Genomic DNA, 115,343 nt, shown 5'->3' on the forward strand with positions numbered 1-115,343 from the left:
AATCATTAATAAAAGGAAATTTGCAAGTCTAATATACCGGTCAATAAGAATTAATTTGTAGATTTATTATCAGTTTTAAATGTTTTTTAAGTGAAAATCTTGAAATGAGGGTGTTACTGCTTCAGAGAGCAGGATACTTGAATGTTGTAAAGGATTCATGGGAAAATAAGGATGATTAAGCAGATAAGGGAGATGAGCTTTTGAAAAAGGTAACGCTTGGACGAACTAATTTACAGGTGAATCCGATAGGGCTTGGTACGAATGCGGTAGGTGGACATAATTTGTTCCCGAACCTGAGTGAAGATGCCGGACGAGAGCTTGTGGAGACAGCTCTTGATCAAGGTGTCAATTTCTTAGATTCTGCTTTTATTTATGGGCTGGGCCGTTCAGAGGAATTGATCGGTGAGATTATTGCCAAAAGAGGCGGTAGAGAAAACCTTGTCCTTGCGACAAAGGGGGCTCATAAAGAAGTAAACGGACAAATTGAGCTGGATAACAGCCGGGACTTTTTAAGAGAGCAGGTCGAACATAGCCTGAAACGACTGCAAACAGATTATATTGATTTATACTATATGCATTTTCCGGACGGCCGGACGCCGCTGGAAGAAGTAGCAGGCACATTAAAGGAATTGAAGGATGAAGGGAAAATCAGGGCCATTGGTGCATCTAACCTTGATTTTGAACAGCTTCAAGCCTTTAATCGAGATGGCTACTTAGATGTGCTTCAGTCGGAGTATTCTTTGCTGAAACGTGAGGCAGAGAAGGATCTTCTCCCATACTGCGTCGAGCATCGTATTTCCTTTATTCCTTATTTCCCGTTGGCGTCAGGTTTGTTAACTGGTAAATTTACGAAGGATGCGACATTTGATGATATTCGAGCAAAAGATCCGCTTTTCCAAGGCGAGGCGTTCCTTCAAAACCTCGAAAAAGTAGACAAGCTAAAGGCGATTGCACAATCAAAGAACGCCGAAACGGCACACGTCGCACTCGCTTGGCTTTTAGCGCAGGACGGCATCGACGCCATTATTCCAGGTGCAAAACGAGCTGAGCAAGTTCAGCAAAACCTAAAAACAAACGAAATTCAATTAACAAAAGAAGAAATCAATCAAATTGACCACATTTTCTCTTAATTAAAAAAGGTGCTTAGCTGCACCTTTTTTTTATGACATCGTGAGGGGAATTTTGATGACGAGCCGCAAATGTGGAGAACGGTAAGTAAAATCAAGAGTACCGTCTGCCTTTTCAACAAGCTGATGAATGATATACGTCCCCATTCCTTGATGATCGCCGCCTTTTGTGGAGCGGCCAAAGTTTTTGAACAAATGGTCTAACACGTGTTTTTCCATTCCTTTTGTGCTGTTTTCACAATGGATTAAAAAGAGCCCGCTCCGAATAGAGGTCGCAATCGAGATGCTGCCCTCTTTCCCGGCTTGCTTCGCTTCAATCGCGGCGTCTAGGGCATTATCAAGCAAGTTTCCAGTGAAACTAACCTGATCCGCCTTAGAAAAGGGAAGCGATGAAAAAGGTGCTTGAAGGTCTAGAGAAAGGGCAATGTCCTCTTTTTCAGCCCGTTGGAAAAAGGAATGCAGGGTTGAGGCCAAATAAGCATTTTCTCCTTTAATCCAAGGGAAATGTTTCACGTATTGCTGAATCAAATCCTTGATCTCATGCTCGTCGTTCGACGCGGAAAAGGCATTTAAATGTCTAGCTGTTTCATGATGTTTACTGCGCAGCTCAAGCAGCAATTCATTGGTTCTTGATTCTGCGTTGATCAGTTCTTGAAGCCGACCGTTTAATCGTCTCTCCGTCTGCATCATCTTCAATGCAAGGATATCTGTTGTTATGATGATCACAAAAGCCAAAAGAGGGCTCCATCCATTTCCTTGCGTCAGAAAAAGGGAAAGACCTGCACAGGTAAAGAGCGCAAAAGCGCCCAACATCACAAAACCACTCACATGAGGCAAAAACCTTTTGTATATGAAAAATATATAAAGACAAATCACACAAAAAGTGAGGAGCCACAGCACTCCTGATGATAGCGGCAGAAAAGCTTCAGCTGCTGCATGAAACGCAAGACCTAGCCATATGAGAGCATACATGCGGAATCCAAGATAGAAAGCGTTCACGTTCGTTCTCCTTAAAAATAGTATTTCTTAAAGTATTCTAATTGCTGCTTGGTCATCATGGCTTTTTTATCTGTACCTTCAAAAGACACGATAAATGAATTTTTGGCATACGCCGAGAAGTTCTTAATGTAATGAATATTGATGATAAACGATCGGTGAGAGCGGATAAAATCTTTTTCAGCTAGATCGCCCTTTAACTCGTTTAGTGTCTGATATGTCTGGATTTCTCCTGTTGTTGTGACAATGGTGGTTGACCTGCCTGTTCGCTCAACAAAAATGACATCCTTCTTTTGCAGCACGTGAATATCTGACTGCTGCTTAATGAGAAGCCGTCCATGAATGCTTTTCTCCTGCTTGGTGGACAAGTAGCGCTCTAAGGATTTGGCAATTCGATCGGCTTGGTAGGGCTTCATAATATAATCGTGAACATTTAAATCAAATGCATGGACCGCATATCCGCTATTTCCTGTCACAAATACAACATCGACATTCAGTGCATGAGAGTGAATGAGATCCGCTAATTCATAACCGGACATTCCGGGCATTTCAATGTCTGCGAACAACAGATCAATATCTCCTTTTTTGACCTTCTCGTATGCATCCTCTGCTGACTGTGTGACAAAGACAATCTCCACAGCCTCCATTCTGCCTACAATGGCATGCAGCTTTTCTAAATCTACTCGGTAATCATCAACGAGACCTACTTTTATCATAAAAATCACCTATGACTCTTCTTATTATTTGTCTATTTTACCATTTGTTTTTTTAAAATAGATCATTTCAAGACAGAAAAAGGACGTTTCGCGACATTTTTATGTCAAGGAAGCGTCATTTTTTCTATCATAGACTTAGAAAGTTGAAAGGGGCGAACCACATGATTACTCTCAGCGATTGCAGCTGCTGGTTTAAAGATAAGAAAAAGGTCGTAAAAGCGATGAAGCATATGACGTTCTCCGTGAAGGAAGGGGAAGTTGTTGGCATCCTAGGAGAAAATGGTGCAGGGAAAACCACATTATTACGCGCCGTAGCCACATTATTAGAACCTACGCACGGAACAGTCACTGTCGCAGGCTTTGATACGGTGAAAGAATCAACAGAAGTGAAAAAGCGAATTGGTGTCTTGTTTGGCGGTGAGACGGGACTTTATGATCGTTTGACGGCACGAGAAAACCTTGAATACTTTGGCAAATTGTATGGCTTAGATCAACATGAAATCAAAGCAAGAATAGAGGATTTGGCAAAGCGTTTTGGGATGAGACAATACATGGATCGCAAGGTGAAAGGATTCTCAAGAGGAATGAAACAAAAGGTGGCGATTGCCAGAACCTTGATTCATGATCCTGACATTATTTTATTTGATGAGCCGACAACAGGCTTGGATATCACATCAAGTAATATTTTCAGAGACTTTATTCATCAGCTCAAGCAGCAAAATAAAACCATCCTTTTTTCAAGCCACATCATGGAAGAAGTCAGCCAGCTTTGTGACAGTGTCATGATGATTCATCAAGGAGAGCTTGTGTATAAAGGGACACTTCCAGAATTATATACACAGGAACAAAGTGATGACTTGAACTATATCTTTATGTCGAAGCTCGCTAGGGGGATTTCATAATGTGGAAAACCGTATTTAAAAAAGAAATGACAGATGCGCTAAGAGACCGGAAAACGCTGCTCTTAACAGTGCTGATTCCTCTTTTGACGATGCTTGGATTGGTGTTCTTTTATGAAAGCATGATTGCAGATCCAGGAGATGAAACCTATACGGTCGCAGTGAATGAAAAGCTTCCAACTGAAATGAATCAAATGGTCAAAGAGGTCAAAAACCTCACACTTGAAACATTTGATGACCCGCAGCAAGCTGTCAAAGATGGAAAGGCGAATGCTTACCTGGAAATGCCGAAAGAGGCAGACGACATGCTTCAGCATCAACAATCATTTGCAATTAAAATTCATGGGTATACAACAGATGATGATTCGGTCATCACGGTTCAAATGCTGCAATCCTTACTGGAGCAGTATCAAAACCAAGTCGTAGAAAAGCGTTTAGCCGCTGATCAAATCAATACGTCTGTTGTTCACCCATTTCAGGTGCAGGCCGTTGATGTAGAAGAGGGCGAAGAAGGAGAAAATGGCATGACCTCTATGCTTTTGTCGATTCTTCTTCCAATGATTTTGGTGACCTCCGTTATCTCAGGTGCTTTGCCTGCTGCGCTTGATATTGTAGCGGGTGAAAAAGACCGAAAATCCATTGAAGCGTTGTTCCTGACACCTGCCAGCAGACTCCAAATTCTCATCGGAAAATGGCTTGCTGTCTCCATGTTCGGGATTTTAAGTGGGATTGTGGCGATCGGTATGCTGCTTTTATCCACGCTGCTCTTTACAGAAAAGCTAAAACAAGCACTGAACTTTGGTGATCAAATGTGGAGCATTATCGCCGTCATGTTTGCGGCGCTTATCATCTTCTCATTCATGGTATCGATGATTGAACTGCTACTCAGTGTCGTTTCAAGCTCAGTAAAAGAAGCACAATCGTACATGTCCATGATCATTACATTAGGTGTGATCCCAATGTTCTTTACCATGAGAGCAGGTGCTACGCAGCTAGATACGTATTACTTTGCTGTCCCATTCCTTAATATTCACGCGCTTTGTAAGCAATTGATGTTTGGCATCATCGATCCAATGTCAATCACTCTGACACTCGGCTCCTCAGCACTGGCAGTCGTCATCTTGTTTGTGATCGTGAGAAGCTTGTTTATGAAAGAAAAATGGATGCTTGCGAAATAAAGAAAGTAAAAACTTGTAGATTTTATCTGCAAGTTTTTTATATCCAGAGATTTATATAAAAGAGATTCACGATCGGGTGAAAGGAATGGCATAATGGAAGGTGGAACTTACATTATTATCCTAATTTTTTAAAAGAGGTGATTCGTGTATGTCTTATCAAACAGAAGACGATGATGTGCTAGAGCTATGTAATATATATGCTCAACAAACACACCATTTTGAAGCGTTTATTTTGGGGAACAGGAAAGGATTATTGGAATTAAGAAAAGCGATAGATGAGGCATTAGAAACGGGTAGTTCCGTTGCACATTTATATCCATCTGATTTTGAAGGATATGAAACGTATATTGCTTTAGTAGACGATGAGCAAAAGTTTGAGAAATTAATGGATCCTTATGTAGAGGAATACGCACAAGAGGAGGATGCGGTTGATCCGGTTGAGGTGATAAAAGAGTATGAAGCAGCAAAAGAAAATCCCTCGTAATAGACCGTATCTTACTTTCTTGGCTGTAATTATCAAACGAAAAACGATAAGAAAAAACCCCCGGCATCGGGGGTTTTTCATTAGTTCTTGATGAACTTTTCAACTAATGAGCTTGTTTTGTAATCGTTCAAATCAAGTTTCCATTGGTCGATGTCATTTTTCTTCATGTTGACTTCAACTGTTTCTTCAGAAGATGAAGGTCCTAATTTTTTGAACTCTTCTGGGTAGATCGAGAGTAAATATTTTTGTGCTTCATCATAAGACGCAGTACGGTTTTTGCTGTAGAACTCAGTCGCTTTTTCTTTTAGACGATCGACAAGCGGGCTTGCATCAATTGGTGTAAGAGTTACAGTCACAACGGCTTTATCACCACTGATGGCTTTTGTTTTTGTTGATACTTTTGATTTTTCAGCTAATGTTTCTTTTACAGCTTTTAAAAGCTTATCAAGGTTTTCGTCCTTCGCTGAGCTAGAAGAAATACCTGATGACGTGATGTAGCCTTGTTTGAATGATTTATCAAATTGGTTTACAACAGTTGATTTGTTATCACCTGTTAGTTTTTCGAACTCGTCGTTATTCTTACCAAAAATCATGACATCAATATAAGAAGAAAGAGCTTTTGCAGATGCTTGAAGTGTTTCTGCTTTTTTCATTAAGTCTTTACCTTTAATATCGAATTCTAGTGTTTTGTCATCTTTTTTAGAACCACTACCTGGCTCATTGTACACAAGCTGATAGTCTTTTTCTTTGTCAACAACAAAGAAAAGACCGCCTTTTGATACTTTTCCTGCATTTAGAGAGCTTGAAGATAATACTTCGTTGTAGTCATCTGGAGAGATCGTAGACACCTGTGAGTCATCTTGGTAAAGCGTGAAGTTGCTTTTATCAACATTTAGAGGCTCTTTGCTGATATTTTTTACAGATACGTTCACTTTTAGTACATACTGATCATCCTGTACAGATGTATCGTATTGAGGTGGTAATGTGTACTCAGCACTTTCTACCTTTACCTCTGCTGCATCAAGGGATTTTGTATCTTTTTCCTTTGCAGCTGACTTTTCTTTTCCACCACTACAAGCAGCAGCGATAACAGTGACACACAAGATCAGAAGAAACAGGGATAATTTCTTTTTAAACATGAGATGTTTTCCTCCTCGGGTTTTATGGTGAATTTCATTGGAAATCTTTAGTTCATATCGTTCTTTTTGCACAAAAAGAAAAATACTGTATGTTTTTTACTGTAGAATGAAGCGAAAGTACTGTCAATACTTCAGTGCGTTTCTTAGGTTGCACAGCTTCAAATAGTAAAAATGACACTAAGTTGAAAGGAGAAACTTGTAAATTATGATTTGATATCTCCTGTAAAAACTCAACATTTTATATTTTAAGGTTTTGAGTCGGATTGTTGAATAGGTTCAAATGACTGTTTTTGATAATGGTGTAGCAATTAGAAGGATTTTTATGACTTGTAAATGAGTCTATAGTAATGAATATTTTTTCCTGTTATGCGCATGATTACTTGGTTTGTGTGTTGTTGCCATAGAGACACATGTCCAGCAAAATATTGAGGTATTTAGACAGGCTCACGACACGGAATGTGTCTTTTTCCTTCAAAATGGCAGTCATCTACACAGAAACCCTACATAAAATAAAAGAGAAACGAATGGAGGTGGATGTATGGCAGTGGTAAGAGCGACAAGCTCTGATATTGATCTCATGGCCAGACTGCTGAGAGCGGAGGCAGAAGGTGAAGGGAAGCAAGGGATGCTGCTCGTAGGGAATGTGGGCATTAACCGATTGCGTGCCAACTGCTCTGACTTTAAAGGGCTGCGTACGATTCCACAAATGATTTATCAAGAGCATGCATTTGAAGCAGTCACACATGGTTATTTTTATCAACGAGCACGAGAAACGGAAAAAACACTTGCGCGTAGGAATATTAACGGAGAACGATTTTGGCCAGCAAAATTCAGCCTTTGGTATTTTAAACCGCCTGGTAATTGTCCACCGACATGGTACAATCAGCCGTTTGTGGCAAGGTATAAGTCGCATTGCTTTTATCAGCCAACCGCTGAAACATGTGAAAATGTTTATAACACCTTTTAGCTTGATGAACAGCACAATCCTCTTAGTCAACGATTGCAGAGGGTTGTGTTTTTCTTTTTTTCAAAATGGGTAACCATTGTGTATCAACTAGATGAAGCACGTGATAGGAGGAAATAAAGATGTATCAAGATTTAAAAGGAAAAACAGCCATTGTCACAGGTTCTTCAAAAGGAATCGGACAAGCCATCGCATTACGATTTGGACAAGAGCAGATGAATGTGGTTGTGAACTATAAAGGTGATGAAGAGGGTGCTGAAGAAACGGTACAAGCCATTCAGCAGAATGGAGGTAGGGCGGTGAAAGTACACGCGGATGTCTCCAAAGAGGAAGGAATTCAAGCGATCATGGATACAGCACTGGAGCATTTCGGTACAGTCGATGTGTTCGTCAATAATTCAGGCTTTAATGGTGAAGAAGCGATGCCGCATGAGATGACGCTCAAGCAATGGCAAAAAGTCATTGATGTCAATATCACAGGTGCCTTTTTAGGGTCAAAGGCTGCAATCGCCTATATGATGGAGCATGACATCAAAGGGTCTATTTTAAATATATCCAGTGTCCATCAGGAAATACCACGCCCGTTCAATGTTCACTATTCCACTTCCAAAGGCGGAATGAACATGATGACAAAAACGCTGGCCCTTGATTATGCGGAAGCAGGTATTCGGATCAATGCGATTGCACCAGGTACAATGGCGACCGAATCGAATGATGATTTGCAGGATGAACAGAAAAAACAAAAGCAGCTTGAAAAGATTCCAATGAGAGCATTTGGTGAACCTAAGGAGATTGGGTCCGCTGCTGCATTCCTCGTATCTAAGGAAGCTTCGTATATCACAGGCACCACTTTATTTGTAGATGGAGGAATGACGCTTTACCCTTCTCAAATCAATGATTAATCCAAAAAACATCCGCCCAATCAGCCGGCGGATGTTTTTTGTTCGTAGCGGTGTGCGGCTTTGGCTGGTTTGCCGAGCAGCATCGGGTACTTACTCAGGAAGGAGATACATGGCACCATAAGTAGCAATGTCCCAATCGTGTAAAAGAGAGTCCAAGAGAGCTGCGCTGTATCTGCAATATTGATACCAAGTCCATAATAAACAAATGCTTTCATGATATCGATGCCGGCAAACTGCAAGACAAGAATAACAATGGAATTTCGACCGAGATACGTCAAAATAGGGGACGTTTTGAATTTGAAACTTAAATAAATCACAGCAGCTGAACCGAGCAGTGCACATGCATAGAAAAGAAAAAGATCACCATAGTCATTCACGCGCATATCGATCCGCGAATTAAAGCTTTGCATGTAAGCCGTCAGTACAAGCAGACCTGTACAAAGAAGAAGGGTTGGGTCTGTTTTTAATTCCACAAACCATTGCTTTGCCAAAAATCCGATGGAATAAAACACAACAGCCGTCAAGGCGACATTGGCATTCCACGGCAGACTTTGGTTTAAAAGCAAGGTAGAGGCATATCCAGCACCTCCGCAAAGAAGGGTCAGTAAGCTCAAGACAGCAGGTTTCCCTTTTGTCAGACGGTGCATAAAGAAAAAGATTATTTCCACTAAAAAGAGCGTCGTTAAAAACCAGATGGCTGGGTTATGTGTGAGTCTAGCTTCATCTGCATTGGATATAAAAATACCTGTAAACGGAACGAAAGGGTCAATATCCGTTTGTCCCTTAAAGGCAAAAAAACGAGTAACGGTGAACCAGAAAACATACGTAATGATGGAGAAATAGAGATAGGGCAAGAGTAAGCTTTTGGCTTTCTTCTGAATAAATGACAGAGCAGGGCGTGAGGATGATCGAAACATCATGCCTGATAGTAAAAAGAAAAGCGGCATATGAAAAGAGTAAATGAATTGCTTGAGCGGATCTGGAATGGGCACATGCGCCATGACCACGAGAAGAATACCAATCCCTTTAGCCGCATCGACCCAGTCGAGTCTCTTATTCATAACCTGTCATCTCCTTCCTTCTAGCGTCGTAAACGGTTCTTTTATATGTACCTCTACTATATAAAAGGTACACCCCTTATGCGTTTACAGTTCGCTAACGATTAGAAGACACATTTGCGATTAGATGACAGGCGGAAGGATTTTGACATCTCTATGTTACATTTCCCATTTTTTATGACAATGTAAAAAAAGAAGCCAAGGGAATTGGCGGCTTCAAAATAATTCTGCGATTCGTTTGAAGGAGCGCTGTTTTTCTATCGGATCAAATGAATTGTTGAGAATCATGATGTCATCCGTTTGATAGCGGTCCATCAAGCTAAGTAATTGCTCTTTCACCGTTGCCTTTGAGCCGACGATCATCCGCTGGCGGTTTAGTAACACTTTTTTCATTTCCTGCGAGGTGTAGTGATAGGTACTGGCTTCTTCTATAGAAGGTACGCGGCTGTCCAGTCCTTTTTCAACACGCAGCAGCCATAAATCTGTACTGGTGGCGATCCGTTCGGCCTCTTCATCGGTTTCACCACAAATGACAAACACGGCAAACATTGCGTGCGGCTGTGTGGAAAAGACAGATGGAGAAAAGTGAGACCGATACGTCTCAAATGCTTGTTTGCCGCGTGCGGGGTGAATAAAGTGACCAAAAATATAGTTGATCCCAAGCTCCGCTGCTTGCATGGCACTATTTTCTCCTAAACCAAGCAGCCAAACCGGCGGATGAGTATCAATATGCGGAGAAGCTTTGACCCCAGCATGCGGGTGTCCAGAAGGCAGGCTGTCTGATAAGTAAAATAGAAGATCCTTCAGCTGGCGATCAAACTGAGATAGATCTTTATGCACGCCGTCTGTCAAAGCCAGTCTCGTCCTTTCAATCCCGCCCTGAGATTTGCCGACACCGATTTCAATTCGTCCAGGATACAGAGCCTCAAGCTGCCGCGTGACCTCTGCTACTTTAAAGGGGCTGTACTGCGGAAGTAAAATGCCTCCAGACCCGGTACGTAAGGTCGATGTATGAGCGGCAATATGTGCCATTAATATTTCAGGTGCTGTACTAGCGAGCCCTCTTGTGCTGTGGTGTTCAGCAAACCAATAACGCTCATACCCAAGAGCTTCTGCAAGCTGAGCCAGCTTCGTTGTGTGAATCAGTGTCTCTTGTGCTGTCTGACCTTTAGGAATAGCGACTTGATCTAATATGTGAAGTGATGGCATCATCAACATCCTTTCGGTAATACGTTGAATTTAAGTATAAAGAAATCCTTGAATAGAAGGAAACGAAAGGGTTTATCCTTTGATCTCATGCTTTAACTTTTCTATATCAACATATGAAACCACATCAATACGTTATTTATCAGCAAGAGCTGTGGACGGGAATTTTCGACAATGTTTCACATGAAACACTTCATTTACAACATAAACTATTTTCAACATGGATCTTTCGTTAAAAAAATATCATCTGTTTGAAACCTATCTTGAACGTAGATCGTATATACTAGTAAATAGAAAAAAGAGTAAGAGGCTCCAAGGTCATTTCATGAATTTTGTCGAATTTTCATGTATGATGATTTTAATAGAGTCCATCGCTTAATAAATAGATTTTTATTATGCTTGAGGAGTGATTGATTTGGCGATTACATTAGAAAAAGGTCAACGTATTGATTTAACAAAAGGCAAAGCAGGGCTGACGAATATTCTTGTTGGACTTGGCTGGGACCCTGTATCACAAGGCGGCGGATTTTTAGGTAAGCTGTTTGGCGGTGGAGGCGGCGCTGATATTGATTGTGATGCTTCAGTGCTCATGCTGAAAAATGATAAATTTACGGAAAATAAAGATTTGATTTATTTTGGCAACTTGAAAAGCAAATGCGGCAGTGTCGAGCATACAGGCGACAATCTGACTGGTGAAGGAGACGGAGATGATGAACAAGTCCTCGTCAACTTAAGCAAGGTGCCAGGCAATGTGAATAAATTGGTGTTTGTTGTGAACATCTATGATGCACTTAGAAGAAATCAACATTTTGGTATGATTCAAAATGCGTACATTCGCATTGTTGATCGTTCAAACAATCAAGAATTAGTGAAATATAATTTAAAAGATGAGTATGCAGGGAAAACATCATTAATCGTTGGAGAGCTTTATCGTCATGAAAATGATTGGAAGTTTGCGGCTGTTGGAAACGGTACAAATGATGCGAAGCTTGCCGATATTACGAGAAACTATATCTAATCAGAAGGGAGAGATTCCTAGTGGGAATTTCTTTAGCGAAAGGTCAAAAAATTGATTTAACAAAAACGAATCCAGGTTTAACAAAAGTGGTAGTAGGTCTTGGCTGGGATGTAAACAAGTATGATGGCGGACATGACTTTGATCTAGACGCAAGCGTATTCCTTTTAGATGCAGCAGGGAAAGCAAACTCTCCATCTGATTTTGTCTTTTACAATCAAACAACTGGCGGTGGCGGAAGTATCGTACATACAGGCGATAACCGTACAGGTGAAGGAGATGGAGATGATGAGCAGGTCAATGTTGATCTTTCAACTGTACCAGCGAGTATTGAGAAAATCTCCTTCGTGATTACAATCCATGATGCAGAAGCACGCAGCCAAAACTTTGGACAGGTTTCTAACGCTTACGTCCGTATTTTAAATGCGGCATCAAATGAAGAGCTCATTCGCTATGATTTGGCGGAAGACTTTTCAATTGAAACAGCGATTATTGTAGGTGAATTATACCGTCATGGCGGAGAATGGAAATTCTCGGCTGTTGGATCGGGCTATCAAGGCGGACTTGCCCGCATTGCAACAGACTTCGGTTTAGATATCGGGTAACGACCCGTTTTCATATTTTCAGGAGACAGGAGAGATACGAATATGGCAATTCAGCTTTCAAAAGGACAACGTGTCGATTTAACGAAAACCAATCCAGGGCTGACAAAGGTGATGATCGGACTTGGCTGGGATACGAATAAATATTCTGGTGGAGCCGAATTTGATTTGGACGCTTCGGCTTTCTTAGTGGATGCAAACAATCGTTGTCAGCAAGATACAGACTTTGTGTTCTATAATAACCTTCAGCATCCAAGCGGCAGTGTCACTCATACAGGTGATAACCGTACGGGTGAAGGAGATGGAGATGACGAGCAAATTCTCGTTGATTTCTCGAAAATTCCTGCTAACATTGATCGTATCGGAATTACAGTGACGATTCATGATGCAGAGACGCGCAGCCAGAATTTTGGACAAGTCTCAAATGCGTTTGTTCGTGTTGTAAATGAAGAGGGCGGGGAAGAATTGATTCGCTTTGATTTAGGGGAAGACTTCTCAATTGAAACAGCTGTTGTGGTATGTGAACTATACCGCCACGGAAGCGATTGGAAGTTTAACGCCATCGGAAGCGGATTCTCTGGCGGACTTGCAGCTCTTTGTCAAAATTATGGGTTAGAAGTATAAACGAGAGAAATCAATCGATTCAAGAGGCGCTGCCAATGACTCATATGAGGACCTTTTCCAAAGTGAGAAAGAAACAGCGATCAAGAATAACAGCAGGCGAAAGCCTGCTGATGCTTCTACACTTATAGGAGGAAAACCAGTTGGACATTTTGAAACATATGTTGGACACCTATGCCTCGTTTTTTGATTGGCATATGTGGGCAGAGGTATTAACAAACCCTGTCTCTTGGGGACTCATTGGGACCCTTGTTGTGCTTGAAGGATTGTTATCAGCAGATAACGCACTTGTATTAGCTGTCATGGTGAAACATTTACCAGAAAAGCAGCGTAAAAAGGCATTAACCTACGGATTAATTGGCGCTTATTTCTTCCGTTTTCTATTCATTGGCGTAGGGATGCTGCTTATTAAGTTCTGGTGGATTAAGGTTCTCGGAGCTGCATATTTAGCATGGCTTGTCATTAAGCACTTCTGGTTAGGTGACGGCGATGACGAAGCGAAGGAATTGAAAAAAGAAGGCTGGATGATTCGTGTATTTGGCGTGTTCTGGGCAACCGTTATTTCTGTGGAAATTATGGACCTTGCCTTCTCGGTGGACAGTATTCTTGCGGCATTCGCAGTATCTGAGGAAGTATGGATTCTGCTATTAGGGGGAATGCTTGGCATTCTCATGATGCGTACAGTGGCACAGTTATTCCTGGTCCTTATTGACCGTATTCCAGAGCTTGAGAATACCGCGTTTATTCTCATCGGGATTATTGCCATCAAAATGGGCTTAAGTGCTGCACATATTGAAATCCCGCATCTTGCATTCTTTGCGATTATTATTCTAGCGTTTATCGGGACGTTTATTGTTCATAAAATCAATAAGAAGAAACATCAAGATGTGACAAACGAAGCTGCGGCTTCAAAAGAAGAATAGGATGATCAAAAAGGAATGGAGTTGACTACAGGCTCCATCCTTTTTTGAATCATCAGGTTATTGATTTTCTCTAAACAACAGGAGGTGGCACAGCATGCGGTATTTTCGATTTTTATCAGAGGCGAGGCAGCAAGATCTTTTTTTCAAGCGGCCGGGGGCGATGCATTCACAGACACCGAGGCATGTACTTGCGCATGCATTAGGTGCTACTTTGTATATGCCTGCGACACGACAAGATATAGCAGATATGCTGCTGTCGCAGAAATATGAAGCGCTTTGCTCTGTTGTATTTTGCTTGGAGGATGCCATCGGTGATCAAGAAGTGGACATGGCTGAACAGAATCTAGTGGCACAACTGGCCAGTCTCAAAGAGAAAGTCACGCAAGCTCCTGAAACGGCTGCACATTTGCCTCTTATATTTATTCGCGTTCGTTCACCGAAACAGCTGCTTAAAATGGCAGACTTGCTCGGTTCCTCTCTTCAATTACTTACCGGTTTTGTGTTCCCAAAGTGCTCGGTCCATAATGCGAAGGATTATTTGGACAGTCTGAAACAGGCATCGTCCCAAACGCAGACAGCACTTTATGGGCTGCCCATTTTGGAAACACCCGATTTACTAGAAAAAGAAACGAGATATACGGTGTTGTCAGAATTAAAGCAGATCTTTTTGAATGACGAGGAATATATTTTGAATATTCGCATTGGGGCAACGGATCTTTGCGGTTTGTACGGGATTCGCCGTGATCGTGATACGACCATCTATGAGATCAATTTGATTGCTGATTTGATCACAGATATCATCAATTATTTTGGCCGTTCCTTTGTGGTATCAGGTGCTGTGTGGGAGCATTTTGGCCCTGCACGAAAGGAACAAAAGCCATTCATACGGGCACTTTCTCATAAGAGTGGTGAATCGTCTTCATCTGAATTTGATGACGTACAAGGTTTACTCAAGGAGACAAAACTCGATGTGGCTAACGGCATTCATGGAAAGACGGTCATTCATCCAACACATCTCAAGCCGGTTCAAAGCATGTATGTTGTAACGAAGGAAGAGTATATGGATGCATTAAGCATTCTTGAACATGCAGACGGCACAGTTGGCGTAATGAAGAGTACCTTCTCTAATAAAATGAATGAAACGAAGCCCCATTACAGGTGGGCAGAGCACATTTTAATGAAGTCAGATATTTACGGGGTGTTTCATGAAAATAGAAGCTATATCGACATACTCACAGAAGCAGAAGCCGCATACGCTGAGCATCTTGGAACATATGGAAGTTGAGCTTGATCTCAAAGAAGGTGCGCTTCAGCTAGAAAAAGAGCATCTTTTTGACATGGCTGCAAGGGTGAACAAAAAAAGAGCCTTTTTATTCGTTAGTAAGGTGCTTGGTAAGCACATTCCTGTTCATCCAGTAAAACCGCTCCTTGTCTCGGGCCTTTTAGCCATGGCGTATGCCAAAGAGCAAACAGGCAAGACGTCTCCACATCAAGACCTTTTGGCAGAAGCACTCAAGACAGATGACCACACGGTATTAACTAAAGCCTATGAAGCGCTCAAAAAGGAGAAGCTCTCAGTAGGAAAACAGCCGATCGTGATCGGCTTTGCAGAAACAGCCACAGCTCTTGGGCACGGTGTGTATGACGTATTAGAAGGTGCATCTTACATTCATACAACACGTGAACAGCTGCTGGATCTTGATCCTTCATTGGTATTTGAAGAAGAGCATTCGCATGCAACGGATCAGCTTTGTTATGCAGACGAAGCATTACTTCGCACAGACCGTCCCATCGTGCTAGTTGATGATGAAGTCACGACAGGCCGTACGAATATCAATATCATTCGGGATCTTCATGCAAAGCACCCGCGGCATTCTTACACGATTCTGTCTATTTTAGACTGGCGGACAGAGGAGCACGAGAAAGCCATGTGTGAGCTTGAAAAGGAACTTGGTATTCACATCACTTCATTGTCTTTATTAAAAGGGCAAATGGTCTTTCGGGGCAAAACGCTGGATGAACCAGCTTATTCGTATGAGATTGCTGAGCAAAAGGATCTGCCAAATCTCTCTTTTCACTCTCTTCAATCTTTCTTTCAGCAAGTGCCGTATGCACGTTCTCATGCAACCAATTCGGCTGGTCATTCGCCATATATACATGAAACGGGCCGTTTTGGTTTAAACGCAGCAGATACAGCAGCCATCGACCAAGCAGCTGCAGAGGCTGGACTGAAAATGAAGAAGGAACGCAAAGGAAAGCAGACACTTTGTTTAGGAACAGGTGAGCTGATGTATGTACCGATGAGACTGGCTGCATATATGGGAGAGGGCGTTCTCTTTCATTCAACGACGAGAAGCCCAATTCATCCCGTTGAAAAGGATGGTTACGCTGTTCAAAATGGGTTCACCTTTGTAAGTCCAGAGGATGCCCGAATTCAGCACTACGTGTACAACATACCAAAAGGTCAATATGATGATGTATTTCTCTTCTTTGAGAAAAAGGTCTCTCAGGAGGCATTGCTTCCGCTTGTTCATTTATTTGCTGAGCGGCATGTGAAGCATGTGCATATTGTGACTTTATCAGACGAGGTGAAGGTGAATGGCTAATGTGTATACAAAGATGGGAAGCTATCCAGAGCAGGATGTAACCTTTTTACTCAAAGATTTATCATCCATTGAGATGGAGAAAAGTACAGAAGAGCGGGAGCGTTCCATTCAGAGTGGTGCGCATTATTCAGAAATGCTGCCGATTGAATATAAACCAACGAAATCTTATATGGATTTATTCTATGAATCTCTGAAAGAAAGTAAGGAAAAGGTAGCAGAAGCAGTAGCTGTAGTAGCCGAACAGATTGTGAAAAAGCGAGGCTTCCAAACGGTACTTTGCAGTTTGGCTAGAGCGGGAACGCCGATTGGGGTGCTCATCAAACGATATATTCGAAAGACATATGGTCTTGAACTGCCTCATTACAGCATTTCTATCATTCGTGATCGAGGAATAGATGAGAATGCGCTGCATTATATGCTCAAGGAACATCCGGGCTATGAGATTGCCTTTATTGATGGATGGACCGGAAAAGGTGCGATTTCGAGAGAGCTCCAAAAAGCGGTGCTTGATTTTGAAAGAAAGTACGGGATTCGCCTTTCTAGTGAACTGGCTGTACTCGCTGATCCTGGCTATTGTACACATGTCTACGGAACGAGAGAGGACTTTCTCATTCCTAGTGCTTGCCTGAATTCGACTGTATCTGGACTTGTTAGTCGGACGGTACTAAACAACCGCTGGATCAATGCCGATGATTTCCATGGGGCAAAATATTATGAAGAGCTGCTTGATGAGGATGTGTCCAATCTGTATGTGGATACAATTGAAGAAGCCTTTTCTAGCCTCGAACCAAATATAGAAGAGAAAGCAGAGACCATCCTCACGCAAGGAATGCCTGCGGATTGGCGGGGGATGGCGTCCATTGAAGCGATCGGTCAGGAGTTTCAAATTGAAAACACCCATTTGATTAAGCCCGGTGTTGGTGAGACGACCCGTGTGCTGCTGAGAAGAATCCCTTGGAAAATCTTGATACAGCCTGGATCTCAGGAGAAGCTAAAGCATATTTTGCTTCTGGCAGAGGACAGAGGCGTTCCTGTCATTGAATATGAAAATATGTCCTATACGTGCTGTGGACTCATTCGTCCGCTGGAGCAGATGTCATGAAGACAAGTGCGTTTGCCAGTGATTTAGACAGGACACTGATTTACTCACATCGAGTGCTGGATCAATATGAGTATGAAGGAGATTATGAATTAGTTGAGATGCTAGATGAACGTCCGCTTTCCTATATGTCGGTTGAAACGAAGAAGTCCTTACAGACGATTCATCAATTGGGCTGGTTCATTCCAGTGACGACAAGAACGACCGCTCAGTATGAACGGATCACCTTCTTTCAGCAAGAGATCAAACCGGAGTATGCCGTCACGACAAATGGGGGCTGTATCCTTCATCACGGCAAGCCGCTTGAGGATTGGCAGGTCATTGTTGATGAGAGGCTCAAAGCGTGTATGTCAGTCAGAGAGATGCTAAGAGCCATCTCCGAACTGCCAGTTGCGGCATGGGTGAAGCGTACCCGGACAGCTGAGGGAAGATTTCTTTATTTGATTATGAAGGATGAGTATCTGTCTCGCATTCCACTTGCTGAATTGAAGCAGTGGGGCGAGGAGAGAGGCTGGCAGGTGTCTCTACAAGGGCGAAAGCTTTATTTTATTCCGGCACCGCTCAATAAGTGGGATGCTGTTGCTTTTCTAAAGGAACGTCTGGCGCTTGAATATGTATATGGTGCGGGTGATTCTCTCTTAGATGCAGGACTCATTCGACAGGCAGATATGGGCTTTGCCCCAAGGCATGGAGAAGTGCTCGACTTTGATCCATTGCTTGAGCCGACAGCAGCATCTGGCATGGCAGCAGCAGATGAAATCACCGCTTGTGTCATGAAGCAGATGACAACCGCAAAAAAGCCTTCGATTCGATAGCAGAAATAGAAGGGTGAATGATATGATAGTAGTAGCTTTCAAGAAAATATAGGAGAAAGGAAGGAGCGGCGTGAGTTATAAAGAAATCAATATTAACCAAACACGGGCGGAGCAGGAAGCCTGGAAAAACGTGCTGAAAAAGCCGCTCCCTGAAAGAGACGGTTATGTGAAGGACGAGCATACATTGTCCTTGCCGCGTCTCGCCGCCCGGGTCCTTGGAACTCCGCATGATGCAACCGATTATTTTATTTATTTACATGAATTATATGAAACAGATGGCATTCATATTTTAAGTGAAACGCTCAATCGTCATATTGAGCCGGAGCATTTTCAAGCGCTTCAACGTATTCATTTGATTAACCAAGAAGAAAAAGGATTGTCCGTGAATCGCTTTGTGGCTTTCTTAGATGGTGAACAGCTGATTGTACGCCATCCAAATCCTGTGATGAACCGGCATATCCGCCTTTCATTGATTAAGGTGTTTGAGCATTTCAAACAGCTGCATGAAGGGGGATTTCAGCATCCCGATTTTCGCCGGGTTTTGCTGGATGTCGTAAAGTTCTCAAATAATCATCTAGGTCCATGGCTGAAGGAAGTCAATATAGAAGAAAAAATGCCGGCTGTCATTTGGTATGGAGAGGCGAATAAAAGTCAGCTTTATTTTCTTTACTATGTCATGCTGATTGGCTGTGATGTTGTGCTATTTCATCCAGAGGGCGAGGATTCATTCCGCGAACTAGATCCAGAAGAAAAGCTGACTTTTATTGATCAGTATCCGGGGACTTCAAAGCTGGAACCGTTCCCTACTGAAAAGCCTGAGAGGAAATCAACGGTGGCGTACCGCTCGACTAGAGAGCTTGAAGAGGTGCTCCATACGGAAGATTCAATGCTGTATAAGCCGTGGCAATTCAGAGATCATACCCCTCATTCTATTACGCTGAAGACAACATATGATGAGCTGTTTTTAATTGCAAAGGAACGCTCCTTTATCCGCCCTAATTTTCAAGCAGACCGTGATACGATACAGATTCCGAATCTCTTTGCGAAAATGATGGGGGTTACACGAGACAAGCGTGAATACTGGGATCGTATCCACACGTTAATGGAATGGAAAGAAACGAAGACCATTCGCCATTTTCCTTTTACGAAAGAAGTGTCTTCGAATTATCAATTTCATTATCAGCATGCCCTTTCGTCTGCTGGAGAGATTGATCCTGAATTATTAATGAAAAGCAATGTGTGGCAGTTTTCTCATCTATATGAGGGGACGCAGCGTGCGATAGCAGAGGCGGTATCTCGAATCTGTCAGCATCCGAAGCTATTAAAAGAAGGCAATGAGACTGAATCAGATGTCCGTATTTATTTATTCAAACAGGTACTGCATATCGGCCAGGAGCTCATTGAACTCATTCAAACTTTTGATTATGCACAAACCGTACCGAAAGTGATTTTATATCATACGGAATATAATGGTGAGCTGACTCGTTCTGATGCGGCTGCCCTCATTTTTCTAAATGAAATGGGTGTGGATCTCTTCGTGTATCATCCGGCGGGATACCAGTGTATCGAGCGGTATATAGATGACCAATTATTTGATACCCATTGGCTTGATGAGATGGTCATGAACCAGGAGTTTAAAGAGCCATCCATCGTCAGAAAATTATTTCAATCCATTAAAAACCGATAAGGAGATCAAAGCTTATGACAAATACAAATGGAAATGACATCATTTCAATTGATAAAGAGGAAATCTCCATTGAGAAAGCAGACGATATTCGCGTTCAGCTTCGAAATGAACCAGAAGTGCAAAATATTGCAAGACAGATCGATGCGAAAAATCAACTGGAGCTGCTTGAATACGGAAAACAGCCAGCCGTTGAAATCTCTAAGTTCTCTGATCGTATTCTTTCGATGATGCGCTCAACTAGTGTCACTGACTCAGGAACGATGCTGACGCAGCTTGGGAAAATTATGGATCGTTTTGATAAAAATGATTTTGACGAGCCAAAGGGTGGTCTACTGTCAAAAATCTTTAAGCGCGGCGGCAGCATGATTGAAAAGATTTTCAGTAAATACCAAACGCTCGGTGCAGAGATTGAAAAAATTAATGTAGAAATCAGTAAATATAAAGACGAAATGACCAAATCGACTGTGACGCTTGAAGAAATGTATGAGCATAACATTCAATACTATATGGAGCTTGAAAAGTATGTCGTGGCAGGTCAAATGAAAATCGAGGAATTAAAGCAATTGGTTCCTTCTTATGAAGAAAAAGCAGCTAGTGGAAACCAGCTGGCACAAATGGAGCTTGATACACTTCGTAACGGCATTCAAGCGTTGGAAGAGCGTGTATATGACCTTGATATGGCACGGATGGTGGCTCTTCAAACGGCACCGCAAATTCGCCTGCTGCAACGTGGTAATACGAAACTAATCGGTAAAATCAACTCAGCGTTCATCATCACGATTCCGATCTTTAAAAATGGCATCATTCAAGCTGTGACAGCGAAGAGACAAAAGCTTGTGGCTGATTCAATGAGTGAACTGGATAGAAGAACAAATGAAATGCTGAAACGAAATGCTGAAAACATCTCAAGCCAAAGTGTGGAGATTGCCAAATTGTCTGGACGTCCAAGTATCGACATTGAAACGATCGAATCTTCCTTTAATACGATTGTACAAGGAATGAAAGAGACGAAACAGATCGAAGAAGAAAACAAACGATTACGCGAAGATGGAACAAAGCGTATGCTTGAATTGCAAGATAATATTAAGCGAGCTGCACTAGAGTCCTAAAAAATAAGCTGTCTGTAACTAAAGTTGCAGGCAGTTTTTTAATATTTTAATTAAAATTTGAATGAAAAAGGTTTCTATGTGACCATTTTCGGGTAAATCCTGTTCAGGGGAACGGTTCACCCATGTTTAAAAAAGTCCGCTATGGTGAGGATTCGAGTTATTTTTTAGCACAATTAGGAATTTCAAGTAAAATATTGTCTGATGAGAGGAAATACCCCGTAAAATATGTTGTTTATGAAGCATTCTATAGGATTTACGAGTAATACGGCGTATAAACTCTAATCACCAGACCTCTTATATGGAATTCATACATATTGTGCGGAAATAAGCGAATTCTAAAGATTGTTCGCATCATAACGCTTATGTTACGGTTATTAAGATGCTAATTTGGAGGGAAAATATGAATTCTGAAGAGAGAACTATCAAAATCAAGATAAATAATGTATCTAAAATTTTCGGTAAAAATGCTAAAAAAGCATCTCAAATGCTTGAAAAAGGGAAAACAAAAAGAGAGATCCTAAAAGAGACCGGCGCAACAGTTGGTGTCAATCGAGCAAATTTTGATGTGTATGACGGCGAGATATTTGTCATCATGGGGCTATCAGGGAGCGGAAAGTCCACACTTGTGCGGCTGCTAAATAGGTTAATCGAACCAACCTCCGGAGAAATATATATTGATGGGGATATGATAACGAATATGTCAAAGGATCAATTGCGTGAAGTTAGACGTAAAAAGATCAGCATGGTCTTCCAAAACTTCGCATTGTTCCCGCACCGCACCATTCTTGAGAACACAGAGTATGGTCTTGAATTACAAGGTGTAGACAAAGAAGAGCGCCACTCAAAAGCGCTTGAATCTTTAAAGCTTGTTGGACTTGAAGGCTTTGAAGAGCAATATCCAAACCAATTAAGTGGTGGGATGCAGCAGCGTGTTGGATTGGCACGTGCATTAGCAAATGATCCTGACATTTTATTAATGGATGAAGCATTCAGCGCACTCGATCCATTAATTCGTAAAGACATGCAGGATGAATTGCTTGAGCTTCATACATCTGTAGGGAAAACGATCATTTTCATTACCCATGATCTAGATGAGGCGCTTCGGATTGGCGACCGCATTGTGCTCATGAAGGACGGAAATATCGTTCAAATCGGAACACCAGAAGAAATTTTGATGAACCCATCGAATGAATATGTTGAACGTTTCGTTGAAGATGTTGACCTTTCTAAAGTATTAACCGCTGGTCATATTATGAAACGTGCAGAAACAGTTCAGATCGACAAAGGGGCACGTGTTGCACTTACGCTCATGAAAAACCTTGGAATTTCGTCAATCTATGCAGTCGATAAGAAAAAGCATTTATTAGGTGTTATTTCTGCACAAGCGGCGAAAAAGGCGGCAGAAACGAATACGTCGCTCGAAACTGTTCTTGATAAAGAATTTACAACTGTATTGGAGTCTACGTATTTAACAGAAATCTTTGATGCAGTGTCTGATGCGGCAAATATTCCAATTGCCGTTGTCGATGAGAAAAACAGAATGAAGGGTATTGTGGTCAGAGGTGCATTAATTGGTGCGTTATCAGGTAATGATGAGTATATCAACATGTCTTCTAACAAGCTTGAGGAAATTAAAACACAAGAGCCTTCTGCACAGGAGGTAGAATAAGATGTTTAGTATGAGTGATTTACCTAGAATTCCGTTCGCGGATTACATCGATCAATTTGTTGACTGGTTAACATTAACGTTTGGTGGTTTCTTTGATGGGATCACAAATGGATTGGCAGGAACTGTAAATGGAATTGTTGCAGTACTTGGCGTGGTTCCATCTATTATTTTGACACTTATTTTTGCAGGGCTAGCTTGGTGGATCAGTACAAGAGGAATTGCTCTTTTCACACTTATTGGATTTTTGCTGATCGACTATTTAGGCTACTGGCAGCCAATGCTTCAAACACTTGCGCTCGTTTTAACAGCTGTGGTCATTTCTATCGTGATTGGGGTTCCGATCGGTATTTGGGCATCACAGAAGGAAACTGTGCGTAAAATTGTGACACCTATCTTAGATTTAATGCAGACCATGCCTGCATTCGTTTATCTATTACCAGCAATCTTCTTCTTTAACATTGGCGTTGTACCTGGAGTTGTGGCATCCGTTATTTTCTCCATGCCGCCAACGATTCGTATGACGATTCTCGGTATTAAACAAGTACCATCTGATTTAATTGAAGCAACAGAAGCCTTTGGTTCAACGACATTCCAGCGTTTGTTCAAAGTTCAGCTTCCACTTGCAACAAAAACCATCTTAGCTGGTATTAACCAAAGTATCATGCTTGCTCTATCAATGGTCGTCATCGCGGCAATGGTAGGTGCACCAGGACTTGGTTCAGAAGTATATAGTGCGGTAACGCAGCTAAAAACAGGAATTGGTTTTGAAGCGGGTATTGCCATTGTTATTGTGGCAATTACACTTGACCGTATTACACAAAACATTAAAACGAAAAAAACCAGGGGGAATGCTTAATGTGGAAAAAGTCTCTCTACATTGGGATGACCGCCCTGCTTGTCTTTTTACTAGCCGCTTGTGGTGCAAAGTCAGATTCAAATGCGAGTGCAGCACAGCAGGTGAATAAAACCATTATCGGCATTGATCCGGGTTCAGGGATTATGGCGCTCACGGATCAAGCGAAAAAGGATTACGGCTTAGAGGATTGGACGGTTGTGTCTGCATCAAGTGCAGCCATGACTGCAACGCTCAAAAAATCTTACGACCGTAAAAAGCCAATCATCATTACTGGCTGGAATCCACACTGGATGTTTTCTCGTTATGATTTAAAATATTTAGATGATCCAAAGAAATCTTACGGTGAAGCGGAAGAAATTCATACGATTTCACGTAAAGGGTTTGCAAAGGATCAGCCGGATGCAGCCAAAATGCTTGGTCAGTTTAAATGGTCTCAAGATGACATGGGCGAAGTCATGATGGATATCCAAGATGGTATCAATCCAAAGGATGCCGCCGTTAAATATGTGAAAAAACATAAAGACCAAGTAGCGAAATGGACAAAAGGCGTGAAAAAGTCGAATGGTGAAAAAGTCAATCTTGCCTACGTTGCGTGGGATAGTGAGATTGCAAGTACCAATGTTGCTGCAGAAGTACTGCGTGAGCTCGGATTTAAAGTGACCTTGACTCAGGTGGAAGCAGGTCCAATGTGGACAGCAATTGCAACTGGAAGTGCGGATGCCTCGTTATCTGCTTGGCTGCCAAATACGCATAAAACGTATGCAGCGAAGTTTAAAGGGAAATATGATGATCTAGGCACAAGTATGAAAGGTCTTCGCATGGGTCTAGTTGTTCCGACATATATGAAGAACGTCAACTCGATTGAGGATTTGAAAAAATAGCCAATTATGATGAAGTTCCCTTATAATAGAAGGGAGCATATGAAAAAGCAGTCTGCTCAAAAAGCGGCTGCTTTTTTCTTATATATAAGGAAGGTGGACGAGTTGTCGATGATGGTTAAGCCAATCATGATTTTCCTGCATGGCGGAGGAGTAAGCAGCTGGATGTGGCAGGAACAGATAAAAACATTCAAGGAAGCGTATGAATGCTATACGCCTGATCTCATTGGTCACGGGACAAGAGCAGATGAACAGTCATATTCCATGCGAGAAAGTGCTCTCGAAGTCATCTCGTGGATCAAGGAGCATACGCATGGACGTAAAGTGATACTTATTGGCTTCTCCCTAGGTGCACAGGTTGCCGTTGAGGTGTTATCAAAAGAGCCTGACATCGTAGATATAGCCGTCATCAACAGCGCACTTGTGATGCCGCTGCCATGGCTTTACTTGATGGTGAGACCTCTTTTACCTCTTACGTATCCATTATTAAAGAAAGATTGGTTTATCGAGCTCCAAGCTGAAAAGATGGGGCTTCCAAACGATGTACTCAATCACTATGTGGCTGATTCGAAAAGTTTACAGAAGAAAACCCTTCTGACGATGTTTCAAGAAAATCTCCATTACAAGCTCCCAGACACGTTTCAACAAGCGAAGGCACGAATTCTTGTCACAGTGGGAGAAAAGGAAAAAGGTATTATGAAACGGTCAGCAAAGAAAATAACGAATTCACATCCGCAGGCAGCAGGTGTCATCGTTCCGGCTATCGGACATACATTTACGTTTGAAAAGAAGGAACTGTTTATGGATATGGTTCAATGCTTTATAGAGGAACGTGCGTTACCAGTGGAGTTAAAGGAAATCAAGTAACCGAAAGTAAAGACAGGCATAAAAGAGGCAGCCAGATCTTAGAACCGATATGATAGAGGTATAAAACGCTTACAGATGAGCTGCTGTCTGACTGAAAGCTCATGAGACGTAGAAGGAGGAGCTATGAGTAAAAACTATATCATATTCGGTGCAAGTCAAGGATTAGGGGATGCTTTTGTGAAAGGTCTTCCTTCAAGCGGAGATACAGTTTGGATTGTGTCTCGAAGTGAACCTAGCAGTTTGAAATTAGATGACGGTGTACATAGAATTTGGCTGAAAATTGATTTATCAAGCCAATCTCATATTCCACACATGATCGAAGCATTGGGGAACAAAACCATTGATGTCCTCATCTACAACGTCGGTTTATGGGAAAAACGAGGCTTTGAAGATGATTATTCATTTGATCACGATCAGCCAGAGGATATCGCTCGTTTAATCAATGTGAATGTCACCTCAACGATTACATACATCCAAGCACTGCTTCCGCATGTCAGGAAATCGGAGAATGGAAAAATCATCTTGATTGGTTCAACGTCGGGACTCGATCATACAAACCTGCCGCAAGTTTCTTTTGTCGCATCTAAGTTCGGCCTGCGCGGAATTGTGAATGCACTAAGAGAGCATGTGAGAAAAGATAAAATATCCGTCACCTGTATCAATCCAGGAGAATTGGCGGCAGAGGTTCCATATGAAGATAGAGCCGAAAAAGCCATCGCTCTATATGATGAAACAAGAATTCCTGTGCAGGATATAGTAGAGCTTGCGAGATGTGTGATTCATTTATCAAGGGTATCCTGTGTAAAAGAAATCAACGTCCCAGCCATGACAGATTTGAATGCATAATATCAAGTAGATCATCCGCTAAAAAACGGGTGGTTTCAGCGTGTAGACAAACCCTCGCATTCGTTGTCAGTCCTGCGTGCTGGTGCTCACGAATGTCAAATTCGCTCCGCGCCAGTACTCGTCCTTCCTAGAATTCAAAGGTTTCTATCACGCTGAAAAGGAGACAAAGGACTAAAATAAAGATCATTTTAGCCCTTTGTCAACAATCTGAGACCACCCGCTAAAAAAACGGGTGGTTTTTTTATTTTATGATGAATGCTGCTGAAGAGTCTGATAAACAGCTTCAGTCAAAATCTCAATGCCGGTAAAAATAGCAGAGCGGTCGAATGTCATATATGGATGATGTAGACCGGGCTTTAGATCACAGCCTAAACCAAGCATCGTGGATTTGATATGCGGAACCTTTGCTGCATAAAAGTGAAAATCCTCTCCGCCTGTCGTTACGAGCGGAGGATCAAGCTGCTCTTTACCTAAAACCTTTTCAATGGCATGAGACATCATCTGGACGGCTTCCTCATTCAAGGTAGCGGCAGGCAGACGATGATCAGTTGAAAGGGTAATGGAAGCGCCAAAGGCATCCGCTACAGAATGTACGGCTCTTTCAATTTCTTTTTCTAGTTCATCCATCACTTCATTTGTTTGTGCTCTGACATCTAATGTAAAAGAAGCTTTGCCAGGGATGATGTTTGAACTGCCTCCGCCAGCATGCAGGTTGGTCATTTTCACAGAATGTGCAACTCTTGGGTCGACATGGATATGCGCGAGTCTTTGCACGAGGGTAGAAGCGACTTCAATGACGTTGACCCCTAGATGCGGGCGTGCACCGTGGGCTTCCTCACCAATAATTGTGCCGATGTAATGATTACTCGATCCATGCAAGATCGCAGGTGCGCAGCGTCCGTTTAATGTTTCTTGAATTGGGCGAACATGTACTCCGTATAAGTAATCAACGTCTGCTAGCACACCTTTTTCAATCATTTTCAGCGCACCGCCGCCTTTTTCCTCAGCAGGCTGAAAAATGAAGCGGATGGTGCCGTTTGGGAGCTCCTTTTCTTTTAATGCCATGAAGGTGCCGAGAGCCATTGTCATGTGTGCATCGTGACCACATGAATGATTGGCTTGAAATTCCCCATCTACTTCCTGCCAAAGTGCATCAATGTCTGCTCTCACCGCGACCACTGGTGAACCTTCTCCAATTTCACCGATCACTCCTGTACAGTCGTCAAATGTTCTAGTCTGACAACCTATTTTCTTTAATAAGTCCTCAAGATAAGCCGTCGTATTCGTTTCTTCCCAGCTGATTTCTGGGTGAGTGTGCAGGTGATCAAAGATGTCTTTCACCGTTTGCTGCATGTCGTTTGTCAAAGTTGTCATGAATAGCCTCCTTGCTGACAGAAAATCTGTCAAAATATTCTTTTAGTGAAATAATATTGATCTTAAATATCATCAGTGTTTATAATATAACACATCATTTGATTATTCAGAAAATTAAGTGAAATTCCGATCGGGACAAAGGGGTTTTGACACATGAAAACAGCAGCAGTATCACCACCAGAGAAACAAAAAAGAAAACTTCAAATGCCAGATGCGTATGTTCTCTTATTTATCATTGCGCTCATTTGTACCATTGCAACATATTTTGTACCCGCGGGTGAGTTTGACCGAAAGACATCGGGGGAAATCACAACAGCTGTTCCTGGCAGCTATCACCGCATTGATCAATCACCCGTAAGTCCAGTGGGCTTTTTTACAGCCATTCAGGAAGGGATGGTAGGGTCTTCTTCTATTATTTTTCTCATTCTATTTACTGGCGGAACCATTGCCATTTTGGAGAAAACAGGTGCCATTAACGGAATGATTCACCATGTCATCAGCAGATTTCAAACAAAGCAATTATTGTTTATTTGTATTGTTGGAGGATTATTTTCAGTGCTTGGAACGACCGGGATTGTCGTGAACTCCGTTATAGGATTTATTCCAATCGGGATTATTGTGGCAAGATCCTTGAAATGGGATGCTGTGGCAGGAGCTGCGGTCATTTATATTGGCTGTTATGCCGGGTTTAACGCAACCATTTTGTCTCCATCTCCACTGGGGTTATCTCAGACGATTGCAGAACTGCCGATTTTTTCTGGCATTGGTCTTCGTGTCATTATTTATCTTTGTTTTCTTATATCTAGTATTGTGTACATCTATTTATATACAAGACGCTTAAAGAATAAAGAAAAGGGAAGTCTTCTTGGAGATGAATGGTTTCCTGCGAAGGGACTTGGCGGATCTGATGCAGAATCTGTGGACAAGCCTGAATTTACGAGCAGACATAAGCTGATTTTAGCAGTGTGTGGATTGTCTCTTGGGGGCTTCTTATATGGCGCGCTTCAGCTTGGCTGGACCGATAAGGAAATGGCAGGAGTCTTCATTTTTATGGCCATTGCTGCTGGATTACTTGGCGGATTAGCAGCCAATGATATTGCAAAAACGTTTATCGTCGGCTGTCAAAGCCTTGTTTACGGCGCACTCATTGTTGGGATGGCACGCTGCATTTCTGTCATTTTGGAAAACGGTAAGCTGCTTGATACCGTGGTCAATGGCTTGGCGAGTATGTTGACAGGATTTAGCCCAATTGCTGGTGCGATCGGGATGTATATTGCGAGTGCACTTCTTCACTTTTTGATTTCATCAGGATCAGGAGAAGCGGTTGTCTTTATTCCAATTCTTGCGCCACTGGCTGATTTAATGGGCATCACAAGACAGGTCGCTGTAGAAGCGGTTATGCTTGGCGAAGGGGTGGTTAACTGTATCAATCCGACGTCAGGTGTGTTGATGGCTGTGCTCGCTGCAAGTGGTATTCCTTATGTGAAGTGGCTTCGTTTTATGGTGCCGCTTGCGCTCATTTGGTTTGTCATTGGACTGGTCTTTATTTGTATCGGCGTGATGATCAACTGGGGACCTTATTAACATGTATAAAGCTGCTGATAATCGTTTGGCAGCTTTTTTCTTGTGGAAATATGCATGGAGACAGCGCTTTGAAAGCACAATAAGTGTGTTCACAAATTCGCTACATATTTTTTTTGAGCAACCCCCTTGCAAAAGTTTGTGAAGTATTGCACAATAAGAATGTGAAATACTTCACATACAAAAAACAACCTAGTTTTACTCAGGAGGATGAGATAAATGACAAACGAAAAAGTAAACAAAGTAGCACTTATTGGAGCAGGTTTTGTAGGTAGCAGTTATGCCTTTACATTAATAAATCAAGTGATCACAGATGAATTGGTTGTCATCGATTTGAATCAAGATAAAGCAATGGGTGACGTCATGGATTTAAACCACGGGAAAGCATTTGCTCCGCACCCAGTGAACACATGGTATGGAGATTATGAGGATTGTAAGGATGCAGACATTGTATGTATCTGTGCTGGAGCGAATCAAAAGCCAGGTGAAACGAGACTTGACCTTGTTGAGAAAAATTTAAATATATTTAAAGGCATTGTAGACAATGTGATGAAAAGTGGATTCGATGGTATTTTCTTAGTCGCCACAAACCCTGTTGATATTTTAACATATGCGACTTGGAAATTCAGTGGACTGCCAAAAGAACGAGTGATTGGCAGTGGAACTACACTTGATACTGCAAGATTTAGATACATGCTCAGTGAGTACTTTGACGCAGCGGCACACAATGTGCATGCTTACATCATTGGAGAGCATGGCGATACAGAGCTTGCTGTTTGGAGTCATGCGAATATCGGAAGTGTACCGATTACAGAATTAATGAAGAAAAATGATCAATACAAACAAGAAGATTTAGATGAGATGATGGAAAATGTCCGTCATGCCGCTTATCAAATCATTGAGAAAAAAGGCGCTACTTACTACGGCGTAGCGATGAGTTTGGCCCGCATAACAAGAGCGATTCTGCACAATGAAAACAGTATTTTGACTGTCAGCACTTACTTAGATGGAGAGTACGGAGCAGAAGATGTCTACATTGGTGTACCTGCCCTTGTGAATCGAAATGGCGCAACAGAAGTGATAGAGCTTGCACTGAATGATACAGAAAAAGAACAATTCGCGCACAGTGTGAATGTGTTAAAAGAGATTTTGGCTCCTCATTTTTAATCAAAAGCAACCTATCTGAGCAGAAAAGGATGAATCACTATGTGGCAGCAAATATATAATCCGTTTGGTAATGAATTCGTGAGTGCATTGGTAGCAATGCTTCCAATTTTGTTTTTCCTACTTGCATTAACCGTATTTAAGTTAAAAGGTGTTTTAGCCGCTTGTTTTACCTTAATCGTCAGTTTTGTAACAGCGGTTTTCTTCTTTCATATGCCAATTGAAAAAGCATTATCTGCTGTGCTGCTCGGTATATCTAATGGGCTGTGGCCGATTGGATATATCGTCATCATGGCGGTGTGGCTCTATAAAATAGCTGTGAAATCTGGTAAATTCGATGTTATTCGTTCTAGTATTGCAGGAATTTCTCAAGATCAACGTCTTCAGCTCTTATTAATTGGTTTTAGTTTTAACGCATTTTTAGAGGGAGCCGCTGGGTTTGGTGTACCGATTGCGATTAGTGCCGCTCTCTTAACAGAGCTTGGGTTTAAACCGCTGAAAGCTGCGATGCTCTGCTTAATTGCCAATGCTGCGTCTGGCGCATTTGGTGCGGTGGGGATCCCAGTCATTACAGGGGCGCAAATGGGCAATATGACGCCGCTTGCATTATCTCAAACCCTTGTGTTTACGATTCCGTTTATTTCATTCTGTATTCCGTTCCTACTCATTCTCATTGTGGACGGATTCAAAGGGATTAAAGAAACGCTCCCTGCCTTGCTTGTTGTGAGTGGAAGTTATGCCATTTTACAAGCTGTCACAATGGTGACAATGGGTCCTGAGCTTGCCAATATTATTTCAGCATTAGCAAGTATGGGGATTTTGGCTTTATTTCTTCGAAAATGGCAGCCGAAACATATTTATCGTGAAGAAGGAGCACCAGCCATTGAACAGAAACAAACGTATCGCGGCGTTGAAGTGCTAAAAGCTTGGTCTCCGTTTTATATTTTAACTGCCGTGATTACGGTATGGAGTCTGCCAGCATTTAAAGCATTGTTTGCTGTAGGAGGCCCGCTCAACTGGACAACCATTTTAGTGAAAATGCCATTTTTGCATCAGCAAATTGTGAAATTACCACCAATTGCACAAACAGCAACACCTATTGATGCGATCTTTAAAATAGATGTGATCAGTGCAACGGGTACGGCCATTCTGATTGCAGTGATGCTGACTGGTTTGTTTAGCAGACATATTACATTAACAGAAGGCGCTGCCTGCTTAAAAGCATCAGTGAAAGAGCTTTGGGTACCAGTTCTCACCATTTGTTTTGTCATGGGCTTTGCCAACTTGGCGAACTTCGCTGGTCTAAGTTCAGCCATTGGGCTTGCACTTGCCAAAACAGGCGATTTGTTCCCGCTTGTCAGCCCAGTGCTTGGCTGGATCGGGGTGTTTATTACAGGATCTGTCGTGAGTAACAACGCCTTATTCGGCAACCTTCAAGCGGTCACTGCTTCTCAAATCGGCTCACAGGCAGGTTTGTTAATCGGAGCAAATACAACGGGCGGGGTCATGGCGAAATTAATTTCTCCACAATCTATCGCCATTGCTACAGCAGCAGTTGGAGAAACAGGTAAAGAATCTGAGCTCTTCCAAAAGACTGTGAAGCACAGCTTCATCCTGCTCGGCATTGTGTGTATATGGACATTCATTCTTGCTCAATTTGTATAGGTTTAAAAAAGACTGAGACAGCTCTCAGTCTTTTTTTGTTTATGTCGATTCCCTTGTCACGAGCCGGGTAGGCAGCTGGATATGCTCACGCTGTAATGGTTTTTGGTCTTGCAGGAGCTCAATCAGTTGCTGCACAGACCGGTGGCCAAGCTCTACGATCGGGATGTCAATTGTGGTGATCGTTGGAGCTGTCACCTCGCAAATGTCTTGATTGTCATAGCCGATCACCGCTAGATCCTTAGGAATGTGATAACCATATGAAATGGCCTGTTTAATGAGCCCTGCTGCGACTTGATCATTACCGGTGAAAATGGCATCAGGTGCATTCTTCATGTCATGGATGACATCCATTAAGCGAAAACCGTCTTCAATGGTGAAGGCCTCCCCGAACAGCCAATCGTCATGAAGCGGCAAGCCGTGGGCAGAAAGAGCATCAAGATAGCCCTGTTTCCTTTGTTTCTGTGCTTCACTGCTTTCTGTATCAAAGCAAAACCCGATCTTTTTTCGCCCCGACTGAATCAAGTAGTCAACTGCTTTATAGGCAGCTTCTCGCTCATCGTATCCAATAATCGGAATGTCTGCTGTTTGATGATATTCATTCGCCATGACAATAGGGCCGTTCGTTAAAAATGGCTCGATCTTTTCCCACGGATTTTCTAATGCCCCTAAAATGACCCCATCTACTTCTCTTCTTTTTAATAATTGAAGACCTTCAAGCTCTAACGACTCCTGATAAAACGTCTGAAGCACGATCGCTTTATAACCTTGATCCAGTGCTTCTTTTGAAATGCCTTTAATCAATTGTGCAAAAAAAGGATGGTCCACAGCCGGCACAGACACAGCAATGGTTTTTGTCTGATGTGAACGTAGAGTGCGAGCTGCTGAACTCGGTGTATATTCCATTTCTTTCATCACCTGTAAAATGAGCTGGCGCTTTTCCTCTGACACATATGGATGATGATTCAGCACTCTGGAAACGGTGGTGGTTGAAACCCCGCAGCGTTTGGCAATTTCATAAATTGTACACATATTAACAAATCCTTTACACAAAGTTATTGTTCTGAAATCGATAACATCATTTACAATGTGAAACAAGTTAAATATTAACAAATGGAATTGATTAATTGGAGGGAATGGAATGCAAATATTGACGAAGATATCAGGTAAAAGCAAGGATTATCTCCCTTTGCTGGATATGATCAATCAAGGTGTTCAAGTAAAGTCTGATTCAGTTGAGAAGCACCTAGCAAATGAAAAGCTGGTGACGTTCCTCGAGCAAGATATAAGACGCACTGGCTTGGAAAAAATTCTCTTCCATTATAAACAAAATAAGGAAAAAAAGATACCGTTTCTGCCAGTCGATAAACTGATTTCAGAGGATGAGATCGATGACATTATGCAGGTGCTGAAAGAAGTATTGAGTTCTGGCCGTTTTACTTCAGGGCCATATATTCCGGCGTTTGAAAAGCAGCTCGCTGAGTACTTAGGGAAGAAATATGTCATTGCCACGTCAAGTGGAACAGATGCCCTAATGATCAGTCTCATATCAGCAGGCGTCCATCCAGGAGATGAGGTCATTTTGCCAGCAAATAGCTTTGCTGCAACAGAAAATGCAGTGCTTGCGATTGGGGCTGTTCCGGTCTACGCCGATATTGATCCAGATACTTACTGCTTGGCACCGAGTGAAATAGAGAAGCATATCACAGATCAAACGGCATGCATTCTTCCGGTTCATTTATATGGAAAACAAGCGGATATGAAGGCCATTTCGGCGATTGCGAAAAAGCATGGGCTGAAAATCATTGAAGATGGCTGTCAGGCAATCGGGAGCACTGGCCTCGGAGCATATGGAGATGGGCTTGTTCTCAGCTTTAATCCATACAAAAATCTTGGTGTCTGCGGTAAGGCAGGAGCCATTGCAACAAATGATGAAGCCCTAGCGGAGAAATGCATGGAGATCAGCTATCACGGCTTTGAAGTAGGAAAGAAAAATGTCAAACGCAGTGACTATGGCTTTAATTCGAAAATTGATAATTTGCAGGCAGCGATCGGACTCGAACGTATGAAGTATTTAGGATTACAAAACTTTAAACGTTTCTACTTAGCAAAGCGCTACATTGACCAGCTGCAAACGCTAGAGGATGAAGGATACTTGAAGCTTCCGAAGCTGACGGATGATCATGTCTGGCATCTGTTCCCGATCAGGGTGCTGAAGGGAGAACGAGATGAGCTTGCAGCGAAATTGCTGGAAATGGGCATAGAGACAGATGTTTATTACCCAATCCTATCGCATCAGCATCAAACAGATCTTGTTTCTCAAAAGTATAAACGTACATCACTTCCACATACGGAAAAAGCAGCACAGCAATTACTTCACTTGCCGCTGTATCCAGGCATGCCGCTGCAAGATCAGGAGAAGGTCATCGAGGGGGTTCAACATGTTATCAAGTCTTCCATTCAATAAAAAACTACTGAATCAGCCGAAAAATCCGAAGTGGATCGTCTTCTGTGATTTTGATGAAACCTATTATTCTCACGAAATGACAGAGGAGCAGCGAGAGGATGTCAAGCGGTTGGAGGCCTTTGTGGCAGAAAAGAGCGAAGCAGGAGAGCTTATGCTTGGCTGGGTGACGGGAAGTAGCCTTGATTCTGTGACAAGCAAAATGGAAAAAGGCGGTTTTCATCAATTCCCGCATTTCATTGCATCGAACTTAGGGACTGAGATTGTGTATGCATCAGATGCTCATTTTGGACAGCCAGATGCGGAGTGGGTGAAGCGTCTGGATGCACAGGGCTTTTCAGATGAAAAAATTGAAGACATCCTCGAAACCATACGTGAAAAGGGAATTCATCTCAGACCGCAAACGCAGCTGGGCAGCTCAGGGTATAAGAAGAATTTCTATTATCAGGAGCAGGATGAGCGGACAGATCTTCATCATCTATCATTCATCCAAACACTTGCCAAAGAGCGCGGGGTGGCGGTCAACATCAACAAATGCAATCCGCTCGCAGGAGACCCTGCGGATTGCTATGATGTCGATTTTTTACCAGTCGGCACAGGGAAGGATGAAATTGTCCGCTTTATGCTGAACCAATATGATTTATCGAAAGGTCAAGGCTTTGCCTTTGGAGATAGTGGGAACGATTTGCGGATGCTTCAATCCGTCACGCACGGTTTCCTCGTCCAAAATGCGACGGCCGAAGCCAAGCGGCACCATCATCAAATTTGTCATCATGGGTATGCAAAAGGAATCTATGAAACACTGAAAACAGTGATGTATAAACATGAGGAGGCACATTCATGAAGAAAATTGGAATTGTTGGAGCAGGGAATATTGCAAAAGCACATGCAAGAGCATTGTCAACGATCAAAGGTGCAGAGTTATCAGGTGTCTATGATTTACACGAGTCAGTTGCACAGGGATTCATTAAACAGTATGGCGGACGTGTGTATTCAAGTATCGAAACTTTAGCAGATGCATCTGATGGGTTGATCATTGCTTCCCCGAATTTTTGTCACAAAGACCATGCCCTTCAAGCACTAAGAGCAGGACAGCCCATTTTATGTGAAAAGCCGATGGCTGTGTCGCTGAAGGAAGCGAAGGAAATGGTGGAGACAGCCAAACAGTTCCAGGTTCAAGCCAGTATGGGCTTTAACTATCGTTACTTATCCTTTGTGAATATTTTGAAGAACTTGATTGCCAATGGTGAATTAGGCCGGATTTTAACTGTCAGGACTCATTTTAAGAAAAACAGTGCCCTCAGAAGAAAGACATTTTCATGGAGAGACAGCGGGGAGAGTCTGCGTACGAGCGGTGCATTAGGAGATCTTGGCATTCATTTAATTGATATGCTTTGGTACTTATTTGGCAGTGACATGAAGAAAGACTCCTTAAATACCAAGATGCTGACGCATGTAAAGGAAAAGGAAGAGAAAAAGGTACAGGTGGATGATCATACCGAAATTTTCGGTCAGATGGAGAATCAAGTGTTCTTTCATTTGGTCACATCCAAAAGCACGCAGCCGGAGGAATGCGGATTTAGTGTAGAAGTCGTTGGTCATGACAAGGTATTCAAATATCATACGAACATGAAAAACGAATATGAGATCAGCGATGGCTTGTGTGTGGAGCGTCATCAAATGCCGCAAACTCTGCTGACAGATCCACCAAATGAATTTTACGGATGGTCTGATACGTTCCGTGATCAGCTGATGCACTGGGTGAATACAGATCCATATCCATCTCATATGAAAGTTGCTGATTTTGTAGACGGGTATCGCGCACAGGCTGCGCTTAATACATGCTTCGAGAGGGAAGAGGCTGTCGAGTCTGCTCGGGCATATTAAAGAGGTGGAGCGGAGGATGTCAAAACTCCGCTCCTTTTTAGAGGAAGTGAAAAGATGAAAAAAGTATTTTATTTTGGCTGTGTCTTTTATTTTTTTATTGGGACCATTCATGTGTTTTTTGGCAGCTTAACTCCTTATTTACTGTCTAGTTACGATAAGGGTCCAGGGGAATTATCATCTTTAATTTTTTTTCAGTTTATTGGTTTTTTGACAGGGGTTCTGTTATCCCCCATCCTTGTGAGGAAAAAAGGCTATGGCGCTGTTCTGACTATGGGTCTTTTGCTGATGATTGGGTCACTTCTGCTTGGGCTTTTGGTGCCGGGCTGGTCAACACTTGTGCTTGCAGGTTTTTTTCTTGGGAGTGGTGCAGGCAGTCTTGAGACAACGGCCGGAGCGTATGTGATTTCGATGGCAAACAGTGCAAAGCGAATCAGCATCATGGAGGTCTTCTTTGGGTTAGGAGCGCTGTTATTTCCACTTGTGATTTTACTGACTGTCAATGAACAGACGTGGCACTATGTGTTTTTATTTCAAGTCGGTGCACTGACTTTCTTCCTTATGCTCTGGCTTGCCTTTATGAACAAATTGCCTCGTGGACAGATGATTTCTCCTTCCAATGGGGGAAAAAAACCGTCCTTACTTGTTGATCGAAACAATCGAATCATTGTGGTAATCATGATTTGCTTTGCCTTTTTCTACGCAGGGATTGAAACGAACTTTGCGAACTTTTTGCCGTCGATCATGCTGGAGAAGGGGGGAGACAATTGGGGTCTCTTTGCAGTCTCCACTTTCTGGACAGCCATTGTCATCGGCAGAACCGTGATTGCGAGAAAAGCAGACCAGCTGCACCCGCTGCGTTTTTTAAAGCTAAGCGCAGCACTCATGATTCTGCTGCTCGTGACCTTTGCGCTGACAACGCACATCACCGCCCAGCTGCTTCTCATCTTTTTCATTGGCTTGTGCGCAGCTGGTATGTTCCCAATCGCACTGACTGCATCTGCATTAATGATTGAAAATGCCATCGACGAGGCCACGAGTTACTTTATTGCAGCCGCAAGTTTAGGCGGAGCCTGCTTGTCCTTCTTGATCGGCTTTAGTCTTGAATGGGCAGGAGCAGCAAGTGCCATCTTTGTTTTTGCCTTCTTAGCTGTTCTTCTATTTGCAGCTGCGATTCAAATGAATCGTATGAAGAAAAAAGAAACCGTTCTCCCGCAGCAGTCGGTACTGAAAGCAGATCGATAAGCGATATCATTGCCCTTGAGTCCGCCTGAAAAGATGACAAAGGACTTGTACTAAACCATAGAACGTTTGAATAATATGTACAAGTCAGCATCAAAAGGAGGACGTCTATGTGGCGGTGTTTTTGGGGTATATCTTTTTAGGGTTGTCACTTTCAGCGCCTGTTGGGCCAGTGAATGCTGCCCAAATTGATAGAGGGATTAAAAGTGGCTTTTGGCATGCGTGGATTTTTGGTGTGGGGGCAATGGCTGCGGATATTGTCTACATGCTCCTCATCTATTTTGGTGTCGCCCAGCTTTTGACTGCACCTCTTGTGAAAACCTTTTTGTGGCTGTTCGGTTTTTTCGTTCTAACCTATACCGGAATTGAAAGCCTTCGTAAAATCAACTTGCAGGAAAGTCCAAAGAAGGATGGAGGAAACACGTCGATCGGGCATTCGTTCATGACGGGATTTTTCATTTCTCTTTCCAATCCGCTCAGTATTTTATTTTGGCTTGGGATCTACGGCAGTATTTTGGCCAATACGATCGAAAAGTATGGGGCATCTCAAATGCTGATGTACAGCATAGCTATTTTTATCGGCATGTTAATCTGGGATTTCAGCATGGCGCTGCTGGCTAGTTCGTTTAGGCGCTATTTAAGTGAACGTGTCTTACATGGCTTATCCGTTCTTGCAGGCTTATCTTTACTTGGTTTCGGCGTCTATTTTGGGTATCAAGGGATCATGGCGTTGATCGGGTAGAAAAGCAGACTGACATGTCAGTCTGCTTTTTTTGTAAGGATTGACAGACATAACACATTCTTGAATAATGGTGAGATATAAAATGGATTCAAGGAGCTTTGCCATGCGTATTTTTCTTCCAGTCTTCAACTATTTGTGCATGCTGATCTTATCAGTCATCACAGCAACATTCGTATATACCCTGCTATTTATCCCGCCTGAAGCAGGCTTTGGTTATGTGGAGATGACAAGTCTGCTCATTTTGATTGCTTATGTAGTGTTTGCTGCACCGATTCAGCTTGTCTTACACAGGCATCCTAGAAAGTTTCGAGGCCGTGACTTACTTGTTTATTTTCTTGCGGCGTGGGTGATTTGCTCTGCGTTAGCGTTATGGATTGATTATGGACTGGTTGTGTTCATTAGCTACAAAGTCTATCTGTTTTGCTTTTGCTCAGCCCTCATTTATTGGGTGCTCGATTCTGTCTTTTTAATGAAGAACCAATCATAGGGTTGATACAAAAGTGCTCTATGAAAAGAAGCAGCATGGCGTGAAAGACACACATACATGCTCAATTTGAACGAGAACATCCACCTCTTGAATGCGCAATGAAAGTCGCTTAGGGACAGTCACCACAGCCTTTTTTTCTCATAGGCTATGGAGAAGACGCTAAAACGAGGTGGAAGGAAATGGCCCAGTTGTATGCAAAAAGTTGCCTTGATCAAAATCTACGATCACTAGAAGAATGGAAGCAGGATGCTTTTACGCTATTTGGAGAGATGGTAGGAGATGAGGCAGATACATTCCCTTGTGTCCCCGGAAGACAGGGATTTTTTCTCGATCATTTACGCTATGGGTTTGTGGGTGATCCGAGGGAAGAGGAGGCTGTTGAGGAATTAGCGCAGCTGCTGAGAGAATATCAAAGCTGTGCGAAAGAAACGGGTCAATATGCTTCATTTATTTGTTTTTTTGAAACACCGCAGGATTTAAAGGAAAGTGCGCTTGAAGAGTTTGAGCAGCAGTTTTGGTCATTACTTCAACGACTGCACCAGAAAGATGAAGTGCCATGGCCTGAGGAGATTCCACTAGATGCTCATCATCATGAGTGGGAGTATTGCTTTCACGGGGAAGCATATTTTATTTTATGCTCCACACCGGCTCATAAGCTCAGAAAAAGCCGCCACTTCCCTTATGTCTTAATGGCATTTCAGCCTAGATGGGTGTTTGAGAAATTGAATGGATCGACCAAGTTTGGTCAAAAAATGAGCCAGCTCGTTCGCAAGCGGCTCAAAGCATATGATGAGGTCAGCATTCATCCATCATTAAAATGGTACGGTGATCCGACCAATCATGAATGGAAGCAATACTTTCTCTCAGATGATGAGGCGGAGAAACCAGCCTCCGCCAAATGTCCTTTTACTGCATTAAGAAACATGATGAAATTATGATGCGGTCTGATCTTGCTGCTTCCACTTTCTTCTCATAAATAGCACCATAATGGCAATCACTGCAATGATCCCAAGGCTGATAAAAAAGCCCGGTCGTCCGCTTGCCTCTGTTAAAGTGCCTGAAATGGCAGCTCCAATCAAGAGAAGCGCAAGAAACATTTCGCACGTTTGGCGAGTGGATGGCTTTGATAGTTTTTTACTTGAAAACAGAATGAAGACCCACGTGTACAGAAGGGTAAGACCGGCTGCTGTTGTGAGATGCTCGTAGATGTGTTTGGACAAAAAGAGTGCAAGCAAAATCGAGACAATTAATCCAGCAGCAGTTAAAATAATCGAAGGCCATCCGACATGAGAAGGGTCTTTTTGTTTAAAACAAGCAGGTGCATCTTGATGCTCTGACATCGTGCCAAGCAGCGTCGTGACTGCATAGAGTGAGGCAACCAATGTCGAAAAGCCGGCAATAATGAATATGCCATTAAAGATATGAAGAAAGATCGATAAATGAAAAGGTTCTAAAGATGTAATAAATGGACTGCTGTTCTCATTAAAGGCTGTCACCGGGACAAGCAGTAGAGCAAGACCAATTGAGACGATATAGATAACCGCTAGAATCATCAGCATGACCCGTCCAGACTTTGCTGCATCCTTCGGGTCTTTTAAATGAACCGCCATCAGCCCCATGACCTCAATTCCCCCAAATGCATAAAATGCGTAAATCAATCCATTCCAAAGACCAAGTGCACCGAGCGGCATCCATTCGTGATCTTTGTTAGGCAGATGCAGGGTCGGTTTATGATCTGTCAGAATGCCGAATAACACCAGAACTGCCAGGATCATAAATAGAAAAATCGCCGCTGTCTTCAGTACCGCAAGGACATTTTCTGTCTTTTGAAAAGAAGAGAGCCCTATGATTATCACGAGCAGGGCAAGAGCAGAATAAATGGCAGAAAACACCCAGAGCGGCACAGATGGAAACCAGTGGCGGGTAAAAAGAGAAATCGCTGTTAACTGACTTCCTGTAATCAGCATTTCTGCAAACCAATACACCCAGCCATTGCTAAACCCTGCCCAGCGTCCATATGCTTTACGAGCATAGGAGCAAAACGACCCTTTATCAGGGTTATCAGCTGTCATCGCAGCCAAATGTTTAAAGACGAGATAGGTTCCAACCGCAGCAAGTAAAAAAGAAATGCAGACGGAAAAACCGGACTTTGTAATGGCAATGCTGGAACCAAGGAAGAAACCAGTGCCAATCGTACAGCCGACTCCGATGAGAGAAAGCTGCCACCAAGATAAAGTTTGTTCTTCTTTCAATGCATGCGCAACACCTTTCTGTTTCAATGACATTAGCTTGTGACCGCCTCTTTTTTTTATACATGATCAAGAAAGAGGACGTTTTGGGCATACTGTCAAGGAAAGGAGTGCATGTGATGAACGGAGAACATGTCATTTTACCAAAGGGCAGACTCGGCTTTCGTTTAGGAAAAGGCCAATGTATGCGGGTGGTTGATGTTGAAGGTCAGCAAGTAGCAGATGTGATGGCTTATCACGAAAAGGATTTTTATGAAAAATTTGACCAAGGCGCGACAATGGACAGCCTATTTTCATCAAAAGTGAAAAAAGGCGATAAACTCTATTCTAACTTATACAAACCGATGTTTACGATCATTGAAGACACTGTCGAATGCCATGATTTATACATGCCCGCCTGCCGGCAAGAAATGTATCAGCTTTTATATGGACGGACGCATTTAGAGGTCATGCATACATGCTACGATAATTTGCGGAATGCCTTTGAACCATTTGGGATTCCGAAGGAGGATATGTACTACCCTTTTAATGCCTTTATGAATACAGTCATTGATGAAAAAGGAAAGCTGTCTGTGGAGCTGCCAAAATCTCTTCCCGGTGATTACATTCGTCTGCGAGCCGAAATGGATCTCATTGTGGCCGTATCCGCATGTCCTGCTGATATTGGGAAGTGTAATGGTGCAAACTGTACATCGATACGGGTAGAAATTGATTGAAAAAGAAAAGGGCCAGTCCATATAGACATGGTCTTTTTCATTTATGAATGTTTGATCATGAATGAAATAGGGGAACGTCTAACAAAATGTTCTTCCTGAAAACATGGTATAATGAAGATTCAAAAAACGTTGTCAAATCAATGAATTCAGAGTAAAACCTGTTCTCTTCATGTAGAGGATGCTTAGGAGGAAAAGTGTATGAGTTTGCAAAAAAAGATCAGCCAAGAGTTGCATGTGCAGCCCTCAATTGACCCAAAGCAGGAGATTGAAAAACGGGTTGGATTTCTAAAGGACTACTTGAAAAAAACCGGTGCGAAAGGATTCGTTCTCGGCATTAGCGGCGGACAGGATTCAACGCTCGCTGGCCGTCTTGCGCAGCTCGCTGCATCTGAGCTGCGTCAAGAAGGAAAAGAAGACGCAGTCTTTATTGCGGTGCGTCTCCCGCATGGCGTGCAGCAGGATGAAGATGATGCCCAGCTCGCTTTATCATTTATTCAGCCGGACAAGTCGTGGAAATATGATATTGCGCCTGCTGTGGAGGCATTCAGTGAACAATATCAAAAAGACATGGGCGGACCGTTGTCTGACTTTAATAAAGGGAATGTTAAAGCGCGCATGAGAATGATCGCACAGTATGCTGTCGGAGGAGAAGAAGGGTTACTTGTCATTGGTACAGATCATGCAGCCGAAGCAGTCACTGGATTCTTCACGAAGTATGGTGACGGCGGTGCAGACGTTCTCCCGCTCACAGGTCTGACGAAACGCCAAGGCCGGATGCTGCTAGAAGCGCTGCAAGCACCAGAGCGCCTATACTTAAAGAAACCAACAGCCGATCTGCTTGATGATAAACCTCAGCAAACGGATGAAACAGAACTAGGCATTACGTACAATGAAATTGATGATTACTTAGAAGGTAAGCCCGTGTCAGAACAAGCAGCAGAAGCGATTGAAAAGCGCTATGTTCAATCAGAGCATAAACGCCAAGTACCCGCTTCCATGTTTGATGACTGGTGGAAATAAAAAAGAGGCCTCTCCAGAAGATGGAGAGGTCTTTTTATGTCGAATTTCAAATGGGTTTGACAAAATAACCAAAAATTCATTAAATTAGTAGAACGATATACTTAAGTCTAATTCACTAAATATAGATTTATTTGAAAGGAAAATGCATTCATCATTAGTTCGATTCACTTAATTTCACTGCCATTGACAGTATTTTCAGAAAAAATGATTGACGAAGAAATAGAATGCGCTTACAATGAAACCACATTCCGAAAAGTGAAATTAGATTCCACTGTATGGAATAAAGGGGTGGTTCACTCCAAATAAGAAGCTAAAGGAATGATTGACACAATGAAAAATCGAAGTGCACTGGAAATTTACAAAGAGGGAGGCGCTTGGTGGGAAACTGAGATTAGTCATATTCAAAAAAACTCAATTGAACTTCGAGGTTATCCGATTGAAGAACTGATTGGTGAACTGTCGTATCCACAAATGCTTTATTTACTGCTTGTTGGTGAATTATTGGATGATTCAAAAGCAGCTCTTTTTGAAAGTGTTCTTGTCGCAGGTGCGGACCATGGACCAAGAGCGCCATCTATTGCAGCAGCCAGAATGGCGGTGACTTGCGGCATTTCGTTTAATTCATCTGTTGCAACAGGGGTGAATCTATTAGGTGATATTCATGGCGGAGCCGGTGAGAAGGCCATGCGTATGTTATATGAAGCCAAAGCGATCTACGATGATCAAAAGGATATACAGTCTGCGGCCAAGCAAGTATGTCACACATGGTTAACTCGCAAGGAAAAAATTCCGGGGATCGGCCATCAGCTTCATGATGATGATCCGAGGGTGAGACGTCTATATGAGCTGAGTCACACATATGTCCAGCAAGGTCTTATCAGTGGGATATATTTACGGTTAGCCGAAGCGATTAGACATGAGCTTGAACACCTGAAAGGGAAGAAAATCACGATGAATATAGACGGTGTATCTGCTGCCATCCAATGTGAATTAAACATTCCAGCAGAAGCAGCAAAAGGCATTTTTTCCTTATCCAGAGGAATGGGCATCGTGGCGCATGCATATGAGGAACTGACAAAGGGAGCCCTCGTGAAGGGACCTTGTCCGAACGAAGAAAGATTGGTTCGTTATGCAGGACATGGAACGCGGCACTTGAAGGAGGGAGAGAAAATTTGAGCCATTTGAAAGCGTCATCATATATAAACGGCGAGTGGATGGATACCGGTCGTGTGAAAACAGATATCACAAATCCTTACTCAGGAGAAAGGATCGGTACATCATATCTCGCCTCACCAGAAGACATAGAACAGGCACTTTCTATTGCGCAGCAGGCTAAAAAACAAATAGCGGGAATATCGGCAATTGAACGCTCAAAGATTCTAACAAAAGCAGCCGCCTTGCTTGAAGTACAAAAAGACCATTTCGCAAAACTGATTTCGTTAGAATTAGGCAAACCGCTTAAAAATACAAGAGATGAAGTCTCACGATCAATTGAGACGCTGGCGCAATCGGCGGAAGAAGCGAATCGATTAATAGGTGAGACCATTCCTGGCAATGTATCATCGCGTGGACAGGGAGCAATGGCCATGACATTTAAAGTACCAGTCGGAGTTGTGCTGGCGATTACTCCTTTTAATGCACCGCTCAATTTAATTTGTCACAAAGTTGGCCCGGCTTTTGCGGGAGGGAATGTCATTATTTTGAAGCCTGCACCGCAAACTTCAGCTGTTGCTACAGCGTTTGTGAAACTCCTTCTCGAAGCAGGGTTTCCTGAGGCAAGTTTGCAGCTTGTGATTGGCGGAGTCGACGCTGGGAAACAGTTAGTTATTGATGAAAGAACAAATCTCATCTCTTTTACGGGCGGGGCTGCCGGAGGAGAACATATTACAACTTCTGCGGGATTAAAAAAAGTATTGCTCGAACTCGGAGGGAATGGCGCGACGATTGTTCATCACGATGCTGATATTGAACAAGCCGCATCCCTTTGTGCCAAGACAGGCTTTAGTAATTCTGGTCAAAGCTGTATTTCTGTCCAAAGAATTTATGTCCACCAGGAAATTATGCCGTCGTTTACTGAGGTATTAAAACAAAAAGTAGAGCAGCTTGTCGTTGGAGATCCGTTGTCCAGTGAGAGTGATATCGGCTGTATGGTCGATGCACAGGCCGCGCAGCGTGTTGAGGCATGGATACAAGAGGCGGAGAGTATGGGGGCAAAGCTTTTATGTGGAGGAAAAAGAAATGGAGCGAGCATCACACCGGCTATTTTGCTAAACCCTCCGAAACAGGCCAAGGTCGTCTGTGAGGAAGTGTTCGGCCCAGTTGTCAGCATTCTCCCTTATGAGGAGCTGGAGGAGGCAATTAAAGAAGCAAATGATAGTCGATATGGTTTGCAGGCAGGGATCTTTACGAATCAGCTGGATGTGGCATTACACGCAGCAAAAGAGCTTGAAACTGGCGGGGTTGTCATCAATGGGACATCGAATTTTAGACTGGATCATTGGCCTTATGGTGGGATTAAGCGAAGCGGCCTTGGAAGAGAAGGTCCGCGTTTCGCCATCGAGGAGATGACCGAAACCAAAATGGTCGTGCTTCCACAGGGTCTGTGAAAGGGGCGTTTGGATGTGAATGCATTTCAGCAAAAGGTAAAAAGTGTGCAGACAGGCGCTCAGCCAATGATTTGTACGCCGCTCATCGGACAAACAAAGGAAGAATTGTTTCATGAGGTCGAGGTGTTAACTGAGAAAAAGCCAGATGTGATAGAGTGGCGGGCGGATTTTTTTTATCATCTTCATGACATGGAACAAGTGATAGAAACCCTTAAGGGAATGGTAGAAAGGGCAAAGGGCATCCCATTTTTATTCACCATTCGTTCTGAAAAGGAGGGCGGCGAAAGTATATCACTCTCTGAATCTGAGAAGGTTTCTTTGCTTGCCGAGCTTTGTTCCACTCAGCTTGTGGACGCCGTTGATTATGAATTGATGCATGATGTGACACATATACAGCAAGTCAGTCAGGCGGCTAAAAGAAATGGGGTTACCTTGATTGTGTCGTATCACGATTTCCAGCGTACCCCTGAGGTAGATCGTCTCATGCAGCTATTCGTCAATGCAGAATCAGCCGGCGCTGACATCGCAAAGATCGCAGTGATGCCGCATTCCTATGACGATGCATTAACACTGCTCTCAGCGACCAGCCATGCGAAAAAGCAGCTGTCAATTCCCGTTATTTCGATGGCAATGGGGGAATACGGGGCTTTTACAAGAATGATTGGCGGACTTTTTGGATCTGTCATGACCTTTGCTGTAGGGAAAGAAAGCTCAGCTCCCGGGCAAGTGGCGATACAGGATTTGAACAATGTTCTATCTATTGTGTTTTCAAAGAATAAGTGAGTAGCAGATTCATAGCTGCACCGTGAGAGGAGAGAAACATGAAGAAGAATATTTCTACACAGGTTATTCAGTACTTAGAAAATCGGGGAGTCGAGCATATTTTTGGTCTCTGCGGTCATACGAATATTGCCTTTTTATCAGCGCTTGAAAAAAGCTCGATTCAATTTGTAAATGTCAGGCATGAACAGATAGCGGCACATGCAGCAGATGGTTATGCGCGAGCAAAGAAACAGACGGCTGTTGTGCTCAGTCATCTAGGTCCTGGACTCACCAATGCGGCAACAGGGGTAGCGAATGCAGCACTTGATTCCATTCCAATGGTTGTTATTGCAGGCGATGTCCCAAGTCATTACTACGGAAAGCACCCACACCAAGAGATCAATCTTCATTCCGATGCCTCTCAATACGAAATTTACCGGCCGTTTGTGAAAAGAGCATGGCGAGTCGATATTCCAGCATTATTTCCAGAGATTTTATCAAAAGCATTTCAGTTAGCTGAAAGCGGCCGTCCTGGCCCAGTGCTGATATCTGTTCCAATGGATGTGTTCTCAAAAGACCTAGATGTGTCCTTGTTTGAACAAATCAACCATCATACACAGACCATTGAAAAACCTTCAATTGATGATCAAACAGCCAATCGGATATTAGATCGATTGCTGCAGGCAGAAAGGCCGCTCTTATATGTAGGGGGAGGCATTTTACTAGCTGATGCAGCTGAAGAATTAAAGGCATTTTCTGACCATCTAAGTATCCCTGTCGCCCATTCTTTGATGGGGAAAGGAGCCATGCCGGATGATCACCCAATGACCCTTGGAATGACAGGGTTTTGGGGGACAAAATTTATCAATGATCAGTGCAAAGCGGCGGACTATATATTGGCTTTAGGCACTCGTTTTGCTGAAGCTGATGCGAGTTCGTGGGAATCAGATTATACGTTCCGTTTCCCGTCAACTAAGCTCATTCATATTGACATTGATTCGAATGAAATTGGACGTAACTATCCTGTTGACATTGGAGCAGTAGCCGATCTTAAGCAGGCCTTGACTGTACTCAATCGAGTGGCGAGAGAAAGATTGCCAGAAGGGCTGAATCGACCTGAATTGAAAAAGGAAATTGCGGCATATCGTAAGGATTTTCAGGCGGGCAACCTGACGAACATTCAAGATGAATCTTTCCCAATGAAGCCGCAGCGTATTTTGCAGGAAGTGCGGGAAGTATTGCCGCCAGATGCCTTTATTACAACGGATGTTGGCTGGAACAAAAATGGAGTCGGACAGCAATTTCCTGTGCTCACGCCAGGGACCATTCTAACTCCGGGAGGCTTTGCAACGATGGGATTTGGAGCCCCTGCTGCGCTTGGGGCAAAGATTGCCCAGCCTGACCGTGTCGTTGTGTCACTCGTTGGGGACGGCGGATTCGGTCAAAATCCATCTGTTCTCGCAACAGCCGTTGAAGAGAACATTCCTGTTGTGTGGATTGTAATGAATAACAGTGCATTTGGAACAATAGCCGGCTTGCAAATGGCGCACTATGAAACGACGTACGGTACTGTTTTCAGAAAAGGTGGAGAAAGCTATTCTCCGGATTTTGCAGCCATTGCAAGAGGTTATGGAATGAAGGGGATTAAAATCACCTCTGCTTCTGAATTCAAAGAAGCTTTAGCTGAAGCCATTGCATCTCAAGAGCCTTGCGTCATCGATGTAGCAATGAAAAATGATCCTGTCCCTACGGACGGACATTGGAATATTAATGATATTTATTCACCAAATTCAAAGCGCTCACATGTCAGCGTGAATTAAACATAAAGAGGAGGAAAGAACAATGAAAATTAAAGTATTAAATCCGTTTCAAGATGGGAACCCATTATGGTTAGGTTTAGATCATCCAGAGGAGCAAATGATTCGAAAGGTATTTCAAACCATTACACCAGATACTGTTGGGTCAGAGCATATGATGGCGGGTCTCACCATTTTTGAACCGGGAGAAGCAAGTTCAGTGCACAATCACCCGGGTTCAGAGGAATTTGATTATGTGATTAAAGGATCTGGTGAAGTCATTTGTGATGGAGAAAGGCAGTCCTTTAAACAAAATGATTTCATGTTCATTCCAGATGGTGTCTCGCATCAGCATGTAAATACAGGAGATGAACCTTTATGGCTCATTTGGCTTTACACACCGCAAGGGCAGCTTCCGAAGGATTAAAAAAACTGTACCGGTAAGCCCTCCTTTTGAACTATCAGGGCCTTCCGAGTCAATCAGAAAGATGAAAAGGGCTAAAATAGAAAGTTATTTAGCCCTTCATCATTTGAATGAAAGGGAGTCAAGCAATGAATATGAATACACCGCTCGAAGGAATGAAAATATTAGACGTCTCTACGATGATCGCTGCACCCTATGGCGCGGTGCTTCTAGGGGATTTTGGTGCAGAGGTCATCAAAGTCGAGATTCCTGGTAAAGGCGATACGCTGCGGCATGTTGGCCCTTTTGCAGAAGGAGAACCACTTAGATGGTCAGGTCTCTCACGAAATAAGAAATCTCTCACACTCGATCTGCACAAAGACGAAGCAAAAGACATTTTTAAAAAGCTTGCAGGTCAGGTCGATGTGTTGATTGAAAATTTCCGCCCTGGAACACTCGAAAAATGGGGCGTAGGATACGATGTATTAAAAGAAATCAACCCTCAATTAATTATGATTCGTGTTTCGGGTTATGGACAAACGGGCCCGTTTAAGGACAAGGCCGGATTTGGAACACCTGCGACGGCGTTTAGCGGCTTTACATATATTCAAGGGTTTCCAGACCGGCATCCAGTCAGTCCTTCCTTTTCTTTAACTGATTATATTGCAGGCATATATGTGGCATTTGCTACCGTGACAGCGATGTATTACAGAGATACACATCCAGAAGGAACTGGGCAAATGGTGGATTTGGCCCTCTATGAATCTGTGTTTCGTATGTTAGAATTTTTGGTTGCAGAATATGACAAGCTTGGGAAGGTGCGTGAGCGTTCACCGGGGCTGAGCGGTCATTCAAGCCCTGCCGGCACCTATGAGACAAAGGATGGGCACTATTTGGTTCTTGTGACGAGTACCGATTCGACCTTCAATCGATTGGCAGAGGCGATGAATCGATTAGATTTATTAGAGAATGAAAAATTCGCGGTCAATGCATCTAGGCTGAAGCATAACAAAGAGATGGATGCGATTGTCTCTCAATGGATCGCGTCGAAAACAAGGGATGACGTATTAGAAATTCTAGATACTCATGGCGTTCCTGTGAGCCCAATTTTAAGTATTCAGGATATTTTTGAGCATCCGCAATTTAAAGCACGAGAGAATATCGTCGAGGTACATCATCCTCGTCTTGGAAAAGTAAAGGTGCCTGGGATCATTCCGAAGTTTGAAAAAACACCCGGAAGTATCCGTCACATTGCACCTGATTTAGGCGAACATAATTTTGAGATTTTAACAAATATGCTTGGCTTAACAGAAGAAGAGTGCAAACGATTGGAAGAAAAAGGGGTTATTTAAGGCGCTCAACCGAACCGCACGCTGCGGAAACAAAGGAGGATGGTTATGAAAGTGCATTCAGAACTGAAGGGGAATGAATTGCGGCCCGCATATGTGAAACCAACGAAAGCCCGTTTTGGCATATTGATTCTGTTGTTTTTTATTACCGCCATTAATTATATTGATCGAGCCAGTGTGTCCATTGTTGCTCCTGCGATTCAATCTTCATTGCAATTAAATCCTGCCTTATTAGGTCTGATCTTTTCAGCATTTAGCTGGACATATACAGCGATGCAAATACCAGGCGGCTTTATTCTCGATAAATTTGGCTCAAAGGTAACGTATGGGATATCACTCATTACTTGGTCTATTTTCACAGGCCTGCAGGCGTTTGCGAACAGCTTTGCCTTTTTATTCGGCTGTCGTTTGTTGATTGGGATTACAGAATCTCCCGCATTTCCTGCGAATAACCGCATTGTCACCACATGGTTTCCAAGGCGGGAACGGGCTTTTGCAACAGGTGTTTATACTGCTGGAGAGTATGTGGGTCTTGCATTTGCGACACCTCTTCTTTTTTGGATCATGACGACTTTCGATTGGAGAACCGTCTTTATTACAGCAGGTGCGCTTGGTATCATATTTGCTTTCTTTTGGTACAAGTATTATCACGAACCGAAAGAGCATCCAAAGGTGAATGAAGATGAGTTAGAATTCATCCGGCAAGGCGAAGGGCTGACAGTCGCATCACAGGAGAAACTGAAATGGGCAGACTTTGCCGCCCTTCTAAAATATCGTAAATTGATTGGGCTCTATATTGGTCAATTCTCTGTTGCGTCTACACTTTTTTTCTTTTTAACATGGTTTCCGACCTATTTAGCAGAGGCGAAAAATATGGCGTTTCTTAAGGTAGGTTTTGCTGCTTCTCTTCCTTATATTGCTGCATTCTTTGGGGTCTTGTTTGGAGGTTATGTGTCTGACTGGCTGCTTAAAAAGGGCGTATCAGTGAATGTAGCGAGGAAGCTGCCGGTAGTGGTTGGCTTGCTTCTGACGAGTACCATTGTTTTAGCAAACTTTACAACGAATATCCCGCTTGTGCTGACCATTTTATCCATCGCTTCATTTGCACAAGGACTGTCTAATATCTCTTGGACGATGCTGTCTGAAGTGGCACCAAGGGAAATGGTTGGGCTGGCTGGCGGTGTATTTAATTTTTTTGCTAATTTATCTGGGATCATCACTCCGCTTATTATTGGATTCATCGTGTCGGCGACAGGGTCTTACAACGGGGGGATTTTATTCGTCAGTTTAGTCGCATTATGCGGGGCATTGTCGTACATTTTTATCGTAGGGAAAATAGAACGTATTCAATTAAAACCAGAGTGAGAAAGCGAAGCAAAAGAGAACTCAAACCAAGATGAGTTCTCTTTTTTATGAATAAAAGAGAACGGTGATGATCGTTGCACATGCGATACCCAAGCTGATATAAAAGCCAGCAAACCATATATTCCAGCGTGTGATACGGTAAGGGTTGACCTTCATCAAATCAGCTAACAGAGAGACAGAAACATTAAAAGGACTAAACATGACAGTTGATGTTCCAGCAACGATCAGCATGATGGCAATAGGGAGAGCAGGCAGTTCTTGGATGACAGGTGCCATCATGCTGACTAACAAAGCAAGCGAAACGAGCGGGTGAAAGCCGCAAAGAGCGGTGATCAGAAAATATAACCCAATGACACAATAAACCAAAATGGTATGGTCTGATATACTGACAATAAATGCTTGAATCGGCTGCATACTGTTTGTGGCAAGCAGCATATCGACAAAGAAGCCAGCACTTAAAAATAGACACATATAGTTGGAGAGCTGACGGGTTCTTTCTTTCCAATGAGGGACAGAGACGGCTATATATTGTTTTCTTTTTTTGATGACAGAAGAGAATAATAGAGCAAATGGAATAATGGTCAGCACAACAGCGAATAAATAGCCTTTCCCAATCCATGCATCGACAAGTGAGACGGCTGTCATAAAACTCAGCAGCATGAAAGCAAGCTGAAGGGTTTTTCGCTTAATTCGACGAGGATTGGAGTTTGTTTCTGCGGACTGAATGATGTTTGGGAATCGTTTGCTTTGACGAGAAAAGAGCATCCAATCTGTCGCCAGCACGATGACCATTAAACCAAAAGTAACGGGTGCAATTTGATAATATTTGAGTTTGGTTGCATCAATGGTGACGCTTACGAGCACTTCAACAGGACTCCAGCTTAAACATAATGCATATGACCTTAAAAGGTTGCGTGAATAAAGATGTTGTTTCACTTGTTCTTTTAGGGATTCGAGCGACGGTTTGAGCGATGTATATAGTAAGGGGATCGTCGCGATATTTAAAAACATGCCAAGAATATGAGTGACAAATGAACTCTTGCGATATAGCTGGTTTGTGTTCGTTGTATGTAGTGTAAGCAGTTTATTTAATTGTGTATCGAAATGTCCAACATGTATGAGAGAATGAATAAAAGGCAGCATGAAAAATAGAGAAAGCAAGCCTAGCATGGAATGAAAGTGAAGAAAAAAAGTGTGCAATGGCTGGTCGGATAAAAAGAATAAGAACAAGCCAATCATGAGAAACATACCACCTGTTTTCAAATAAAGCCCACTTGCTTTCTTAAAAGAAATGGTGAGCGAAGCAGCAGCCAGCAGACCAACAAAATAGGAGAGTATGGCAGCGGGAAATAGCTGATGAACAATAGATAAGCTAATCAGAAGTGTAAAAACGAGCAGGTACATTCAAATGCCACCTCCATCAAATCTTCAATTGATTTTATTCCGTCTGACGGAATTTGTTTTCTCATAGTGGAACGTTTAAAATGGATTATAGCAAAATCGATCGTTTATGTCGATAAGAAATCAAAGGGGAAAAGGAGAAAGTGAACATGGCTGATAAGAAGTCAAAAGAAGAATCAGGACTGCGTACGGTTCAGCGCGCTTTGGATATTCTTTATTGTTTTAGTGAAGAACGGCAAGAGCTGACGCTAACGGATATTTCAAAAGAGATGAATTTAGCAATGTCTACTACAACGAGACTGCTCAAAGCACTTGAAATGAATCATTTTGTGGAAAAGAATCCAGACACAATGAAATATAGGTTGGGTCAAAGACTTTATCTCCTTGGATACATTGCGGGGAAGTCCATTAAATTGAGAGAACTGGCTAAACCACTCATGTACGCACTTCGTGATGAAACAAAAGAAACCGTCAACCTGTATGTACTGGATGCAACAAGCAGGGTTTGTATTGAACAAGCGGAAGGGCTGCAATCGATTCGGCATCTTGTCAAAATTGGTGAGAAGCTGCCATTGTACGCAGGTGCAGGCGGAAAGGTATTATTGGCATTTCAAAGTGAAGAATTTCAACAAAAAGTATTAGCGTCTGAGGCTGATCATGTGATGAGAGATGACTGGCAAAAGGAATGTAAACATATTCTTGACACGTATACTTCTTGCAGCATCGATGAACGAGAGGTAGGCTCTGCGGCAGTAGCGGCACCAGTCTTTAACATTCATGGGGAAGTGAAGGCTTGTTTATCCATATCTGGTCCAACCCACCGGTTTACTGAAGAAGTCATTCCCAAGCTGCAGCAAAAAGTGAAAGAACAGGCACAAAGGCTTTCTGAACAGCTCGGCTACGTCGTCAAACACAATTTTTAAGATTGCCTATCTTTTCCCGCTCTTTTTATCATATAATAGAAACATTATGTAGCATTCCTTGTCGTAAGGAGGACGTGTCACGATCATGAAAATCAATAGAGAAATCCCTGTAAGACAGCGGAATATTGTTCTCATTGGCTTTATGGGTGTTGGGAAAACAACCATTGGTCAGCTAGTTGCCAAAAAGCTATATCGAGATTTTATTGATGTCGATCAGGAGATTGAGAAAAAATACAACATGACGATTCCAGAGATGTTTCAGCAAAAAGGAGAAGCATTCTTTAGACAGGCTGAAAAGGATTATATCGTCGATTTATGCGAACATACACAGCTCAAGATCGTCTCACTTGGAGGCGGTGCATTCAAACAGGAAGAAATCAAACGTGCCTGCTTGAAGCATTGTACGGTTCTTTTCCTTGACCTTTCTTGGGAGAATTGGAAGCAGCGGCTTGATATTTTAATTGAAAACCGTCCTGTTCTTCACAACCGGTCGCTTGATGAAATGAAAGAGTTGTTTGAAGAACGCCGTGAGATTTATTCTCTTCATAACTCCAGAGTGGAAACAGATCATTTAGAGGCTGAGGAAGTCGCCAATTATATTGTGGACACACTCAAGCTTGGCTGGGATTTATATTCGAAATAAAAAAAGTCTACCGTTTAGGGTAGACTTTTTTCTATTGATGCCTTTTTCTTCGTAGATAGGATGATGTTTTGACAGTAAAATTTATTTATCCTTTTTTTGGTGTGTGACTGTTTGGAAAAAGTGATCATACATCATCAACCAAATCATGATGATGAGGTTTTTTGGTTGATATAGTAAACAAAATATATCCTTCATTTTCTTTTTTGGAAAAATAAAATAGTATCTAAAATTCAATAATAGTATTTTGAATTATTATAATTTTTAAAAAATAATGTTGACACCCTCGGTGATATCATTCTATGATTGTTTACGTAAACGCTTACCGTAAACGTTTACTATAACGAGTGGGGAGGAATTTGTTTATGAAAAATAAAGAAAAATGGAGCGGTGTATTCCCGGCTGTCTTAATTCCTTTTAAAGATGACTATTCAATTGATGAACCTGCTTTTCGTAAGCTTGTCCGTTGGGTGGCGGATCACAAAGGGATTAACGGGATCGTTGTCAATGGACATACTGGCGAGATTATGACTTTACTGCCACATGAACGAGCTGAAGCAGTGCGCATTGCAGCCGACGAATTAAAAGGGGAAGTACCTGTCATTTCTGGGGTTTCTGCAGAAGGGACAATTGAAGCGATCCAGCATGCAAAAGCCGTTGAAGAAGCTGGTGGTGAAGGTATACTTCTCATGCCGCCACATTCATGGCTAAGATTCGGTATGCAGCCTGAATCACCTGTCCAATTCTTTAAAGATGTTGCAGAAGCGATTGATATTTCAATCATTGTCCATCAATATCCAACATGGACAAAAACCTCATATACAACCAGTCAATTACTAGAAATGTCGGAAATTGAGAATGTTGTTTCATTTAAAATTGGTCAAAGAGACATGGCACAATACGAGGTCGATGTACGGGCATTGAAAAAACATGCACCAGATGTATCGTTACTCACATGTCATGATGAATATTTATTGCCAACATTGGTTCAAGGCATTGATGGAGCACTTGTAGGTTTCGGCTGTTTCGTGCCAGATTTGATCGCTGAACTTGTGAAATGTGTGGAAGAAAAAGACCTTGTAGCGGCTAATAAAGTTTACGATAGAATCTTTGAATTAAAGCATGCTGTGTATAAAATGGATGAACCTTCATCTACTTCTCATCTGCGCATGAAAGAAGCGATGTATCAGCGAGGTTTGATCAGCAGCTCGCTTGCTAGGAAGCCGGTATTACCTTTAACTGATGAGGAAAAAGAAGAAATTCGCCAGGGCCTTCAAAGTGTTGGTTTGCTTAAGGAAAACGTCGGTAGATAACAGACCATTGATTTCATGATGAAGGTGAGTCAGGTTATAATAGTGTATAAAACAACAGACTCCCGGAGGTATGAAATGTGTCAGTAAGTATTAAAGATGTCGCATTGAAAGCTGGAGTGTCTATCGCCTCTGTTTCCCGAGTATTAAGTGGTAAACCAGGAGTAGGTGCTCAAACGGCTGAAAGAATCAAACAAGTGATTGATGAGTTAGGCTATCGTCCTAATCTAGGAGCTAGAGGGCTCGTTAAAAGAAAGACTGGGAATATAGCGGTCGTGGTTCCGCGTGGCTCATATATTTTGAATAATCCATTTTTTTCGACGATTTTAGATGGTATAGCGAAGGAGTTAGATGAAACTGAACTCAATATGTTGATGTCATTTACATCTATACAGCAGCAGCGATTACTTGAAACACAAGCTGTAGATGGTGCGATTTTATTTTCGCCAAGAAATGAAGAATTGAGCATGGATTGGTTAAAAAGTTTAGCGATTCCCATTATTGTTGTTGGAAGTTACTTAGAGGATTCTCCTTTCCCATGTGTCAGACCAGATGATGAAGAAGGTGTGTGTCAATCTGTAACGGCCTTATTTGAGAAAGGTCATCGAACCATTGGGCTGGTCAATGGTCCAATGAGTTCGATGCATAGTGTCAGGTATTACAATGGATATGAGCGAACACTTAAAAATTTAGGGTTAACAATGAACAAAGAACTTGTGTTTGAGTTAGATGAATTTGATGGGGGAAAAGTAGTAGAAGTGGTTTCTCAATTTCTCCAAGGAAACCAGCACATGACTGGAGTTGTTTGCTCTTCAGATTTTTTGGCGATGGGGGTCATGAAAGCTGCAGATCACGCAAATGTGTCTATACCTCATGATTTGTCTGTCGTTGGTGCCGATGATGTGCCCATTGCAAGCTTTCTAACCCCTTCTTTATCTTCAGTTCATGTCGATTTAGTTGGCATGGGGAGAAAAGCTGTTTCTTTATTAACACAGGTATTAGATGGAGATATGATAGAGGAAATGGAGCATATCTTCCCTATGTACTATATAGATCGGGGCACCACGGGAACGCCAAAAAAGAAATGATAGATGCTGAAAACTCGTATGAACGCTTTAGAATGTCTCTTGATTTGAAATGTAAGCGATTTCTTTAGCGCTCTTCGGCATGTACTTTTGCATCATTTCCTCCCATAAGGAGGAGATATCATGACGTTAGAAGTCAGCGGAAATTCAAATTCTCATGATGGGCAAGTTGTTGATAGAGCTTCACAACTATTGACGAGAATGGAAAGTGTACCTTTTTCTAGATGGCATTTAAAGCCTCGTATCATTATGGGATCTGCCACCTTTTTTGATGCTTTTGATGCTCTGTCTTTAGCATTTGTTCTCCCAGTTCTCATCGGCATGTGGAGTTTATCACCTGCTCAAATTGGTCTTCTTATTGGGTCTGGTTATATAGGACAAGCGATTGGTGCCATTTTCTTTGGGTGGTTAGCAGAAAGGCGTGGTCGTGTTTTTAGTGCAAAGTGGACTTTACTCCTCATGTCCGTCATGAGTATTGCATGTGTGTTTTCAGGTAATTTTATGGCACTGTTTATTTTTCGTTTTATACAAGGGATTGGGGTAGGAGGAGAGGTGCCGGTAGCAGCCTCATATATCAATGAGCTATCCCGGGCTCAAGGGAGAGGCAGATTTTTTATGCTTTATGAGATGATTTTTCCTTTAGGTTTAATGATCTCAGCTCAAATCGGCGCATTTGTGGTACCTAGTTTTGGATGGAAGTGGATGTTTTTAATTGGAGGTATTGGAGGTTTAATCGTCTTTGTGTTCTTTTTTATGTTACGTGAATCTCCACGATGGCTGATCTCGAAAGGCAGATTAGATGAGGCCGAAAGAATTATTGAAGAAATTGAAGCTAGTACTGACAAACGAATGCCTGTAAAACAAGTATCCAATAGTACTGAAAAGGGCGACTGGAAAGAGCTTTTTTCAACTTTCTACCGTAAAAGAACATTGATCGTATGGGGACTATGGTTTTCTGCCTACTTTGTATCGAATGGTTTAAATAACTGGTTACCAAGTCTTTATAATACGGTTTACAATTTGCCAGTTGGAGATTCATTAAGGGCAGCCTCTCTGACAAATATTTTACAGACTGTCGGTGTATTCGCTTGTGCATTTTTGATTGATAAAGTAGGACGAAAGCGCTGGGCAACCATTGCATTTATTATAACAGGTGCTTTATTAACTGCTTTATGGATCAGCGGAGCGAGTTCTCCAGAAAGTGTGGTCTATTTAGGGTCCGCTGCTTACGGAATGATGGGGACAATCACAGTTCTTCTCTATTTATATACACCTGAAATTTATCCAACTCGTATGAGGGTGATTGGAACGGCATTTGCTACTGCTTGGCTTAGGCTGGCCTCAGCGATTGCTCCTATTATGATAGGCTTTATTTTAGAGGTGAGCGGTGTTTCAACTATTTTTATTCTTTTCGCAAGTGTGACTGTAGTGGGAGCAATTCTTGCTTTTAAAATGATCGAAACGCGCGAGAAAGTATTAGAGGATATTGCACCGTGATTGACGCACGCAGTGAAGAACTTATTCCAAAGAGGGTAGGTTCTTTTTTATTCAGAGGATCTACGTACAATTTTTAAAATGCCTAACCGATCTCCGTTCATTTATCATATAATAGAAACATGAAAAACCATACCTGTGAGACAGTGAAGATGTATATTCGAAATAAAAAGTCTACCGATGAAGGTAGACTTTTTCTATAAGTTCAATTCTTGATTCCTTGAATGAGTGCAGCTTTTAAGCAGAAGGAAATAGGCTGCTGCTGTGCATCGAATTGAAGCTGAAATAGCTGCTTTGTATCAGGGTCTGCGGCTTGAAGATGGGAAACGATCTCCTGCTGGACATTTTCTGGTGTGCGTCCACGTGTGATCCAGTCCTGATAATCAATTTGCAGATCCCAGTAACGAATCTCTTTTTGAGTCAGTTGGTTGGCAGCGAAAAGATCTTCCCATTCTGATAAAGAGCTTTCTCGCACATGAGAAGGATCTCTGAGTCTATTTAAGTGATTAATGAATGAATCCTGTGCCGTATTCTCAGGTGCATAATGGTCGACGAGCAGAAATACGCCGCCTTTTTTTAAGACCCGGCTGATTTCGGACATGGCTGCGGGAAGGTTTGGAAAGTGGTGAGCGGCAAACCGGCACGTCACGATATCAAATGATTCATCAGCGAATGGCAATGCTTCTGCGGCTGCCCGTTCAAAAGTAATATGTTCCAGCTGGCGTTCTTTTGCAAGTGCTGCTGCAACCTCGATCATTTTTTGCGTGACATCAATGCCGATCCCTTTAGAAATAATGTCTGAAAAGGAAAAAACGGTATGCCCTGCTCCGCAGCCGATATCAAGTAAATGCTCATGACCCTTCGTATTTGCTGCCTCTTTTATCCATTCCAACTCTTCTCCGGCTGCAAATATAGGTGAATCTCGATAGTTCTCGGCATTTTGTGAGAATTGGTTTTCGGCTTTAGCATATGGATTCATTTCTTCTCCCCCTTTTGTTGTCTCTTTATCGTAAAATTCCTTTTGTTATTTGTCTAAGACATAAAAGATATGGCATGAATAGTTAAAACCTATGAGGTGATGAAAGTGGATATACGAATGATGGAATATGTCATGGAAGTGTACCGGCAGAAAAGTTTTACAAAAGCAGCGGACCAGCTTCACATTGCACAGCCTTCTTTAAGCCAACAAATAAAGAAGCTGGAAGAGGAATTAGACACACCCCTATTTATTCGAAAGTATGGACAAGTCACACCCACACCTCAAGGGAGCCGGTTTATTAAAAGGGCTGAGAACATTTTGAAGGAAAGAGATGATTTGCTGCGTGAAATGGGAGAAGCAGCTTATGAGGTGGGGAAAGAGCTGAACATTGGAGCGCCAGCTGTCACAGGGGGATATGTCTTGCCCGGTTTATTAAAAACCTTTTGCCAAACGTATCCTCATGTTCACGTTCAACTAATAGAAGAATCACCTCGTGAGCTAGAAAAACTTCTATTGGCTGGTCAGCTGGATTTGGCTATTTTATCTATGCCGGTCGAGCATGAATCATTGAAAACGAAACACATGCTGACAGAGCCGCTTCTTCTTGCAGTACCGCCATCAGCTCAACCTTGGTTACAGGCGGAATTGAACGATATCATCAATCAAGCAGATCAGAAAGGGACTGTTCCGTTTCGCCTTCTGGAAGACGCTGCATTCATTATGCTGAAAGAGGGATATGGTTTTCGGCAAGTGGTCACAGAACTTTGTCATCATCATGGTTTTCAGCCGAAGATAACCTTTGAAACAAGTCATATTCAAACAGCACAGGCATTGGTCAAAAATGGACTAGGTGTGACAGTTGTGCCGAAAATGGTGGCACAAGAGGAAAGAAACGAAGTCACTTATTTGAAAATTGATTCATGTCCAACCCGCACACTTGTGTTTGCATATGTGGAAGAAAGGTATTTAACGAAAGCCGCTCAAGCCCTAATGGACCTTTATCAAAAAGCTTAAACAAACGTTTAATTAAATGCAAAAAGCAGGGGAGCACCCTGCTTTTTAATAAATATCCAGACGCTGATCTGTCATCACAGGAATCTGCTGTCTCACTTCATCCACTAGCTGAAGATCAATGTCCGCATAATAAATATTTTCCTCATGGTTTGTTTCAAGTAAAATACGGCCAAGTGGATCAATTACCATGGAGTGTCCAGGGAATTCAGTGTCTCTGCTTGTGCCTGTTCTGTTAACAGCAATCATAAATGACTGATTTTCAATCGCTCTTGCGATAAGCAAGCTGCGCCAATGATCTACTCTTGCTGACGGCCATTGCGCCGTATTGATAAGCACCTTCGCCCCTTTGTTGACAAGTGTTCTGGAAAGCTGCGGAAAGCGAAGGTCGTAGCAGATCATCGCCCCGATCTTTACATCCTCATCATAGTCAAATAAACCAAGCTGATCACCAGCGGTTAAATAGTTGTGCTCATCCATTAAGCGGAATAAATGAATTTTGTCATAATCGACTAAAAGCTCACCTTGGCGGTTAAATCCATACATCGTGTTGGTGATCCTCTCATCTTCTGTGCGCTTGTTCAATACACTTCCTGCAATGAGAACGACTTGGTGCTTACGGGCAAAGGAAGAGAAAAGCTGTTTTGTTCGTTCACCGTTTACATCCGCCAGCTGATCGGCTTTTTCAAGAGCGTAACCAGTATTCCACATTTCGGGTAAAATGATCAGATCAGGCTGCTCGCGGATCGCTTCTTCTAAAAATGCTTCTGCTTTTTGAAAGTTCACATCAGGTTCTCCAATTTGTACGTCCATCTGGACAAGGGCGATTTTCATACAGGTTCCTCCTTTATTCGATGATTGCGAATGTGAAATCCATGAATGGATTTGTTGATTTGTTTTGTCTAAGAATCTCTAGTTTTCAAGCCAGTTTCTTTATCATAAAGGTTTCAATCTTCTTTGCCAATAGAAATGTCAGAAGGTTTTGTCTTTTGTGGTGAAAATGTCTTTCTTCGTCAAGAAAACAGTGATATGATAGCCATAACTAATAAAACAAAGGGGGATAGTAGGATATGCAGTTGTTTGATTTACCGTTAGATGAGCTAAAAAAGTATAAACCGAAGAAAACAGCACGTCCTGATTTCTCAGACTTTTGGAAGGCGTCGCTTGAAGAACTGAACCAAGTGGAGGCAGAGCCAGCACTTGAACCTTATGATTATCCAGTAAAGGGCGTTAAGGTGTATCGCCTGACGTTTCAAAGCTTTGGTCAATCTCAAATTGAAGGCTGGTATGCGGTACCAGATCAAACAGGTCCGCATCCAGCACTCGTTCGTTTTCATGGCTATAATGCAAGCTATGACGGCGACATTCATGACATCGTCAATTGGGCACTCCATGGCTATGCGACATTTGGCATGCTCGTCCGCGGTCAAGGCGGCAGTGAAGATAAGACAGTGACACCAGCAGGGCAGTCTCTGGGCTGGATGACAAAAGGTATTTTATCGAAAGAGACCTACTATTATCGGGGTGTTTATTTAGATGCGGTTCGAGCGCTCGACGTGATTCAGTCCTTCCCAGAAGTGGATGAACACCGAATCGGTGTGGTGGGCGGCAGCCAGGGTGGTGCACTAGCAGTTGCAGCTGCAGCACTTTCAGACATTCCGAAGGTCGTCGTGGCAGATTATCCGTACTTATCAAATTTCGAACGTGCGGTAGATGTGGCATTACAGCAGCCTTATTTAGAAATCAATTCATACTTTCGCAGAAACAGTGATCCAGAAGCGGAAGAAAAGGTATTTGAGACGTTAAGCTATTTTGATTTGATCAATTTAGCCGGATGGGTGAAACAGCCCACGTTGATGGCAATCGGTTTGATCGACCAAATCACCCCGCCATCTACTGTGTTTGCGGTATACAACCATTTAGAAACAGATAAAGATTTAAAGGTGTACCGCTATTTTGGACACGAGTACATCCCGGCTTTTCAAACAGAGAAGCTTGCCTTCTTACAAAATCATTTAACGAATTAAAAGAAAAGAGGCCACTCTCTAGGAGGGCCTCTTTTTTAATAGTTCGTATTCTGTCTCGTTTTTTCATCAGGTACTAACGCGGTGATAATGAGGGCAAGGGCAGTGATGATATGAAGAATGAATCCGAGAATCGGAATCCATGCAAGGCAGGATGTGACAATTCCAATGATACTTCCAATCATTGGTCCCTGGTCTCGCTTCGATAAGACGAGTGTGATAATATGCAGAATAAGCATGACCATGAGCGGCGAATAGCCATTGCTAATAACGAATAGACCTCCGATCACAGGGATAGCAAGGCAAGCTTCAAAAATCCCAGTGATCCATTTCATAATGCGAGATATAGACATCAGATCCAACTCCTTTTTCATATATGTCTTATTCGTATTTTCCCAAAACGTGAAGAAGTCATGCAGAATTCTATAGAAAGAGTTGATGGACACTTGAGAGAGAGAATTAAGGAAGAGCTGAAAATCATCGAAACAACGTATGACGTAAAGATTTGTCTTGCCGTCGAATCAGGCAGCAGGGCATGGGGATTTCCCTCGACCGATAGTGATTATGATGTTCGCTTTTTATATGTTCCCCGGAAAGAATGGTATTGGGCGATGGAAGAGCATCGTGATGTCATTGAACGGCCGATTGATGACATGCTTGATATCAGCGGCTGGGAGCTTAGAAAGGCACTGCGCCTATTCAATAAATCAAATCCGTCCATTATGGAATGGCTGTCTTCTGATATCATCTATGCTGAATCTTTCTCTTTGGCAAAGCAGCTAAGAGAATTAAAGGATCGAGCGTTTTATCCTGCGGCTTTGATGTATCATTACCTCAATATGGCGAAGCGGAATGAGAGCCGGCATTTACGAGGAGAGCAGGTGCGAATCAAGAAGTATTTCTATGTGCTTCGTCCTCTGCTTGCCTGTCAGTGGATTGAACGTTACCGAACAGTTCCACCAATGGACTTTCATGAATTACTCAAGGAGCTAGTGGAGGAAGGCCCGCTGTTAGCAGAAATTCACGAACTGCTCAAACGTAAAATGGACGGAGAAGAAATGGATGTAGAGAACCGTCTCGCTCATGTCCATCCATTTATTGATCAAGAGCTGGCGCGTTTTGATGAATTGGTGAAAAGCTACAATCAGCCGAAAGACAATCTGATGCAAGAATTAAATGAGCTTTTGCAGTCTACCCTTGATGAGGTGTGGGCGTAGGAGGGGAGAGTCAGCCGGATAGCGGCAGACTCTTTTTTTATCTCTTATTGTGATAAAACCACAAAAAAAGTCAGAATTTTTGTCATCTTCAAATATTGTAGCGGACAGCTTATGAGCCTTACAATAAAGACATAGCTTACAAAGAGTGGGAGGTGCCCTTTATGGAGTCGGTCACAAGAAATTTCTTCTTGTTTTTGTCAAAGAGCAGTCTCTTGAACCATATTGCTCGTAATTGGGGAAGTGCTGTTGCATCTAAGAAAATCATCGGTGGGAAAGATTTTGAGAGCGCTATCTCTGTCATTAAACGATTAAATGATCAAGGAATGGCTGTAACAGTCGATCACCTTGGTGAGTTTGTCACAAAGGCAGAGATTGCAAATGAGCGGACGGATGAGTGTATTCAAACCATTCAGCGGATTGCAGAGGCCAAGCTCAATTCCCACGTGTCACTCAAAATGACATCACTTGGACTAGATATTGACGATGACCTTGTGTATCGCAATATGAAACGTATTTTAGATACGGCAGAAAAACACCGTATCATGGTGACAATCGATATGGAGGATGAACAGCGCTGTCAAAAAACGCTGGACATTTTTAAAGAGATGAAATCTCAATATGAGTATGTCAGTACGGTTTTGCAGGCGTATTTGTACAGAACAGAAAAGGATCTTGATGACCTGAATGAGCTGAATCCATTTTTACGACTTGTAAAGGGTGCCTATAAGGAATCCGCCGAAGTGGCGTATCCAAACAAAAAAGACGTTGATCAGAATTACAAGAAGCTGATCGAAAAGCAATTACTCACAGGGAACTATACAGCCATTGCGACACATGACGATCAAATGATCGAGTTCACGAAAAATATTGTGAAAAAACACAATATACCGACAAGTCAGTTCGAATTTCAAATGCTGTATGGCATGAGATCAGAAACGCAGCAGGCACTTGTGAAGGAAGGCTATCAAATGAGGGTCTATACCCCGTATGGACGAGAGTGGTATGGCTACTACATGAGACGTCTTGCAGAACGGCCGGCAAACATTGCCTTTGCTTTAAAAGGGATGACGAAAAAATAATTTGAAACGGGAGCGTGACAAAGATGACAACACCTTACAAACATGAACCATTCACGGATTTTAGCCAGGAAGAAAACCGCAAAGCGTTTGAACAAGCATTAGCAAAGGTAACAGAATCACTAGGTCAAACCTATCCGCTCGTGATTAATGGAGAAAGAATCGAAACGAAAGACCAAATTGTCTCGATCAATCCAGCGAAAAAGGATGAAGTCGTTGGAACCGTATCAAAGGCCGGAAAAGAAGAGGCAGAACAAGCGGTTCAGGCTGCGGCGAAAGCATTTGAAACTTGGCGCTATACGTCTCCAGAAGAAAGAGCCAGCGTCATCTTCCGTGCTGCGGCAAGCATTCGCCGTAAAAAGCATGAGTATTCAGCCCTTCTTGTCAAAGAAGCAGGTAAGCCTTGGAATGAAGCGGACGCAGATACAGCAGAAGCGATCGACTTCCTTGAATATTATGCTCGTCAAATGCTGGAGCTGGCGAAAGGCAAACCAGTGAACAGCCGCGAAGGAGAACACAATCAATACGTATACACACCAACTGGCGTGACACTCGTCATTCCGCCGTGGAACTTCTTGTTTGCCATTATGGCAGGAACTACAGTAGCACCAATCGTGACAGGGAACACAGTTGTCTTAAAACCTGCTAGTGCAACCCCTGTGATTGCGGCACGTTTTGTGGAAGAGCTTGAGCAAGCAGGTCTTCCAAAGGGTGTGGTGAACTTTGTACCAGGAAGCGGAGCTGAAGTTGGAGATTATTTAGTCGATCACCCGAAAACAAGCCTGATTACATTCACTGGCTCAAGAGAAGTAGGGACACGTATCTTTGAACGCGCGGCAAAAGTACAGCCAGGTCAGCAGCATTTAAAGCGTGTCATTGCTGAAATGGGCGGTAAGGATACAGTGGTTGTAGATGAGGATGCAGATGTCGAATTAGCGGCTAATGCCATTTTCACATCAGCCTTCGGTTTTTCAGGTCAGAAATGTTCAGCTGGATCTCGGGCTGTCGTCCACGAGAAGCTGTATGACCAAGTGATCGAGCGAGTGAAGGAAATCACAGAAATGAAAACAACAGCGAACCCTCTTTCTGCGGATGTCTACATGGGACCTGTCATTGATCAAGCGTCCTTTGACAAGATCACGGATTATATCGAGGTGGGCAAACAGGAAGGCCGCTTAGTGACTGGCGGAACGAGTGATGATTCGGAAGGATACTTCATTCACCCAACCATTTTTGCAGATCTTGAGCCAACATCTCGCTTGATGCAAGAAGAAATCTTTGGACCTGTCTTGGCCTTCTCGAAAGTGTCTAGCTTTGATGAGGCACTTGAAGTAGCCAACAACACGGAATATGGTTTGACAGGTGCTGTCATTACCAATAATCGTGATCATATCAACCGTGCGAAGCAGGAGTTCCATGTAGGGAACCTCTACTTTAACCGTAACTGCACAGGAGCCATCGTGGGATACCACCCATTCGGCGGATTCAAAATGTCAGGAACCGATTCAAAAGCAGGCGGTCCAGATTACCTAGCTCTACACATGCAGGCAAAAACGATTAGTGAAATGTTTTAAGTTGGAAAAGCATGAACCTGTGCACACGGGTTCATGCTTTTTTTGCTTGTCTACGACTTGTTTCTATGCAAATCTGTCCGGAAAGAAGTATGATAAATGTATTACTTAATCAGGGAGCAATCGGGATGGAAGAGATATTAGAAAAGCTTCATACATTTTTTGATGTCGATAAGTTAATTGCATTTATTAGCGGGTATTTAAAAAAACCAGTGATTTTAGAAAGCACAGAGTGTCAGCTCCTTGCTTATAACTCTTACAGCATTCAGCAGTTTGACCCAGTCAATCAGCAAACGATTTTCTCAAAGGAATGTCCGGGGTCTGTAGTCGATTGGTTAAAGAAAACAGGGGTTATCGAGCGGCTTCACAAGGAGTCAAAGCCTTTTTATGTGAGCGGTCATGACGAGCTCGGGTTTAATCGGCGGGTGGCTGTGAGTGCCAAGCACAAACAAGAGGTTGTGGGCTTTATTTGGGTGCAGGACATTGAGGATTCTCTCACGCAGGAGGAGCTGCAATTTTTGCATGAAGCTTCCTTTCAAGTGGGAAAAGTGATTTATAAGAATAAAAAACAGCTGGAGAAAAAGGAAGGCAAGATTGAAGAATTTTTCAAAAAGGTCATGGATGATCATTTTTATACAGAAGAAGAACTGAAGTGGGAGGCTGAGAATTTAAGCATCCCGCTGCCAGCGGTATTTACTGTCATGGTCGTACACGCTGCCGATAACAAAAGTGAGACGGCAGAAGATGTAAAGGATGTCATTCGTACGTATTTGCAGCTTGAAGATAAGGTGAATCACGTATACTCCGTTCAAGCCGACATTGTCGTGATATTGGGCAGCTTGTCAGACCGGCACTCACCGAAAGCCACTGCGGCTGACGTCATCGCTCACCTGCAATCGAAAGCGCATGCCCATCCTTCTCCTTTGTATATTGGGATGGGGAGAGAGTATCGAGATGTCATGAAAATGAGCACAAGTCGATTTGAAGCGATAGAGGTCGTGAAGGCTGTGAAAATTGTGGGGGGACAAGAGCTGATTCCATATGATTACGAGAATCTGGGGGTTTTCCGATTCTTAGACTCGATTTACAGCCATCAAAAAAAGAAAAATGATTTCAATCCAGATTTGTTACGTTTGAAGGAAAAAGACCGTGACAGCCAAACTTCATTTTTAAAAACGCTTGAAGTCTACTTGTTGAATAACTGCAAGCTAAAGCCAGCCGCAGAGCAGTTGTTTATTCATCAAAATACATTAAACTATCGAATGAAACAAATCTTTGAGATGACCTCAATCGATTTAAGTCACTTCAGCCAGCGATGTGAGTTATTTATTGAATTAATGCTGATGAAAAAAGATCAATAGTCATCGAATCCGCAGGTGCCCGTGATCACCTGCGGGTTTTCATGTGAAAAATGGCATACAACGGCTTCGCTACGTTGTATGATAGATAAGGATTTTATGAGAGAGTGAAAGGGGGACCACCTTTGGGAGCAGTCACCTTGGCCATTTTGATTTTCATCCTGACCCTCGTCCTTGTCATTTGGCAGCCAGGACGTTTAACCATTGGATGGTCAGCGTGTGGAGGCGCCATTCTTGCACTTGCCTTTGGTGTCGTTCATCTGGGCGATGTGTGGGAAGTGACGCAAATAGTATGGAACGCAACATTTGCGTTTATTGGCATCATTATTATTTCGTTAATTTTAGATGAAATCGGTTTTTTTGAATGGGCTGCACTGCATATGGCAAAAGCCGCAAAAGGGAACGGTGTCCGCATGTTTATTTATTTAACATTGCTTGGCGCTGTCGTGGCTGCTTTTTTTGCGAATGATGGAGCGGCTCTGATTTTGACCCCGATCGTCTTGTCTGTAGTGAGAGCGTTAAAGCTGGATGAGCGGATGATCCTGCCTTTTGTGATGGCGAGCGGCTTTATTGCAGATACAACCTCCTTGCCATTTGTCATTAGTAACTTGGTCAATATCGTATCAGCCGACTATTTTCATATTGGGTTTCTAGAATATACAGCAAACATGTTCGTGCCAAACCTTGTGTCGCTTGGAGCGAGCATGCTAGTGCTTTATGTGTTTTACCGAAAGCTCATCCCAAAAACATACGATCTGTCACAAGCGAAGGAACCGGCTTCAGCGATCCGGGATATCCGCATGTTCCGCTTGTCTTGGTATGTGCTTGGTTGTCTGCTTGTCGGTTATTTTGCAGGGGAACTCATTGGGGTTCCGGTCTCCATCATTGTGGGCGGTATTGCCCTTGTTTTCTTGTGGCTGGCCAGAAGAAGTCCGCAAGTGGCAACAAAACGCGTCATAAAAGAAGCACCATGGTCCATTGTCTTTTTCTCAATCGGCATGTATGTCGTTGTATATGGACTGAAGAATGTCGGTCTCACAGAAATATTGGCGGCATGGATCGAACAAGGAGCATCGCATGGCTTGCTTGCGGGAACGATGTTTATGGGTGTGCTCGCCGCAGTGCTGTCCTCAGTCATGAACAATCTGCCTACTGTGTTAATTGATGCGATTGCGATCGGTCATACAGATACAGCAGGCGTCATGAGAGACGGACTAATTTATGCCAATGTCATCGGCTCTAACCTTGGCCCGAAAATGACCCCTATCGGCTCATTGGCGACATTGCTATGGCTTCATGTTCTTAAGAAAAAAGGCGTCCATATCTCTTGGGGTGCATACATGAAAGCTGGAATCATCCTCACCATCCCGACCTTGATCCTTACTTTATTGGGGTTATATGCGTGGTTATGGTTCATACATTAAAGCTGAATATAAAAAAGAGCAGGTCGCTTGGATCTGCTCTTTTTTGTTACAGATATTTTGCATAGCGTTTTTCTAAAAAGTCCTGAAGCAATGAGACTACGCTGCAAATGCCCCAGTAAATGAGGGCGACCAAAATATACATGGTCATATAATCGAATTCGCGCCCACCTACGATTTTTGCTTGCTGGAACAGCTCGGGTACAGTAATCATTGCAGCCAGTGAGGAGGCTTTGATTAAATCGAGCATGACATTGGTCAATGGCGGCAGAGCGATGCGGACGGATTGAGGCAAAATGACACCGCGCATCGTTTGCCAATAGCTGAGACCTAGTGACTTGGCAGCTTCTACCTGTCCGCTCGGCACAGAGGAGAGAGCCGCCCGATTGATTTCTGCAATATAGGCAGCGCTATTGAAGCTGAATCCAATAATGGCAGCAGTGACCGCTGTAAACTCAATCCCGATATAAGGGAATCCAAAATAAAGAATAAACAAAATCACCAGAATGGGCACGCCACGCATGAATGAGATATACAGCCGTGCAGGCAGCCGAAGCATCCATGTATTCGCCATTCTGGCAAGCGCAATAAAAAAGCCAAGAATGGTACCAAAAAACATGCTCACAAAGGAAATGAGCAGCGTCAGCCAGATGCCTTTCATGACAAATGGAAATGACGCCTTTGCCAGTGCAGGATTAAATATATATTCTAAATGAATATCTCCCACGCTTGCGGCTCCTTATTTCGAAATGTCGACATCTTCGACATCAGCATCTATTTTCTTTGAAACGTCTGCATGATTAAAGAATTTTTCGGAAATCTTTTTCATGGTTCCGTCTTTTTTCATTTCTTTTAAGACACGATTTAATTCTTTTTGAAGCTCTGTGTTGTCTTTCTTCATCACAAAACCTTGTTCGTTTGGCATGTATTTTAAGTCAGGGTGAATCGTAATATTTAATTTCGGGAATGCAGCTAGAGCTAGTGTCTGCAAGTAATAATCATTGAGAATGACATCAGTACGACCGTTAGCGACATCCTTTAAGTATTGCTCATTTGTCGCATTATCATAAATAACTTCCTTCGCGCCGTACTTGCGAGCGACATCCATATAAATCGTTGTGGCAGCACCAGCTGCTTTCTTTCCTTTTAAATCTTTTAACGTTTTAATGCCAGACAAATCATCTTTTCTTACGATCGCCGTGCCATAAGAATATTTATAAGGAGTTGAAAAGGCGAACTTATCTTTTCTGTCATCTGTGATGTCAATGTCATTTGCAGCGGCATCCACTTGACCAGAATTAATGGCGCTCAGCATGCCATCATAGCCCATTTCTTTAAATTCTACTTTCACATCAAGGCGTTTAAATGCTTCTTTGACCACTTCCACTTCATAACCAGTCAATTGATCCTTGCCATTAGCTGTATCATGATATGACGTTGGATAAAGGGTACCTGAAGTAGCAACCACGATTTTCCCTTTCTTTTGAATCTCATCCCACTTTGAATCTTTAGACTGTGAAGAGCCTGATTGACTGCAAGCAGACAAGACAAGTATGAAAGCAGACACAACAAGCATTACCCAGATCGATTTTCTATGATAAAAACGACTCATTTAAGAATCCTCCTCTATTTTTTATACAAAACAAAACATAGCACGCTTTTTCTGTTAGGACAACGTTTTCAGAAGAAAAGCGAAAAAGTAAGAATATTATGTGCAATTTGCGCGATGAAATAATGTATAAAAAAGGAAAGTGCGTACAAAATAAATGCGTATAAAGGAGGGAAGGAAATGATGAAAAAAATAAGTGGCTTGATCATATTATCGATGATACTGTTGTCTGGTTTTTATATGGAAATAGCTCATGGAGAAACACCCCAAATGGAAAAGCGTCCAGTAACGCATCAAGTAAAACTAACGACAGAACAACAAAAACAAATTGAAACGCTTGAGCAGCAAATTCTTTCTAAGCGAAAAGAAGTGATTGAGAAATATGTCCAATATGGTGTGTTAACAAAGGAACAAGGTACACATATTACGAAGCGAATGGATGAGCATTACAATCATTTGAAAAACAACGGATTTGTGCCATTGCTGAAAAAACCACAGCACCATCGACCATAAGGATGAAACCGGCAGCGAGGTGCCGGTTTTTTATTGTTTGAGATTCTTTTCAGAAGGTGAGACTTTCACCATCTTGAGGGACAAAAATGGCTTGTTCTGCTTGATGCTCCTGAATGTAAGCTTGTAAAGAAGCTCTTGTTAGCAAGCAGTGATTCACTGCCTCAAGGTGACAAGCGACAATTTGTGCTGTTGGGTGAGAATGGTGAACCTCTAAAATGTCTTCCTTCGTCATCGTAATCGGATCGCCTTCTAAAAATTGAGCAGCTCCGCTATTGACCACAATGACATCTGGCTTGCAAGTATTGACAACCTCCTTCGGTTCATCACACCAAATGGTATCACCTGCAATGTAAAGGATAGGTTCATCAGGGTGAGAGAAAACAAAACCGCTGACTTGTCCCATCCGCTTCGCTGTTTCTCCTGTCCCATGCTGTCCACCTGTCCGCTGAATATGAACACCACAAATGTCTATTTCATCTTCAATGCAAATGACATGCTCGAAACCGGCTTCTTCAACGTCTTTTTTGTCATTCTCCGATTGCGTATAAATGGGCTGGTTTTGGGCTAATTTTTGTTTCGCCTCGTCATCAAAGTGATCCACGTGCAAATGAGTGAGTAAGACAGCATCTGGGTGTAGCAAGTTGTCTAAGTCAATGTTTACAGGCAGATCAACAATCGGATTGTTCAAATGTTGATTGGCTGTATGAGGAAACGGTGGATATGTTCCTTTTGCTGCTAAAAAGGGATCAATGAAGAAAGTTGCCTGCCCATATTCAAGGTATAAAGTAGCATTCCGAATGAGCGTGATTTTCATGAAAAGGCCTCCTTTTTTTCTGATTAAGTTTACAGTATATTAAAAGAGTTCCATGTGACAGAGGGTAATGAAAGTCTTTCATCAGAGGGACTTGATTTTTGAAAGAGGTGAGCCAATGTTAGACCAAACCGATATGGATATTTTAAAAGAGCTCTCAAAAAACAGTCGATTAACCATGAAAGCGCTAGGTGAAAAAGTTCATTTAACGGGCCAAGCTGTTGCAAATCGAGTGTTAAAGCTTGAAGAAGAGGGTGTGATTGAAGCATATACCATTTCGATTGACTGGCGGACGCAAAAGACCATCCAAACATTTATGCAGCTCTATACCCGAAGTCATCATCACGAACCACTTCTGTCATTTCTCGACCAACAGGAAGAGATCAAGAATTTATTTAAAATAAGTGGTGAGGGCTGTTATATGGCTGAAGGCCATTTCTCCAGTCATGATGAACTGGATCTGTTTTTAACGGAGCTGACAAATTACGCAAATTATAAACTGTCTATTGCGGTTAAGCGTCTCATTCATCAGTAAAAGAAGAGACGCAGGAGGATAAGGAAACGATGAAAAAATTAATCGAAAATCAAGCTGAACCGGTGACAAAGGAAAAAATCAAAGCAGACTTGGTTCAACTTGGTGTGGAAAAAGGCATGATTTTATGTGTTCACTCATCTTTATCATCTATCGGCTGGGTAAACGGTGGCGCTGTTGCGCTCATACAAGCATTGATGGAAACCTTAACAGAAGAGGGGACACTGATCATGCCGGCACAAACGTTAGAGCTTTCTGATCCCGCTGATTGGATCGATCCGCCTGTTCCTTTTTCATGGTGGAAATCGATCAAAGACACGATGCCTGCATTTGATCCAGCTTACTCGATGCCAACAGCAATGGGAAAGGTAGTAGAAACGTTTTGGAAATACCCAGGCGTGGCGAGAAGCAATCACCCTCATTTTTCATTCACAGCTTGGGGGAAGAAGAAACATGAGCTTCTGAAACACCACGCACTTTCTTTTGGATTAGGAGAACATTCGCCTCTAGCCCGCATGTATGAGCTTCAGGCTCAGGTGCTGCTGATTGGTACGTCTTTTGAAAGTCTGACAGCTTTCCATCTGGCTGAATATCGCATCCCTCAGCAAGACCTCATGACAAGAGGAGCTCCCATCTTAGAAAATGGATGGAGAGTATGGAAAGAATACCAGGATATTATCACAAGAGAAGAACTATTTGAGCAGATCGGCCGTGACTTTCTGCAATCAGGAGGCACTCATCATCACGGACAAATCGGGCTTGCCAGTTCATATTTATTACCGATGAAAGAATCGGTAGACTTTGCGGAAAAGTGGCTTGATTTGTACGATCAGTCGTGATCTACACAGTTTGGAAATTGATATGATAAAGGTCTTGATCAGGCTGCTGTGAAGTATAGCAGGTGAGCTGATAGTCTCCCTTTGGAATAGGGAAAGACAGTACCTGAGCCATGACGCTTGTGATATAAACTTGATCGCTTGCATGCGTAAAAGGTACTGTGACTGTTCTGTCAGCCGAGGCTGGGGGCATATCGCTATTTAAAGTAACAGTAACAGATGCTTTTCCGTTGTTGACCCCTTCAAAGGATACACCGTGATCTCCCATGGCGAATCCTTGAAGAATGTCATCATCTGACCAGTCAATCACAGGTGGTGTTTTGTTTCCGCTGTATACGGTGATTTGATGATAGGAGATAGATAGGGAATAGGCTTGGTTTAAGTTATTCATTTAAAAAACCCCTTTATACATAGATTTTCGTTGGAATGTGAATGGTTGAAAGAGTGAATCTTGAAGAGAATGTTAGGCAGCAAGACGATTGTCGCCGTCTTGCGCTTCTATATGAGGAATCTAGATGTGAAATTGTGAAACCATTGCTTTTAAATCTCCTGCTAAATGAGCAAGAGCTTCTGATGAAGCAGTTACTTCTTCCATTGCGGCAAATTGTTCTTCTGTTAAGCCGGCTACTTGTTGTGAATGTTCACTCGTTAGTTTAACCACTTCTGTAATAGTGGCAAAGGATTGTTTCGCATCGTTTGTATAAGCTGCGATTTTTTGTGATGCACTAGATAAATGCTTGATGCCATCTGCCATTTCTCTCATTGACTGTTGAATATCAATAAATGATTCTTCTGTATGAGAAATAAGTACAGACCCTTGAGCCGCTTCCTCTCTTACTCGTTTGATCGCATTTGTTGAATGAGTCATCTCTTTTTGGATTTCAGAAATGAGATGGGAAATCATATTTGATGAGGCTTGAGATTCTTCAGCGAGCTTTCTCACTTCGTCTGCGACAACTGCAAATCCTTTCCCATGCTCGCCTGCTCGTGCTGCTTCAATTGCTGCGTTAAGAGCAAGCAGGTTGGTTTGGTTAGCGATGTCTGTAATAATATGGGAAATATGATCAATTTCAGCCGAACGTGTTTCTAATGCTTGAATGGCTGTCCCATTTTCCTCTATTGATTTTGCAATAGATGTCATTTGTGAGTTTACTTCCCCAATATTCTCCACACCTTTTAGGGCCATTTCTTGTGCAAATTGACTTCTTGAAGCCATTTGCCCTGCATTTTCCGTGATGTTTGCCAACTCGTTAGATACTTGAATCATCGTGTGCACACTTGTTGTCATTTGAGTTGACTGTTCTTCTGATGAATGAGCGACTTCTTGAATACTATGGGTGATTTTTTCGGATGCTGCACTTGTTTCCTCTGCACTAGCTGACAGCTGTTCAGATGAGGTTGCCACTAATTCAGATGTGTTCATCACATTAAGAATGGTGTGATTTAATTTTTCCCGCATCTTATTGAAATGATCAGCCAAATCAGACAGTTCGTCGCCTGCTGTATCTGTCACATTGATGGTCAAATTTCCTTCACCTGCACTCTTAATGGCAGAAGCCATAAGCTTGAGACGGGTTTGAATCCGCTTTGTGAAAATAGAAATAATGATTACAGCAACGATTAAGCTTAACAACAGAACAATGAAAAATTGAATGTAGAATGACTGAAGCATTTGTGAAATCATGCTTTGGTTGGCACCCGTATAAAAAATACCGATCGTTTCACCTGCATCATTTTTGATTGGCATATAAGCCGTTTGGTAGTCTTTCCCAGCAACATTTGCTGTGCCGTAATAGTTTTCACCTTTATCTAATACAGTGGCCTTCACTTCTGGTGAAACTTGTGTACCGACAGCTCGTTTTCCGTTTAACATGACATTCGTTGCAACACGGGTATTTCCTTGGAATATTGTGATGGTATCATCGGTGTATTCTGCTAAATGGTCGACCAATGTATCATGATCATTGATTTGGGTATTCCCTTTGTAAAGCTTTCCACCTTTTATCTGCCACGAGCCTGCTACTTTTTCATCTAGGTAGGCATAGCCTAGCTTTAAATCACCTTTTGCTTTTTCAGTGGCCATGTGCTTGATGTTTTCTGTCATTTCACGATTCACCACATAACCAACAATTGCTGAGAAGATAATGATGACACTTAAAAAGATCAGCAAAATTTTGGCACCAAGCCTCAGTTTTCCCTTTTTCTTCATGCTTTTTGACTCCTTTAGGTATAAGGTAGGATAAACCTCCTTAAGGATTATCGGCATGAAAAAAATGTTTGAAATACCTGTAAGCAGTTACGAGGAAATTTTTTTTAGATAGAAAAGGGTCATGTCGTTAATCGATGATAAATTGTATTCTTGTGCCGTCAGGATCATCTGATAATTGATGACCGACCCAAGAGCCTGCTCCTCTATTATCTGAAGGACTAATGTATTTGACTGAAGCTCCTGTTCCTCCTTCCTTACACATCGCCATCGGCCATTCGTCCCGATCATATCCGCGCTTTGTTGGGATGCCATGAAGTGATTGTTCTCTTTGTTCATCGCTATGTTTACGGTCAATTGTACATACGGATGAATGGCCTTCATCAATTGCCTCTTCTATGTGCTTCGCGGTTTCGGGGTAACGATCTGATGGGAAGTGAATCGTTTTGTCATAAGATGAATTCGTCGTCTCTTGTTTACCTTGCTCCAGCTGAATATAGCCTGTTGCTACACCAACGATGATCAGTAAAAGCAAGAGAATGATTTTAAGAAGTTTCATAGATGCTAGCTCTCTTTCTTGTTTGCGTATTTTGTAAACAGAAGTATAGCAGAATTACTTACCAATTTCTCCTGGTTTTGAAAAAACGCCTTTTAAAGTTCGAAAAACGGTTTTTATCCGTTTTCTTGCTTTTCACATCTAAAAAAATTCATAAAAATTTTAATTTTTCAGTTCATAAAAAGATTATGCTTTATCAAAATGGCTTTATCACTGCTTTTTGGACTAATTTCAAGAATTTAACACACAGAAATTTTAAAAAAATAAAATTGACTAGACCGATATGCTTTAATAATATGGAGTCAAATATCAAAAAATGTCGTAATTTATCAAAATATCATTCTATTTACATTGTAGGAGGGAAGTACAAATGGCGGATGTCTCTTATCGGCTTGGTATAGACATAGGCGGAACATTTACTGACTTATCGCTGATGAATGAAGCAACAGGGGCGTTAACTGAACTCAAAACACCCACAGTGACTGACGACCCAGCTCAGGGAATTATCAATGGGCTAAAACTTCTAAAAGACAGAGGTGTTGATTTATCTAAAATCCAATATCTCGTACATGGCATGACAATCGGTCTTAATACATTGTTGCAGAGAAAAGGAGCAGATTTGGCCCTTTTTGTGACGGAAGGCTTTCAAGACATATTGTCACTACAGCGTTTACGACTACCCATTCCTTATGACTTCAATTCTCGTTTGCCAGAACCATTAATACCACGAAAGCACGTATATCCAATCTCTGAAAGGTTGATACACGATGGTACGATCAAAAAACCTCTCCATCTGCAGCAATTAGATCATGCTGTCCAGCAGGTCATGTCTAAAGGGCTAGCAGGTATTGTTATTTCTTTTTTACATAGCTATCAAAATCCAGTTCACGAATTACAGGCAAAAGCCTATATCAAACACCATTATCCGCAATTAGAAGTCCTTACTTCATCTGAATTATGGCCCCAAATGAGAGAATACGAGCGTACCGTGATGTCTGTTGTCAATTTGTACATCCAACCAAAGGTGAAACAGTATTTACAAACATTGAAAAGCCGTTTGAAAGAAGAAGGTGTACCAATTTCTCCATACATTACCCAATCAAATGGTGGTTTAATGGATGCAGAAAGTGCAGCAACTTCACCTGTTAAAACACTTTTTTCTGGTCCGGCAGCTGGTGTCATTGGTGCGGCAAGAATTGCAGCTTCTGCAAACGAATCCAATCTCATCACGTTTGATGTTGGGGGGACGAGTGCAGATATTTCCATTATTCAAAATGGACAGCCTACAATGGCTCAGTCAAATCAGCTTTCAGGTTTTCCTATCATTCTTCCATCTGTTGCGATGTATTCAATAGGGGCAGGCGGGGGTTCTGTTGCATGGATTGATCAGGGCGGGCTTCTCAAAGCAGGACCAGAATCAGTCGGCTCACAACCGGGACCTGCTTCGTATGGTAAGGGAATAAAAGCCGCTTTAACTGACGCGTTCCTCATATGTGGTTATCTCAGTCAAGAACGTTTTGCCGGAGGACATCTACAACTACAGCTGTCCGCGGCAGAAAAGGCCTTTCAGCCAATTGCTGACCAGCTCAACAAAAAAGTAGAAGAAGCGGCTGACCAGCTGATTCAAGTAGCTGTCGCCAATATGTACACAGAATTAAGCAATGTCATGGAGCAGCAAGGGTTTGACCCAAGAGATTTTAGTTTACTAGCGTTTGGCGGAGCAGGACCAGTTGTAGCGAATTTCCTTGCGCGAGAAATTCATGCGAAAAACGTGGTCGTTCCTCCAAGTCCAGGAACATTATGTGCATTAGGTGCCCTGAACGCTGATTTTATTCATGATGCGGTGCTGTCGAAGAAGATATGCTTACAAGACTACTCGATAGATCAACTAAAACAAGATTATGAGATGCTTTCTCGAAAAGCGACTGATTGGTTCAGTCAGCAGAACATTCAGCATATTAAACAGACATCCATTCTATTATTGGCAGATGCACGTTATCAAGGACAAGCCTATGAGATTGAATTACCATTATCAGCTGAATGGCTGAAGCAAGAACAAGATATCCATCAACTCGTTGAAGCCTTTCACAAACTACATCAACGTCAATATGGTCATAGAGATGATCAGGCGAACATCGAGTTCACTCATTTACGAGTTCGAGTTATAGGCGAGACGCCGCCGCTGCCTTTCACACCTGTTCATGAAAGCAGCGGACAATCTTTGAAGCCACATGAATTCAGGCGAATCTTTATAGAAGAAAAAGAATATGATGCAGCTATTTATTACAGAAATACTTTGTCAGTAGGTTCTGTCATTAATGGACCTGCCATCATTGAGCAGGATGATACGACAACATTGATTCTGCCAAATTGGGCAGGCAGCATTGATCAATCAGGGAACTTGGTGATTTCAAGGGAGGCGGCTTTACATGAGAACTGATCCAGCAAAGCTTGAGATGATGCGCAGTTATTTTAATGCAATTGCATCTGGCATGGGACATGTCATTGAGCGGACGTCTTTTACGACTTTCGTTAAAGAATCAGCTGACTTTGCGACAGCGTTAGCCACGCCTTCTGGAGATTTCTTTGTTTATCCGAAGACAGTGGGTGTCACGATCTTTTTAGGGCTGAGTCTTAAAAAAGCGATTGATGAGAGCGGACCGATGCAGCCAGGAGATATTATCATCACAAATGACCCTTATACGACAGATGGTTTAGCGACTCACCTGCCGGATGTCCATATCATTAAGCCGATTTTCGTAGATGGTGAAATTGTCAGTTATGCTTGGTCTTTTGTTCATGTAAGTGATGTGGGCGGACTTGTGCCCTCGAGTATTTCACCGACAGCGACAGATATTCATCAAGAAGGATTAAGAATACCGCCAGTGAAAATTTATGAAGGTGGAAAAGAGAATCAGGTTGTTCGTACTTTTTTAAGAGCCAACAGCCGAGCTGGTCATTTAAATGATGGGGATATCAATGCAATGATTGCTGCAGTAAATACAGCAGAAATTCGGTTAAAAGAAATGATCGGGAAATTTGGAATAAATGAAGTGAAACAAGGAATGATAGACCTCCTGAAACAAGCTGAGGTTCGTGCAGGAAAGGTCATTGAAGCCATTCCGGACGGAACGAGTGAATTCGCTGATTATTTAGATGATGATATGATCTCGGATGTGCCGATCCGGTTGAAAATCAAGTTAACGGTGAAAGGAAAGCGGCTGACGCTTGATTTTTCTGAGTGTGACCCGCAAGTGAAAACAGCTTTTAACCTTGTCACCAATGGTCAGAAGCATTCCTTTCTATATCAAGGATTGATTAATTACATTATTAGTAAAGATCCCTTTATACCGATTAATGGCGGAATCACATTTCCGATTGAAGTGATTTCACCTAAAGGGACGCTAGTGCATCCAGAATACCCGGCTTCTGTTGGTATTCGGCATTCGATTACGATGAGGCTGTTCAATGTCGTGCTAGGCGCCATTGGTAAGCTGTTACCCGAAGCTGTGCCGGCAGCAGGTGCAGGTCAATCTGCCATTGTTGTTCTCTCTGTTCCTGATAATCAAACAGGTGGCAGGAAAATGTCTGTTGTTGAACCATTAGGCGGAGGCGGCGGTGCTCAAAATGGAACGGATGGAGTAGATGGTATTGATCATTCGTCTGGCTTTTTGAAAAATACACCCATTGAGAGCTTAGAACAGCATATTGATATTCATGTTCACCGATATGAGCTTTTGCCAAATACAGGCGGAGCAGGAGAAAACAGAGGCGGACATGCGATTGGTTTGGAATTTGAAATGATCAAGCCTGAATCCATGGTGACCGCACGAGGTATGGAACGGATGAAGTTTCAGCCTTGGGGATTAATGGGCGGCCGAGCGGGAGCTATCGGTGAGGTCAAACTGGTCACAGCAAAAGGTGAAAAACAAGACCAGCCGAAAATAGATGTTCTACGACTTGAAAAAGGCGATATTGTGCAATTGATATCACCAAGTGGAGGCGGATGGGGAAATCCATTTGCAAGAGAGAAAGAAAAAGTCCTTCATGAAGTGGAAGCAGGTTTATTAAGTGAAGAAAGAGCGCTACAGCAATATGGCGTTAAAGTGTATCTAGACCAAAATGAATGGAAGATTGATGAAGAGCAAACGAATCAGCTTCGTGAAAAGGGTAATCACCCTGCTCATATCATGTGGGATGTCGGAGAACACAGAGAAGCTTATGAGAAAGTATGGACGGATGAAGCCAGCAGCGAGCTTGCTGTGCGGCTGCGCTCCTATCCAGCTAACGAACGTACACATTATAAACATGCAGTTCATCAATATTTCAGTCATAGAAATGAGCCGTTAACAAAGAAAGATATTATTCAAGCACTTCGTCATATGGATGGACAAAAAGGGGGAAATGAATCATGAAAAGAAGATTAATCACTATTTTTGCAGGTGTTCTGTCATTGATTCTACTGCTGACAGCTTGCGGTGGGAATGGACAGGATCAAGGTAAACAGCAGCAGACTGTGATCGTTGGCGTATACGGAGGCGATTGGGAAAAGAATATCAAACCGATCCTCGAAAAGTTTGAAAAAGATACGGGAATTAAAGTCCAAACAGTCTCTGGTGCGGATTCTGAATGGTTTACAAAATTAAAAGCGTCAAATGGTAAAAATCCACCGTATGACCTGCTTATTTTACAGCCTGATACGATTCAAAGAGGCATTGCAGCAAACGTTCTTTCACCTATCGATGAAGATCAAGCACCGAATGTCAAAAAACTTTACCGCTCTGTTCAAAAGAAGCTCACTGTCGATGGGAAACAATATGCAGCAGGCTTTAGCATGGGGCAGCTCGGAATTGCTTATAGAAAAGACCTCGTAAAGCAGGAACCAAACAGCTGGACTGACCTATGGAGCAGTCAGCTAAAAGGGAAGGTAGCCATTTCATCGCCAACTTATTCAGCCGGGTTACAATTTTTCTCTGCGCTTGTCCATGCTCAAGGGGGGACAGAATCAAATCCTAAGGATATTGATAAAGCCTTTAAAAGCCTTTCGCAATTAAAAGGGCATGTTGCTGCTTTTCCAGATAATCCAGGGTCTATTCAAACCTTGTTAGAACGTGGTGACGTCGCAGCAGTTCCATATTGGGATGGACGAGCATTTGCACTTGAAGAAGAAGGAATGAATATTGGTTTCTCCTATCCAAAAGAAGGCGCTGTTGCAGCAGTTGCGAGCTGGGCTTTAACGAAGGGAAGTCAGCATGAAGAAGCGGCTTACAAACTATTAAACTATTTAAGTGGAAAAGAAGCTCAGGAAGCTTTCTCGGAAAAATCTTATTATGGTATGTCGAATTCTGATGTGAAATACGGTGACAAGATTAGGGGAAAGGTCAAGGTTGGAGAGAATTATTATAGCAAGCTGACTTGGGTAGATTACGAAACAGCAACTTCGGAGCTGGGCAATTGGACAAATCGATGGAACGAAGTATTAGGTGGAGGAAAATAGGTGATCGTATGAGTGGAATCCATTTAGAACATATCAGCCAGCATTTCGGCGAGCAGATTGCTCTTAACGATGTCAGTCTTACGGTGAATGAGGGGGAGTTTTTCTCCCTTCTTGGTCCTAGCGGCTGCGGGAAATCAACGTTATTAAACATCATTGGAGGTTTTTTAGAGCCAACAAAAGGTGTCGTCTATATTGGTGATCAGGATGTGACGAATTTACCACCTTATCAAAGAAAAACCGGTATGGTTTTTCAAAGCTATGCACTCTTTCCGCATCTGACCGTCTTTGATAATGTGGCGTATGGGTTAAAGGTTCAAAAGAAAAAGAAGGCAGAAATCAAAGAGAAGGTAATGGAGAGCTTGTCTCTTGTGCAATTAGAAGCGTTTGCGAAACGTATGCCGCATCAATTAAGTGGTGGACAGCAGCAGCGGGTAGCGATTGCAAGAGCGCTTGCGATTCAGCCATCTGTTCTTCTTCTTGATGAGCCGCTCAGCAACCTAGATGCAAAACTAAGAAAAAACATGCAGACAGAGCTTAGAAATATTCAAAGGAATGTCGGAATTACCACCATTCTCGTGACCCATGATCAAGAGGAAGCACTGAGTCTTTCCGATCGGGTTGGGATTTTAGGAGAGGGGAAAATCCAGCAGATCGGGACGCCTTTAGAGGTGTACCGACAGCCAAACAATCGATTTGTTGCTGAATTTATCGGACAAGTGAACCTATTTGAGGCAGTCTATGATGAAGCAAGTGCTGCATTTATCGTTCCTCATTTAATCCAGTCAAACGGGCAGGAAGTTCAGTTAAAGGCAGCGGCACACCAAGAGAAGAAGGGAAATCAGTTGCTCATGCTCCGTCCAGAAAGAATCAGCATATCTTCTGAGCGGGGAGACGTTCAGTCCAACCATGTATCAGGCGTGCTGACAGATGTCAGTTATATTGGTCACTCATTACGTTTGGTGGTGGGACTCGATAGCGGTGAAATGATTGTTCATGCTACTGATGCGGCATTTCCAGAGCTGCCGAAAGCTGGAGAAGCTATTCATATCAATTGGCAGCCTGAAGATATCGTTTTCCTAGATTCGAAGGTGCATACGTGATGCGTATCAAGAAAAAGAATCAGCGATTTCATTGGTTCATGCTGCTGCCAGCGTGTTTGTTTCTTGTTGTATTTCTTCTAGTGCCTCTTGTGATGATGTTCGTCCTCAGTTTTCGTGACGTGGATTCAATGATGAACACATTACAAACGTATAGCTTTTCTCAATATATTCATGTGTTTACGACAGATGCGTATGTGAAGGCGATTGGAAGTACAGTGTGGGTAGCCTTGCAGACAACAGTGATTTGTTTAGTGATGGCATACCCAGCAGCATACGTGCTCGTCAAGGCACCTCATCCACGTCTGCGGGCATTTTTCTATATCTTACTTGTTTCGCCGCTTTTGACAAGCGTTGTAATTCGGACGTTTGCGTGGATTGTCCTTCTTTCACAAAATGGTCTGATCAATGGCATGTTATTAGATTTACATGTGATTGAGAAGCCGCTCTCTATGCTGTGGAATATGAATGCGGTGATTATTGCTTATGTTCAGGTCATGCTGCCTTTTGCAGTGCTGCCTATCGCGACGAGCTTAACCGATATGGATCGTCATTTACGACCGGCTTCTATGAGTCTAGGAGCTGGACGAATTCGAACCTTCTTTCATGTGACTTTTCCACTAACCATTCCAGGGATGGTGACTGGGGCTATTATTGTCTTTTCGCTGGCAGCTGGGAGCTATATCACTCCGCTCTTAGTCGGCGGAAGAATGCAGCCGCTGCTGCCGCTGTCTATTTATCAGCAAGTCATGCAGGTGTATAACTTGCCTCTTGCTGCAGCGATGTCCTTTACGTTATTGGTTTGTGTGCTTGTCGTTGTCAGTTTATTAAGCTATCTATTGAAGCGTTGGGAGGCGAGGATGCATGCGTAAAAAATCATTTGGTGATCGCTTGCTTTCAATCCTGATTTGGACTGCTGGGTCATTGGTTTATCTCTTTTTGACCATACCTGTTCTTGTCATCGTCTTATCTGCTTTTAGTCCAAATGCTTTCCCTGAATTTCCGCCGACTTCGTTCTCTGTTCGTTGGTTTCAAGAGGTCGTGTCGAATCCAGAATGGATGGAGTCTCTGCGTATCAGTGTGATTTTGCTATTCATCGTAACGCCTCTCACGGTTCTTTTAGGCACGATGGCTTCGTATGCTTTAGCAAGGCTTTCCTTTAAGGGAAAGGAGGCGATTCAAGCCTTCATTTTGTCACCTCTTATGATCCCTCAAGTAGTGTTAGGGATTGCCATGCTCTATTTGTTTACGGCTATGGGGTTTACAGGATCTTTGTGGGCGCTTGTCATAGGTCACGTCATCATTGGCTTTCCCTATGTGGTTCGAACAGTAGGCGTCAGTGTCTCGAATTTGGACCCGCGGCTTGAGTTAGCTTCAATGAATCTTGGCGCAGGACCTATTCGCACATTCTTTCGAGTGACGCTGCCTTTGATAAAGCCAGGAATTATTGCAGGCGGGGTATTTTCAGCCGTGACGTCATTTGGGGAAATATCGATCAGTTTGTTCGTTTCCTCTCCCCAAACGATTACGATTCCCGTCAGGACGTTTAATTACATTGAGCAAACCTTTGATCCGAGTGTCAATGCGATATCTGTCATATTTATTATCATTTCTATCATTGCGTTGCTCATTATTGAAAAAACAATTGGCCTGTCTAAGGTGATGTAAATATAATGAAGAAACAAGGGAGCTGTCATTTGAAATGGCAGCTCTTTTTGTGTTGTTTTTACGGTAAATATTTTCAATTTTTTAGAGAATATAGTTCTTAAGATTTAAGAAATTGTGAAGGATGGAAGGAGACCTCTATCCTACATTTTCGGTCATATTTGCAAAATTTAAGGAAAAACATGAAATTTTTGCGGTATTTAGTCGATTATTTTCGGTTGAACGCAACTATTATTAGTTATTTTCGGTAAATATCGTAAATTATTATGTGATTCATTCGGTATAACGCATGAATCTTTACACCCATTTTTCGGTGAAAAAAACAATAATTTCATATAAAGTGGACGTAAATAGAAAATATTTAAAAAGAAAAGAAGAAAAAGGCAAATCTATGGAAACGTAGAGACGCAAAGCCATGTCCTAAGGTAAAAGTTGTTTTTTACTATGGTCGGCAGGTTACCGAATCAAAATGGGAGTCCCTCCGTTTTATTCGGGGTGGGCTTCTTTCCGTATTCTGTCTATTTTAATGAAATAGACTTGGTTCTTTTGATATAGAGGGTGCAGGGTTGTCACATTGGTGGAGAAAACACAGAAGAGGCGGAGGATGAAAATGAATACAGTTTATTACCCCTTAACACATGCGCAAAAGCGAGTATTCTACACGGAAAGATTTTATCCAGGTACAAGTATTTCTAATTTGGGTGGATTCGCCAGATTGAGATCGGTATCAGGTTTAGATCCATCTTTGGTCGTTGACGTGCTTCAAGCGTACATTCGCCAAACTGACTCCCTTCGGCTGAGGCTAGTGTATCAACATGAGCAGGAGGAGCCTGTTCAATATATCAAGCCTTATGAAGAACAGCCGATTCGCATGGAGAAGGGCTGGAGTGAAGAAGAAGTGAGGGCTTGGGCGAATGAGCAAATCCGTGAGCCGATGCCGTTGATTGACAGCCCCTTGATTGAATTTACAGTCTTTCAAATCAGTGATGAAGAGTGCTGGCTGTTTTGTAAAGCACATCATATTGTGGCGGATGGTATCTCCATTATCTTAATGGGAAATCGCATCATCGACTTATACCAGGACATGCTGCACGGGGTAGATATCTCACCGGTTGAGGAGATTTCCTTCGTTGACCATATCATGAGTGAGCAAAGCTATGAAACTTCTAAACGGTTTCAAAAAGACCAAGCTTTTTGGAATGAGCAATTTGCCAATATTCCAGATTTCGCTTCTTTAAAACCGCATAAGGGATACGAGATGAGTTTACATGCGGAGCGATTTTCAGGGGATATTCCAGATTCTTTGAAGGAGAAACTTCGTGCGTTTTGTGAAGAGCAGAAAGTCAGTATGCTCTCGATGTTTATGTCTACTGTTTATATGTATTTGCATCGTTTTAGCGGTATGGAGGATGTTGTCCTTGGAACCTTTATGGGCAACCGAACAAATGCCAAAGAAAAAAAGATGATTGGTATGTTTGTTTCCACCATTCCGATGCGTGCATCTGTTCAGGGGTCGCAATCATTTCTGGATTTCGTCAAACAGGTCATGGCGGATCAAATGAAGATCTTGCGTCACCAAAAGTACCCTTACAATCTTCTCATGAATGATTTGAGAGAAAGAGAAGGGTTTACAGGACGCCTTTTTGATATTTCTTTAGAATACCAGGTCATGCAGTGGCAGAAAAAAGAGAATCTGTCTTTTATTACTGAACCGATCTTTAGCGGGAGCGGAATGAATGATATTTCCATTCATGTAAAGGACCGCTGGGATACAGATACATTGACCATTGATTTGGACTACCGTACAGATATATTCACCGAAGAAGAAATCAGTCAGATGTTTGATCGATTCTTAATCATACTAGAAGCGGCGGTCTCCCAGCCTGATCAGCTAATCGGGAAACTTCCTTTACTTCCACAAGATGAACAAAAGGAACTGCTGCAATTATCTCAGAGAAAACCGTTTCAAAAACCAGCTGAAAAGCCAGTTCATCATTTGTTTGATGAGGCAGCCACTAAGTATGCAGAGCGGACAGCGGTTGTAGCAGAAAATGGAGCATTGACTTATGGAGAGCTGTATCAAAAGGCAGAAAGGCTGGCGCGTTTTTTACAAATGAAAGGTGTCTCGCGTGATGTGCCTGTTGCTGTCCTAATGGATCGAAAGGCAGAGGCTATGGTGGCGATCTTCGGCATATTAAAGGCTGGCGGGGCGTATGTACCGATTGATCCGGCATTACCTGAGGAGCGCATTCAATATATTGTGGAGGATTCTGGTGCTTCCATTGTGTTAACAGAGGAAACGTTCGTTGCAACATACCGTGCCCTCTCGGAAAAAATGGTCGTGCAGCAGCAAATCGAATTAGATGATGAACTGCTGCCTCAGCTTGTAGATCAGTCGGTACCAGAGGATTTGGCTTATATGATTTATACATCGGGGACGACTGGAAAACCGAAGGGCGTCATGATTGAGCATCTTCAGCTGCATCATTTGGTTCATGCCTTGCATCATGAGATTTATGAGGAGGCGAGTGAGCTTCAAATGGCGCTTCTTGCACCATTCCATTTTGATGCATCGGTGAAACAAATTTTTGCTGCGATATTATTTGGGCATACACTTCATATTATTCCGCGAGAAACAACGAGAAATGGTGTTCAATTAGCGGCTTATTATAGAAAACATCAAATTGAAGCAGCAGACGGAACCCCGGCCCATGTACAGCTTTTACTTGCAGCGGAATTAGACGGTCTGTCATTGAGACATATGTTAGTTGGGGGAGAGGCATTGCCTGCGAAAGCAGCATACTCGCTTATTGAAGCGGTTCGTATGAGTGAGCCTGCTTTTACTTTGTGGAATGTGTATGGTCCGACTGAGACGTGTGTCGATGCGGCGGTTCATCGCCTAGAACTAAGTGAACTTCGCGAATCATCTGAACAGCAGCGTTATGTGTCAATCGGAAAGCCGCTCGGTCATCACCGTCTTTATATTTTAAATGACCATGATCAATTACAGGTACAGGGGGCTGCTGGAGAACTGTGTATTGCAGGGATAGGTGTTGGGCGAGGCTATGTGAATCAGCCAGAATTAACGGAGAAAGTATTTACGGCAGATCCATTTTCTCCAGGTGAGCGGATGTATCGAACAGGGGATTTAGTCAGATGGCTTCCAGATGGCACAATTGATTATCTTGGCAGAATGGATGATCAAGTGAAAATAAGGGGTTACCGCATAGAAACAGGCGAAATTGAAGCAGTGATGGAGCAGATAGATGGAGTGGATCAAGCTGTTGTACTAGTAGTTGATGAAGCGGACGGGGAAAAGGTGTTAAGTGCTTACTATCAAGCCCGTCATGAAGATGTGTCAGTTAACATGCTGCAAGCCGCTATCAAACATCAGCTGCCAGCTTACATGATGCCGCTCTATTTCAAAGAGCTTGATGCATTTCCACTCACAGTTAGTGGCAAAGTTGATCGTCGTGCACTTGCTGCCTTAAAAGGTGATAAAGCCGTTCAAGCTGTTTATGCTGCGCCTAGAAACGATCTCGAAACGAAGCTTGTGCGTTTGTGGGAAGAAATTCTTGGTCAAGAGAAGATTGGTATATTTGATTCCTTCTTCGAACGTGGGGGGCATTCGCTGAAAGCAATGACTGTACTCACACATGTGCAGCGAGATTTTCATGTAGAGGTGCCTCTATCCATTTTATTTGAACAGCAGACCATTGCGGCTTTGGCTGACTACATTGAGCAAGCGGAAACATCTTCTGAAACGGTGATACCTAAAGCGCCTGCTTTAGACCATTACCCATTGTCACCTCCACAGCAGCGCGTTTATATGGTGAGTCAATTGGAGCAAAGTACTGCATATCATATGCCAGCTGTTGTGAGGTTAAAAGGAACGCTACAGCAAGAGAGGCTGACTGAAGCCTTTGAAAAACTCATCACACGTCATGATATGCTGCGTACGTCTTTTCATACGTTGAAAGGCGTTCCTCGTCAGCGGGTAGCTCCATCCGTACCTTTTCAAATAGAGCAGCTAACAGGCGGTACGATGGAAGAAAATATGCAGAAATTTGTCAGACCCTTTGACCTTGAGTGTGCACCACTTCTTCGCATTGGCTTGAAGTCATTAGATGATCAGGAGCACTTGCTCTTTTTCGATATGCATCACCTGATTTCAGATGGTCTTTCGATTGATTTGATGCTGCGTGAGCTATCAGATGCTTACGAAGGATCCGTCAAAGTCCCATTGAAGCTTCAATATCAGGACTATGCTGTTTGGCAAGAACAACAAAATTTTCAAAAAGAAGAGGCATTCTGGCTGCAGGAATTCTCGGGTGATCTTCCTGCTTTACAGCTGCTGACCGATTATCAGCGCCCATCGATTCAGTCGTTTGCAGGGGATCGTGTGATCAATGAAATCAATGAAACATTAAAGAGGCAATTACAGGAGCTAGCGGCAAAACACCATACGACACTGTATACGGTTCTGCTTTCTGCTTACTATACATTGCTTGCGAAGTACACGGGGCAAAAGAAATTCGTGGTAGGAACACCGGCGGCGGGGCGAGTGCATGCAGACTTGGATGACATGATTGGCATGTTTGTCCAGACACTTGCATTGCGGTCAGAGGTTGATCCAAATAAAACCATGTCGCAGTTGATCGAGCAAGTGAAGGAAAAGACGATGCATGCATTTGAGCATCAGCAATATCCATTTGAACGATTGCTTGAAAAACTGAATATGCCAAGAGACTTTAGCCGTCATCCATTATTCGATACCGTTTTTACACTCATGCCAGATCATGGATCAGCCCAGCATATTGGAGAAATGCAAGTTGAAATCGAAGAAACCAATTTCCATATTGCAAAGTTTGATTTAACGCTGCAAGCAATGGAGTCAGATCAAGGTTTATCCTTTGTCCTCGATTACAGTACGGCGCTATTTAAACGAAGTACAGCCGAGCAGATGCTGCATCATTATATGTATTTGCTGGAGCAGATGGTCCAAGCGCCGGAGGAAGCGATCCGATCTTATCGATTACTTTCTGAACAAGAAGCAGAAGCTCAACTGAATCTGTGGAATCCTTTACCATCACCTTATCCGGCCGAAGAAACCATTGTGACGCAGTTTGAAGCACAGGTGGAGGCGCACGGTCATAAGCCTGCACTCCAGTGTGAAGGCGTGATTCTTTCTTACCAAGAACTAAATGACCGTGTGAATCAGCTGGCTCATTATTTGAGTGAACATGGGTTTGAAAGAGGGATGAAAGCAGCCTTATTCTTTGAACGATCTCATGAGATGGTACTCTCTGTTCTAGCTGTACTTAAGGCTGGCGGCGTCTATGTACCAATTGATCCTGATTTTCCTGATGAGCGCGTGAAGCACTTTTTAACAGACAGCGGTGCGCAATTCTTATTGACACATCAAGTGCTGCGCCATCGCTCGGTGCTCGCTTCTTTTGAGGGAACCATCATCGAAACAGAAGATCAGGCAATTGATCAGCAATCAGACAGCCCTATAGATGTTGGTATTTTACCAGAGGATTTGGCGAATTTGACCTATACATCCGGTACAACTGGAAAACCTAAAGGAAATATGGTGACACACCGGAACATTTTGAGGACAGTGAAGCAATCAAATTATCTTGCCATTCATCATGATGACACGGTGATGAGTCTGTCAAACTATGTATTTGATGCTTTTATGTTCGATGTCTTTGGTGCTTTATTAAACGGTGCGAAACTGATTGTTCTGCCAAAGGATCATATCTTAAACATGAATGAGCTTTCTGGAGCGATTGAGAAGGAGAAAGTCAGTATTTTAATGATCACGACAGCTCTTTTTCACTTACTTATCGATATGAAAAAAGACAGCTTGAAGAACGTCAGAAAAGTTTTGTTTGGCGGAGAACGTGCTTCTGTGCCTCATGTCATGACTGCACTTGAAACGGTAGGGGCAGGCAAGCTTGTTCATATGTATGGTCCTTCTGAAAGCACGATATTCACTACGTATTATCCTGTGAATCACATTGAGAAACAGGCGGTGTCTATCCCAATCGGAAAGCCAGTGAGTCAAACGGCTGTTTATATTGTAGATGAATTTGGACAGCTGCAGCCGTCAGGTGTAGCGGGAGAGCTATGTGTCGCTGGGGATGGACTGGTCAAAGGATATTATGGACAGCCAGAACTCACAAGTGAAAAATTCGTAGAAAACCCTTTCCGCCCTGGTGAGGTCATGTATAAAACGGGTGATCTTGCACGCTGGCTGTCAAATGGAGAGATTGAATTCATTGGACGAATCGATCATCAAGTAAAGATTCGAGGTCAGCGTATTGAACTTGGAGAAATTGAGCATCAGCTGCTTTGCCATCCGCAATTGAAGGAAGCTGTCGTCATTGCAGCCCCAAATGACACATTATGTGCATATTTTACAGCCGAAGGGTCCGTCTCATTAACTGATTTGCGGGAGCAGGCAGGGCGTGAACTGCCTGTGTATATGATGCCGTCATTCTTCATGCAATTAGACGAGCTGCCGCTGACGAATAACGGCAAGGTAGATAGGCGTGCGCTGCCAGTGCCTGACTTAAGTGAGCAAGGGGTAAATGAGTACATCCCACCTCAAACAGAAACAGAGCGTCTTGTAGCGCGCATTTGGGAGGAAGTTCTTGAAGCGCCGCGAATCGGCAGGCACGATCATTTCTTTGAATGCGGTGGTCATTCACTGCGCGGCATGAAAATGCTGAACAAGCTGTATGAAGAGATGCATGTGGAGCTCACTTTGAAGTCTTTATTTGAATCTCCAACATTAGAGACGTTTGCCTTTGCGGTTGATCAAGCGGATCAAACGGAGATCAAGCGGGTGGAGGTTGCAGAAGAAGCGGCCTATTATCCAGTGACATCAGCTCAGAAAAGGCTGTTTGTATTGGAGAAAATGACCGATGCGCAGCAAAGCTATCATATGCCGGCTGCTTTAAAGCTTGAAGGTGCTTTTGATGAAAAACGATTTAAAAAAGCGATTGAACAGCTTGTCCATCGTCATGAAGCATTTAGAACGAGCTTTGATTTTGTTCAGAATGAACCTGTTCAACGGATTGAATCAAACATCTCCGTAGACATTGAGACAATCGAAGGGAACGGACGAGACATACAGGAATTGATGAATGACTTTATCCGTCCATTTGATATAGAAAAGGCGCCTCTACTCAGAGTAGGTCTAGTTTCTGGTTCCGTAAATATCCATTATTTACTGATTGATATGCACCATATCATTTCAGATGGTGCATCTGTGGGCATTTTAATTGAGGAGCTTTCAGCCTTGTATCGAGGAGACAAACTAGAGGAATTACCTGTTCAATATAAGGATTATGCGGTTTGGTCAAAAAGCGAGGCGTTTGCTGCACAAATAGAAGCTGAAGAGGCGTTTTGGCTGAAGCAATTAGAAGGAGAACTGCCTGTACTGGCACTGCCAGAAGATCTGCCAAGACCAAAAGTGCAAACATTCGAAGGAGACCGCGTCTCATTTACAATCAATGGGCCGCTTAAAGCGAAATTGGATGAGCTGGTCAGAGCGCTCAACAGTACGACGTATACAGTGCTGCTCACGTGCTACAGCACCCTTTTAAGCAAGCTGTCAAGACAAGAAGATATCATCATCGGTTCACCGATTGTAGGTAGAACTCATCCGGATATTCAATCTGTCATTGGTATGTTTGTGAACACGCTGGCACTTAGAACAAAGCCAGCAGGACATCTGACAGCGGCAGAATTTGCGTCAAATGTTCATCAGCTTGTGTTAGAGGCAAATGAGCATCAGTTGTACCCATTTGAAGAATTGGTAGACCATGTGCAAACGGTTCGAGATACTAGCCGTCATCCAATCTTTGATGTGGTGTTCTCGATGGAAAATGCAGATATCCGTGATTTAACGATGGACGGACTTCATATTGTTCCGCAGCCATTCGAAGAGAATATCGCCAAATTTGATTTGACCTTAACTGGAAAAGAATCAGCTGATCACATTGAGCTTGTGTTCGATTTTAATTCTTCTACTTTTCAAAAGTCGTCGATCGAAAAGTGGAAGGTGTTTTTCCTTCATTTATTGGAACAAATGGTATCAGCGCCAGATCAATCGCTGGATCAAATGCAGCTATTATCACCGAATCAGCAGCAAAAACTGCTCAGTGAATGGTCGGGTCCTGTACTAAATGTACCGTCAGATCAAACCATTCATAAACTGATCGAGGCTAAAGCATTTGAAGCACCGCACCAAAAAGCGGCAACCTTCTGCGGAACGAGCTGGACGTATGAAGAGCTGAACAATCGGGCAAATACAGTCGCTTCAAAACTCATCTCAAACGGCATAAAACGAGGAGACCGCGTCGGTATTCTGACCCGCCCATCGCTTGATATGACGGCAGCTGTCCTTGGCGTTCTCAAGGCAGGTGCGGCATTCGTTCCAGTTGATGCGGATTATCCGGATCAGCGTATTGCCTATATGCTGGAAGACTGCGGGGCAGAGGTTCTTCTGATGCAAAAAGGGCTGGCTGCACCATCTTCATTCACAGGTCATGTTCTATTGATAGAAGATGCGGTAGAAGGCGAAGCACAAGACATTCATGTTCATGTCAAACCAACTGATCTCGCCTATATGATTTACACGTCTGGAACGACAGGACAGCCGAAGGGTGTCATGGTTGAGCACCAGTCCCTTGTGAATCTGGCGTTCTGGCACAATGATGCTTTCCAAGTGACCAATGCGGATCGAACCGCTAAATATGCCGGCTTTGGCTTTGATGCCTCCATTTGGGAAATGTTCCCGACATGGATCGCCGGCGCAGAGCTGCACATCATTGATGAAGCGATTCGTCTCGATATGATCAAGCTCAATGCGTATTTCAATGACGAAAATATCACCATTGCATTCCTGCCGACCCAGCTATGCGAGCAGTTTATGTCGATGGACAATCATTCCTTGCGTTACTTACTAACAGGCGGAGACAAGCTAAAACAGGTAAAGCCTGTTCCATATCAACTCGTGAATAACTATGGCCCAACTGAAAACACAGTCGTGGCAACCAGCGGGATCATCAACCCAGATCAAGGCACGCTTCCAATTGGAACAGCGATTGCCAATACCCGTTTTTACATTATGGGTTCGTTATATGACCTCTCGCCGCCAGGCGTACCGGGTGAGCTTATGATTGCGGGGAAAGGACTGGCAAGAGGGTACTGGAATCTTCCAGAGGAAACAGAGAAAAGCTTTGTCCCAGATCCATTTTATTCGGGTGAGCGTATGTACCTGACAGGCGATTTAGTGAAATGGACAGAGGATGGCGAGCTGATCTATCTCGGCAGAAAAGACCATCAGGTCAACATTCGCGGCTTCCGGATTGAGCTGTCAGAAATTGAAGCGCAACTTCTTGCACTTTCGGAAGTCAAAGAAGCAGTTGTGACAACGGTCAAAGATGCCAGCGATCAAGACGCGCTTGCCGCATATGTCATCACAGATGAAGAAACGACTGACCTAAAGGAAAGTCTAAAACGAACGTTGCCAGACTATATGGTCCCTTCATGGATCATCAAGCTAGACCACCTGCCGATGACGGCAAATGGCAAAGTCGATCTAAAGGCATTGCCAGCACCAGATATGGAAGCGAACCAAACGGCATACGAAGCGCCAAGAGATGAAGTGGAAACACTTCTATGCGGTATTTGGGAAGACGTGCTTGGCGTCAGCCAAGTCGGCATTCACGATCACTTCTTCTTCCTTGGAGGAGATTCAATTAAAGGCATCCAAATGGCAAGCAGACTCACACAAGCAGGCTGGAAGCTTGATATGAAGCTATTATTCCAGTATCCAACCATTGCCGAGCTGCGCCCATATATCGAAGAAGCTGATCAACTGACAGCCGACCAATCACCTGTCGAAGGGGAAGTCATTTTCACACCGATTCAGCGCTGGTTCTTTGAACGGAACTTTACGAATCAGCACCATTGGAACCAATCGGTTATGCTCCAAGCGCCAAATGGCTTGGATGAAACCATCGTTCAGCAAGTGTTGGAGCAGCTCATGATCCATCACGATGCGCTGCGAATGGTGTATCCGCTTGAAGAAGGACGCGTGATCCAGCGTCATCGAAAAATCGAAGAAAACTTGGTAACTGTTGATGTAATGGAAGTACGAGGGGAACTGTCGCAGCAAATCCAGCAGGTAGAAAAGCTGGCAAATGAAGTGCAAGCGAGTATATCGCTAGCGGAAGGACCTTTAGTAAAGCCAACCATTTTCCGAACGGATCAAGGGGATCATTTACTGCTCGCTGTACATCATCTTGTCATCGATGGTGTGTCATGGCGTATTTTCCTTGAAGATTTTATGGCTCTTTATGAACAGTCGAAGCGCGGGGAAATCCTGACACTTCCTGAAAAAACACACTCTTTCCAAGAATATGCCCAGAAGCTGACGGAATACGCGATGTCAGATGAGTTGCTGTCGGAAAGTGCTTATTGGAAAAAGGTACTTGCGCATTCCGTTACACCAATTCAAAAGGATCATGTGACAGAGGATCAGAGGATGCTTCATACACAGACCATTCGTTTTACATTGTCTGAGGAGGAAACACGCAGTCTGCTGACAGATGTACATGAAGCATATCAAACAGACATCAATGATATTTTACTGACAGCACTCGGATTGTCTATGAAAGAGTGGACAGGAGAAGACAGACACTTTATTCATCTTGAAGGACACGGAAGAGAGAACATCCTCCCTGCGATCAATGTATCACGGACGATTGGCTGGTTTACAAGTATGTATCCTGTGTTACTGGATATGTCGCATGCAGACGATCTTTCTTATCAGATTAAGCATTTGAAAGAGGAGCTCAGGCACATTCCGAACAAGGGAATCGGCTACGGCATATTAAAATATTTAACCCCTGACAAGATGAAGGAAGATATCTCATTCGATCTCGCGCCAGATATCAGCTTCAACTATCTTGGTCAGTTTGATGAACAGATCAGCGGTGAGTTAAGCCGCTCAACATGGCATCCAGGACAATCGCTGAGTCCTGAATCAGAGAAACCTCATGCACTTGATATTGTTGGTTTCGTCGAACAAGCTATGCTCCATGTGACGATTTCTTATCATCATCTTGAATTTGAAGAACGTACGATGGAACAATTCAAGGACCTTCTTGAAAAGAATGTGAAGGCGCTGATCTCACATTGTGTATCACAGGAAGAAACCCAGATGACCCCTAGTGATGTAGGGGATGAAGATCTCACGATGGACGAACTTGAAAAGCTAATGGATATATTTTAAGCAAACGAAGAGGTGGACATATGAGCAAGCAGAAGATTCAAAAGGTATATCCTTTAACACCCATGCAGGAGGGCATGCTGTATCATGCCATGCTAGACCCTAATTCCTCCTCTTATTTCACACAGCTTGAGCTTGGAATAAGCGGAGAGTTTGATCACGCTCTTTTTGAAAAAAGTCTCAATGAGCTCATACGGACATATGACATTCTCCGTACAGCCTTTGTTTATCAACAATTACAAAAGCCTCGTCAGGTTGTACTGGCTGAACGTCATCTCGATGTGTATAGAGAGGATCTATCACATCTGAATCATCAAGAGCAGCAAATGGTATTGGATCAATATAAAAAACAAGTGAGAAAGCAAGGATTTCACTTAACAAATGATCTGTTATTGAAGGTCGCTGTTTTTCAACTAGATGAAACAAACTGGCATCTGATTTGGAGCAACCATCACATCATCATGGATGGCTGGTCCATGGGTGTTTTAATGAAAAAATTGTTTCATTACTATGAATCTTTTCGGAACGGTCGAACGCCGGATCGCTCACAAGGGAAGCCTTATGCAGATTATATCCAGTGGCTTGGAAAGCAAAATAAACAAGAAGCGGAAAGCTATTGGCAAAAGCGTCTAGATGGAGCGGTTCAGCATCAAGGGCTGCTACAGCAAAAAGAAGCGAATGGGCAATACGATCATCAGGAATGGACGTTTACATGGGATGCTCAAACGGTACAAGCCATTCAAAATGTAGCAAGACAATGCCAAGTGACAGGCCCGAACCTGTTTCAGGCTGTCTGGTCTGTTCTTTTAGCCACCTATCATGCAACTGATGATGTCACATTCGGCACCGTTGTATCGGGCAGACCTCCAAGTGTATCTGGAATTGAGCGCATGGCAGGGCTGTTTATCAATACGATACCCGTTCGAGTGACATTGGATCAGAAGCAGACGTTTAAACAGTTGTTTCAAACGGTTCAGCAGCATGCACTAGAAGCGGAAAACTATGATTTTATGCCGCTTTATGACATTCAGCAGAAGACAGCTGCTGGAGGGCAGCTCTTTGATCATTTGGTTGGGTTTGAGAACTATCCTTTAGATCAGGAGCTGTCTGGTGACACCATGTCTGCACGTCTTGGTTTTTCCATTGATGTAAAGGACGGATTTGAACAAACGAATTTTGATCTAAATGTCCTTGTGTATCCAGGTGAAACGTGGACATTGAAAATCAAATACAACGCCATAGCTTTTGAAGAAAAGGTCATTGAAAACATATCAAAACATCTGACCAATCTCATGAAGCAAATCACCAAAAACCCTGATGTACGACTTCATGACGTGACATGTATCACGGAAGAAGAGAAGCGACAGATAAAAGCGTGGAATCAGACGGAGCGAGATTATCCGAAGCATCTGTCTATTCCTGAGCTGCTCAATGAACGTATGAAGGCGCAGCCTGACCATCTAGCACTAGTTGAAGGCGACCGAACATTTACGTACGAGGAGCTTGGACAAGAAATCCGTCGTTTAGCTGGCAGTCTTATTGAAAAAGGCGTACAGCCAGGGGATGCTGTGGCGGTGTATATGAACCGATCAGCTGATGCGGTAATCGCCATCTTATCAGTTCTACACGCAGGGGCAGCTTATGTACCGATTGACCCTTCCCAGCCTGAGGAGAGAATCCGATGGATGCTTGAAGATAGCGGCGCATCCATTTTGCTTCATGCTGATAGTCCGCCGTCAGTTGATGAACAGATCAGGGCTGTACATGTGACGAGTAAGCCTCATCACTCACACATGGATGTATCAATCAGGACATCTCCATCTCACTTGGCGTATATCATGTATACATCAGGGTCAACTGGACAGCCAAAAGGAGTTCAAATTGAGCATCAGCATATTGTGAGATTGGCTTGCTCTCAGGAGAAATTAGGCTTGACCAAGTCGGATCGTATGGCACATACAGGTGCCGTCAGCTTTGACGCCATTACCTTTGAAATCTTTACCACGCTGCTGGGTGGCGCGACACTGTATCCTGTTGACCGCGATACTTTATTGGATATTCATCGATTCGAACGATTTATCCAAACACATCAGATCACGACGCTCTTTTTAACGACTGGATTATTTAATCAGCTCGCTCAGCAGCGACCGCAAATATTCAAAGGATTAACCACATTAATTACAGGCGGTGACGTGATTAATGTGAAGAGTGCGGAGCTCGTGAAACAGCATCATCCAGCACTTGTTTTACTGAATGCCTATGGCCCAACAGAAAATACAACCATCTCGACCATTTACGAAGTAAGAGGAGATGAAACGGGTCCGATTCCAATTGGTCAGCCGATCAATCATTCGTCGGCTTATATTTTAGATGATGATCAAAGATTGCAGCCAATTGGAGCGCCAGGAGAGCTGTATGTTGGCGGAGATGGTGTCGCAAGAGGGTATCTCCATCGTCCAGATTTGACCAATCAAGTATTCTTGGCAGATCCTTTTAAGCCGTCAGGCCGTTTGTATCGAACAGGGGATTTGGCTCGGTATGGCGCAGATGGCCAGATCGAATTCCTCGGACGGACAGATGATCAAGTGAAAATTCGAGGCTTCCGTATTGAGCTTGGTGAAATTGAAACAGTGCTTCAGCAAAAAGCGGGCATAGATGATGCGGTTGTGCTTGTCCATTCGTTTTCCACAGATGAAAAGGAAATCACCGCTTACTTCACAGGGACCATGACAGAAGAAGAAGTGCGAGATGTATTTAATCAAGAGCTGCCAGCTTATATGGTGCCGCACCATGTGATGAAGCTGAATGCTTTTCCGCTCACATCGAACGGCAAGGTAGATCGAAAAGCTTTACCAAAGCCGGACGAAGCCTATCAGGAGAAAAAGGAAATCATTCCGCCTGAGACGGAGACAGAAAAGGCACTCGCTCAAATTTGGGAGGAGCTTCTTGGAAAAACGGTAGGAGCAGATGAACATTTCTTCATGGCTGGCGGGCACTCTCTCAAAGCGATGATGATGTCCGCGAAGATTCAAGAGGTGCTTCAGAAAGAAGTGCCGATTCAAGTGATTTTTGAGAAGCCGACGATTCGTTCATTAGCGGCATATATCGATCAGGATGGTCAAGAAGAAATGGGGCATCCGATTTTACCAGCAGAGCAGGCGGACGAGTATCCGGTATCACCAGCTCAGCGCCGTTTATATATTTTGCAGACACTCGAACCAGACAGCACGAATTATCATATTCCAATCGTCTTAACACTAGAAGGGACACTCGAATATCAGCGGCTCAAATCAGCGTTCGATCAGTTGATCCAAACGCACGAAATCCTAAGAACGAGTTTTCATATGAATGGAGAAGACATTGTTCAAAGAGTGAATGATTGGACGGCATTTGATCTTCCCGTTCATGATGTCAAGGAAGAAGAGGCGGAAGCATTTCTTTCTGAACAGCAATCTCCATTTGATTTAACTGCTGCGCCTTTATTACGAGCCCAGTTGTTGAAGGTCAGTGAAAACCGTCATCTTCTTGTCTTGGAAGCACATCATCTCATTACAGATGGCAGCTCCATGAAAACGTTTATACAAGATTTGGCGAAGGCCTATGATGGAGAAGCTCTTGCAGAAAGAGTCATTCATTATAAAGATTACGCTGTCTGGCAGTTAAGTGAAGAAGAGACGGAGAAACAGAAGGAGCATGAAGCCTATTGGCTGAAGCAATTCGAAGGAGAATTGCCAGTATTAGAGCTGCCAACTGATTATTCGCGTCCAGCGGAGCGTGATTTTTCAGGAGAACGATTCATGTTTGGCTGTGATCAAGTGACGACTCAGCGGATTCATGACCTGCTTCAGAAAACAGATACGACCATGTACATGTTCTTGTTATCTGCTTTTCAAGTGCTGCTTGCCACCTATAGCGGGCAGGAAGATATCATCGTTGGTTCCCCTGTTGCAGGACGGACACATCCTGATATACAGGACATGCCGGGTATGTTTATCAACACCGTTGCGATGCGCGGAAAACCAGAGCAAACGAAAACATTTTTACATCTTCTTGAAGAAATAAAAGAAACAAGTGTTGACGCTTTTGCTCATCAAAGCTATCCGCTTGAAGAGTTAATTGCACGCCTTCCGCTAGATCGTGATACAACCCGAAGCCCGCTCTTTAGCGTGTCATTTAACATGCAGAACATGGAGGTTCCAGCACTAAAGCTCGGCGATCTGCACATTTCGCCTTATGCCATTCAGCATCATTCAGTCAAATTTGACTTGTCTCTAGAAGCATTTGAACGAGAGGGAGCATTAAAGCTGAGCTTTGACTATGCAGCGGCGTTATTTAAAGAAGAGACGGTCCGCAGATTCGGAACTCATCTTCTAGCGATTATTCGTGAAGCGGTCCAACACCCGGAGAAACAGATCGGCTTGCTCCGTATCCTTGATCAGCATGAGCAAATAGAGCGGTTGGAGAAAAAAGACGAAGTGCAAACAAATCGTCATGAGCCTTTCCATGTCCAATTTTCACGTCAGGCAAAGGAAACACCAGATGCCATTGCGGTGATGGATGATCAACGGAAGCTTACTTACCGCGAGCTAGAAGATATGTCAAATGCGCTTGGCAGTGAACTAAAGATACGAGGCGTCGAGAAAGAAAAGACTGTAGCGCTGATTCTTGACCGCTCTGTCTATGTCATCGTTTCAATGCTTGGTGTGATGAAAGCGGGTGGTGCATTTGTACCAATTGATCCGGCCTTCCCTGCGGAACGTATCAATTACACATTAGAAGATTCAGGTGCACAAGTGATCGTAACAAATGAGTCTCTTGCAGGGGCCTATCAACATCACAAGTCGATTCAAGTTCTGCAGGTTGAAAAAGCAGTACTTCAAAGCCGCACGCTAGATTTGCCGGAAGCATCAGCCGATCAACTTGCGTATGTGATTTACACATCTGGGACAACAGGAAAACCGAAGGGTGTTCAGCTCACGCATCGTAATCTATCACACTACGTGAACTGGCTGACAAATGAGGTGACATTGCAAGAATGCGATCGGACGGCACTGCTTTCTTCTTATGCATACGATCTTGGTTACACAAGCATTTTCCCTGTCTTAAAGGCAGGAGGAACACTGTATGTGCCTCGTGAAGATGTGTATACAGACCCGGTTCGACTCATGCGTTTAATTGATGAACAAGAGCTGACTTATATCAAAATGACACCATCCTTATTTCATATGATAGCAGATTCGAAGGATCATGCATTTAACGCTTTACGCCTTGTCATACTTGGAGGGGAACCAATTGTCTCTGAGGATGTGGAAACATTTATGGAGCAGCATCCATGTGTGGCTGTCATGAACCACTACGGCCCGACAGAGACAACCATTGGGGCTGTGACCAAGCTGATTACAAAGCAAGAGCTAGGCACACTCAAGGATCACTCTGTGATCGGACAGCCAATTGCTCATACAAGAGCGCTCGCACTCAATCGTCAGCAGCGCCTCGTCCCATATGGCGCACCTGGAGAGCTTTATATATCAGGGGAAGGTGTATCGAGAGGGTATTTGAATCAGCCTGAATTAACGGCAGAGCGTTTTCTAGAAAATCCGTATTATCCTGAAGAGCGGATGTATCGTACAGGAGATTTGGTCAGACAGCATGCAAATGGAGACATTGAGTTTCTCGGAAGAATAGATGATCAAGTGAAAATCCGCGGGTATCGTATTGAAAAGCAAGAAATTGAGTATGCCGCACGTGCACGATTATCCATTCCAGAGGTGTATGTCAAAGTACTTTATATGTCCCTTTTACCAGAGCTTGCACTTTATTACACATCGCCTGAACCAATTGGAACACTGACGTTTAGAGAAAAGCTTGCGGAGACACTGCCGGATTATATGATCCCCACGTACTTTGTCAAAGTCGACCACATCCCGCTTACTCAAAACGGAAAGGTAGATGCGAAGTCTCTGCCGCTTCCGCACGAGGTGCATATGAATCGAGCGGTGCATGTAGCACCAGAAACGGCACTTGAGCAGACGCTTTGCGATATTTGGTCAGAAGTACTTGGGGTTGAACAAATAGGTGTTCATGATCACTTCTTTGAATTGGGAGGTCATTCCCTCAAAGGCATGGTGCTCATATCGAAAATGCAAGCCAAGCTGAACAAACATGTGCCGCTCAAAGTCCTTTTTGAAAAGCCAACGATACGGGCGATGGCAGCTTATGTAGAAGAAGTGAATTCCTCGGACATGACATCCATTCAACCGGCGGAGAAGCAAGATTTCTATCCTGTCTCTTCTGCTCAAAAGCGGATGTATGTATTGCAGCAGCTGCATCCAGAAGCAGTGACTTACCATATGCCTGCCGTATTGATGATGGAAGGCAGTCTTGATGTAAAACAGCTAGAAGAAGCGCTGCAGGCTTTGATCGAACGACATGAATCATTGCGTACAGCCTTTGTAGAAATTGACGGCGTACCCGTTCAAAAAGTCTATCGCCGAGTGCCGTTTACGTTAGAGGTGGTTGAAGTAGAGAACGGTCATGAGCAACCTGTCATAGACGCATTCTTCACCCCATTCTCATTACATCAAGCACCATTAATGAGGGCAAAGGTGGCGAAGCTTTCTGATGAGAAATATGTGTTCATGATGGATATGCACCATATCATCGCAGATGGTGTCACACGCAGTCTGCTCATTCAAGAATTGGCAAAGCTGTATGAGAAAAAGACGTTACCGCCAGTTCAGCTGCACTACAAGGATTATGCGGTATGGCAGCAGGAAGAAAAGCAGCAAGCGCTGCTTGAGAAACAGCGTCAGTATTGGCTGGAGCAATACGCAGAGCCTCCTGAAGATTTGGCACTGCCACTTGATTTTCCGCGTCCTCATGTACAGTCATTTGAAGGAGACCGAGTCGATAGATGGTTATCTCCTGAGAAGGTGAAGACCATTAAAGCACTCATGGCTGATAAAGGTGTGAGCATGAACATGGTCATGCAAACGGCATTTGCCATTTTCCTTTCCAAATTAACCGGGCAGACAGATATCGTCATAGGCGCTGTTACAGCGGGACGTACGCATGCTTCAATCGAACGGGTTCCAGGCATGTTTGTGAATACACTGGCTCTTCGACATGAAGTACAGCTCGAGGAAACGACAGCACAATTGCTTGAAAAGATGAAAGATCGAAGCCTATCAGCCTATGAACATCAAGAATTTCCGTTTGAGGAATTGGTGGCACAGTTAGATCTTCCGAAAGACACGAGCCGCAATCCATTGTTTAGTGTCATGCTGACAACGGATGACCGTGACATGACGTTACCGAATCTAAATGGACTCAAGCTTTCGCAAAAACAGCAAGAGACAGCTCATGCAAAATTTGATGTAACGCTCGGTGTATTTGAAGAACAAGATCAAGTGGGCGTACGCTTTGAGTATGCAACGGCGCTGTTTAAAAAGAAGACCATTCAGCGTTGGAGTCGATATTTTGAACAAATCATAGACGAGATGCTGGTGAAGCTAAATGAACCAATTTCATCGCTTTCGATCTTAAATGAAGAGGAAAAACAAGAGCTGATCAATGAATGGTCAGGCCCTGTGCTAAATGTCCCGTCAGATCAAACGGTTCATGCACTGATTGAGGCTAAGGCATACCAGACACCTCATCAAAAAGCGGCAACCTTCTGCGGAACGAGCTGGACGTATGAGGAACTGAACAGCCGTGCAAATACAGTCGCTTCAAAACTTATCTCAAACGGCATAAAACGAGGTGACCGCGTCGGTATTCTCACTCGTCCGTCCCTTGATATGACGGCAGTCGTCCTTGGTGTCTTGAAGTCAGGTGCGGCATTCGTTCCAATTGATGCGGATTATCCGGATCAGCGTATTGCCTATATGCTGGAAGACTGCGGGGCAGAGGTTCTACTTATGCAAACAGGATTAACTGCACCAACTTCCTTCACAGGTCGTGTTCTATTGATAGAAGATGCCGTAGAAGGTGAAGCTCACGATGTTCAGGTTCATATGAAACCAACTGATCTCGCCTATATGATTTACACGTCTGGAACAACAGGACAGCCGAAGGGTGTCATGGTTGAGCACCAGTCCCTTGTGAATCTTGCGTTCTGGCACAATGATGCCTTCCAAGTGACCAATGCGGATCGAACTGCCAAATATGCCGGCTTTGGCTTTGATGCCTCCATTTGGGAAATGTTCCCGACGTGGATCGCCGGCGCAGAGCTGCACATCATTGATGAAGCGATTCGTCTCGATATGATCAAGCTCAATGCGTATTTCAATGACGAAAATATCACCATTGCATTCCTGCCGACCCAGCTATGCGAGCAGTTTATGTCGAAGGACAATCATTCCTTGCGTTACTTACTAACAGGCGGAGACAAGCTAAAACAGGTAAAGCCTGTTCCTTATCAACTCGTGAATAACTATGGTCCAACAGAAAACACAGTCGTGGCGACAAGCGGGATCATCAACCCAGATCAAGGCACGCTTCCAATTGGAACAGCGATTGCCAATACCCGTTTTTACATTATGGGTTCGTTATATGACCTCTCGCCGCCAGGCGTACCGGGTGAGCTCGTGATTGCGGGGAAAGGACTGGCAAGAGGGTACTGGAATCTTCCAGAGGAAACAGAGAAAAGCTTTGTCCCAGATCCATTTTATCCGGGTGAGCGTATGTACATGACAGGCGATTTAGTGAAATGGACAGAGGATGGCGAGCTGATCTATCTCGGCAGAAAAGACCATCAGGTCAACATTCGCGGCTTCCGGATTGAGCTGTCAGAAATTGAAGCGCAGCTTCTTGCACTTTCGGAAGTCAAAGAAGCAGTCGTGACAACGGTCAAAGATGCCAGCGATCAAGACGCGCTTGCCGCATATGTCATCACGGAGAATGAAACAGAAGACTTAAAAGAAAGCTTAAAACGCACGTTGCCAGACTATATGGTGCCTTCATGGATTATCAAGTTAGACCAACTGCCGATGACGGCAAATGGCAAAGTCGATCTAAAAGCAATGCCAGCACCTGATAAGGAAGCCAATCAAACAGCTTACGAATTCCCAAGAGACGAAGTTGAAACGCTTCTATGTGGCATTTGGGAAGACGTGCTTGGCGTCAGCCAAGTCGGCATTCACGATCACTTCTTCTTCCTTGGAGGAGATTCAATTAAAGGCATCCAAATGGCAAGCAGACTCACACAAGCGGGCTGGAAGCTCGATATGAAATTGCTTTTCCAATACCCAACGATTGCGGAGCTGCGCCCATATATCGAAGAAGCTGACCAACTGACAGCCGACCAATCACCTGTCGAAGGGGAAGTCATTTTCACACCGATTCAGCGCTGGTTCTTTGAACGGAACTTTACAAATCAGCACCATTGGAATCTCTCGATGATGCTTCATGCGCCAAATGGGTTTGACCTTTCGATGACAGAACAAGTGATGCAGAAATTACTTTCACATCATGATGCACTGCGTATGGTATACAGGCAAGAAAATGGCAGCATCCTGCAATACAACCAGCGGGAGCTTACAGAGCCGATTGCGATAATTTCTCATGATGTCTCTAAAGAGAACGACGTGAAAAAAGCCATTTCCACCTATGCCAACGAGTATCAGCGTCAGTTGAACCTCGAAACAGGTCCGCTCATGAAAGTGATCTGTTTCCGTGCAAAAGATGGCGATCACTTACTCATCGTGACACACCATCTTGTCATTGATGGTGTCTCATGCCGAATTTTACTAGAGGACTTTATGTCTCTTTATCAACAGGCAGCCCAAGGACAAACGCTCGTCCTGCCGCCCAAAACCCACTCCTTTAAAGAATGGGCAGAGGCGATCGAACGATACGCACAGTCCAAGCCGTTAAAAAGCCAAAGTGAGTACTGGAATGAGATTGACAGGACGCCAATCACCACTTTACCTGTTGATCTTGAAGTAACGAAAAGAAAAGTTGCGCAAACAAAGGCAGTACAGATGCAGCTTTCAGAGTCCGAAACCGAGCATCTTTTGACCGACATTCATCTACCGTACACAACGGAAATGAACGATATTCTTCTATGTGCGCTCGGTCTTGCTGTTCAGGAGTGGACAGGTGAGTCCCATGTACATGTGCAGCTTGAAGGTCATGGAAGAGAGGATATTTTATCAGGACTGGATGTCTCACGCACGGTTGGATGGTTTACGAGTATGTATCCAGTCGTACTGAAAGCAAAGCCGGATCAGACCATAGCTGAGACTATTAAAGGAACGAAAGAGATGCTGCGGCGTGTCCCGAATAAAGGGATCGGCTACGGGATTTTAAAATACCTCACAGCCACTGAATCGTCAGGACAGCATGTACAACCTGAAATCAGCTTGAACTATCTGGGGCAGATTGATCAAGAAGTGACGACAGAACTCTTTAGACCGTCCGCCTATGATATGGGACGACAAGCAAGCCCTGATTCAGAAGCTGTCTATAAGCTGAATCTCAGTGGTCTTGTTCAACACAAACGATTCATGATGTCGTGTTCCTATTGTACAGATGAATATGAAGAACAAACGATACAGCAGTTCATGGCATTGTTGAAAGAAAAAATCCAATCCATCATGACTCATTGTTTAGCGCAGCACGAACGAGAATTTACCCCAAGTGATTTCTCTGCTGGTGACCTTGAAATGGATGAAATGGATGACATCTTTGACATGCTTGAGGAGAAATTGACTTAGCAACATGAGATCAGACATAAAAACAGGAAGGGAGGATGAAATAGATGAGTTCATTTAAAAGGGATCAAGTTCAAGACATGTATTATCTGTCACCGATGCAAGAAGGCATGCTGTTTCATACCCTCCATCACCAAGAAAAGGGCTTTTATGTAGAGCAAATGGATATGAACGTAAAAGGCACACTGCGTCATGACTTACTTGAGAAAAGCATGAATGTCATCGTGGAGCGGTACGATATTTTTCGTACCGTATTTCTCCACGAAAAAGTGAAGCGCCCTGTCCAAGTTGTGCTGAAGAAACGTCCTTTTACGCTTGATGTGGTGGACATGCAGAAGCTTTCTGAAGATGAACAGCTTGTACGTATTGAGACATTTAAACAACAGGATCAGCTGAGAGGATTTGACCTTTCGAAGGATGCGCTCATGCGGGCAACTGTTTTCCAAACGGGCCCTGCCAGCTATCGCTGGATATGGAGCTATCACCATATCCTTCTTGATGGCTGGTGCTTTGGGCTTGTGGTGCAAGAGCTATTTGCGATTTATCATGCCCTTTTGCATGATATCCCTTACAAGCTGGAACCGGTTAAACCGTACAAAGAATATATTCAATGGCTGGAAAAACAAGATAAACAAGCATCACTTCAATACTGGCAGCAATCTTTAGCTGGGTTTGATGGACAATCTACCTTTAAAGAACAGAGAAAGCAAACGAATGAACACGAATTAGGCGAATTGGAATGGTCGGTGAGCAAGGGAGAAACGGCTGCTTTATCAGAGTTAGCGTTCCAGCAAAATGCGACGTTAAGCAGTGTCCTTCAATCAGTCTGGTCAATTTTATTGAGCAGATATCAGCGTTCAAATGATGTGCTGTTTGGCACGGTTGTGTCGGGGCGTCCGGCAGATTTGGCTGGTGTTGACAGAATGGTTGGCTTGTTCATTAATGTCATCCCAAGAAGAATTCAGCTGACAGATGACATGACATTCCATTCTCTTCTGTCAGAAACGCAGCAGCAGTCTCTTGCGGCCGAGCCGCACCAATACATTCCAATTTATGATATTCAGGCAAAGACAGGTCATCAGCCACTCATGGATCATATTGTCGTGTTTGAAAATGTCCCAGCCGCAAAGAAGGAAGAGCAAGAGGAGCGGTTAGGATTTACTGTGGAAAACATGAATGTGTATGAAAAATCGAACTATGATCTCAATTTGCTGGCATCACCAGGAGAACAATTGCAATTGAAGCTGGCCTTTAATCAAAAAGCATTTGATCCTCAATTTGTTCAACGGTTAAAGGAACAGCTGAGTCTATTGATGAAGGAGGCGGTCAAACATCCTGATCAATCGGTTCATACACTTACACTTGTCACAAAACAGGAAAAGCAGCTGATTCTTGAGGAATGGAATGCGCCCGAGCTTGAGCATGACCAGCTGTATTTGTCAAAATGGTTTGAGCATAATGTCCGCAAACAGCCGAATGCGGTCGCATTATCAGCAGGTGAGCACACGATGACATATGCGGAGCTGAATGAACAAGCCAACCGATTGGCAAGACATTTGCAAAAAAATGGGGTCACGCATCAAACGGTCATCGCCATTTTAGCGGGCCGCACGCCTGAACTGATTGTCAGTCTGCTTGCTGTCTTAAAAGCAGGTGCAATCTATGTGCCAATTGATCCCGATTATCCAGAAAGCCGCATTCAATACATGCTTAAAGACAGCGCAGCAACGCATCTACTGACTCACTCATCCTTTATCGGTCAAGTGAAGGCACTTGCGTTTGATGGAACGTATCTGTTTGCAGATGATCAAGAAATTTCACTGATGAGCTCAGAGAATCTGCCGCTTGAAGCAGGCTTACACGATACGGCTTACATCATGTATACGTCTGGTACAACAGGTCAGCCAAAAGGCATTATGACGACCCATTCGAATATTGCCCGGGTGGTCAAAAATACAAACTACTTAACCATTTCAGAAACAGATACACTGCTGTCACTATCCAACAGCGTATTTGATGGCTTTACATTTGATGTGTATGGCGCACTTTTAAACGGAGCGAAGCTTGTCTTGCCGAAAAAAGAGACCATTTTAAACATGGGCGAGCTGACGGGATTGATTAAAAGGGAAAATATTTCTGTCATGTTTGTTCCGACAGCATTATTTAATCTCCTCGTTGATGAAGAAACCGACTGGATGCGCAGTGTGCGCAAGGTGCTGTTTGGCGGAGAGCGGGCATCAGTCCAGCATGTGAGGAAAGCCTTTGCTGTTATGGGGAAAGGCAGACTCATCAATGTCTACGGCCCAACCGAATCAACAGTATTCGCCACTTATTATCCAGTCGATGAGGCTCTGCCGATGGAAGCGCGTTCGATTCCAATCGGAAAGCCGCTCAACCAGACGGGTGCTTATATATTGAGTGAGCACGGACAACTTCAGCCGATTGGAATGGTCGGAGAGCTTTGTCTGAGCGGCAAAGGGCTTGCGAAGGGGTATTTGAATCGTCCTGATCTGACGAAACAAGCCTTTATCACGCATCCATTCGCTGCGGGAGAAAGGCTGTATCGTACAGGAGACTTGGCTTATTTTCGAGCGGACGGTTTGATTGAGTATGCGGGCAGAGTGGATGATCAGGTGAAAATTCGCGGTCATCGAATTGAGCTGACAGAAATTGAAGCCCACCTTCTCATGCATCCAGGTGTAAAACAAGCGGCCCTTATAGCTGATCAGCATAACACGCAGCATACAAGGCTGCTCGCCTATATGACGTGTGAGGAGGAGTGGAAGGATAAACTCAATGTGATCAGGTCAGGGCTAAAGGAAAAACTTCCGGCTTACATGCAGCCTCATGAACTGATCAGACTTGAGAAAATGCCACTTACGCCAAATGGAAAGGTTGATAAACGTCAGCTGCCAAAGCCAGAGGTGCCTCAAGGAAACCGTCATGTGAAGCTTCCGGTAAATGAGGTAGAACAAAAGCTGCTTGTGATGTGGCGGGAAGTGCTTGAAAGAGAAGATATCAGCACAGATGACCATTTCTTTGAGCTTGGCGGGCATTCATTAAAAGCGATGTCGCTTTTATCTAAGGTGACAAAGGAATTTGATGTTCAAGTGCCTATTCACTTGCTGTTTGAGACACCTACCATTGAAGCAGTCAGCCGTTATATTCAACAGCAGGATCAGGAAGCTGCAGGCTATCTTGTATTCAATGAATCTCAAACGCCAACAGTCTTTGCTCTACCACCATTACCGGGCTATGGCTTTATCTATCAGGAAGCCGCAAAAACGCTCGATGGTATTCGTTTGATCGCCTTTGACTTTATTGAAGCTGATCACCGAATCACGCAATACGTTCAGCATATCCAGCACCTTCAGCCTGAAGGACCACTGACTTTGATGGGTTACTCTGGCGGGTGCTACCTAGCATTTGAGCTTGTTCAATCGCTCGAACAAGCAGGGCGGACCGTCGAAAAGGTCATCATGATCGATTCGTATAAGAAAATAGGAGAAAGTGATTTAGAAGGACGATCCATTGATGACGATATCGCCGCGATCGTCCATCAGTCGAAGCAAAGTGAACTTGCCCAAGCGGAGCTCATTCAAGACGAGCTTGCTCAAAAAACAAGGGCTTACTATGAAGCTTTTGTTAAGGGGGTGAACCAAGGAGAGATACACGCAGACATTGACTTTATCCAATCCGAAGAGCATATTGCGATACCAGAATGGATGGATAAATGGGAAACTGCGACGACCGGCGCTTATCGAGAATTTCAAGGCTTTGGTCAGCACGCCGACATGTTCAAAAACAAAGAATGTGCCGTCCGAAATGCACAGCTCATTAAAGAAATAGTCCATCATAAAAATAGAGAAACAGTCTTGTAAACTTTAGATGAGGCAGGGGTGCACACTGGCAGCCCTGCCTGACAAAAAAGGGAAGGAACTCATATGAAACCATCAACCATCAATCAATCGAATGTACATGAATCAATGGATACGATTTTACAAGATGTACAGAATACCATTTTACAAACCAACGAAATCGAACGCTTCGCTGTTTTTTCTCGTGAAAAAACCATTCGACCTCGGCCATATCACCTCTCTCATTTATTTCTAGACCATCACATGGAGCAGGAGGCCGCAGCTGAATGGATACAAACGCAAATGGCTTCACCTGCTTTAGCAGACATGCCCCCAGCCATTTCCTATGGAGGGGATATAGATGTTCGTGCAGGAGCTCAAACCTTGCAGGACGCTCTAACTGAGGCAGCCAAATCAACAAATGGGCTGACTTATATCATCAATAGTGAAAATGAGCTCACGCAATCCTACGCGCAGTTGAAGGAGGATGCCGAGCGGGTGCTGACGGGTTTAAGAGCACTAGGCCTTGAGCCGGGAGATCCTGTGTTCTTTCAATTTTCATCGAATCATGCGATGGTCACGGCTTTTTGGGCATGTGTATTAGGCGGATTTGTCCCAACACTTGTATCGGCAGCCCCGACCTATCGGGAAATGAATGCCTCAGTGAAGAAGCTTCATCACGCTTGGAACCTGCTGGAGCATCCGCTCATTCTCACGGATGACTCGCTGATTGATGAGGTGCAAGGCTTAGCTTTACTGTGGCATACAGATCAATTACGTGTTGCAGCCGTTGAACCAATGCTTACTTTAGAAAGAGATTTAGAAGCACATCCAGTCACGCCTGATGATTCCGTCTTTTTTATCTTAACGTCTGGAAGTACGGGGATGCCCAAATGCGTAGAGCATTCTCATAGAAGCGTGCTGGCGAATGTCAAAGGAACGGTGGCAGCCAATGGGTTTACACAAGAAGATGTCTCGTTAGACTGGATGCCATTAGATCATATTGGCGGCATTGTCATGTTCCATCTTGTCAATGTGTACACAGGCTGTGAGCAGATTCGGGCAAGAACAGATGACTTCATCGCTCAGCCGCTGCGCTGGCTTGACTGGATGGACCGTTATCGTGCAACGAAGACATGGGCACCTAACTTCGCATTTGCGATGATCAATGATTATGAGAAAGAAATCTCTTCAGGGTCTTGGGATCTTTCTTCCATGTCGTGCATGATCAATGGGGCAGAAGCGGTCGTACCGAAGACGATCCACCGGTTTTTACACCTGCTCGCTCCGCACGGCTTAAAAGGAGACGTCATCAGACCGGCTTTCGGCATGTCAGAAATCTCATCAGCCGTTGTCTTCTCTTTTGCGATTGAGCGGGGAGATGAAAACAGCGGGGTTCTGACCTTTGAGGAAACATCGCTGACAGAGCAGCTAAGACCAGCGGAGGCACGCGACACTGGAACCGTCAGCTTTACAGAGTTAGGGAAACCGATTCCAGGTATCACGATTCGTATCGTCAACCATGAGCATGAGCTTCTTCCTGAAGATCATATTGGCAGCGTGCAAATCAAAGGGCCGACGACAATGAAGGGCTATTACAAGAATGACGAAGCGAATGAAGAGGTTTTTCAAACAGAGGGCTGGTTCCACACGGGTGATTTAGGTTTTCTGCATGAAGGAAGGCTGACATTAACTGGTAGAGAAAAAGACATGATCATCATCAACGGGAAAAATTATCACAACTATGAAATTGAAGCCATGGCAGAGGAAGTACCCGGCGTAGAAACAAGCTTTGTGGCTGCTTGCTCCGTGCGAATGGAGGCATCTGCATCCGATGAACTGATTCTCTTTTTTACACCGAAGCTGTATGAGCCTGCTTATATCATGAGGGCTAGCCAGCACATCAAAACCCATATTGCAACAAAAATGGGTCTTTCTGCATCGAGGATTATTCCTGTCCAAAAGCATGCCTTTCCGAAAACAAGCTCTGGAAAAATAGAAAGGGCACAGCTCAAGACAAGGTGGCAGGAAGGAGAATTCGACGAAATCATTAAGGAACTGGACATCAGACTTGAAAATGAACACACCTTGCCTGATTGGAGTTATCAAAAGAAGTGGACACCCGCTCCACTTCATAAAACTGAAAAGCAAACAGCAGGGGATACAGTGATCTTTGCGGATGCATTAGGGCTGGCAGATCAATTGAAATCCCTATCAAACAATGAACAAACCTATATTACGGTTGAACCGGGTCAAGCATTCACACAACTCACACAAACTCACTTCATCATCCACCCGAATCGGCCGTCAGACTACGAACAACTCTTTGAGACGCTCCGTTCGTATGGCGTTTCGGTGAAACAAATCATTCACCTTTGGAACTACACAAACAAGGAAGACACACTTCAAGCGGTAATGGCGAAGGAAACGCAGAAAATTGGCAGCATGAGTGCATTATATACAACAAAAGCGATTGCCGCCTATGAGGAACCTGTAGAGATCACTTTTGTCTCCGCTCATGCGATGAATCTGCCAGAAGATCAAACACATCATGTGGAAAAAGCAACGACAGCAGGATTGATGACAGCTGTACAGCATGAGTGGCCGTTTCTCAAGGTGCGGTGTCTTGATTTTTCTCTGACAGAATCGGCTGACCGTTCCCATGCATCAGCGATCATGACAGAGCTTACACAGGACACAAGCTGTCATATTGCTGCTTACCGTGAAGGTGTTCGTTATATTCCTCTTTTAACGCCGATTCATCTAGAAAGAGAGCAAAAGAGGAAGACACCACCATTTGAATCAACCGGACTTTACGTGATGACAGGCGGGCTTGGCGGAATAGGACGGATGCTAAGTGAACATCTTCTGACGTCCTATCAAGCGCATCTTGTTCTGCTTGGAAGAAAGGCACGAGCAGCTTTATCTGCGGAGCAGCAAGACGTATTGACCTCACTTGAGAAACAAGCGGAAAAACGAGGCGGCACTGTTCATTATGAAGAAGTGGACTTGACGGATGCAAAAGCCCTTGAAGCCCTTATCTCAAGACAAGAGGTGGCCCATGGAAAAAGGCTGCATGGCGTGATTCATTTCGCTGGCATTATTCAAGAAGAGCTGCTTGCTGACATGACGTCTGTGTCCTTACATGCGATGTACGAAGCAAAGGTATATGGCACGATTGCGCTTCATGAAGCGGCTTCTAAACGGAAGAACGTCTTATTTATTTCTAGCTCATCAGCACGAACATTGAAGGGCGGGATGACCGTAGGCGCTTACTCTGCTGCCAATGAGTTCGTTGAACAATTTGCTCATTATCAGAAGCTGACATCTACCGTGAAGCCATACTGCTTTAGCTTTAGCATGTGGGATGAGATTGGCATGAGCGAGGGTTCGATAATCAAAGGTATGTTAAAAGAAAGAGGCTATCTTCCGATTCCGAAGCGGGCGGGCTTCCAGACGATGCTGGCATGTTTAATGACAGATGCACCTCTCATTTATATGGGATTAGATCGGTCGAAGCAGGACATTCAAGAGATGCTTCATGCGGAGAGCCGAACAGAGAAAGCCGTGTATGTCTTTTACAAAACCGACAAAACAAAAGCCATTGAAGAACGGCTGTATCAGTCCATTTATACATGTTTGCAGACTCATCTATCTAGTGAATATTCCGTCCATCTATTTCCTGAGGAATACTGGAAAGAATCAGAGGATGGCATGCCGGATGAAGCGTATTTCAAAGCACTCATTGAGGAAAGCGGACAGGATGCAGAAGACAGAGCACCTCAAACGGAGACGGAGAAAGTTTTGGCAAGCATTTGGTCCGAACTGCTTGAAGTCTCAAATGTCAGCTGTGGTGATCACTTCTTTCTACTCGGAGGTCATTCGCTAAAGGCAACGCAAATGCTGTCAGCGGTGAGACAAAGAATGGGATTTGATGTGCCGCTCGCTGTTCTTTTCGAGCATACGAGACTTGGGGAATTAGCGGCATGGATCGATTCGCATGCAAAAGTGGATGAAGCGGTACAGGTACGGAAAATGGCAAAGGGCCAGGAGATTCCGATGTCCTATGCCCAGCAAAGACAGTGGTTTCTCTATCAATTACAGCCTGATCTGCCATTTTACAATAATACAATTTCCTTTCGGGTGAATGGATCTTTAGATGTGAAGGTACTTCAGCGCAGTCTTCAGCAAATGGTGCAAAGGCATGAGTCGCTTAGAACGTCCTTTACTATGAACGGCGATGAACCGGTGCAGATCATCCATGAGCATATGACCCTTCCAGAGCTTGATGTGGTGGATCTATCAGATTTAACGTCGCAGGAAGAAAAAGAACAAAAAGCGGCTGAATGGGCAAAAAGAGAGGCAAGCACACCTTTTCGCTTAGAGCATGATCCGCTCTTTCGTGTAAAACTTATTCGGCTGTCGGAAAGAGATCATTTGCTGCTGATGTCCATTCACCACATTGTGTCAGATGGCTGGTCGGTTGGGATTGCCGCAAGAGAGTTGTCTGAATATTATACAGCAATGATCGACAGGCGGGAGCCTAATCTATCGCCGCTGCCGATTCAATATGCGGATTACGCCCTATGGCAGAAGGAGTATTTGACTGGTGAGACGCTGCAAAAGCAGCTTTCCTATTGGAAGGAGCAATTTGCAGTCCCTGTAGAAGATTTGGTTTTGCCGTATGACTACCCGCGGCCAGCTGTTCAATCCTACAAAGGAAAAACGAAAAAATACCATCTGTCGAAGTCGCTGTCAGATCAGCTGGCTGAGCTTTCTAAAAAAACTGACAGTACCCTTTATATGACGCTGCTGACCGCCTTTTCAACACTGCTGCACCGTTTGTCTTCACAGGATGAGTTTGTGATTGGATCAGTCATTGCTGGGAGAAATCGGACGGAGATGGAACAACTCATCGGCTTTTTCGTCAATACGCTGGCACTTCGGATCGATCATAGCGGGAATCCTGCTTTCACTGATCTATTAGAACGGGTGAAAGAAACAACAATGGGCGCCTATGCGCATCAGGATGTGCCGTTTGAGATGGTCGTAGATGAGCTGAATATTGTACGTGAGGCTGGCAAACAGCCGCTGTTTCAGGTCATGTTCGTTTTGCAAAATCTGCCGCTTGAGGCTTCTCCGATGGGGGAGGCGACATCTGTTTTAGCTATTGAAGATAACGATACCGCCAAATTCGATCTATCTCTGTTTGTCTTTGAAGGAGCGGAGGGTCTTCAATTAAAACTGGAGTATGATGTGAACTTATTTTCTGACGAAACGATGGACCGGTTCCTTCGGTACTACGAGCAGCTGCTTGGGCGTATTTGTGAAAATCCAGCACAGCCGATCAAACAAATGAATTACCTGCCAGAAAAAGAGAAGCATCAGCTGCTCTATGAATGGAGCGGCAAAATGGATCAGCCGGCAGGCCCGCTTCTCATCACGGAACGGTTTGAAGCGCAAGTGAGAAAATCACCTGATGCCATCGCTCTCGAAT

83 protein-coding genes and 1 riboswitch (1 of these 84 cut by a window edge) are annotated in these 115,343 nt (G+C 43.3%); of the genes, 65 read left to right on the forward strand and 18 right to left on the reverse strand.

Going from position 1 to position 115,343, the window contains the following annotated elements:
- Positions 1 to 200: 200 nt before the first annotated feature.
- Positions 201 to 1,130, forward strand: a complete 930-nt coding sequence (locus SB660_RS05815) for an aldo/keto reductase (RefSeq protein ID WP_180309640.1) — start codon at positions 201 to 203, stop codon at positions 1,128 to 1,130.
- A 30-nt stretch (positions 1,131 to 1,160) separates the two neighbouring features.
- Here SB660_RS05815 and SB660_RS05820 read toward each other — a convergent pair whose 3' ends face one another.
- Complete coding sequence (locus tag SB660_RS05820; RefSeq protein ID WP_235567071.1) at positions 1,161 to 1,853, reverse strand: sensor histidine kinase; 693 nt, start codon at positions 1,851 to 1,853, stop codon at positions 1,161 to 1,163.
- A 284-nt stretch (positions 1,854 to 2,137) separates the two neighbouring features.
- The gene (locus tag SB660_RS05825) at positions 2,138 to 2,839 is read right to left on the reverse strand and encodes a LytR/AlgR family response regulator transcription factor (RefSeq protein ID WP_058015227.1); all 702 of its coding nucleotides are present in this window, start codon (positions 2,837 to 2,839) and stop codon (positions 2,138 to 2,140) included.
- 161 nt (positions 2,840 to 3,000) lie between these two features.
- On the opposite strand from SB660_RS05825, the gene SB660_RS05830 reads away from it, so the two are divergent.
- The 3 genes from SB660_RS05830 (at position 3,001) to SB660_RS05840 (ending at position 5,400) form a co-directional block, all read left to right on the forward strand.
- Positions 3,001 to 3,741 carry an ATP-binding cassette domain-containing protein gene (locus SB660_RS05830; RefSeq protein ID WP_044139233.1) on the forward strand — a complete coding sequence of 247 codons (741 nt, stop codon included), beginning with the start codon at positions 3,001 to 3,003 and terminating at the stop codon, positions 3,739 to 3,741.
- Positions 3,741 to 4,916, forward strand: a complete 1,176-nt coding sequence (locus tag SB660_RS05835) for an ABC transporter permease (protein ID WP_058015228.1) — start codon at positions 3,741 to 3,743, stop codon at positions 4,914 to 4,916. The genes SB660_RS05830 and SB660_RS05835 overlap by 1 nt, the downstream gene beginning before the upstream one ends.
- A gap of 148 nt (positions 4,917 to 5,064) precedes the next feature.
- Positions 5,065 to 5,400 carry a hypothetical protein gene (locus tag SB660_RS05840; RefSeq protein ID WP_144463146.1) on the forward strand — a complete coding sequence of 112 codons (336 nt, stop codon included), beginning with the start codon at positions 5,065 to 5,067 and terminating at the stop codon, positions 5,398 to 5,400.
- Between the two features lie 80 nt (positions 5,401 to 5,480).
- On the opposite strand, the gene SB660_RS05845 is transcribed toward SB660_RS05840, so the two are convergent.
- A complete protein-coding gene (locus SB660_RS05845; RefSeq protein ID WP_339164827.1) occupies positions 5,481 to 6,539 on the reverse strand; it encodes a DUF4352 domain-containing protein in 1,059 nt (352 codons plus the stop codon).
- A gap of 538 nt (positions 6,540 to 7,077) precedes the next feature.
- Here SB660_RS05845 and SB660_RS05850 point away from each other — a divergent pair.
- Together SB660_RS05850 and SB660_RS05855 are read left to right on the forward strand one after the other, a co-directional pair.
- A complete protein-coding gene (locus tag SB660_RS05850) occupies positions 7,078 to 7,506 on the forward strand; it encodes a cell wall hydrolase (protein WP_003217242.1) in 429 nt (142 codons plus the stop codon).
- 119 nt (positions 7,507 to 7,625) lie between these two features.
- Positions 7,626 to 8,405: a glucose 1-dehydrogenase gene (locus tag SB660_RS05855; RefSeq protein ID WP_339164829.1), complete on the forward strand. Its 780-nt coding sequence runs from the start codon at positions 7,626 to 7,628 to the stop codon at positions 8,403 to 8,405.
- Between the two features lie 20 nt (positions 8,406 to 8,425).
- On the opposite strand, the gene SB660_RS05860 is transcribed toward SB660_RS05855, so the two are convergent.
- Positions 8,426 to 9,466, reverse strand: a complete 1,041-nt coding sequence (locus SB660_RS05860; protein ID WP_058015232.1) for an acyltransferase family protein — start codon at positions 9,464 to 9,466, stop codon at positions 8,426 to 8,428.
- A gap of 213 nt (positions 9,467 to 9,679) precedes the next feature.
- The gene (locus SB660_RS05865) at positions 9,680 to 10,672 is read right to left on the reverse strand and encodes an LLM class flavin-dependent oxidoreductase (protein WP_410581739.1); all 993 of its coding nucleotides are present in this window, start codon (positions 10,670 to 10,672) and stop codon (positions 9,680 to 9,682) included.
- Between the two features lie 412 nt (positions 10,673 to 11,084).
- Between SB660_RS05865 and SB660_RS05870 the strand changes: the two genes are divergently transcribed.
- The 15 genes from SB660_RS05870 to SB660_RS05940 all read left to right on the forward strand — a co-directional run bounded on the left by SB660_RS05870 (position 11,085) and on the right by SB660_RS05940 (position 26,262).
- A complete protein-coding gene (locus SB660_RS05870; protein ID WP_058015234.1) occupies positions 11,085 to 11,687 on the forward strand; it encodes a TerD family protein in 603 nt (200 codons plus the stop codon).
- Positions 11,688 to 11,707: 20 nt separating this feature from the next.
- Positions 11,708 to 12,289 (forward strand): TerD family protein, encoded by a 582-nt coding sequence (locus SB660_RS05875; RefSeq protein ID WP_008342133.1) that lies wholly within the window; start codon positions 11,708 to 11,710, stop codon positions 12,287 to 12,289.
- A 42-nt stretch (positions 12,290 to 12,331) separates the two neighbouring features.
- The gene (locus tag SB660_RS05880) at positions 12,332 to 12,910 is read left to right on the forward strand and encodes a TerD family protein (protein ID WP_034664245.1); all 579 of its coding nucleotides are present in this window, start codon (positions 12,332 to 12,334) and stop codon (positions 12,908 to 12,910) included.
- Positions 12,911 to 13,050: 140 nt separating this feature from the next.
- The gene (locus tag SB660_RS05885) at positions 13,051 to 13,830 is read left to right on the forward strand and encodes a TerC family protein (RefSeq protein WP_012008834.1); all 780 of its coding nucleotides are present in this window, start codon (positions 13,051 to 13,053) and stop codon (positions 13,828 to 13,830) included.
- A 94-nt stretch (positions 13,831 to 13,924) separates the two neighbouring features.
- Positions 13,925 to 15,115, forward strand: coding sequence for an HpcH/HpaI aldolase/citrate lyase family protein (locus SB660_RS05890; RefSeq protein WP_339164834.1), 1,191 nt, complete (start codon positions 13,925 to 13,927; stop codon positions 15,113 to 15,115).
- Positions 15,105 to 16,436: a phosphoribosyltransferase family protein gene (locus SB660_RS05895; protein WP_339165777.1), complete on the forward strand. Its 1,332-nt coding sequence runs from the start codon at positions 15,105 to 15,107 to the stop codon at positions 16,434 to 16,436. Before SB660_RS05890 ends, SB660_RS05895 begins: the two co-directional genes overlap by 11 nt.
- Positions 16,429 to 17,538, forward strand: a complete 1,110-nt coding sequence (locus tag SB660_RS05900) for a cysteine protease StiP family protein (protein ID WP_268496647.1) — start codon at positions 16,429 to 16,431, stop codon at positions 17,536 to 17,538. The genes SB660_RS05895 and SB660_RS05900 overlap by 8 nt, the downstream gene beginning before the upstream one ends.
- Complete coding sequence (locus SB660_RS05905; RefSeq protein ID WP_268496646.1) at positions 17,535 to 18,350, forward strand: HAD family hydrolase; 816 nt, start codon at positions 17,535 to 17,537, stop codon at positions 18,348 to 18,350. The genes SB660_RS05900 and SB660_RS05905 overlap by 4 nt, the downstream gene beginning before the upstream one ends.
- Positions 18,351 to 18,420: 70 nt before the next feature.
- Positions 18,421 to 20,037: a YceG family protein gene (locus SB660_RS05910; protein ID WP_169057440.1), complete on the forward strand. Its 1,617-nt coding sequence runs from the start codon at positions 18,421 to 18,423 to the stop codon at positions 20,035 to 20,037.
- A gap of 14 nt (positions 20,038 to 20,051) precedes the next feature.
- On the forward strand, positions 20,052 to 21,146 hold the full coding sequence (locus SB660_RS05915; protein ID WP_003217200.1) for a toxic anion resistance protein: 1,095 nt from the start codon (positions 20,052 to 20,054) through the stop codon (positions 21,144 to 21,146).
- 400 nt (positions 21,147 to 21,546) lie between these two features.
- The gene (gene opuAA / locus SB660_RS05920) at positions 21,547 to 22,815 is read left to right on the forward strand and encodes a glycine/proline betaine ABC transporter ATP-binding protein OpuAA (RefSeq protein ID WP_169057439.1); all 1,269 of its coding nucleotides are present in this window, start codon (positions 21,547 to 21,549) and stop codon (positions 22,813 to 22,815) included.
- A gap of 10 nt (positions 22,816 to 22,825) precedes the next feature.
- Complete coding sequence (gene opuAB, locus SB660_RS05925) at positions 22,826 to 23,671, forward strand: glycine/proline betaine ABC transporter permease subunit OpuAB (RefSeq protein ID WP_058015301.1); 846 nt, start codon at positions 22,826 to 22,828, stop codon at positions 23,669 to 23,671.
- Complete coding sequence (locus tag SB660_RS05930; RefSeq protein WP_058015242.1) at positions 23,671 to 24,552, forward strand: glycine betaine ABC transporter substrate-binding protein; 882 nt, start codon at positions 23,671 to 23,673, stop codon at positions 24,550 to 24,552. The genes opuAB and SB660_RS05930 overlap by 1 nt, the downstream gene beginning before the upstream one ends.
- Before the next feature lie 39 nt (positions 24,553 to 24,591).
- Positions 24,592 to 25,416, forward strand: coding sequence for an alpha/beta fold hydrolase (locus tag SB660_RS05935; RefSeq protein WP_410581745.1), 825 nt, complete (start codon positions 24,592 to 24,594; stop codon positions 25,414 to 25,416).
- Positions 25,417 to 25,539: 123 nt separating this feature from the next.
- A complete protein-coding gene (locus tag SB660_RS05940; protein WP_410581747.1) occupies positions 25,540 to 26,262 on the forward strand; it encodes an SDR family NAD(P)-dependent oxidoreductase in 723 nt (240 codons plus the stop codon).
- 246 nt (positions 26,263 to 26,508) lie between these two features.
- Here SB660_RS05940 and SB660_RS05945 read toward each other — a convergent pair whose 3' ends face one another.
- Positions 26,509 to 27,636, reverse strand: coding sequence for a M20 peptidase aminoacylase family protein (locus SB660_RS05945; protein WP_268496642.1), 1,128 nt, complete (start codon positions 27,634 to 27,636; stop codon positions 26,509 to 26,511).
- A gap of 153 nt (positions 27,637 to 27,789) precedes the next feature.
- Between SB660_RS05945 and SB660_RS05950 the strand changes: the two genes are divergently transcribed.
- The 3 genes from SB660_RS05950 (at position 27,790) to SB660_RS05960 (ending at position 32,046) form a co-directional block, all read left to right on the forward strand.
- A complete protein-coding gene (locus SB660_RS05950; RefSeq protein ID WP_061406663.1) occupies positions 27,790 to 29,220 on the forward strand; it encodes a YfcC family protein in 1,431 nt (476 codons plus the stop codon).
- Between the two features lie 216 nt (positions 29,221 to 29,436).
- Positions 29,437 to 30,384: an L-lactate dehydrogenase gene (locus tag SB660_RS05955; RefSeq protein WP_003217251.1), complete on the forward strand. Its 948-nt coding sequence runs from the start codon at positions 29,437 to 29,439 to the stop codon at positions 30,382 to 30,384.
- A 39-nt stretch (positions 30,385 to 30,423) separates the two neighbouring features.
- Positions 30,424 to 32,046, forward strand: a complete 1,623-nt coding sequence (locus SB660_RS05960; RefSeq protein WP_268496641.1) for an L-lactate permease — start codon at positions 30,424 to 30,426, stop codon at positions 32,044 to 32,046.
- A gap of 39 nt (positions 32,047 to 32,085) precedes the next feature.
- On the opposite strand, the gene SB660_RS05965 is transcribed toward SB660_RS05960, so the two are convergent.
- Positions 32,086 to 33,075 (reverse strand): LacI family DNA-binding transcriptional regulator, encoded by a 990-nt coding sequence (locus tag SB660_RS05965; protein WP_058015248.1) that lies wholly within the window; start codon positions 33,073 to 33,075, stop codon positions 32,086 to 32,088.
- Positions 33,076 to 33,184: 109 nt separating this feature from the next.
- On the opposite strand from SB660_RS05965, the gene SB660_RS05970 reads away from it, so the two are divergent.
- The 7 genes from SB660_RS05970 (at position 33,185) to SB660_RS06000 (ending at position 39,800) form a co-directional block, all read left to right on the forward strand.
- Positions 33,185 to 34,510, forward strand: coding sequence for a DegT/DnrJ/EryC1/StrS family aminotransferase (locus tag SB660_RS05970; protein ID WP_061406669.1), 1,326 nt, complete (start codon positions 33,185 to 33,187; stop codon positions 34,508 to 34,510).
- Complete coding sequence (locus SB660_RS05975) at positions 34,485 to 35,351, forward strand: HAD-IIB family hydrolase (RefSeq protein ID WP_268496640.1); 867 nt, start codon at positions 34,485 to 34,487, stop codon at positions 35,349 to 35,351. The genes SB660_RS05970 and SB660_RS05975 overlap by 26 nt, the downstream gene beginning before the upstream one ends.
- Positions 35,348 to 36,394, forward strand: coding sequence for a Gfo/Idh/MocA family protein (locus SB660_RS05980; protein WP_058015251.1), 1,047 nt, complete (start codon positions 35,348 to 35,350; stop codon positions 36,392 to 36,394). The genes SB660_RS05975 and SB660_RS05980 overlap by 4 nt, the downstream gene beginning before the upstream one ends.
- A gap of 54 nt (positions 36,395 to 36,448) precedes the next feature.
- The gene (locus SB660_RS05985) at positions 36,449 to 37,636 is read left to right on the forward strand and encodes an MFS transporter (RefSeq protein ID WP_410581751.1); all 1,188 of its coding nucleotides are present in this window, start codon (positions 36,449 to 36,451) and stop codon (positions 37,634 to 37,636) included.
- Between the two features lie 109 nt (positions 37,637 to 37,745).
- Positions 37,746 to 38,375 (forward strand): LysE family translocator, encoded by a 630-nt coding sequence (locus tag SB660_RS05990; protein ID WP_410581753.1) that lies wholly within the window; start codon positions 37,746 to 37,748, stop codon positions 38,373 to 38,375.
- 103 nt (positions 38,376 to 38,478) lie between these two features.
- Complete coding sequence (locus SB660_RS05995) at positions 38,479 to 38,862, forward strand: UPF0715 family protein (RefSeq protein ID WP_339164853.1); 384 nt, start codon at positions 38,479 to 38,481, stop codon at positions 38,860 to 38,862.
- A 179-nt stretch (positions 38,863 to 39,041) separates the two neighbouring features.
- Positions 39,042 to 39,800, forward strand: coding sequence for a YqcI/YcgG family protein (locus SB660_RS06000; RefSeq protein WP_339164855.1), 759 nt, complete (start codon positions 39,042 to 39,044; stop codon positions 39,798 to 39,800).
- On the opposite strand, the gene SB660_RS06005 is transcribed toward SB660_RS06000, so the two are convergent.
- On the reverse strand, positions 39,795 to 41,147 hold the full coding sequence (locus SB660_RS06005; protein WP_410581756.1) for an amino acid permease: 1,353 nt from the start codon (positions 41,145 to 41,147) through the stop codon (positions 39,795 to 39,797). The two genes, SB660_RS06000 and SB660_RS06005, sit on opposite strands and share 6 nt — an antisense overlap.
- Positions 41,148 to 41,230: 83 nt before the next feature.
- Between SB660_RS06005 and SB660_RS06010 the strand changes: the two genes are divergently transcribed.
- The 9 genes from SB660_RS06010 (at position 41,231) to SB660_RS06050 (ending at position 51,128) form a co-directional block, all read left to right on the forward strand.
- Positions 41,231 to 41,827, forward strand: a complete 597-nt coding sequence (locus SB660_RS06010) for a DUF1989 domain-containing protein (protein ID WP_061406682.1) — start codon at positions 41,231 to 41,233, stop codon at positions 41,825 to 41,827.
- Positions 41,828 to 42,025: 198 nt separating this feature from the next.
- Positions 42,026 to 42,847, forward strand: coding sequence for an ammonia-dependent NAD(+) synthetase (nadE, locus tag SB660_RS06015; protein WP_410581758.1), 822 nt, complete (start codon positions 42,026 to 42,028; stop codon positions 42,845 to 42,847).
- Between the two features lie 318 nt (positions 42,848 to 43,165).
- Positions 43,166 to 44,023 carry a citryl-CoA lyase gene (locus tag SB660_RS06020; RefSeq protein ID WP_080772930.1) on the forward strand — a complete coding sequence of 286 codons (858 nt, stop codon included), beginning with the start codon at positions 43,166 to 43,168 and terminating at the stop codon, positions 44,021 to 44,023.
- Positions 44,020 to 45,453, forward strand: a complete 1,434-nt coding sequence (locus SB660_RS06025) for an aldehyde dehydrogenase family protein (RefSeq protein WP_410581761.1) — start codon at positions 44,020 to 44,022, stop codon at positions 45,451 to 45,453. Before SB660_RS06020 ends, SB660_RS06025 begins: the two co-directional genes overlap by 4 nt.
- Positions 45,454 to 45,462: 9 nt before the next feature.
- Complete coding sequence (gene aroD / locus SB660_RS06030) at positions 45,463 to 46,236, forward strand: type I 3-dehydroquinate dehydratase (protein ID WP_410581763.1); 774 nt, start codon at positions 45,463 to 45,465, stop codon at positions 46,234 to 46,236.
- Positions 46,237 to 46,274: 38 nt separating this feature from the next.
- The gene (locus SB660_RS06035; RefSeq protein ID WP_410581765.1) at positions 46,275 to 48,035 is read left to right on the forward strand and encodes a thiamine pyrophosphate-binding protein; all 1,761 of its coding nucleotides are present in this window, start codon (positions 46,275 to 46,277) and stop codon (positions 48,033 to 48,035) included.
- 22 nt (positions 48,036 to 48,057) lie between these two features.
- The gene (locus SB660_RS06040) at positions 48,058 to 48,438 is read left to right on the forward strand and encodes a cupin domain-containing protein (RefSeq protein WP_003216877.1); all 381 of its coding nucleotides are present in this window, start codon (positions 48,058 to 48,060) and stop codon (positions 48,436 to 48,438) included.
- Positions 48,439 to 48,563: 125 nt separating this feature from the next.
- Entirely contained in the window at positions 48,564 to 49,766 is a 1,203-nt protein-coding gene (locus tag SB660_RS06045) for a CaiB/BaiF CoA transferase family protein (RefSeq protein WP_081106419.1), read from the forward strand.
- A gap of 45 nt (positions 49,767 to 49,811) precedes the next feature.
- Positions 49,812 to 51,128, forward strand: coding sequence for an MFS transporter (locus SB660_RS06050; RefSeq protein WP_410581768.1), 1,317 nt, complete (start codon positions 49,812 to 49,814; stop codon positions 51,126 to 51,128).
- Between the two features lie 45 nt (positions 51,129 to 51,173).
- Here SB660_RS06050 and SB660_RS06055 read toward each other — a convergent pair whose 3' ends face one another.
- Entirely contained in the window at positions 51,174 to 52,532 is a 1,359-nt protein-coding gene (locus tag SB660_RS06055) for a hypothetical protein (RefSeq protein WP_180309615.1), read from the reverse strand.
- Positions 52,533 to 52,678: 146 nt separating this feature from the next.
- Here SB660_RS06055 and SB660_RS06060 point away from each other — a divergent pair, with 146 nt between their 5' ends.
- From SB660_RS06060 to SB660_RS06080, 5 genes are all read left to right on the forward strand, one after another.
- On the forward strand, positions 52,679 to 53,452 hold the full coding sequence (locus SB660_RS06060; protein WP_058015269.1) for an IclR family transcriptional regulator: 774 nt from the start codon (positions 52,679 to 52,681) through the stop codon (positions 53,450 to 53,452).
- An 85-nt stretch (positions 53,453 to 53,537) separates the two neighbouring features.
- Positions 53,538 to 54,095: a shikimate kinase gene (locus SB660_RS06065; protein ID WP_050943259.1), complete on the forward strand. Its 558-nt coding sequence runs from the start codon at positions 53,538 to 53,540 to the stop codon at positions 54,093 to 54,095.
- A gap of 362 nt (positions 54,096 to 54,457) precedes the next feature.
- Entirely contained in the window at positions 54,458 to 55,405 is a 948-nt protein-coding gene (locus SB660_RS06070; protein WP_003213849.1) for a dihydrodipicolinate synthase family protein, read from the forward strand.
- Positions 55,406 to 55,482: 77 nt separating this feature from the next.
- The gene (locus SB660_RS06075; RefSeq protein WP_180309614.1) at positions 55,483 to 56,490 is read left to right on the forward strand and encodes a LacI family DNA-binding transcriptional regulator; all 1,008 of its coding nucleotides are present in this window, start codon (positions 55,483 to 55,485) and stop codon (positions 56,488 to 56,490) included.
- A gap of 120 nt (positions 56,491 to 56,610) precedes the next feature.
- Complete coding sequence (locus SB660_RS06080; protein ID WP_410581771.1) at positions 56,611 to 57,984, forward strand: MFS transporter; 1,374 nt, start codon at positions 56,611 to 56,613, stop codon at positions 57,982 to 57,984.
- Between the two features lie 202 nt (positions 57,985 to 58,186).
- On the opposite strand, the gene SB660_RS06085 is transcribed toward SB660_RS06080, so the two are convergent.
- Positions 58,187 to 58,960 carry a class I SAM-dependent methyltransferase gene (locus SB660_RS06085; protein ID WP_410581773.1) on the reverse strand — a complete coding sequence of 258 codons (774 nt, stop codon included), beginning with the start codon at positions 58,958 to 58,960 and terminating at the stop codon, positions 58,187 to 58,189.
- Positions 58,961 to 59,077: 117 nt separating this feature from the next.
- On the opposite strand from SB660_RS06085, the gene SB660_RS06090 reads away from it, so the two are divergent.
- Positions 59,078 to 59,974 carry a LysR family transcriptional regulator gene (locus SB660_RS06090; RefSeq protein ID WP_410581944.1) on the forward strand — a complete coding sequence of 299 codons (897 nt, stop codon included), beginning with the start codon at positions 59,078 to 59,080 and terminating at the stop codon, positions 59,972 to 59,974.
- A 45-nt stretch (positions 59,975 to 60,019) separates the two neighbouring features.
- On the opposite strand, the gene SB660_RS06095 is transcribed toward SB660_RS06090, so the two are convergent.
- Positions 60,020 to 60,805, reverse strand: a complete 786-nt coding sequence (locus SB660_RS06095; protein ID WP_410581775.1) for a carbon-nitrogen family hydrolase — start codon at positions 60,803 to 60,805, stop codon at positions 60,020 to 60,022.
- Positions 60,806 to 61,041: 236 nt separating this feature from the next.
- Between SB660_RS06095 and SB660_RS06100 the strand changes: the two genes are divergently transcribed.
- Positions 61,042 to 61,998, forward strand: coding sequence for an acetylxylan esterase (locus SB660_RS06100; RefSeq protein WP_268496631.1), 957 nt, complete (start codon positions 61,042 to 61,044; stop codon positions 61,996 to 61,998).
- A gap of 35 nt (positions 61,999 to 62,033) precedes the next feature.
- On the opposite strand, the gene SB660_RS06105 is transcribed toward SB660_RS06100, so the two are convergent.
- A complete protein-coding gene (locus tag SB660_RS06105) occupies positions 62,034 to 62,348 on the reverse strand; it encodes a hypothetical protein (protein WP_268496630.1) in 315 nt (104 codons plus the stop codon).
- 60 nt (positions 62,349 to 62,408) lie between these two features.
- Between SB660_RS06105 and SB660_RS06110 the strand changes: the two genes are divergently transcribed.
- From SB660_RS06110 to SB660_RS06130, 5 genes are all read left to right on the forward strand, one after another.
- Complete coding sequence (locus SB660_RS06110; protein WP_081042336.1) at positions 62,409 to 63,212, forward strand: nucleotidyltransferase domain-containing protein; 804 nt, start codon at positions 62,409 to 62,411, stop codon at positions 63,210 to 63,212.
- A 161-nt stretch (positions 63,213 to 63,373) separates the two neighbouring features.
- Positions 63,374 to 64,291 carry a proline dehydrogenase family protein gene (locus SB660_RS06115; RefSeq protein WP_058015277.1) on the forward strand — a complete coding sequence of 306 codons (918 nt, stop codon included), beginning with the start codon at positions 63,374 to 63,376 and terminating at the stop codon, positions 64,289 to 64,291.
- 23 nt (positions 64,292 to 64,314) lie between these two features.
- Positions 64,315 to 65,862, forward strand: coding sequence for an L-glutamate gamma-semialdehyde dehydrogenase (gene pruA, locus SB660_RS06120; RefSeq protein WP_410581778.1), 1,548 nt, complete (start codon positions 64,315 to 64,317; stop codon positions 65,860 to 65,862).
- A gap of 125 nt (positions 65,863 to 65,987) precedes the next feature.
- A complete protein-coding gene (locus tag SB660_RS06125; protein ID WP_144463124.1) occupies positions 65,988 to 67,220 on the forward strand; it encodes a PucR family transcriptional regulator in 1,233 nt (410 codons plus the stop codon).
- Positions 67,221 to 67,342: 122 nt separating this feature from the next.
- Complete coding sequence (locus tag SB660_RS06130) at positions 67,343 to 68,641, forward strand: arsenic transporter (protein ID WP_144463122.1); 1,299 nt, start codon at positions 67,343 to 67,345, stop codon at positions 68,639 to 68,641.
- A 46-nt stretch (positions 68,642 to 68,687) separates the two neighbouring features.
- On the opposite strand, the gene SB660_RS06135 is transcribed toward SB660_RS06130, so the two are convergent.
- Together SB660_RS06135 and SB660_RS06140 are read right to left on the reverse strand one after the other, a co-directional pair.
- Positions 68,688 to 69,365, reverse strand: a complete 678-nt coding sequence (locus tag SB660_RS06135; RefSeq protein ID WP_034664171.1) for an amino acid ABC transporter permease — start codon at positions 69,363 to 69,365, stop codon at positions 68,688 to 68,690.
- Positions 69,366 to 69,377: 12 nt separating this feature from the next.
- Positions 69,378 to 70,250 (reverse strand): transporter substrate-binding domain-containing protein, encoded by an 873-nt coding sequence (locus SB660_RS06140; RefSeq protein WP_058015282.1) that lies wholly within the window; start codon positions 70,248 to 70,250, stop codon positions 69,378 to 69,380.
- Between the two features lie 180 nt (positions 70,251 to 70,430).
- Here SB660_RS06140 and SB660_RS06145 point away from each other — a divergent pair, with 180 nt between their 5' ends.
- The gene (locus SB660_RS06145) at positions 70,431 to 70,760 is read left to right on the forward strand and encodes a YckD family protein (protein ID WP_410581781.1); all 330 of its coding nucleotides are present in this window, start codon (positions 70,431 to 70,433) and stop codon (positions 70,758 to 70,760) included.
- A 49-nt stretch (positions 70,761 to 70,809) separates the two neighbouring features.
- Here SB660_RS06145 and SB660_RS06150 read toward each other — a convergent pair whose 3' ends face one another.
- The gene (locus SB660_RS06150; RefSeq protein WP_061406708.1) at positions 70,810 to 71,574 is read right to left on the reverse strand and encodes an MBL fold metallo-hydrolase; all 765 of its coding nucleotides are present in this window, start codon (positions 71,572 to 71,574) and stop codon (positions 70,810 to 70,812) included.
- A gap of 115 nt (positions 71,575 to 71,689) precedes the next feature.
- Here SB660_RS06150 and SB660_RS06155 point away from each other — a divergent pair, with 115 nt between their 5' ends.
- The gene (locus SB660_RS06155) at positions 71,690 to 72,106 is read left to right on the forward strand and encodes an Lrp/AsnC family transcriptional regulator (RefSeq protein WP_034664465.1); all 417 of its coding nucleotides are present in this window, start codon (positions 71,690 to 71,692) and stop codon (positions 72,104 to 72,106) included.
- A gap of 29 nt (positions 72,107 to 72,135) precedes the next feature.
- Positions 72,136 to 72,942, forward strand: coding sequence for an AAC(3) family N-acetyltransferase (locus SB660_RS06160; protein WP_058015285.1), 807 nt, complete (start codon positions 72,136 to 72,138; stop codon positions 72,940 to 72,942).
- 1 nt (position 72,943) lies between these two features.
- On the opposite strand, the gene SB660_RS06165 is transcribed toward SB660_RS06160, so the two are convergent.
- The 3 genes from SB660_RS06165 to SB660_RS06175 all read right to left on the reverse strand — a co-directional run bounded on the left by SB660_RS06165 (position 72,944) and on the right by SB660_RS06175 (position 75,704).
- Positions 72,944 to 73,330 (reverse strand): competence protein ComJ, encoded by a 387-nt coding sequence (locus tag SB660_RS06165; RefSeq protein ID WP_339164879.1) that lies wholly within the window; start codon positions 73,328 to 73,330, stop codon positions 72,944 to 72,946.
- A gap of 120 nt (positions 73,331 to 73,450) precedes the next feature.
- On the reverse strand, positions 73,451 to 75,148 hold the full coding sequence (locus SB660_RS06170; RefSeq protein WP_410581784.1) for a methyl-accepting chemotaxis protein: 1,698 nt from the start codon (positions 75,146 to 75,148) through the stop codon (positions 73,451 to 73,453).
- A 127-nt stretch (positions 75,149 to 75,275) separates the two neighbouring features.
- A complete protein-coding gene (locus SB660_RS06175) occupies positions 75,276 to 75,704 on the reverse strand; it encodes a NucA/NucB deoxyribonuclease domain-containing protein (RefSeq protein WP_169057407.1) in 429 nt (142 codons plus the stop codon).
- Between the two features lie 367 nt (positions 75,705 to 76,071).
- Here SB660_RS06175 and SB660_RS06180 point away from each other — a divergent pair, with 367 nt between their 5' ends.
- The 10 genes from SB660_RS06180 to SB660_RS06225 form a co-directional block, all read left to right on the forward strand.
- A complete protein-coding gene (locus tag SB660_RS06180) occupies positions 76,072 to 78,141 on the forward strand; it encodes a hydantoinase/oxoprolinase family protein (protein WP_410581786.1) in 2,070 nt (689 codons plus the stop codon).
- Positions 78,131 to 80,116, forward strand: coding sequence for a hydantoinase B/oxoprolinase family protein (locus SB660_RS06185; protein WP_058015290.1), 1,986 nt, complete (start codon positions 78,131 to 78,133; stop codon positions 80,114 to 80,116). Before SB660_RS06180 ends, SB660_RS06185 begins: the two co-directional genes overlap by 11 nt.
- Complete coding sequence (locus SB660_RS06190) at positions 80,113 to 81,198, forward strand: ABC transporter substrate-binding protein (protein ID WP_410581788.1); 1,086 nt, start codon at positions 80,113 to 80,115, stop codon at positions 81,196 to 81,198. Before SB660_RS06185 ends, SB660_RS06190 begins: the two co-directional genes overlap by 4 nt.
- A gap of 8 nt (positions 81,199 to 81,206) precedes the next feature.
- A complete protein-coding gene (locus SB660_RS06195; protein ID WP_058015292.1) occupies positions 81,207 to 82,298 on the forward strand; it encodes an ABC transporter ATP-binding protein in 1,092 nt (363 codons plus the stop codon).
- The gene (locus SB660_RS06200; protein WP_058015293.1) at positions 82,298 to 83,167 is read left to right on the forward strand and encodes an ABC transporter permease; all 870 of its coding nucleotides are present in this window, start codon (positions 82,298 to 82,300) and stop codon (positions 83,165 to 83,167) included. Before SB660_RS06195 ends, SB660_RS06200 begins: the two co-directional genes overlap by 1 nt.
- Entirely contained in the window at positions 83,160 to 83,963 is an 804-nt protein-coding gene (locus SB660_RS06205; protein ID WP_065098779.1) for an ABC transporter permease, read from the forward strand. Before SB660_RS06200 ends, SB660_RS06205 begins: the two co-directional genes overlap by 8 nt.
- 369 nt (positions 83,964 to 84,332) lie before the next feature.
- A riboswitch (cyclic di-GMP riboswitch) is annotated at positions 84,333 to 84,424 on the forward strand.
- A 146-nt stretch (positions 84,425 to 84,570) separates the two neighbouring features.
- A complete protein-coding gene (locus SB660_RS06210; RefSeq protein WP_410581791.1) occupies positions 84,571 to 95,277 on the forward strand; it encodes a non-ribosomal peptide synthetase in 10,707 nt (3,568 codons plus the stop codon).
- Between the two features lie 20 nt (positions 95,278 to 95,297).
- Complete coding sequence (locus SB660_RS06215) at positions 95,298 to 105,992, forward strand: non-ribosomal peptide synthetase (RefSeq protein ID WP_410581793.1); 10,695 nt, start codon at positions 95,298 to 95,300, stop codon at positions 105,990 to 105,992.
- 44 nt (positions 105,993 to 106,036) lie between these two features.
- A complete protein-coding gene (locus tag SB660_RS06220) occupies positions 106,037 to 109,870 on the forward strand; it encodes a non-ribosomal peptide synthetase (protein WP_410581795.1) in 3,834 nt (1,277 codons plus the stop codon).
- A 63-nt stretch (positions 109,871 to 109,933) separates the two neighbouring features.
- Positions 109,934 to 115,343: the 5' portion of a non-ribosomal peptide synthetase gene (locus SB660_RS06225; RefSeq protein WP_410581797.1), read on the forward strand. The gene runs 4,721 nt beyond the window's last position; only the first 5,410 of its 10,131 coding nucleotides appear in the window; the start codon lies at positions 109,934 to 109,936; its stop codon lies off the right edge, out of view.

This window comes from Bacillus sp. SIMBA_005, assembly GCF_046535585.1.
Classification (GTDB): Bacteria; Bacillota; Bacilli; order Bacillales; family Bacillaceae; genus Bacillus; species Bacillus pumilus.

Excerpts from the sequence above, each read along its gene's own strand:
- SB660_RS05825 (WP_058015227.1), bottom strand. The coding sequence starts at position 2,839 with ATGATAAAAGTAGGTCTCGTTGATGATTACCGAGTAGATTTAGAAAAG.
- SB660_RS05830 (WP_044139233.1), top strand. The coding sequence starts at position 3,001 with ATGATTACTCTCAGCGATTGCAGCTGCTGGTTTAAAGATAAGAAAAAG.
- SB660_RS05835 (WP_058015228.1), top strand. The coding sequence starts at position 3,741 with ATGTGGAAAACCGTATTTAAAAAAGAAATGACAGATGCGCTAAGAGAC.
- SB660_RS05840 (WP_144463146.1), top strand. The coding sequence starts at position 5,065 with ATGTCTTATCAAACAGAAGACGATGATGTGCTAGAGCTATGTAATATA.
- SB660_RS05845 (WP_339164827.1), bottom strand. The coding sequence starts at position 6,539 with ATGTTTAAAAAGAAATTATCCCTGTTTCTTCTGATCTTGTGTGTCACT.
- SB660_RS05850 (WP_003217242.1), top strand. The coding sequence starts at position 7,078 with ATGGCAGTGGTAAGAGCGACAAGCTCTGATATTGATCTCATGGCCAGA.
- SB660_RS05855 (WP_339164829.1), top strand. The coding sequence starts at position 7,626 with ATGTATCAAGATTTAAAAGGAAAAACAGCCATTGTCACAGGTTCTTCA.
- SB660_RS05860 (WP_058015232.1), bottom strand. The coding sequence starts at position 9,466 with ATGAATAAGAGACTCGACTGGGTCGATGCGGCTAAAGGGATTGGTATT.
- SB660_RS05865 (WP_410581739.1), bottom strand. The coding sequence starts at position 10,672 with ATGCCATCACTTCACATATTAGATCAAGTCGCTATTCCTAAAGGTCAG.
- SB660_RS05880 (WP_034664245.1), top strand. The coding sequence starts at position 12,332 with ATGGCAATTCAGCTTTCAAAAGGACAACGTGTCGATTTAACGAAAACC.
- SB660_RS05890 (WP_339164834.1), top strand. The coding sequence starts at position 13,925 with ATGCGGTATTTTCGATTTTTATCAGAGGCGAGGCAGCAAGATCTTTTT.
- SB660_RS05895 (WP_339165777.1), top strand. The coding sequence starts at position 15,105 with ATGGAAGTTGAGCTTGATCTCAAAGAAGGTGCGCTTCAGCTAGAAAAA.
- SB660_RS05900 (WP_268496647.1), top strand. The coding sequence starts at position 16,429 with ATGGCTAATGTGTATACAAAGATGGGAAGCTATCCAGAGCAGGATGTA.
- SB660_RS05905 (WP_268496646.1), top strand. The coding sequence starts at position 17,535 with ATGAAGACAAGTGCGTTTGCCAGTGATTTAGACAGGACACTGATTTAC.
- SB660_RS05915 (WP_003217200.1), top strand. The coding sequence starts at position 20,052 with ATGACAAATACAAATGGAAATGACATCATTTCAATTGATAAAGAGGAA.
- opuAA (WP_169057439.1), top strand. The coding sequence starts at position 21,547 with ATGAATTCTGAAGAGAGAACTATCAAAATCAAGATAAATAATGTATCT.
- opuAB (WP_058015301.1), top strand. The coding sequence starts at position 22,826 with ATGAGTGATTTACCTAGAATTCCGTTCGCGGATTACATCGATCAATTT.
- SB660_RS05930 (WP_058015242.1), top strand. The coding sequence starts at position 23,671 with ATGTGGAAAAAGTCTCTCTACATTGGGATGACCGCCCTGCTTGTCTTT.
- SB660_RS05935 (WP_410581745.1), top strand. The coding sequence starts at position 24,592 with ATGAAAAAGCAGTCTGCTCAAAAAGCGGCTGCTTTTTTCTTATATATA.
- SB660_RS05940 (WP_410581747.1), top strand. The coding sequence starts at position 25,540 with ATGAGTAAAAACTATATCATATTCGGTGCAAGTCAAGGATTAGGGGAT.
- SB660_RS05945 (WP_268496642.1), bottom strand. The coding sequence starts at position 27,636 with ATGACAACTTTGACAAACGACATGCAGCAAACGGTGAAAGACATCTTT.
- SB660_RS05950 (WP_061406663.1), top strand. The coding sequence starts at position 27,790 with ATGAAAACAGCAGCAGTATCACCACCAGAGAAACAAAAAAGAAAACTT.
- SB660_RS05955 (WP_003217251.1), top strand. The coding sequence starts at position 29,437 with ATGACAAACGAAAAAGTAAACAAAGTAGCACTTATTGGAGCAGGTTTT.
- SB660_RS05960 (WP_268496641.1), top strand. The coding sequence starts at position 30,424 with ATGTGGCAGCAAATATATAATCCGTTTGGTAATGAATTCGTGAGTGCA.
- SB660_RS05965 (WP_058015248.1), bottom strand. The coding sequence starts at position 33,075 with ATGTGTACAATTTATGAAATTGCCAAACGCTGCGGGGTTTCAACCACC.
- SB660_RS05970 (WP_061406669.1), top strand. The coding sequence starts at position 33,185 with ATGCAAATATTGACGAAGATATCAGGTAAAAGCAAGGATTATCTCCCT.
- SB660_RS05975 (WP_268496640.1), top strand. The coding sequence starts at position 34,485 with ATGTTATCAAGTCTTCCATTCAATAAAAAACTACTGAATCAGCCGAAA.
- SB660_RS05980 (WP_058015251.1), top strand. The coding sequence starts at position 35,348 with ATGAAGAAAATTGGAATTGTTGGAGCAGGGAATATTGCAAAAGCACAT.
- SB660_RS05985 (WP_410581751.1), top strand. The coding sequence starts at position 36,449 with ATGAAAAAAGTATTTTATTTTGGCTGTGTCTTTTATTTTTTTATTGGG.
- SB660_RS05995 (WP_339164853.1), top strand. The coding sequence starts at position 38,479 with ATGCGTATTTTTCTTCCAGTCTTCAACTATTTGTGCATGCTGATCTTA.
- SB660_RS06000 (WP_339164855.1), top strand. The coding sequence starts at position 39,042 with ATGGCCCAGTTGTATGCAAAAAGTTGCCTTGATCAAAATCTACGATCA.
- SB660_RS06005 (WP_410581756.1), bottom strand. The coding sequence starts at position 41,147 with ATGTCATTGAAACAGAAAGGTGTTGCGCATGCATTGAAAGAAGAACAA.
- SB660_RS06010 (WP_061406682.1), top strand. The coding sequence starts at position 41,231 with ATGAACGGAGAACATGTCATTTTACCAAAGGGCAGACTCGGCTTTCGT.
- nadE (WP_410581758.1), top strand. The coding sequence starts at position 42,026 with ATGAGTTTGCAAAAAAAGATCAGCCAAGAGTTGCATGTGCAGCCCTCA.
- SB660_RS06020 (WP_080772930.1), top strand. The coding sequence starts at position 43,166 with ATGATTGACACAATGAAAAATCGAAGTGCACTGGAAATTTACAAAGAG.
- SB660_RS06035 (WP_410581765.1), top strand. The coding sequence starts at position 46,275 with ATGAAGAAGAATATTTCTACACAGGTTATTCAGTACTTAGAAAATCGG.
- SB660_RS06040 (WP_003216877.1), top strand. The coding sequence starts at position 48,058 with ATGAAAATTAAAGTATTAAATCCGTTTCAAGATGGGAACCCATTATGG.
- SB660_RS06045 (WP_081106419.1), top strand. The coding sequence starts at position 48,564 with ATGAATATGAATACACCGCTCGAAGGAATGAAAATATTAGACGTCTCT.
- SB660_RS06050 (WP_410581768.1), top strand. The coding sequence starts at position 49,812 with ATGAAAGTGCATTCAGAACTGAAGGGGAATGAATTGCGGCCCGCATAT.
- SB660_RS06055 (WP_180309615.1), bottom strand. The coding sequence starts at position 52,532 with ATGTACCTGCTCGTTTTTACACTTCTGATTAGCTTATCTATTGTTCAT.
- SB660_RS06060 (WP_058015269.1), top strand. The coding sequence starts at position 52,679 with ATGGCTGATAAGAAGTCAAAAGAAGAATCAGGACTGCGTACGGTTCAG.
- SB660_RS06065 (WP_050943259.1), top strand. The coding sequence starts at position 53,538 with ATGAAAATCAATAGAGAAATCCCTGTAAGACAGCGGAATATTGTTCTC.
- SB660_RS06070 (WP_003213849.1), top strand. The coding sequence starts at position 54,458 with ATGAAAAATAAAGAAAAATGGAGCGGTGTATTCCCGGCTGTCTTAATT.
- SB660_RS06080 (WP_410581771.1), top strand. The coding sequence starts at position 56,611 with ATGACGTTAGAAGTCAGCGGAAATTCAAATTCTCATGATGGGCAAGTT.
- SB660_RS06085 (WP_410581773.1), bottom strand. The coding sequence starts at position 58,960 with ATGAATCCATATGCTAAAGCCGAAAACCAATTCTCACAAAATGCCGAG.
- SB660_RS06090 (WP_410581944.1), top strand. The coding sequence starts at position 59,078 with ATGATGGAATATGTCATGGAAGTGTACCGGCAGAAAAGTTTTACAAAA.
- SB660_RS06095 (WP_410581775.1), bottom strand. The coding sequence starts at position 60,805 with ATGAAAATCGCCCTTGTCCAGATGGACGTACAAATTGGAGAACCTGAT.
- SB660_RS06100 (WP_268496631.1), top strand. The coding sequence starts at position 61,042 with ATGCAGTTGTTTGATTTACCGTTAGATGAGCTAAAAAAGTATAAACCG.
- SB660_RS06105 (WP_268496630.1), bottom strand. The coding sequence starts at position 62,348 with ATGTCTATATCTCGCATTATGAAATGGATCACTGGGATTTTTGAAGCT.
- SB660_RS06110 (WP_081042336.1), top strand. The coding sequence starts at position 62,409 with ATGCAGAATTCTATAGAAAGAGTTGATGGACACTTGAGAGAGAGAATT.
- SB660_RS06115 (WP_058015277.1), top strand. The coding sequence starts at position 63,374 with ATGGAGTCGGTCACAAGAAATTTCTTCTTGTTTTTGTCAAAGAGCAGT.
- pruA (WP_410581778.1), top strand. The coding sequence starts at position 64,315 with ATGACAACACCTTACAAACATGAACCATTCACGGATTTTAGCCAGGAA.
- SB660_RS06125 (WP_144463124.1), top strand. The coding sequence starts at position 65,988 with ATGGAAGAGATATTAGAAAAGCTTCATACATTTTTTGATGTCGATAAG.
- SB660_RS06140 (WP_058015282.1), bottom strand. The coding sequence starts at position 70,250 with ATGAGTCGTTTTTATCATAGAAAATCGATCTGGGTAATGCTTGTTGTG.
- SB660_RS06145 (WP_410581781.1), top strand. The coding sequence starts at position 70,431 with ATGAAAAAAATAAGTGGCTTGATCATATTATCGATGATACTGTTGTCT.
- SB660_RS06150 (WP_061406708.1), bottom strand. The coding sequence starts at position 71,574 with ATGAAAATCACGCTCATTCGGAATGCTACTTTATACCTTGAATATGGG.
- SB660_RS06155 (WP_034664465.1), top strand. The coding sequence starts at position 71,690 with ATGTTAGACCAAACCGATATGGATATTTTAAAAGAGCTCTCAAAAAAC.
- SB660_RS06160 (WP_058015285.1), top strand. The coding sequence starts at position 72,136 with ATGAAAAAATTAATCGAAAATCAAGCTGAACCGGTGACAAAGGAAAAA.
- SB660_RS06165 (WP_339164879.1), bottom strand. The coding sequence starts at position 73,330 with ATGAATAACTTAAACCAAGCCTATTCCCTATCTATCTCCTATCATCAA.
- SB660_RS06170 (WP_410581784.1), bottom strand. The coding sequence starts at position 75,148 with ATGAAGAAAAAGGGAAAACTGAGGCTTGGTGCCAAAATTTTGCTGATC.
- SB660_RS06175 (WP_169057407.1), bottom strand. The coding sequence starts at position 75,704 with ATGAAACTTCTTAAAATCATTCTCTTGCTTTTACTGATCATCGTTGGT.
- SB660_RS06180 (WP_410581786.1), top strand. The coding sequence starts at position 76,072 with ATGGCGGATGTCTCTTATCGGCTTGGTATAGACATAGGCGGAACATTT.
- SB660_RS06185 (WP_058015290.1), top strand. The coding sequence starts at position 78,131 with ATGAGAACTGATCCAGCAAAGCTTGAGATGATGCGCAGTTATTTTAAT.
- SB660_RS06190 (WP_410581788.1), top strand. The coding sequence starts at position 80,113 with ATGAAAAGAAGATTAATCACTATTTTTGCAGGTGTTCTGTCATTGATT.
- SB660_RS06195 (WP_058015292.1), top strand. The coding sequence starts at position 81,207 with ATGAGTGGAATCCATTTAGAACATATCAGCCAGCATTTCGGCGAGCAG.
- SB660_RS06200 (WP_058015293.1), top strand. The coding sequence starts at position 82,298 with ATGCGTATCAAGAAAAAGAATCAGCGATTTCATTGGTTCATGCTGCTG.
- SB660_RS06205 (WP_065098779.1), top strand. The coding sequence starts at position 83,160 with ATGCGTAAAAAATCATTTGGTGATCGCTTGCTTTCAATCCTGATTTGG.
- SB660_RS06210 (WP_410581791.1), top strand. The coding sequence starts at position 84,571 with ATGAATACAGTTTATTACCCCTTAACACATGCGCAAAAGCGAGTATTC.
- SB660_RS06215 (WP_410581793.1), top strand. The coding sequence starts at position 95,298 with ATGAGCAAGCAGAAGATTCAAAAGGTATATCCTTTAACACCCATGCAG.
- SB660_RS06220 (WP_410581795.1), top strand. The coding sequence starts at position 106,037 with ATGAGTTCATTTAAAAGGGATCAAGTTCAAGACATGTATTATCTGTCA.